96 protein-coding genes, 2 pseudogenes and 1 riboswitch (1 of these 99 only partly in view) are annotated in these 113,847 nt (G+C 72.8%); of the genes and pseudogenes, 44 read left to right on the forward strand and 54 right to left on the reverse strand.

Annotated elements, in window-relative coordinates; translation table 11 throughout:
* From AB0D99_RS02605 to AB0D99_RS02625, 5 genes are all read left to right on the forward strand, one after another.
* Positions 1-1,058: class I adenylate-forming enzyme family protein (locus tag AB0D99_RS02605; protein WP_362356074.1), on the forward strand; the 1,058-nt coding region annotated here is incomplete at its 5' end.
* Positions 1,055-1,828: a glycosyltransferase family 2 protein gene (locus AB0D99_RS02610; RefSeq protein WP_362356076.1), complete on the forward strand. Its 774-nt coding sequence runs from the start codon at positions 1,055-1,057 to the stop codon at positions 1,826-1,828. The genes AB0D99_RS02605 and AB0D99_RS02610, both read left to right, overlap by 4 nt.
* Complete coding sequence (locus AB0D99_RS02615; protein ID WP_362356078.1) at positions 1,825-2,958, forward strand: cytochrome P450; 1,134 nt, start codon at positions 1,825-1,827, stop codon at positions 2,956-2,958. Before AB0D99_RS02610 ends, AB0D99_RS02615 begins: the two co-directional genes overlap by 4 nt.
* Before the next feature lie 199 nt (positions 2,959-3,157).
* Positions 3,158-4,069, forward strand: a complete 912-nt coding sequence (locus AB0D99_RS02620) for an NAD(P)-dependent oxidoreductase (protein WP_362356080.1) — start codon at positions 3,158-3,160, stop codon at positions 4,067-4,069.
* Positions 4,070-4,248: 179 nt separating this feature from the next.
* Positions 4,249-5,382, forward strand: coding sequence for a PP2C family protein-serine/threonine phosphatase (locus AB0D99_RS02625; RefSeq protein ID WP_362356082.1), 1,134 nt, complete (start codon positions 4,249-4,251; stop codon positions 5,380-5,382).
* Positions 5,383-5,407: 25 nt separating this feature from the next.
* Here the strand turns inward: AB0D99_RS02625 and AB0D99_RS02630 are convergent, their stop codons facing one another.
* Positions 5,408-5,938, reverse strand: a complete 531-nt coding sequence (locus tag AB0D99_RS02630; protein WP_362356084.1) for a DUF3093 family protein — start codon at positions 5,936-5,938, stop codon at positions 5,408-5,410.
* Positions 5,939-6,102: 164 nt separating this feature from the next.
* Between AB0D99_RS02630 and AB0D99_RS02635 the strand changes: the two genes are divergently transcribed.
* Positions 6,103-7,569, forward strand: coding sequence for an FAD-dependent oxidoreductase (locus AB0D99_RS02635; RefSeq protein WP_362356086.1), 1,467 nt, complete (start codon positions 6,103-6,105; stop codon positions 7,567-7,569).
* Here AB0D99_RS02635 and AB0D99_RS02640 read toward each other — a convergent pair.
* Complete coding sequence (locus AB0D99_RS02640; RefSeq protein WP_362356088.1) at positions 7,541-9,925, reverse strand: collagenase; 2,385 nt, start codon at positions 9,923-9,925, stop codon at positions 7,541-7,543. The two genes, AB0D99_RS02635 and AB0D99_RS02640, sit on opposite strands and share 29 nt — an antisense overlap.
* A 256-nt stretch (positions 9,926-10,181) precedes the next feature.
* Here AB0D99_RS02640 and AB0D99_RS02645 point away from each other — a divergent pair, with 256 nt between their 5' ends.
* From AB0D99_RS02645 to AB0D99_RS02695, 11 genes are all read left to right on the forward strand, one after another.
* Positions 10,182-11,375 (forward strand): FAD-dependent oxidoreductase, encoded by a 1,194-nt coding sequence (locus tag AB0D99_RS02645; protein ID WP_362356090.1) that lies wholly within the window; start codon positions 10,182-10,184, stop codon positions 11,373-11,375.
* A 43-nt stretch (positions 11,376-11,418) separates the two neighbouring features.
* Positions 11,419-11,766 carry a (2Fe-2S)-binding protein gene (locus tag AB0D99_RS02650; protein WP_362356092.1) on the forward strand — a complete coding sequence of 116 codons (348 nt, stop codon included), beginning with the start codon at positions 11,419-11,421 and terminating at the stop codon, positions 11,764-11,766.
* A gap of 16 nt (positions 11,767-11,782) precedes the next feature.
* Positions 11,783-13,276 (forward strand): NAD(P)/FAD-dependent oxidoreductase, encoded by a 1,494-nt coding sequence (locus AB0D99_RS02655; RefSeq protein ID WP_362356094.1) that lies wholly within the window; start codon positions 11,783-11,785, stop codon positions 13,274-13,276.
* 145 nt (positions 13,277-13,421) lie between these two features.
* Positions 13,422-14,285: a dihydrodipicolinate synthase family protein gene (locus AB0D99_RS02660; protein ID WP_362356649.1), complete on the forward strand. Its 864-nt coding sequence runs from the start codon at positions 13,422-13,424 to the stop codon at positions 14,283-14,285.
* Positions 14,286-14,297: 12 nt separating this feature from the next.
* On the forward strand, positions 14,298-15,299 hold the full coding sequence (locus AB0D99_RS02665; RefSeq protein WP_362356096.1) for a proline racemase family protein: 1,002 nt from the start codon (positions 14,298-14,300) through the stop codon (positions 15,297-15,299).
* Between the two features lie 96 nt (positions 15,300-15,395).
* Entirely contained in the window at positions 15,396-16,112 is a 717-nt protein-coding gene (locus AB0D99_RS02670; RefSeq protein ID WP_362356098.1) for a GntR family transcriptional regulator, read from the forward strand.
* Positions 16,113-16,213: 101 nt separating this feature from the next.
* The gene (locus AB0D99_RS02675; protein WP_362356100.1) at positions 16,214-16,408 is read left to right on the forward strand and encodes a LapA family protein; all 195 of its coding nucleotides are present in this window, start codon (positions 16,214-16,216) and stop codon (positions 16,406-16,408) included.
* Positions 16,409-16,419: 11 nt separating this feature from the next.
* A complete protein-coding gene (locus AB0D99_RS02680; RefSeq protein WP_362356102.1) occupies positions 16,420-18,054 on the forward strand; it encodes a SpoIIE family protein phosphatase in 1,635 nt (544 codons plus the stop codon).
* Between the two features lie 198 nt (positions 18,055-18,252).
* Complete coding sequence (locus tag AB0D99_RS02685) at positions 18,253-20,277, forward strand: phosphocholine-specific phospholipase C (RefSeq protein ID WP_362356104.1); 2,025 nt, start codon at positions 18,253-18,255, stop codon at positions 20,275-20,277.
* Between the two features lie 302 nt (positions 20,278-20,579).
* Positions 20,580-20,739, forward strand: a riboswitch (cyclic di-AMP (ydaO/yuaA leader).
* A gap of 4 nt (positions 20,740-20,743) precedes the next feature.
* The gene (locus tag AB0D99_RS02690; RefSeq protein ID WP_362356106.1) at positions 20,744-21,631 is read left to right on the forward strand and encodes a LysM peptidoglycan-binding domain-containing protein; all 888 of its coding nucleotides are present in this window, start codon (positions 20,744-20,746) and stop codon (positions 21,629-21,631) included.
* 174 nt (positions 21,632-21,805) lie between these two features.
* Entirely contained in the window at positions 21,806-22,975 is a 1,170-nt protein-coding gene (locus tag AB0D99_RS02695; RefSeq protein WP_362356107.1) for a hypothetical protein, read from the forward strand.
* A gap of 56 nt (positions 22,976-23,031) precedes the next feature.
* Here AB0D99_RS02695 and AB0D99_RS02700 read toward each other — a convergent pair whose 3' ends face one another.
* From AB0D99_RS02700 to AB0D99_RS02745, 10 genes are all read right to left on the reverse strand, one after another.
* Entirely contained in the window at positions 23,032-24,198 is a 1,167-nt protein-coding gene (locus AB0D99_RS02700; RefSeq protein ID WP_362356109.1) for a hypothetical protein, read from the reverse strand.
* Between the two features lie 154 nt (positions 24,199-24,352).
* Positions 24,353-26,629: a DPP IV N-terminal domain-containing protein gene (locus tag AB0D99_RS02705; protein ID WP_362356111.1), complete on the reverse strand. Its 2,277-nt coding sequence runs from the start codon at positions 26,627-26,629 to the stop codon at positions 24,353-24,355.
* Positions 26,630-26,875: 246 nt separating this feature from the next.
* Entirely contained in the window at positions 26,876-28,153 is a 1,278-nt protein-coding gene (locus AB0D99_RS02710) for a phosphoribosyltransferase family protein (RefSeq protein WP_362356113.1), read from the reverse strand.
* Between the two features lie 54 nt (positions 28,154-28,207).
* The gene (locus tag AB0D99_RS02715; RefSeq protein ID WP_362356115.1) at positions 28,208-29,320 is read right to left on the reverse strand and encodes a CapA family protein; all 1,113 of its coding nucleotides are present in this window, start codon (positions 29,318-29,320) and stop codon (positions 28,208-28,210) included.
* A 38-nt stretch (positions 29,321-29,358) separates the two neighbouring features.
* Positions 29,359-30,015 (reverse strand): LUD domain-containing protein, encoded by a 657-nt coding sequence (locus AB0D99_RS02720; RefSeq protein WP_362356117.1) that lies wholly within the window; start codon positions 30,013-30,015, stop codon positions 29,359-29,361.
* Positions 30,012-31,496 carry a lactate utilization protein B gene (locus AB0D99_RS02725; protein ID WP_362356119.1) on the reverse strand — a complete coding sequence of 495 codons (1,485 nt, stop codon included), beginning with the start codon at positions 31,494-31,496 and terminating at the stop codon, positions 30,012-30,014. Before AB0D99_RS02725 ends, AB0D99_RS02720 begins: the two co-directional genes overlap by 4 nt.
* Positions 31,493-32,248, reverse strand: a complete 756-nt coding sequence (locus tag AB0D99_RS02730) for a (Fe-S)-binding protein (protein WP_362356121.1) — start codon at positions 32,246-32,248, stop codon at positions 31,493-31,495. The genes AB0D99_RS02725 and AB0D99_RS02730 overlap by 4 nt, the downstream gene beginning before the upstream one ends.
* A 219-nt stretch (positions 32,249-32,467) precedes the next feature.
* Positions 32,468-33,385: an AAA family ATPase gene (locus AB0D99_RS02735; protein ID WP_362356123.1), complete on the reverse strand. Its 918-nt coding sequence runs from the start codon at positions 33,383-33,385 to the stop codon at positions 32,468-32,470.
* Between the two features lie 2 nt (positions 33,386-33,387).
* On the reverse strand, positions 33,388-34,608 hold the full coding sequence (locus tag AB0D99_RS02740) for an RNA ligase (protein ID WP_362356125.1): 1,221 nt from the start codon (positions 34,606-34,608) through the stop codon (positions 33,388-33,390).
* A gap of 136 nt (positions 34,609-34,744) precedes the next feature.
* Entirely contained in the window at positions 34,745-35,209 is a 465-nt protein-coding gene (locus AB0D99_RS02745) for a hypothetical protein (RefSeq protein WP_362356127.1), read from the reverse strand.
* Between the two features lie 240 nt (positions 35,210-35,449).
* Between AB0D99_RS02745 and AB0D99_RS02750 the strand changes: the two genes are divergently transcribed.
* The 8 genes from AB0D99_RS02750 to AB0D99_RS02785 all read left to right on the forward strand — a co-directional run bounded on the left by AB0D99_RS02750 (position 35,450) and on the right by AB0D99_RS02785 (position 43,647).
* Positions 35,450-36,073 (forward strand): ankyrin repeat domain-containing protein, encoded by a 624-nt coding sequence (locus AB0D99_RS02750; RefSeq protein WP_362356129.1) that lies wholly within the window; start codon positions 35,450-35,452, stop codon positions 36,071-36,073.
* Positions 36,070-37,239 carry a YncE family protein gene (locus AB0D99_RS02755; protein WP_362356131.1) on the forward strand — a complete coding sequence of 390 codons (1,170 nt, stop codon included), beginning with the start codon at positions 36,070-36,072 and terminating at the stop codon, positions 37,237-37,239. The genes AB0D99_RS02750 and AB0D99_RS02755 overlap by 4 nt, the downstream gene beginning before the upstream one ends.
* 69 nt (positions 37,240-37,308) lie before the next feature.
* The gene (locus AB0D99_RS02760; RefSeq protein ID WP_362356133.1) at positions 37,309-38,253 is read left to right on the forward strand and encodes an endonuclease/exonuclease/phosphatase family protein; all 945 of its coding nucleotides are present in this window, start codon (positions 37,309-37,311) and stop codon (positions 38,251-38,253) included.
* 289 nt (positions 38,254-38,542) lie between these two features.
* Complete coding sequence (locus AB0D99_RS02765; RefSeq protein WP_362356135.1) at positions 38,543-39,259, forward strand: flavodoxin family protein; 717 nt, start codon at positions 38,543-38,545, stop codon at positions 39,257-39,259.
* A 71-nt stretch (positions 39,260-39,330) separates the two neighbouring features.
* A complete protein-coding gene (locus AB0D99_RS02770; RefSeq protein ID WP_362356137.1) occupies positions 39,331-39,999 on the forward strand; it encodes a M15 family metallopeptidase in 669 nt (222 codons plus the stop codon).
* Positions 40,000-40,185: 186 nt separating this feature from the next.
* Positions 40,186-41,403, forward strand: a complete 1,218-nt coding sequence (locus tag AB0D99_RS02775) for an MFS transporter (RefSeq protein ID WP_362356139.1) — start codon at positions 40,186-40,188, stop codon at positions 41,401-41,403.
* 148 nt (positions 41,404-41,551) lie between these two features.
* On the forward strand, positions 41,552-42,826 hold the full coding sequence (locus tag AB0D99_RS02780) for a VWA domain-containing protein (protein WP_362356141.1): 1,275 nt from the start codon (positions 41,552-41,554) through the stop codon (positions 42,824-42,826).
* Positions 42,826-43,647, forward strand: coding sequence for a hypothetical protein (locus AB0D99_RS02785; RefSeq protein ID WP_362356143.1), 822 nt, complete (start codon positions 42,826-42,828; stop codon positions 43,645-43,647). Before AB0D99_RS02780 ends, AB0D99_RS02785 begins: the two co-directional genes overlap by 1 nt.
* A 77-nt stretch (positions 43,648-43,724) precedes the next feature.
* Here AB0D99_RS02785 and AB0D99_RS02790 read toward each other — a convergent pair whose 3' ends face one another.
* The 7 genes from AB0D99_RS02790 to AB0D99_RS02820 all read right to left on the reverse strand — a co-directional run bounded on the left by AB0D99_RS02790 (position 43,725) and on the right by AB0D99_RS02820 (position 52,297).
* Positions 43,725-44,402, reverse strand: coding sequence for a response regulator transcription factor (locus tag AB0D99_RS02790; RefSeq protein WP_362356145.1), 678 nt, complete (start codon positions 44,400-44,402; stop codon positions 43,725-43,727).
* The gene (locus AB0D99_RS02795) at positions 44,399-45,727 is read right to left on the reverse strand and encodes a sensor histidine kinase (protein ID WP_362356147.1); all 1,329 of its coding nucleotides are present in this window, start codon (positions 45,725-45,727) and stop codon (positions 44,399-44,401) included. Before AB0D99_RS02795 ends, AB0D99_RS02790 begins: the two co-directional genes overlap by 4 nt.
* Positions 45,720-46,886: an acyltransferase gene (locus AB0D99_RS02800; protein WP_362356149.1), complete on the reverse strand. Its 1,167-nt coding sequence runs from the start codon at positions 46,884-46,886 to the stop codon at positions 45,720-45,722. Before AB0D99_RS02800 ends, AB0D99_RS02795 begins: the two co-directional genes overlap by 8 nt.
* Positions 46,879-47,829, reverse strand: a complete 951-nt coding sequence (locus AB0D99_RS02805; RefSeq protein ID WP_362356151.1) for an alpha/beta hydrolase — start codon at positions 47,827-47,829, stop codon at positions 46,879-46,881. The genes AB0D99_RS02800 and AB0D99_RS02805 overlap by 8 nt, the downstream gene beginning before the upstream one ends.
* Positions 47,830-47,959: 130 nt before the next feature.
* The gene (locus tag AB0D99_RS02810) at positions 47,960-49,237 is read right to left on the reverse strand and encodes a YncE family protein (RefSeq protein WP_362356153.1); all 1,278 of its coding nucleotides are present in this window, start codon (positions 49,235-49,237) and stop codon (positions 47,960-47,962) included.
* A gap of 208 nt (positions 49,238-49,445) precedes the next feature.
* A complete protein-coding gene (locus AB0D99_RS02815) occupies positions 49,446-49,925 on the reverse strand; it encodes a (2Fe-2S)-binding protein (RefSeq protein ID WP_362356155.1) in 480 nt (159 codons plus the stop codon).
* A gap of 14 nt (positions 49,926-49,939) precedes the next feature.
* Positions 49,940-52,297: a molybdopterin cofactor-binding domain-containing protein gene (locus tag AB0D99_RS02820; RefSeq protein WP_362356157.1), complete on the reverse strand. Its 2,358-nt coding sequence runs from the start codon at positions 52,295-52,297 to the stop codon at positions 49,940-49,942.
* A 199-nt stretch (positions 52,298-52,496) separates the two neighbouring features.
* Here AB0D99_RS02820 and AB0D99_RS02825 point away from each other — a divergent pair.
* Together AB0D99_RS02825 and AB0D99_RS02830 are read left to right on the forward strand one after the other, a co-directional pair.
* Positions 52,497-53,158, forward strand: a pseudogene (locus AB0D99_RS02825) (NAD(P)-binding domain-containing protein).
* A 119-nt stretch (positions 53,159-53,277) separates the two neighbouring features.
* Complete coding sequence (locus AB0D99_RS02830) at positions 53,278-54,270, forward strand: methyltransferase domain-containing protein (protein ID WP_362356159.1); 993 nt, start codon at positions 53,278-53,280, stop codon at positions 54,268-54,270.
* Between the two features lie 71 nt (positions 54,271-54,341).
* Here the strand turns inward: AB0D99_RS02830 and AB0D99_RS02835 are convergent, their stop codons facing one another.
* Entirely contained in the window at positions 54,342-55,337 is a 996-nt protein-coding gene (locus tag AB0D99_RS02835) for a glutamate ABC transporter substrate-binding protein (RefSeq protein WP_362356161.1), read from the reverse strand.
* 342 nt (positions 55,338-55,679) lie between these two features.
* Positions 55,680-55,859: pseudogene (locus AB0D99_RS02840) on the reverse strand (hypothetical protein); the annotation flags it as partial.
* A 281-nt stretch (positions 55,860-56,140) separates the two neighbouring features.
* Here AB0D99_RS02840 and AB0D99_RS02845 point away from each other — a divergent pair.
* Both AB0D99_RS02845 and AB0D99_RS02850 read left to right on the forward strand, forming a co-directional pair.
* Positions 56,141-56,581 (forward strand): OsmC family protein, encoded by a 441-nt coding sequence (locus AB0D99_RS02845; protein WP_362356163.1) that lies wholly within the window; start codon positions 56,141-56,143, stop codon positions 56,579-56,581.
* A gap of 282 nt (positions 56,582-56,863) precedes the next feature.
* A complete protein-coding gene (locus tag AB0D99_RS02850) occupies positions 56,864-57,421 on the forward strand; it encodes a type 1 glutamine amidotransferase domain-containing protein (RefSeq protein WP_362356166.1) in 558 nt (185 codons plus the stop codon).
* A 57-nt stretch (positions 57,422-57,478) separates the two neighbouring features.
* Here the strand turns inward: AB0D99_RS02850 and AB0D99_RS02855 are convergent, their stop codons facing one another.
* Positions 57,479-58,933, reverse strand: coding sequence for a carboxylesterase family protein (locus AB0D99_RS02855; RefSeq protein WP_362356168.1), 1,455 nt, complete (start codon positions 58,931-58,933; stop codon positions 57,479-57,481).
* 259 nt (positions 58,934-59,192) lie between these two features.
* Between AB0D99_RS02855 and AB0D99_RS02860 the strand changes: the two genes are divergently transcribed.
* On the forward strand, positions 59,193-59,552 hold the full coding sequence (locus AB0D99_RS02860) for a hypothetical protein (protein WP_362356170.1): 360 nt from the start codon (positions 59,193-59,195) through the stop codon (positions 59,550-59,552).
* A gap of 200 nt (positions 59,553-59,752) precedes the next feature.
* On the opposite strand, the gene AB0D99_RS02865 is transcribed toward AB0D99_RS02860, so the two are convergent.
* From AB0D99_RS02865 to AB0D99_RS02880, 4 genes are all read right to left on the reverse strand, one after another.
* On the reverse strand, positions 59,753-60,163 hold the full coding sequence (locus AB0D99_RS02865) for a DUF4440 domain-containing protein (RefSeq protein WP_362356172.1): 411 nt from the start codon (positions 60,161-60,163) through the stop codon (positions 59,753-59,755).
* Positions 60,160-60,690 carry a GNAT family N-acetyltransferase gene (locus tag AB0D99_RS02870; protein ID WP_362356174.1) on the reverse strand — a complete coding sequence of 177 codons (531 nt, stop codon included), beginning with the start codon at positions 60,688-60,690 and terminating at the stop codon, positions 60,160-60,162. Before AB0D99_RS02870 ends, AB0D99_RS02865 begins: the two co-directional genes overlap by 4 nt.
* A 68-nt stretch (positions 60,691-60,758) precedes the next feature.
* Positions 60,759-61,274, reverse strand: a complete 516-nt coding sequence (locus AB0D99_RS02875) for a DinB family protein (protein ID WP_362356176.1) — start codon at positions 61,272-61,274, stop codon at positions 60,759-60,761.
* 136 nt (positions 61,275-61,410) lie between these two features.
* Positions 61,411-61,776 (reverse strand): cupin domain-containing protein, encoded by a 366-nt coding sequence (locus AB0D99_RS02880; protein WP_362356178.1) that lies wholly within the window; start codon positions 61,774-61,776, stop codon positions 61,411-61,413.
* A gap of 436 nt (positions 61,777-62,212) precedes the next feature.
* On the opposite strand from AB0D99_RS02880, the gene AB0D99_RS02885 reads away from it, so the two are divergent.
* The 4 genes from AB0D99_RS02885 (at position 62,213) to AB0D99_RS02900 (ending at position 65,383) form a co-directional block, all read left to right on the forward strand.
* Positions 62,213-62,602 (forward strand): SPW repeat protein, encoded by a 390-nt coding sequence (locus AB0D99_RS02885; protein ID WP_362356180.1) that lies wholly within the window; start codon positions 62,213-62,215, stop codon positions 62,600-62,602.
* 210 nt (positions 62,603-62,812) lie between these two features.
* Entirely contained in the window at positions 62,813-63,169 is a 357-nt protein-coding gene (locus AB0D99_RS02890; RefSeq protein ID WP_362356182.1) for a DUF805 domain-containing protein, read from the forward strand.
* Between the two features lie 201 nt (positions 63,170-63,370).
* Entirely contained in the window at positions 63,371-64,663 is a 1,293-nt protein-coding gene (locus tag AB0D99_RS02895) for a bifunctional GNAT family N-acetyltransferase/ATP-binding protein (protein WP_362356184.1), read from the forward strand.
* 141 nt (positions 64,664-64,804) lie between these two features.
* Positions 64,805-65,383 (forward strand): YdeI/OmpD-associated family protein, encoded by a 579-nt coding sequence (locus tag AB0D99_RS02900; RefSeq protein WP_362356186.1) that lies wholly within the window; start codon positions 64,805-64,807, stop codon positions 65,381-65,383.
* 4 nt (positions 65,384-65,387) lie between these two features.
* Here the strand turns inward: AB0D99_RS02900 and AB0D99_RS02905 are convergent, their stop codons facing one another.
* The gene (locus AB0D99_RS02905) at positions 65,388-65,888 is read right to left on the reverse strand and encodes a GNAT family N-acetyltransferase (protein WP_362356188.1); all 501 of its coding nucleotides are present in this window, start codon (positions 65,886-65,888) and stop codon (positions 65,388-65,390) included.
* A 40-nt stretch (positions 65,889-65,928) separates the two neighbouring features.
* Positions 65,929-67,425, reverse strand: coding sequence for a hypothetical protein (locus tag AB0D99_RS02910; protein WP_362356190.1), 1,497 nt, complete (start codon positions 67,423-67,425; stop codon positions 65,929-65,931).
* Positions 67,426-67,621: 196 nt separating this feature from the next.
* On the opposite strand from AB0D99_RS02910, the gene AB0D99_RS02915 reads away from it, so the two are divergent.
* The gene (locus AB0D99_RS02915; RefSeq protein ID WP_362356192.1) at positions 67,622-69,088 is read left to right on the forward strand and encodes a SpoIIE family protein phosphatase; all 1,467 of its coding nucleotides are present in this window, start codon (positions 67,622-67,624) and stop codon (positions 69,086-69,088) included.
* Positions 69,089-69,193: 105 nt separating this feature from the next.
* On the opposite strand, the gene AB0D99_RS02920 is transcribed toward AB0D99_RS02915, so the two are convergent.
* The gene (locus tag AB0D99_RS02920; RefSeq protein ID WP_362356194.1) at positions 69,194-70,690 is read right to left on the reverse strand and encodes a hypothetical protein; all 1,497 of its coding nucleotides are present in this window, start codon (positions 70,688-70,690) and stop codon (positions 69,194-69,196) included.
* 234 nt (positions 70,691-70,924) lie between these two features.
* On the opposite strand from AB0D99_RS02920, the gene AB0D99_RS02925 reads away from it, so the two are divergent.
* From AB0D99_RS02925 to AB0D99_RS02935, 3 genes are all read left to right on the forward strand, one after another.
* Positions 70,925-72,049 carry an aminoglycoside phosphotransferase family protein gene (locus AB0D99_RS02925; protein WP_362356196.1) on the forward strand — a complete coding sequence of 375 codons (1,125 nt, stop codon included), beginning with the start codon at positions 70,925-70,927 and terminating at the stop codon, positions 72,047-72,049.
* Between the two features lie 320 nt (positions 72,050-72,369).
* Positions 72,370-74,292, forward strand: a complete 1,923-nt coding sequence (locus tag AB0D99_RS02930) for an N-acetylmuramoyl-L-alanine amidase (RefSeq protein ID WP_362356651.1) — start codon at positions 72,370-72,372, stop codon at positions 74,290-74,292.
* 158 nt (positions 74,293-74,450) lie between these two features.
* A complete protein-coding gene (locus tag AB0D99_RS02935; protein ID WP_362356198.1) occupies positions 74,451-76,643 on the forward strand; it encodes a terpene synthase family protein in 2,193 nt (730 codons plus the stop codon).
* A gap of 26 nt (positions 76,644-76,669) precedes the next feature.
* Here AB0D99_RS02935 and AB0D99_RS02940 read toward each other — a convergent pair whose 3' ends face one another.
* The 9 genes from AB0D99_RS02940 to AB0D99_RS02980 all read right to left on the reverse strand — a co-directional run bounded on the left by AB0D99_RS02940 (position 76,670) and on the right by AB0D99_RS02980 (position 86,000).
* The gene (locus AB0D99_RS02940) at positions 76,670-77,035 is read right to left on the reverse strand and encodes an RNA-binding S4 domain-containing protein (protein ID WP_362356200.1); all 366 of its coding nucleotides are present in this window, start codon (positions 77,033-77,035) and stop codon (positions 76,670-76,672) included.
* Between the two features lie 17 nt (positions 77,036-77,052).
* Positions 77,053-77,553: a hypothetical protein gene (locus AB0D99_RS02945; RefSeq protein ID WP_362356202.1), complete on the reverse strand. Its 501-nt coding sequence runs from the start codon at positions 77,551-77,553 to the stop codon at positions 77,053-77,055.
* 279 nt (positions 77,554-77,832) lie between these two features.
* A complete protein-coding gene (locus AB0D99_RS02950) occupies positions 77,833-81,036 on the reverse strand; it encodes an AAA family ATPase (RefSeq protein ID WP_362356205.1) in 3,204 nt (1,067 codons plus the stop codon).
* 106 nt (positions 81,037-81,142) lie between these two features.
* On the reverse strand, positions 81,143-81,553 hold the full coding sequence (locus AB0D99_RS02955) for an ACT domain-containing protein (RefSeq protein WP_362356207.1): 411 nt from the start codon (positions 81,551-81,553) through the stop codon (positions 81,143-81,145).
* A gap of 48 nt (positions 81,554-81,601) precedes the next feature.
* Positions 81,602-81,844 carry a DUF397 domain-containing protein gene (locus tag AB0D99_RS02960; RefSeq protein ID WP_362356209.1) on the reverse strand — a complete coding sequence of 81 codons (243 nt, stop codon included), beginning with the start codon at positions 81,842-81,844 and terminating at the stop codon, positions 81,602-81,604.
* 78 nt (positions 81,845-81,922) lie between these two features.
* Positions 81,923-83,089, reverse strand: coding sequence for a thiolase domain-containing protein (locus AB0D99_RS02965; RefSeq protein ID WP_362356211.1), 1,167 nt, complete (start codon positions 83,087-83,089; stop codon positions 81,923-81,925).
* Positions 83,082-84,140, reverse strand: coding sequence for a thiolase domain-containing protein (locus AB0D99_RS02970; protein WP_362356213.1), 1,059 nt, complete (start codon positions 84,138-84,140; stop codon positions 83,082-83,084). Before AB0D99_RS02970 ends, AB0D99_RS02965 begins: the two co-directional genes overlap by 8 nt.
* Entirely contained in the window at positions 84,137-85,099 is a 963-nt protein-coding gene (locus AB0D99_RS02975; RefSeq protein ID WP_362356215.1) for an OB-fold domain-containing protein, read from the reverse strand. The genes AB0D99_RS02970 and AB0D99_RS02975 overlap by 4 nt, the downstream gene beginning before the upstream one ends.
* Before the next feature lie 100 nt (positions 85,100-85,199).
* Complete coding sequence (locus AB0D99_RS02980) at positions 85,200-86,000, reverse strand: crotonase/enoyl-CoA hydratase family protein (protein WP_362356217.1); 801 nt, start codon at positions 85,998-86,000, stop codon at positions 85,200-85,202.
* 178 nt (positions 86,001-86,178) lie between these two features.
* Here AB0D99_RS02980 and AB0D99_RS02985 point away from each other — a divergent pair, with 178 nt between their 5' ends.
* Positions 86,179-87,804 carry an acyl-CoA synthetase gene (locus AB0D99_RS02985; RefSeq protein WP_362356219.1) on the forward strand — a complete coding sequence of 542 codons (1,626 nt, stop codon included), beginning with the start codon at positions 86,179-86,181 and terminating at the stop codon, positions 87,802-87,804.
* Positions 87,805-87,883: 79 nt separating this feature from the next.
* On the opposite strand, the gene AB0D99_RS02990 is transcribed toward AB0D99_RS02985, so the two are convergent.
* The gene (locus AB0D99_RS02990; protein ID WP_362356221.1) at positions 87,884-89,404 is read right to left on the reverse strand and encodes an alpha/beta fold hydrolase; all 1,521 of its coding nucleotides are present in this window, start codon (positions 89,402-89,404) and stop codon (positions 87,884-87,886) included.
* Positions 89,405-89,505: 101 nt separating this feature from the next.
* Between AB0D99_RS02990 and AB0D99_RS02995 the strand changes: the two genes are divergently transcribed.
* Positions 89,506-90,312, forward strand: coding sequence for a pentapeptide repeat-containing protein (locus AB0D99_RS02995; protein ID WP_362356223.1), 807 nt, complete (start codon positions 89,506-89,508; stop codon positions 90,310-90,312).
* 64 nt (positions 90,313-90,376) lie between these two features.
* On the opposite strand, the gene AB0D99_RS03000 is transcribed toward AB0D99_RS02995, so the two are convergent.
* Both AB0D99_RS03000 and AB0D99_RS03005 read right to left on the reverse strand, forming a co-directional pair.
* Positions 90,377-91,189, reverse strand: a complete 813-nt coding sequence (locus AB0D99_RS03000; RefSeq protein ID WP_362356225.1) for a GNAT family N-acetyltransferase — start codon at positions 91,187-91,189, stop codon at positions 90,377-90,379.
* A 172-nt stretch (positions 91,190-91,361) separates the two neighbouring features.
* The gene (locus AB0D99_RS03005) at positions 91,362-92,177 is read right to left on the reverse strand and encodes a DUF4239 domain-containing protein (protein WP_362356227.1); all 816 of its coding nucleotides are present in this window, start codon (positions 92,175-92,177) and stop codon (positions 91,362-91,364) included.
* 161 nt (positions 92,178-92,338) lie between these two features.
* Here AB0D99_RS03005 and paaK point away from each other — a divergent pair, with 161 nt between their 5' ends.
* Complete coding sequence (gene paaK / locus AB0D99_RS03010) at positions 92,339-93,628, forward strand: phenylacetate--CoA ligase PaaK (protein ID WP_362356229.1); 1,290 nt, start codon at positions 92,339-92,341, stop codon at positions 93,626-93,628.
* 109 nt (positions 93,629-93,737) lie between these two features.
* Here paaK and AB0D99_RS03015 read toward each other — a convergent pair whose 3' ends face one another.
* The 5 genes from AB0D99_RS03015 to AB0D99_RS03035 form a co-directional block, all read right to left on the reverse strand.
* On the reverse strand, positions 93,738-95,237 hold the full coding sequence (locus AB0D99_RS03015) for a fatty acyl-CoA synthetase (protein ID WP_362356231.1): 1,500 nt from the start codon (positions 95,235-95,237) through the stop codon (positions 93,738-93,740).
* 85 nt (positions 95,238-95,322) lie between these two features.
* Positions 95,323-96,417 (reverse strand): ionic transporter y4hA, encoded by a 1,095-nt coding sequence (locus AB0D99_RS03020; RefSeq protein ID WP_362356233.1) that lies wholly within the window; start codon positions 96,415-96,417, stop codon positions 95,323-95,325.
* 102 nt (positions 96,418-96,519) lie between these two features.
* On the reverse strand, positions 96,520-97,545 hold the full coding sequence (locus AB0D99_RS03025; RefSeq protein WP_362356235.1) for an aldo/keto reductase: 1,026 nt from the start codon (positions 97,543-97,545) through the stop codon (positions 96,520-96,522).
* A gap of 69 nt (positions 97,546-97,614) precedes the next feature.
* Positions 97,615-99,165: an acyl-CoA synthetase gene (locus tag AB0D99_RS03030; protein ID WP_362356237.1), complete on the reverse strand. Its 1,551-nt coding sequence runs from the start codon at positions 99,163-99,165 to the stop codon at positions 97,615-97,617.
* The gene (locus AB0D99_RS03035) at positions 99,165-100,271 is read right to left on the reverse strand and encodes a nitronate monooxygenase family protein (RefSeq protein ID WP_362356239.1); all 1,107 of its coding nucleotides are present in this window, start codon (positions 100,269-100,271) and stop codon (positions 99,165-99,167) included. Before AB0D99_RS03035 ends, AB0D99_RS03030 begins: the two co-directional genes overlap by 1 nt.
* 170 nt (positions 100,272-100,441) lie before the next feature.
* On the opposite strand from AB0D99_RS03035, the gene AB0D99_RS03040 reads away from it, so the two are divergent.
* Positions 100,442-102,241, forward strand: coding sequence for a serine hydrolase (locus AB0D99_RS03040; RefSeq protein WP_362356241.1), 1,800 nt, complete (start codon positions 100,442-100,444; stop codon positions 102,239-102,241).
* A gap of 16 nt (positions 102,242-102,257) precedes the next feature.
* Here the strand turns inward: AB0D99_RS03040 and AB0D99_RS03045 are convergent, their stop codons facing one another.
* The 8 genes from AB0D99_RS03045 to AB0D99_RS03080 form a co-directional block, all read right to left on the reverse strand.
* On the reverse strand, positions 102,258-103,157 hold the full coding sequence (locus AB0D99_RS03045) for a proline iminopeptidase-family hydrolase (protein ID WP_362356243.1): 900 nt from the start codon (positions 103,155-103,157) through the stop codon (positions 102,258-102,260).
* A 110-nt stretch (positions 103,158-103,267) separates the two neighbouring features.
* Positions 103,268-104,176 (reverse strand): LysR family transcriptional regulator, encoded by a 909-nt coding sequence (locus tag AB0D99_RS03050; protein WP_362356245.1) that lies wholly within the window; start codon positions 104,174-104,176, stop codon positions 103,268-103,270.
* 4 nt (positions 104,177-104,180) lie between these two features.
* Entirely contained in the window at positions 104,181-105,380 is a 1,200-nt protein-coding gene (locus AB0D99_RS03055) for a glycine C-acetyltransferase (protein WP_362356247.1), read from the reverse strand.
* A gap of 20 nt (positions 105,381-105,400) precedes the next feature.
* On the reverse strand, positions 105,401-106,429 hold the full coding sequence (tdh, locus tag AB0D99_RS03060) for an L-threonine 3-dehydrogenase (RefSeq protein ID WP_362356249.1): 1,029 nt from the start codon (positions 106,427-106,429) through the stop codon (positions 105,401-105,403).
* Between the two features lie 159 nt (positions 106,430-106,588).
* Complete coding sequence (locus AB0D99_RS03065) at positions 106,589-108,127, reverse strand: NAD(P)/FAD-dependent oxidoreductase (RefSeq protein WP_362356251.1); 1,539 nt, start codon at positions 108,125-108,127, stop codon at positions 106,589-106,591.
* Between the two features lie 42 nt (positions 108,128-108,169).
* The gene (locus AB0D99_RS03070) at positions 108,170-110,464 is read right to left on the reverse strand and encodes a tetratricopeptide repeat protein (RefSeq protein ID WP_362356253.1); all 2,295 of its coding nucleotides are present in this window, start codon (positions 110,462-110,464) and stop codon (positions 108,170-108,172) included.
* Positions 110,446-111,342, reverse strand: a complete 897-nt coding sequence (locus AB0D99_RS03075; RefSeq protein WP_362356255.1) for an oxygenase MpaB family protein — start codon at positions 111,340-111,342, stop codon at positions 110,446-110,448. The genes AB0D99_RS03070 and AB0D99_RS03075 overlap by 19 nt, the downstream gene beginning before the upstream one ends.
* A gap of 81 nt (positions 111,343-111,423) precedes the next feature.
* Entirely contained in the window at positions 111,424-112,467 is a 1,044-nt protein-coding gene (locus tag AB0D99_RS03080; protein WP_362356257.1) for a GNAT family protein, read from the reverse strand.
* Between the two features lie 341 nt (positions 112,468-112,808).
* On the opposite strand from AB0D99_RS03080, the gene AB0D99_RS03085 reads away from it, so the two are divergent.
* Together AB0D99_RS03085 and AB0D99_RS03090 are read left to right on the forward strand one after the other, a co-directional pair.
* Positions 112,809-113,090 carry a ferredoxin gene (locus AB0D99_RS03085; protein ID WP_362356260.1) on the forward strand — a complete coding sequence of 94 codons (282 nt, stop codon included), beginning with the start codon at positions 112,809-112,811 and terminating at the stop codon, positions 113,088-113,090.
* On the forward strand, positions 113,080-113,847 hold the 5' portion of the coding sequence (locus AB0D99_RS03090; RefSeq protein WP_362356262.1) for an FAD-dependent oxidoreductase. Its footprint extends 627 nt past the window's final position; the window shows 768 of its 1,395 coding nt (coding positions 1-768); it begins with the start codon at positions 113,080-113,082; the stop codon falls past the right edge of the window. Before AB0D99_RS03085 ends, AB0D99_RS03090 begins: the two co-directional genes overlap by 11 nt.

The raw sequence follows: 113,847 nt of genomic DNA on the forward strand, positions 1-113,847 counted from the left end.
CCGTCGGGCCGCGCCTGCCGGGCAGCGCCCCGGCGCTGCGCGGCAGCCGCGGCACGACGGTGCTGCCGCGCCCGGTGGACGAGGACGGCGACGCGGTCATCGTCTTCACCTCGGGCACCACCTCGCGGCCCCGGGCGGTGGTCCACACCCGCTCCTCGCTGGCGGCGGGCATGGCCGCCGTGACCGGCCTCGTGGCTCCCGAGCCCGGTCGCCCGGTCATCGGCGGCACGTTCTTCGTCCTCGTACCGTCCCTCGCCGCCGGTGCGCCGGTCGCGCTGCCCGCCCGGTCCCCCCGCGTCCTGGCACGGCAGTTGCGCCGGCTGGGCCCGCAGGCCACGTATCTGACGCCTCCTCAGCTCCGGGCGGCGCTGGCCGCCGACGCACGGTTCACGGGGCGGGTGTGGACCGGCTCCGCGCCGGCGAGCGCCGAGCTGCTCACGCGGGTGAAGCGGGCCGGAGCGGACGAGGCGTGGGGCGTGTACGCGCTGACGGAGCTGTTCCCCGCGGCCGCCGTCGAGCAGGCCGACAAGGCCGCGTTCGACGGCGAGGGCGATCTGGTGGGCGCGCCGCTGCCGGGGGTCGAGGCCAAGACGGGGCCGACCGGGGAGTTGGCGCTGTCCGGTCCGGCGGCCCGGGACCGGTACCTCGGCGAGCAGCCGGACCCCTGGGTCGGCACCGGCGACCGGGGACGCGTCGAGGCGGACGGCAGGATCGTGTTGGAGGGCCGCTGCAAGGACATGGTGCTGCGGCGGGCGGAGAACATCTACCCGGGTCTCTACGAGCCCGCGCTGCACGTGCCCGGTGTCGAGTTGGCCGTCCTGGTGGGCGTTCCGGCCGGGGACGGGGACGAGCGTCTCGTCGCCGTCGTCCAGCCTCGCCGGGCGGCGGACCACGACCGGGTGCGCGCCGCGCTGGCGGGACCGTTGGAGCGGATGGGCGCGGCGCGCCCGGACGCGGTGCTGCTCGCCGACATTCCGTTGTCCGGCCGCTCGTCGAAGCCCGACCGGGCGGCGACGGCGAGGCTGGCGGCGGCCCGCACCGGCGGTGCCGCCCGATGACGGCGGCACCGGGGGCGGCCCTGTGGGCGGTGGTGCCGGCCTTCGACGAGGAGGCGTCGCTCGGCGCGACGCTCGGCGCGCTCGCCGCGCAGTCCGACACCGGATTCACCCTCGTCGTCGTGGACAACGCCTCCACCGACGGGACCCCCGGAATCGTGCGGCGCTTCGCCGCCTCCGCGCCGTTCCCGGTCCATCTCGTCCGGGAGTGCGAACGGGGCGCGGGAGCGGCGGCCGACACCGGTTTCCGGTACGCCGTCGCCCGGGGCGCCGAACTGCTGGTGCGCACGGACGCCGACTGCCTGCCCGACCCCGACTGGATCGCCGCCGCGAAGGACGCGTTCTCCGGGGGCGCGGAGATGGCCTGCGGGCGCAGTCTCCCGCGCCCCGACGAGTCCCCGTCCCTCGCCGAGCGGTACCTCCTGCCGGCGGTGGTCCGGGCGACGGCGGTGTACGGGCGGCTGCGCAAGGAGCACCGGCATCCGCGCTACCGCACCCCGTACGTCCTGTGTCACGGGCACAACATCGCCGTCACCGCCGACCTGTACGTCCGGTGCGGTGGCGCGCCGAGGGTCCCCCTGGAGGGGCCGCCGGAGGACGTCGTGCTGCTCAACCGGGCCCGCATGCACAGCGATCGGATCACACGGGCGGAGCGGATGGTGGTGCGGGCGAGCCTGCGCAGGCTGCGGGCGTGGGGCCCTCTTCGGACCCTTCTGTGGTCCTGGGACCGCCGCTACCGGCCCGGCGACCCCCGGAAGGTGCACGTCCGATGACCGGAAACCCCGAGGAGTCGGCCGTCCGGGCGGCACGCCGCCGGGACCGCCGGGTGTACACGCGCTCCCACCCGCTGTTGTTCGCCCTGCTCGCCGCGGTCCGGCGCAGGCCCGTGGTCCGCGTGGGCCGGACCGTGCTGGTGAGCGGCGCGGAGCCGTACCGCCAGGCCCTCACCCGGATTCCGCTGGACCGCGCGGCGGCCGGCACCACCGGGGGCGCGGCCCGTGAACTGTCCGGCGGCGGGCTCCTCTTCGACCAGGACGGCGCGGGACACCGCGACACCAGGCGGGCCGTGGCAGGGGGTCTGGGCGCGGACGGTGTGGAGCGGCTGCGACCGGTCTGGCGGGACGTGCTCGCGCACCGGCTCGCCCCGCTCGGCGCGGGTCGGGCGGTCGATCTCGTCCCGCTGGCACGCGAGTTGTCCGGGTCGACCGTCCGTGCCCTGCTGGACACCACCGCAGACCCGTCGGCCCTGGCCGAGGCCGCCGCCGACGCCGCGGCAGCCGCGGTCCGGGACCATCTGCCCGGCCCTCGGCCGCCGGGCGCGGCCCGAGCGGCGGCCGAGGCGACGGCCCGGCTCGGGGCGTTGCTCGCGGACGGGGACGACGACGCGGGGTTGCGGGCGATGCTCGCCGTCGCCGCCGTCAACACCACCGTCGCCGCGCTGCCGCGCGCGGTCGCGTGGTGTGCGGACGGTGAACTGTGGGAGCAGGCGGGCGACGAGCGTCTGCGGCCCGCCCTGGTGACCGAGCTGCTCCGGGTCGTCGCACCGTCCCCCCTGCTGCCGCGGGTGGCGGCGGCCGACGCCGTGCTCGGCGGCTGCCCGGTCCGGGCCGGGGACCGGCTGGTGCTGGTGGCGCGCAACGCCGTGGGCGCGCACGACGCTCCGCCGGACGCCGGGAGCCCGGCCCCGCCCGCCGTCGCCCAGCTCGTCTTCGGCGCCGGCCCCCACGCCTGCCCCGGCGCCCGCCTGGCCCGCGCGCAGCTGGACGACCTCCTGGCCGCGCTCGCCCCGTACCGGCCGTCCGTCGTCCGCGCCCGGGTCGACCGCCGGGCGGCGCTGCCCGGCTGGCGCCGGCTGACCATCCGCGCGACCACGGCCGGGGCCCGTACGGAGACCCGGGCATGACGCCGGCGCCGGCGCGCGAGCCTGCCGGACCGCCGACCGCACCGCGCGGCCGCCGTCGGCGTCCCGGTGTCAGGACCGCCGGCCGAGGCCACGACGCGACCGCCCGGACCGACGGACCGCCGCCCGGTACTCACGGCGGACCGACGCTGCCGCCGTCCGTCCGGCGTTTCGACCACCCACTCGATCCAAGGAGCCGAACATGACCACGATCGCCGTGACCGGAGCCAGTGGCTTCTGCGGCTCCCATGTCGCCACCCTCGCCGCCTCGCGCGGTGCCGACGTGCTGTGCGTGGGGCGGCGGCCCGGTCCCGTCGGCCGGCACGTGCGCTGGGACGCCGCGAGCGGGCCGCCGGACCTGCGCGGCGCCGATCTCGTCGTGCACTGCGCGGCCTCCGTGGGCGATCCGGTACCCGGCTCGCCGGCCGAGGCCACGATGCGCGCGGTGAACGTCGACGGCACCGCCCGCCTCATCGAGGCGGCCGCCGGGCGGCCGGTGGTCTGGGTGAGCAGCGCCAGCGTGTACGCCCCCGGGCCCGGGCGGGCGCGGATCACGGAGGACCATCCCGTGCGCGGCCAGTTGAACGCCTACGGCCGTACGAAGGCGGCGGGCGAGGCGCTCGCGCTCGCGGCCGGGGCGGTGGTGCTCCGCCCCCGCGCGGTCTACGGTCCCGGCGACCCCCATCTCGTTCCGCGCCTGCTCGCCCGGGTCCGGGCGGGACTGCTGCTCCTGCCCGGCCGCGACGTGCTCCTGAGCCTGACGGCCGTGGAGAACCTCGCCGAAGCGTGCCTCTCCGCGGCCGTCTGGCGGCCCGGCGCGTACAACATCGCCGACCCGGTGCCGTACCAACGGGACGAGGCGGTCCGGAACGTCCTGCGTGCCCACGGTGTCCACGCACGGATCGGGCGGCTTCCCCTGCCCGTCGCGCGCGCGGCGGCGACCGCCGCCGAGTCCCTGTCCCGCCTCCGGCCGCACAGCGAGCCGCCGCTGACCCGGTACGCCGTGGACCAGCTGGCCCACTCGGTCGTCCTCGACGTCACCCGGGCCGAGGGCCAGGGCTGGCGGGCCGGCCGCGACCTCGCCGACTTCACCGCGGCCGTCGCCCGAGGCTGACAAGCAACCGCCGGCGCCGTCGACACGCTCGTCGCGGCGGGCTTCCTCCCGGCCGAGCGGGAGGGCCCGACGGCCCACGGACGGACGGCGGGCATCACGGTGTGTCGCCACCGGCCGACACACCGCGTCCGACGGCCCGGCGACAGGACACGCTCCCTCACGTGAGGTATGCCTTTCCCATGGATCCCCGGCCGCGAGGCATCCCCGCCCGCCTCTCCCGGCGCGGTGGGCGGCTGCTTCTGGCCGTGCCCTTCGCGCTGATCGCCGTGGTCACCGTCGTGGACATCCTGTTGCCGCCCGAGGTCCACCTGGGGCCGTTCCTGATCGCCGCGCCGGCGGTGACGGCCTCGTTCGCGGGTCCCCGGATGACGGCCCTCGTGGGCGCGGTCGCGGTCCTCGCCCAGGCGATCGTGGCGATCGCGCGGACGAGCCTGACGGACCTCAACCACACCTACCAGATCGTCGCCCTCATCCTGATCTCGGTCATCGTCACCTTCTTCGCGTACCTGCGCGAGGCGCACGAGAGCAAGGTGACCCAGCTCCGTTCCATCGCGCGGGCCGCGCAGAGCGTCGTGCTGCGTCCGCTCCCCCGCCGGTCGGGTCCGCTGCGGATCGCCTCGCTCTATCTGGCGGCGGAGGAGGAGGCCCAGATGGGCGGCGACCTGTACGCGGCCGCCCGCACGGCCTCGGGGACCAGGCTGCTGATCGGTGACGCCCGGGGTAAGGGGCTCGACGCGATCAGCGAGGCCTCGCTCGTGCTCGGCGCCTTCCGCGTCACCGCCCGCGGGGAGCGGGAGCTGCCCGAACTGATCGCGCATCTGGAGGCCGGTGTCGGTTCGGCCGAGGAGGACGAGCGCGCGGGCGACGCCGGGGTGCCGGTGGACGACGAGGCCCAGGAGGCGTTCGTCACCGCGCTGGTCCTGGACATCCCCGATCACGAGCCGGTCGTCCGCCTCGTCAACTGCGGACATCCCCCTCCTCTGATTCTGCGGGAGGGTCGGGTCGTCGTCCTCGACAGCGCGGGACCGAGTCCGCCGCTGGGGCTCGCGGACGTCCTCGCCCCCTCCGTCGCCGTGGAGTCCTTCCCCTTCGACGTGGGGGACGTGCTGCTCCTGTACACCGACGGTGTCGTCGAGGCACGCGGCCACGACCGGGCGTTCTACCCCTTGGCCGAGCGGCTCGCGGCATGGGCACGGGACGACCCGCGGACCTTGCTCGGCCGGCTCAGGGACGACCTCCACGCGTACGCGGGCGGTCACCTCGGCGACGACGCGGCACTCGTCGCGGTGGAGCGGCTGGCTCCGGAGCCGTAGGCCAGAGGGGCCTCGCGGGCCGCCGCTAGGGGGCGGGGGACAGAGCGCGGTCCAACGCGGTGAGGAGGGCTGCGCCGTCGTGGGTGGCGATCGAGAGGCGTTCGCCCCGGACGGTGCGGACGACCACGCTGTCCATGCCCATCGGCACGGCCCAGCCGCCGCCCACCAGGCGCGGCGCGTCGCGGTCGACCGCCTGCAGACCGGCGAGCGGGCTCTGCACCGTACCGGCCGGGGTCAGGTACCTGCTCCGGACCGTGCGTGGCCGGACGAGCCGCAGGGCCTGGTGGACGGAGGCGGGGTCCACGTCGGTGAGGGGGATGCGCTCGCGTCCGACGCGGAGCAGACCGCGGCCCGGGTCGACGCGGACGCGGTGGTAGATCGCCTTCGAGAGGGGGACCGCTATGCAGGGCACCAGGACGAGCAGGTACGCCGCCGAGACGAGCAGCCAGACGCCGGTGTCCTCGGGCAGCGCGTCCACTCCCAGCCGGACGACCATCGCCAGGTAGACGGCGACGCAGAAGACGGTCCAGGTCTTCGGCAGCTTCTCGACGTACATGGGGTTCCTCGGTCCTCGGCGATGGAGTTCCATCCTCGGCACTCCACGGTGCCGTCGTCCTGAGTACCCGTACTCACTTCACGCAGGTCGGTGGCCGGGCGGCGCATGGTCGGCCGCCGGGTGGGCACGCGCGGGGCAGCGACCCCTCCGGGAAGGAGTGCGCCATGCCCGCGGACGCGCCCATCGGCATCTCGTACTGGACGCACGGCACACCCTCTCCCGACCGCCCCGCCCTCGCCGACGACCTGACGGCCGACGTCGTCGTCATCGGGGGCGGAATCGCGGGCCTGTGCGCGGCGTACGAGCTGGTCCGCGCCGGGCGAGAGGTCGTGCTGCTGGAGGCCGAGCGGGTCGCCGGTGGAGTCTCGGGCCACACCACGGGCAAGCTCACCGCCCTGCACGGCCTCACCTACGCGCGGCTCCGCGACACCCATGGGCTCCTCGCCGCCTCCCGGTACGCCCGCGCCCAGCAGGAGGCGCTCGACCACGTGGTCGACCTGTGCGCCGAGCTCGGCGTCGACGCCCAGCTGGAGCGCGCGCCGGCCTTCACCTACGTCACGGACGAGGAGCGGGCCGGGGAGGTCCGCGCGGAGGCCGCCGCGGCGCTGGAGGCGGGACTCGACGCCGCGTACGTGACGGAGACCGACCTGCCGTTCCCGGTGGCGGCGGCCGTCCGGCTGGACGGCCAGCTCCTCTTCCACCCCCGCAGGTTCCTGCTGGGGCTCGCCGACGATCTCGTGGCCCGGGGCGGCGTCGTCCACGAGCACACCCGGGTCACCGAGCTGCGGGAGCTCGCGACGTGCACGGTGGTCACGGAGGGCGGAGCGACCGTCCACGCCGAGGACGTGGTCGTGGCGACGAACTTCCCCCTGGTCGTGCACAGTTCGCTGATCACCAGGCTGTCGGTCCGCCGGGAGCTGGTGGTCGCCTCGCCCGTCCCCGCGGCGACCGCGCCCGAGGGCATGTACCTGACTCCCGAGGACCGCACCAGGTCGGTGCGCACCGCCCCGTACGACGACGGCCACCGGCTGCTGATCGTCACCGGCGAGGCGTTCGAACCCGGTACCGGTGACGCGGCCGACCGGCTCCGGCGGCTCACCGGGTGGGCCCACCGGGCCTTCCCGGCGTTCGGCGGGCCGGGTGCGGCCACCTTCCGGTGGGCCGCGCAGGACGTGCGGTCCGCGGACCACCTGCCGTACGTGGGCCATGAGCACCCGGACACCCAGCATGTCTTCGTGGCCACCGGGTTCGGTGGCTGGGGCATGAGCAACGGGGTGATGGCGGGTCGGCTGCTGGCCGCCCATGTGACCGGCGCGCCCCGCCCGGACTGGACCGAGCTCTTCGACCCGCGCCGTCACCTTCCGCTGCGTGAGTTCCCCGACGTGGTGCGGGCGCAGACGTCCGTGGCCCGGCACTATCTCGTGGGGCGCCCGCCGCGCTGTACCCACATGGGTTGCGAGCTCGGCTTCGACGAGCTGGAGGACGTCTGGGAGTGCCCCTGTCACGGGTCGCGTTTCGCGGCGGCCGACGGGCGGGTGCTCCAGGGGCCGGCGACCCGCCCCCTGAAGGAGGCGGGCCCGGCCCTGGAGGGTGTGGGTGGGGTCAGCGGCGCAACGGACCCTCACACGTGAAGTCGGCGGTTCCGGCGCGGCCGGAGGTCCATACGTCCACCGGGCCGAAGGAGCAGTTCATGTCGTTGAAGTTGTCTCCGCCGGTCCTGCTCCGGTCGAGGACGAAGTAGTCGACGGTCTCGGACATGTCCTTGAAGACCTGGTCGGGGTCGGTGGCGTCGGCGAGATTGGCGGTGATCCGGCCGTTGCAGACGAAGCGGGGCAGCAGGGGGTCGCCGGTGCCCGCGCAGTCGGGTGTGTTGCCGGTGGCGGCCGCGAAGGCGGACCGTATCTGGTCCGAGGTGGCGTGTCGCAGGCCGGCGGTCGGCTCATGGGTGGTGTCGGGCACGAACAGCTCGTCGACCCGGGCGATCTGCCGGTCGAGGAAGGCGTCGTAGGCGGCCTGTGTTCCGGGGTCCTTGCCGATGGTGTCGCGCCAGGTGTCGTAGCCCCGGACGTCTCCCGCGCGGAGGTGGCCGTACATCGCGCGCAGCAGGGCGGGCCGCTCGGTCCACAGGTACTCGAAGAAGGTGCCCGCGTAGCTGTAGAAGCGGAAGCCGTCGCCGTCGTAGGTGGCGTGCAGGATCTGGTCGACGGTCATGCGCGGCCCGCCGGAGGCGGTGTCCCTGATGACGCTCTCGACCAGTGACTTGCGGACGGCGACGCCGTCGTCGCGGGTGGCGCCGTCGAAGAACTCCGCGGTGCCCTCGTCCATGGCCGTGGTGCGGTCGTTCTCGTACCAGGGCCCCTCGCCGAAGAATCCGGGGACGGCGTAGCGGCCGTTCAGGTAGTGGACGTACTCGTGGCGGAAGAGCTCTTCGAGCGTGAGGCTGGAGTCCTGCGGCACCCGCCGCTGGTACGTGTAGAAGGTCGCGCCGCGTTCGATGTAGATGCCGCCGTTCTCGGTGCCCATCCCGGTGAGGATCGGGTGGTACGTCTCGTAGTCCTGACGGGAGGCGTAGAGCACGATGTTCAGGGCGCTGTTCGGGTCTCCGGCGAGCGGCTGCTCGGTGCCGAGCACGCGGTGGAACTGGGCCTTGACCTGCTTGCTCGCGTAGTAGAGCTGGTCGACGGTGGCGCGGGCGAGGCCGGTGCGGACCTTGATCGCCCCGTTGTCGTAGGAGTAGGTGTACGGGAAGATCCTGGCCTCGATGTCGGCCTTGCAGACCTTGTACGGGGCGCAGGCGTCGTAGAAGTTGAGCCAGCCGACGAGCGAGGCCCAGGGGGCGCTGCCGGTACCGAAGCCGGTCTCGACCGGGCCGAGGAGGCCGCCGAGGTCGGTGACGATCCTGCTCCTGAGGCTGTCGATCTGGCCGAAGCGGCCGTACTCGCCGAGGGCGTCGCGGACGACCCAGGCGTTGGCGGTGTTCTTGAGGTGCGTGTGGGTGGCGAAGTCCTTGAACGCCGCGCGGTAGCCCGCGTTCTGGGCGGCTGCCGCGCGGAACGCGGTGTCCTGGTTGCCGGGGTAGACGCCGAGGTAGTTGACGGAGAGCGCGGCAAGGGCCGCACCGCCCCAGCCGGGGTCGCCGGAGGTCTGCGGGTGGCCGGCGCCCATGCGGGCCAGGACCTGGGCGATGAGCCCGAGTTGGTGCTGCCGCAGGCCGGGCGCGCTGCCGGTGTAGAGGGCCTCGCGGAGCGTCTGGGCGTTCTCCGGGGTGACGTCGAAGGTGTGCGAGGCGTAGGCGAAGGCCGCGGTGGCGGCGCGCATGGTCTCGACGGTGGGGGCGTCGGTGATGTCGATCTCGGACCGGCCGAAGTCGTGGTAGGCCACCGCGTGGAGGTAGGTGAACATCTCCAGCAGGTGGGTGGAGTTGGTCCCGTCGTGGTCGGCGGCGAGGCCCGTGATGCGTCGGGCGACGGCCTGGACGTGCGCGTCCGACATCACGGGCGCGAGGCGGGCGTCCCAGGTCCAGATCAGTTCGCGCAGGCAGCCGTCGGCCCCGACGGCGGGATCGGCGAGGAAGTCGGCGAGCTGGGCGGGGGTGAGTCGGGTGACGCCGTCGAGCGTGCAGGGCACGCCGGCCAGGGTGGTGGCCGCTCGCGCGGTACGGGCCCCGTCCCGGGCGCTCGGGGCGGTCTGCGGACCGGGGACACGGCCGGCGGTGACGCCGCGGAGGGCGGCGGCCGGACCGGTCTTCGCGGCGGGCGCCTCGGCGAGTCGGTCGACCTCGTCGTGCGGGTTCGCGGCGTGGGCCACCGGGGCGGTCGGGGCGGCGTTACGGGGCGCGAAGGTCGCCGGTGCAGGGGCGGCGTTCCGGGGCGCGAAGGTCGCCGGTGTCGGGGCGGCGGCCTGGGCCGAGTACGCGAGCGGGGCGGTGAGGCCGGTCGCGAGCACTGCGGCGAGAAGGGTCGTGCGCACGGCTCTGTGCTGGGACACGAAGTCTCCTGTGATGGGGGGGTGAACTTCCCTTGAGGGCAGGGTCGTTGGCATGACACTGCCCTGGACATGACATGTAACATAGCAATGTGAAATTGCACTGAGAAGCCTTATACGTCGTCAGCTTCTCCGGACGCAGACCACGCAAGGGGCACGCGACACGCGGGGGCACGGTTACTCCCCCACCTGAAAGCCGTTGCGAGCAGGGCGTGTTGGGCCTCTTGGCAACGCCAGTGGGGTGTGAAATATTACTGCCGTGCCCACGAGACACCTCTCCGCGGCGACCGACGTCATCATCGTCGGCGCCGGAATGATCGGCGCGGCCTGCGCGTACTACGCCGTACACGCGGGCCTCTCCGTCACCGTCCTCGACCGCGGCCCCGTCGCGGGCGGCACGACAGGAGCGGGCGAGGGAAACCTTCTGATCTCCGACAAGGAGCCCGGGCCCGAGCTCGATCTGGCGCTCCTCTCGAACCGCCTGTGGCGCGAACTCTCCCCCGCGCTGCGGGCGGAGGCCGAGTTCGAACCCAAGGGCGGCCTGGTGGTCGCCTCGGACGAGAGCGGCCTCGACGCCCTGCGCGGTTTCGCGAAGGCGCAGACCGAGGCGGGTGTCGAGGCACACGAGATTCCCGGTGACGGGCTCCACGACCTGGAGCCCCATCTCGCACCGGGACTCGCGGGCGCGTTCCACTACCCGCAGGACGCGCAGGTGCAGCCGGCGCTGGCGGCGTCCCGGCTGCTGCGCGCCTCCGGCGCCGCCGTCCGCACCGGCACGGAGGTCGCCTCCGTACTCACCGGTGCGGACGGTTCCGTGCGCGGGGTGCGCACCACGGGGGGCGACGCGCTGCGTGCCCCGTACGTGGTCAACGCGGCCGGGAGCTGGGGCGGCGCACTGGCCCGGACCGCCGGTACCGAGCTTCCGGTCCTGCCCCGCCGCGGCTTCGTGCTGGTCACCGAACCGCTGCCGCGCGTGGTGCGCCACAAGGTGTACGCGGCGGACTACGTCGCCGATGTCGCGAGCGACTCCGCCGCCCTGCAGACCTCACCGGTCGTCGAGGGAACACCGGCCGGGCCGGTCCTGATCGGGGCGAGCCGGGAGCGCGTCGGCTTCGACCGTACGCTCTCCGCACCGGCCGTCGGCCGGCTGGCCCGGGGCGCCGCCCGACTGTTCCCGGTGCTCGCCGGCGTGCGGGTGACGCGGGTGTACGCGGGCTTCCGCCCGTATCTGCCGGATCACCTTCCGGCGATCGGCCCGGACCCGCGCGTTCCCGGGCTGTTCCACGCCTGCGGCCACGAGGGGGCGGGGATCGGACTGGCCCCGGCCACGGGCCTGTTGATATCCCGCTTCCTGACCGGGGCCGCGCCGCCGTTGGACGCCCGCCCCTTCCGCCCGGAGCGGTTCGCCGCGGCGGCCGGGTGCTCCGCCCGGCCGTCGGGGGAGGCACCGTGACCACGGACGACAGGTCCACCATCATCCTCGGTTGGGAGTGCGCATGATCCGTCGCCTCGGACACCGCGTGAGCCGTGCCCGTACCCCGCGTTCGCTCGTCGGCGCCCGGCCCGGGCCGGAGATCACGTTCACCTTCGACGGGCGGCCGGTCACCGCGTTGCCGGGCCAGTCGCTGGCCGCCGCGCTGTGGGCCGCGGGGATCCTCTCCTGGCGCACGACGCGCGTCGGCGGGAAGCCCCGCGGGGTGTTCTGCGGGATCGGCCAGTGCTTCGACTGCCTGGTCACGGTCGACGGCCGCCCGAACCGGCGCGCCTGTCTCGTACCGGCCGGTCCGGGCGACGTCGTCACGACGCAGGAGGGACACGGCCGTGCCGAACTCGACGCCCGGTAGCGGCCGTCCGGATCCCGTGAGGTCATCGGGCGCGTACGACGTGGTGGTCGTCGGAGCGGGGCCCGCAGGGCTCGCGGGGGCCGTCGCCGCCGCCGAGCGCGGTCTGTCGGTGGCGCTGCTCGACGGTGACGCCGGGCTCGGCGGCCAGTTCTACCGGCAGCCCGCGGCCTCGCTCGGGGCCGCCCGGCCGGAGGCGCTGCACCACGACTGGGCGGCCTTCGACGGGCTGCGGCGGCGGTGGGAGGCGAGCGACGGCGTCCATCTCCCCCGGCACCACGTGTGGACCGTGGTCTCGGAGCGGACCGCCGTGCCGGGCGCGGGCGCGGACCGCGCCTCCTGGGCGGTGCATGCCGTCACCGGATCGGACGGAGAGGGCGACCGGCCCGTGGTGGTGCGGGGCCGGGCGGTCCTCCTGGCGACCGGTGCAGCCGAGCGTCAACTGCCCTTCCCCGGCTGGACCCTGCCGGGTGTGATCGGTGCGGGCGGCGCGCAGGCGATGCTCAAGTCGGGGCTCGTGCTGCCCGGCGGCCGGATCGTGGTGGCGGGCAGCGGCCCGCTGCTGCTCGCCGTCGCCTCCTCCCTGCTGGCGGCGGGGGCCGAGGTGCCCGCCGTGGTCGAGGCGGCCGGGTACCTCCGCTACCTCCGGCGGCCCGGCGTGCTGGCCGCGGGACCGGGCAAGTTGGCGGAGGCGTTCGGGCACATGGCCCCGCTGGCCCTGCGGGGTGTGCGGCCGTACGCGCGGCATGCCGTCGTCCGCGCGCACGGCACCGAGCGGGTGGAGGCCGTGACCGTCGCCCGCCTCGACGGCGACTGGCGTCCGGTGCCCGGCACCGGGCGGCGCATCGCCTGTGACGCGGTGGCCGTGGGCCACGGTCTCGTTCCCCGGATCGACCTGGGCACGGCCCTCGGTTGCGCCGTCCGCACGACTCCGGACGGCGCGTCGGCCCTGGTGGTGGACGCCGGTCAGCGGACCACGGTCGCCGGCCTGTGGTCGGCGGGCGAGACCGTCGGCGTGGGCGGCGCCCGGCTGGCCCTGGTGGAGGGCGAGTTGTCCGGGGTGGCGATCGCCGCGCGCCTGCGCGGGCCCACCGCCGGACCGTCGGCGCGCACCCGGACGCTGCTGCGGGTCCGCGCCCGGCTGCGTGCCTTCGCCACGCTGATGGCCGCCGCGCATGCGCCGGGCGAGGGCTGGCACGGCCCCGGCGGCTGGCTCGACGACGCCACGGAGGTGTGCCGTTGCGAGGAGGTCGACGCCGGGCGGGTCCGCGAGGCGGTCGAGGAGCTTGGCGCGGGCGACGCCCGTTCGGTGAAGCTGCTGACCCGGGCGGGCATGGGCTGGTGCCAGGGTCGGGTGTGCGGGCCCGCCGTCGCCTGCCTCGCCCGCGGAGGGGCGGCCTCGGAGGCCGCGCTCCCCGGCTCGCCCGAACGCCGCCCGCTGGCCGTCCCGGTGACGCTCGGCGCGCTCGCGGGGCTCGAAGCCGACCCGGCCGGTACACGGGACGGCGACTGACATCCCGCACGGGCCGCTCCCGCACCGGAGAGAACCCAACTGACGATCCATCAATAACATGTCACATCTCACTGACGAAGGGCTCCTCGTGACCGTCACTCCCGCCCCCTCCGAATGGACCGCCACCCGCCCCTGGCGCGGCATCATGGTCGCCACCGCCCTGCCCTTCCGCGAGGACCTCACCGTCGACCACGACGCCTACGCGGCACACGTCCGATGGCTCCTGGACAACGGCTGCGACGGCGTCGTCCCCAACGGATCGCTCGGCGAGTACCAGACCCTCACCGACGAGGAGCGCGCCCGCGTCGTCCGTACGGCCGTCGAGGCCGCCGGTGACGGGGCGCGGGTGATGCCCGGGGTCGCGGCCTACGGCAGCGCCGAGTCGCGCCGCTGGACCGAGCAGGCCGCCGAGGCGGGCTGCGGATCGGTCCTGCTGCTCCCGCCCAACGCCTACAGGTGCGACGCTCCCGCCGTGCGCTCACACTACGCGGACGCGGCCGGGGTCGGGCTGCCGGTCGTGGCGTACAACAACCCCCACGACACCAAGGTGGACCTGACCCCCGAGCTGCTCGCGACGCTGCACGCGGACGGCCACATCGTCGCGGTGAAGGAGTTCAGCGGCGACGTGCGCAGGGCCTACGAGATCGCCGAACGCGCTCCGGAGCTCGACCTGTTGATCGGGGCGGACGACGTCCTGCTCGAACTGGCCGTCGCGGGCGCGGTCGGTTGGGTCGCCGGCTACCCCAACGCCTTCCCGGCCTCCTGCGCGGAGCTGTACCGTGCCGCCGTCGCGGGCGACATCGAGCGCGCGCTGCCGCTCTACCGCGCGCTCCACCCGCTGCTGCGCTGGGACTCGAAGACGGAGTTCGTCCAGTCGATCAAGTTGTCCATGGACATCGCGGGCCGGCGCGGCGGGCCGTGCCGCCCGCCGCGCTCGCCGCTCGCGGGTGTCATCGAGGCCGAGGTCCGCGCCGCCACCGAGAAGGCCGTCGCCGACGGCCGGCACTGAGAGGAGCCCGTCGTGCGCACCCGTCACGTGTTCCACGCCGTCGACTCGCACACCGAGGGAATGCCCACCCGCGTCATCACCGGCGGGGTGGCGCCGATCCCCGGCGCCACCATGGCCGAACGCCGGCTGCACTTCATCGAGCACCTGGACCACCTCCGTACGCTGCTGATGTACGAACCCCGGGGTCACGCCTCCATGAGCGGGGCGATCCTCCAGCCGCCGACGCGGCCGGACGCCGATGTCGGCGTCCTGTTCGTCGAGGTGTCCGGCCTGCTGCCGATGTGCGGACACGGCACCATCGGGGTGGCGACCGTCCTGGTGGAGACCGGGATGGTGCCGGTGGTCGAGCCGGTCACCACCGTGCGCCTCGACACCCCGGCCGGCCTGGTGCGTGCGGAGGTACGGGTGGAGGGCGGCGTCGCGAAGGCGGTGACGCTGACCAACGTGCCGTCGTTCTGCGCCGCCCTGGACCGGGAGGTGAAGGTCCCCGGCCTCGGCACCGTCCGCTACGACCTGGCCTTCGGCGGCAACTTCTACGCCTTCGTCGATCTGGAAGCGCTCGGGCTGCCGTTCGACCGGGACCGCAAGGACGAGCTGCTCGGGGCCGGGCTCGCCATCATGGCGGCGATCGACGCCGACGACCGGCCGGTCCATCCCGTCCGGCCGGAGATCGGCGGCGTCAAGCACGTCCATCTGACCGCGCCCGGTTCCGACGCGCGCCACTCGCGTCACGCCATGGCCATCCATCCCGGCTGGTTCGACCGCTCGCCCTGCGGCACCGGAACCTCCGCGCGCATGGCGCAGCTCCACGCCCGCGGGGAGCTCCCGCTGCACCAGGACTTCGTCAACGAGTCCTTCATCGGCACCCGGTTCACCGGCCGGCTGGTCGAGGAGACCGAGGTGGGCGGAGTGCCCGCGGTGGTGCCGACCATCACGGGGCGCGCGTGGCTGACGGGCACCGCGCAGTACTTCCTCGATCCGGAGGACCCCTTCCCCGGCGGGTTCCTGCTGTGAGCTGTCACGTGCCGTGAAAACGTGAAATTGTACGGTGGTGCGGCGCCACGCCCCGGCTGCCGGACGGCGCGACAAGCGGAAGTCGGAGAACGGCACATGGGCCATCTGAAGCAGAGTCATCTGATCACCACCCGGGAGCGCCTGCGCGACCAGGTGGCCCACGCTCTGCGGGCGGCGCTGATCTCCGGCGAGCTCAAGCCCGGCGAGGTGTACTCGGCGCCGGGTCTCGCCGAGGACTTCGGGATCTCCGCGACCCCGGTACGGGAGGCCATGCTCGACCTTGCCCGCGAGGGCCTGGTCGAGCCGGTGCGCAACAAGGGTTTCCGGGTCACCGAGGTCAATGAACGCGACCTCGACCAGTACACGGACATCCGGCTGCTCATCGAGGTGCCGACCGTGGGCCGGGTGACGCTGACGGCGGACCGTGACGACCTCCGGGCGCTGCGGCCGATCGCCGAGGAGATCGTCGCGGCGGCCCGCGCCCACGACCTCATCGGCTATCTGGAGTCCGACCGCCGATTCCATCTCACGCTGCTCGGCCTCTCGGGGAACGAACGCCTGGTCGAGACGGTCGGCGACCTGCGCAAACGGTCCCGGCTCTACGGGCTGACCGCCCTGGACGAGCGGGGCGAGCTGCTGCCCTCCGCGGAGGAGCATCTGGAGCTGCTCGACTACATGCTGGCGGGTGACGCCATGGGCGCCGAGGCCTGCATGGTCCGCCATCTCAGCCACGTACGGTCCCTGTGGGCGCGGGACGAGGCCCGTGCGGCGCCGGACGCCGTGGCCCCGGCTCCGCGCCGTGCGAGCGGGTGAGGTCGAGCTCCGGGGCAAAACGGTCGATAATGGACCTCATGGCCCGTAAGGCAGAAGCTCAGCCTCATCCTCCCTCGACCCTGTCCGTCAAGGGTCGGGACATGCGTCTGCGCACGATCGGTTTCGTGGTCCTCGCGGTCGCCGCGATCTGGTTCATCGCCGCGAACACGGGATCGGTCACGATCAGACTGTGGATCCCCACCGTCACCCTGCCCCTGTGGAGCGTCCTCACGGTCACGCTCCTCGTCGGGATCGTCCTCGGCCTCTACATCGCCCGTCGCCGCGCACGGCGCTGACGGCTCCGCGCATGGGCGACACGGCACCGCGGCTGGACCGCGGCGAGGCGCTCGCCGCCACGGGCGTGGGCTGCTTCCTGTGGGTGCCGGCCACCGGACAGCTGATCCTCGACCCCGTGGGCCGTGACGCCCTCGACCTGCTCCCCGAGGAGTACCACGGGCTTGCCACCGACCTCCGCCCGAAGATCCTCCGCGACGACTGGACGCTGCTGTCGGCCCTCGGCGAGGAGCTGCGGGGCGGCCGCAGGGACGCGTACAGCGCCTACTTCCGGGTCGCGCTCCACGACGGCCGCAGCCGCTGGACGCACGTCCGGGGGAACGCCGTACGCGCGGGCTCGGAGGGACCCGCGCGGGTGGTGGGGGTGGTCCGTGACGCGAGCCTGGATCTGTCACCCTCCGCGATCCGTCCTCCGGCCGACGAGGACAACGACCACCTGCACGCCCTGGGCGAGGCGGCGATCGCCCTGGCCCGGGCGATGAGCGTGTGCGAGGTCGCCGCGGTCCTGGGCGACGAGCCGTGTCTGCGCAGGCTCGGAGTGAAGGCGATGTCACTCGCCGTGCTCGAACAGGGACGGCTCAGGCTCGTCCGTTCGGTGCTCTCCCTGGACGACGCCGAGCCGCCCCAGAAGTCCCGGCTCGCCGACTCCTGGCCGCTGAACGACGTCGTACGCTCCGCCAGGCCGCTCTTCTTCACCTCCGTGCCCGACTTCCTCGACCGCTATCCGCGGCTCGCGCCGCACCGGCACGGCTTCCACGCGACGGCGGCAGCGTTCCTGCCGCTGGTCGAGCAGGGGCAGCCGCTCGGCGCCATGGGCATGTTCTACGACGACACGACCTCGTTCTCCCTCGCGGACCACACCCTGATGACCGCATGGGCGAGGGCGGTGGCCCGCGCCCTGCACCGGGTCACCATGCTCGACCGTTCGAGGGAGATCGCCGCCGGACTGCAGAACGCCATGCTGCCCCGCAGGATCCCCGAGACCCCCGGCGCCCGCATCACCGTGCGGTACCGGACGGCGCGGGCGGGCGTCCGGGTCGGTGGGGACTGGTACGACGCGGTGACGCTGCCCGACGGCGCGGTGGGGATCGCGATCGGGGACGTGCAGGGTCATGACACCGAGGCCGCGGCCCTCATGGGGCAGCTGCGCGTGGCCATGACCGCGTACGCGGCCGAGGGCCATCCGTGCGGGTGGGTCCTGGCCAAGGCGTCGGCGTTCCTCGCCGAGCTGGCCGCCGACCGCTTCGCCACCTGCCAGTATCTGCGGATCGCTCTCGCCACCGGCGCGGTCGACGCGGCGAACGCCGGCCATCCGCTGCCGCTGCTGCGCCGCGCGGACGGCACGGTGGACCGGCTGGAGCTGTCCGTCGGGCCGCCCCTGGGGCTCCCCGCCGACTGGGATCCCACCCCGTATCCGCCGACCACGGCGCGGCTCGCTCCGGGCGAGACCCTGCTGCTGTACAGCGACGGGCTGGTCGAGCGGCCCGGCGAGGACATCGACCGCGGGCTGGCGCGGCTGGCCGCCGCGCTCTCGGGCGGCCCGTCGGATCCGGAGGAGCTCGCCGACCACCTCCTGGACACCCTCACCCCCGGACCGCACGCGGAGGACGACGCGGCGTTGCTGATGCTGCGCCGGGACGGCCCGTGACCGCCGCGACTCCGGCACCGGCCCACCTCCGACCAGCGCCGCCCATTGGTCTGCCTCGCCACCAATCATCTTCCAAGCATCAAGCGCACCTTGGAAGTTCACCGAAGAATTACCGCACGGATCTATACCTTTAGGCCGCGCTCCCCCATCCTTTCCTCGGTGTGCCGCTGGGGCACGCAGTGACGCGAGAGGCGGGGCATGACTCCCATCAGCCGCAGGGGATTCGTCGGGATCGGGGCAGGTCTCATGGCGGGCGCCGCGCTCCCCCCGGGTACGGCATCGGCCACCGCCGCGGCCGCCACCGGCACGCTCACCGACGTCAAGCACGTCGTGATCCTCATGCAGGAGAACCGCAGCTTCGACCACTACTTCGGCAGGCTCCGCGGCGTCCGCGGCTTCGGCGACAGGGCCGCGGGCAACATCCCGGGCGGCTGGGGCACCTTCAACCAGCCCAACTGGGGTGGCCGTCAGTACCCGTGGAAGCTGAGCTCCACCCCGCCCGCCGGCGGCGTCGACGGCGAGACGCTGGCCCAGTGCAACGGCGACCTGCCGCACAGCTGGACCTCCCAGCACGCGGCGTGGAACAAGGGCCGCATGGACAACTGGGTGACCGGTGTCGGCAACACCCGCACCCTCGGCTATCTCGACCGCGGCGACATCCCCTTCCACTACGCCCTCGCCGACAACTACACGATCTGCGACGCGTACTTCTGCTCGGCGCTCAGCGCCACGGGCCCGAACCGCACCTTCCTGTGGAGCGGAAGGATCGACGCCTCCAGCAAGGACGGCGGGGACGAGTCCGGGCTCACCTGGGAGACCTACGCCGAGGCGCTCCAGCGCGCCGGGGTGAGCTGGAAGGTCTACCAGAACGCGCAGGACAACTACGGCGACAACGGTCTCGCGTACTTCAAGAGGTTCACCGACGCGCGCCCCGGCGACCCGCTGTACGACCGCGGCATGGGCTCGGTCCCCAAGGTCACCGGATCGACCCCGGACGACATCGCCGCCGCGATCCGCGCCGACGTCGTCGCCGGGACGCTCCCCCAGGTCTCCTGGGTCGTGGCCAACGAGGCGTTCTCCGAGCATCCGTACGCCCCGCCCGGCGACGGCGCGCACTTCGTGGACCTCGTCTACCGGGCGCTGGCCGCGAACCCCGAGGTGTTCGACGGGACGGTCCTCTTCCTCAACTACGACGAGAACGACGGCTTCTTCGACCACGTCCCGCCGCCGGTCGCACCGCCCGGGACCCCGGGCGAGTACCTCGACGGCGTCCCGATCGGGCTCGGGTTCCGGGTTCCCATGCTCGTCATGTCCCCGTGGACCCGCGGCGGTTGGGTCAGTTCCGAGGTCTTCGACCACACCTCCGTCCTGCGGTTCATGGAGACCTGGACGGCCGCCCTCGGCACTCCCGCCGCGTGCCCGAACATCAGCGCGTGGCGGCGCAGGGTCACCGGTGACCTCACCGGGGTCTTCGACTTCGCGCACCCCGTCTTCGGCGTTCCCTCGGGGCTCCCGTCCACCGCCGAGGTGATCGGACAGTCGACCTGTGCCCCGCTGCCCAACCCGGTCCCGCAGGACAACGCCCTGCCCGCCCAGGAGGCCGGCACCCGCCCGGCGCGCGCCCTGCCCTACCAGGTGAACGGCAACCTCGACCGGTTCGAGTTCGGTGCCGCCGGCAAGATCCTGGCCTGGTTCTCGATGACCAACCAGGGCGCCCAGGCGAAGCGCGCCGCGCACTTCACGATCCATCCGCACCAGCACCGGGACACGGCGGCCTGGCAGTACACCGTCGACGCGGGCACGACGTCGACGGACTACTTCAACATCGGGCTCGGGTCGGGATCCGGCAAGTACGACATCTCGATGATGGGCCCGAACCGCTTCCTGCGCCGGTTCATCGGCGACGCCTCGAAGCCGGGCAGGGCCGTCGAGGTCGCGGCGCGGTTCGCGACCGAACCGGGCACCGGCAGGACGGCGATCTACTTCACGATGACCAACGCCTCCGCCGGGCCGGTGACCTTCACGATCCGCTCGAATGCCTACCGCTCCGACGGGCCGTGGACGTACACGGTGGCCGCGAACTCCTCCCGGGAGGACTACTTCAACGCCGTGGCGTACCACAACGGCTGGTACGACTTCACGATCCTCGCCGACGTCGACGGGACCTGGTCGCGCCGCTACACGGGCCACATCGAGACCGGCGCGGCGAGCGTCACGGGCTGACACACAGCCACACTCTCCACCCAAAAGGGGCACAAGGGTCTTTATTAACCCTTGTGCCCCTTTTCTCAACTCACCTGAATTAGCCGTAATGACCGATTTGACACTCCTGGTGAGATGAATCACGCAAAGGGCCTTCAGCGATCTTCTCGCACCTTCCGTCCCCTTACCCCTCAAGGAAGTTCAGCGCGGCGGACGCGGCGCTGAACCCTCTCTCGAATTACCCACGGACAAGACGTCTTGTTTCTGTCGACATTTCTCGCCTACGGTCACCTCGACCCGGACGGATCGCCTAATCCTGCCACCGTCCGAAAAGACCGATCATTCACCCGAAGGCAGGAGCGGGGGACCCACTATTCGCCGGTCCGGATTCTCCGGAGCGGCTCGGGGTGAAGTCGCACGTGTGCGGCCGGGCATCTCCAGCCCGAACCCGACAGCTCACCCCGCAGGCGCCGGAGAGGAATGCATCATGCCCGCACACGGTAAGCACCGGCGCCCCAAGCGACGTCCCCTGACCCGCGGTATCGCCCTCGCGAGCACGGGCGGCGCCGCACTGGCCCTGCCCCTGGTCGCCACGGCCACGGCCCACGCGGCGCCCCAGGCGGCCCCCGCGGCCACCCCCGTCGAGAAGACCGTCTTCAGCGCCCCGGTAAAGATCGCGGAATCAATTCCGGCCGCCCAGAATTCTGCTGCCAAGACCTATAAGGTCGTCCCCGGCGACTCCCTTTCGGTGATCGCGCACGAGCAGGACGTCCAGGGTGGATGGAAGGCCCTGTACCGCGCGAACCGCAGCGCCGTGGGTGACAACCCGTCACTTATCCACCCCGGTCTCGAACTCACGCTCAGCGGGAATTCCGCCACCGCTCCGAAGCAGCCCAAGCAGTCGAAGTCCTCGGCCCGTTCGGACGCCGACCGGGCCGACCGCTCGCAGCAGCGGAGCGCCGCTCCCGCCAAGGCCGCCCCCGCGAAGCCCGCCGCCGCGGCTTCGGGGAAGGCCGCCGCCGCGGCCCCCAAGGCAGCCCCGGCGAAGGCCTACGCCGACAACCTCGACGGCTGGATCCGCGAGTCGCTGGACGTCATGGCGCGCTACGGCATCCCCGGCACGTACGAGGGCATCCACCGCAACATCATGCGCGAGTCCTCGGGCAACCCGCAGGCCATCAACCTCTGGGACTCCAACGCCGTCAAGGGCACCCCGTCCAAGGGTCTCCTCCAGGTCATCGAGCCGACCTTCCTCGCGTACCACGTGCCGGGCACGTCGATGGACCTCTTCGACCCGGTCGCCAACATCACCGCGGCCTGCAACTACGCCGCGGACCGCTACGGCTCCATCGACAACGTCAACGGGGCCTACTGACCGACCCTCGCAGCGCGTCGACGCCATGCCCCGGCCCCTCACGGGCCGGGGCTTCGGCGTTCCCGTCAACCGGTGTGGGGCATTCCGCACCCATGTCGCGTTCATGGCGGGCACCATGGGCGACTGATGATCCACGCCGGGGGGCGCGGATCCCGTCCCAGGGGGGAACGACGCATGAAGAGAACGCTTGCCGTGTCCGCGGCCGCGGCCGGTCTTGCCGGACTGCTCACCGCTGCCGGTCCGGCCGCGGCGCAGACGCCCGGCGCCGCCTCCGACAGCACGTCCGGGGCCGCGCGGTGCGCGTCCGGCCCGACCGTCCTGCCTTCGCTCCCGCCGGACACCCGTGCCGGCTTCTCCTCCGAGGGCGTGCACGATCTCGGCCCGCGGGGCCTGGCCGTGGGCGCGAGCGGCGGCCTGCCGGTGTACTGGAGGGGCGAGCGGCTCCACAAGGTGCCCCTGCCCGAGGGCTACGACGAGGGCGTGGTGCGGGCCGTCAACCGGCACGGACTGATGGCCGGATGGGTGAGCCGCCGCTCCGACGGTTCGACCGCCCTGTTCAGCTTCCGTCCCGGAGCCGAGTCGGTGCGGCTGTTCGCCCAGGGGGTGGCGCGGGGCTCGGTCGACGTGGATGTCGACGACGCCGGGCGGATCGCGGCCGTCGACAGCGACGGCGCGCCGAAGGTGTGGCGGGGAGGGACGGTCACGCGGGTCCTCGCGCTGCCGCCGGACGCGGGGCCCGGCACGGTCGTGACCCGGATCACCGGTGTCAACGCGCGCGGCGACGTGATCGGCGCGGCCGAGCGGTCGGACGACGGCCCCGACGGATTCACCTGGAGCTCCTTCCCGATCCTGTGGCCGGCGGACGGCGGCCCGGCCCGGGCGCTGCCGGTCGAGCGCGCGGAGTACCTGGTCCACAACACCGCCGAGGGCATCGACGACGCGGGGCGCGTGGTCGGATCGGTGTCGGTCAGCGACCGGTTCGACCCGACGAGCGAGCCCTGGTCGTGGACGCCGCCGTACCAGGACCACGGCTCCTCGCCCGGCGTCCTCGCCGGGCAGCAGGAGGGCGAGTTCGACGCGATCAGCCCGACGACCGGCGTCGCGGTCGGCACAGCGACGTCCCACGAGGAGGGCGCCCCCCTGCTGCCCTACCAGGCGCAGCTGTGGCCGGGCCACGGCCCGGTCCTCGCGCTGCCGTCGCTCGCGGGGGACCGCGACGCGTCGGCCCGCGCCGTGGCCGACGACGACCGGGCCGGCGGTGTCGCCGTGGACGCGTCCGGGCTCGCCCGTCCGGTGATCTGGCACTGCGCCGGCCGACAGGCGTACCTGCCCCAGGGCTCGTAGCGGAACCGGCGGTGTGACGGGCGCGGACCGGTCCCACCGGTCCGCGCCCCGACCGGTCAGACGTCGAGCCGGGCCGGGTCCGGGGCGGGCGTCGTGGCGGACGTGGTCCGGGTGCGGCGCACGGAGACCCGGAGCGTCACGGCGGCCGCGACCCCCGCGACCAGGCCCCAGGTCAGCGCCGCCGGGACACCGACGCCGAGGACCCCGGACAGGTGCAGGAGCCCCCAGCGCAGTCCGGAGCCGTCCGTCGAGATCCGCAGCAGCTGGCTCGCCAGCAGCGCCAGGACGGTCGCGCAGACGGCGCCCACGGCCATCGCCGGGACGGTGGCCCGGGTCAGCAGGGCGGGCAGCCGGCGCAGCGCGCACCAGACGACGGCGAGCAGGAGCACGTCGGCGGCCCGGTAGAGGATCCAGTCACCGAACCCGCCGGTCGCGGGGGTGTCCCAGGCACCGAGCAGCAGCCACGTGCGCAGCAGGTCGCCGGGCTCGGCGAACAGCCCGCCGTCCGGCGAGAACGTCTGGATGGCGGCGGCGACCGGCTGGTACGAGAGGACCACGAGGGACACCGCGATCATCGCCGTCCCGACGGAGGCCGACAGGCGGGCGGCCCGTGCCGGCACCACCTCCTGCGGCAGCGGACCCGCGCCCTTCGCGGTGATCCGCGCGACGACGACGGTCGCCACCGCCGCGACCAGCGCGGTCCCCACGAGGACCTGCCGCCCGGCGCCGATCATGCTCGCCAGCTGGGGCAGGAGACGGTAGCTGCCGTGCCCGTACGCGGCGATCAGCCAGGGTGCGGAGACCGTCACGGCCAGCATCCCGGCCACCAGTCCCCAGGCCCACACGGCCGCCAGCGCGGCGGTCAGCCTGCCCCGCACCGGGGGCAGCCTGCGGACGAGGAGCACGGCCCCGGGAACGAAGAAGGCGAACACCGCGAAGAACCGGATCTGCATCGCGGTGGCGTACAGGCCGAGGTAGCGACCGGCGTCGGCCGCGGCCGTGTCCGCGATCCCGCCGGACTCGGCCGCGTACCGCAACGAGGCCGGAGGATCGTACGACCAGGCGATCAGCCAGCCCTCCAGCTCGGAGGCGGCCCGGCCTCCGAGGACGTCGGTCGAGCCCGGTAGGCGCAGTGCCTGCGCACTGGCACCCGCCCACCACAGCAACGCCGTGAGCAGCAGCCCTCCCACCAGTGCCGGTATCGCCGCGCGCCAATACGTCATGCCGTCCCCCGTCCCGCTCGGACCCCGTCAATCCCCTTGCCGGGGTGGAGATTACGGGTTGTCGATCACGGACGCGTCAGCGGCCCCGGCACGGTCGTCGGTCGCCGTCGTGCCGGAGGCGAGCGACGGGGCCCTCCTCCGGCACGTCGCGCGCTCAGCCGAAGAGCTCGCCGAGCGTCTCGGGGTCGATCGCTATGGGGGCCGGGCGGTACGCGGGAGGCCGGCCGCCCATCAGCTCGCGCACGAGGAAGTCCCAGCAACGGGTGCGGACATGGGCCAGGCAGTCGATGAACGTGTGGTCGGCACCGGGCACGATGTGCAGCTCGAAGTCCTTGCCGGCGGCCAGCAGGCGGTCGGCGAGGCGCAGCGTCTGGTCCGGGTGGACCTGGTCGTCCATCTCGCCGTGGATGAGCAGGAGTCTGCCCGCCAGCCGGTCCGCGAGATCCAGGTTGGAGGTGCGGCCCCATGCCTCGGGATCGTCCGCGCCGTCGTAGGTCTCCACGAAGCCCGGGTTGAAGTGGGGCGCGTCGTGCGAGCCGGAGAGGGCGACTCCGACCTTGTACACCTCGGGGAGGTCCAGCATCGCCCGGGCCGCGGCGAACCCGCCTCCGGAGTGGCCGAGCACTCCCGTCCGGTCCGTGTCCATCCAGGGCCGGGTGTCGGCCAGTTGGCGCAGCGCGGCGGCGTGGTCGGCCAGGCAGCCCGCGTCGGCCAGGCGACCGTGGGAGGCGTCGTGGAAGGACTTGCTCCGGCCAGGGGTGCCCCGGCCGTCCAGCGCCACCACGACGAAGCCCAGCGCCGCGAGGGGTTCCGCGTCGAGGCCCATGCCGCCGGGGTCGAAGCTCGGGGACACCCGGGTGACCTGCGGTCCGGGGTAGACGTGGTCCACCACCGGGTAGCGCTTCGCCGGGTCGAAGCCCCGCGGCCGGTACAGCACGCCGTAGATGTCCGTCACCCCGTCGGCCGCCTTGACGCGGAACCGCTCCGGCGGGGTCCAGCCGACGGCGACGAGCTTGTCGATGTCGGCCCGCTCCAGCTCGACGAGGACCCGCCCGGACCAGTCACGCACGCTGGTCACCGGCGCGGTGTCGACGGTGGACGCGGAGTCGATGAAGAGGTCGGGGTCGTCCCCGAGGGTGACGACGTGGTCCCGGTCGTCGTCCGTGACCTTGGCGAAGCCGGAGCCGTCCAGGCCGACGCGGCACACGGTGCGCCGGTACGGGTCCTCGTCCACCAGGCCGGTGGCGATGAAGTACACCACCCGCTCGGCCTCGTCGACGCGCAGGATCCGCTGGACCGCCCACTGCCCGGAGGTGACCTGCCCGAGCAGCGCTCCGGTGCGCAGGTCGTACCGGTACAGGTGGCCCCAGCCGTCCCGCTGCGAGTACCACAGGACGTCGTCGGCACCGACCCGCACGATCGGCGGCTCGTACACCGACTGGTGGGGCTCCACCCGGGTGGGCCCGGTCTCGCTGAGCACGGTGGTGACCTCACCGGTCACCGGGTCGAGGCGGTACAGGCTGAGCGTACGCAGGTCGCGGGGCCTGCCGAGGTAGTAGACCGCGGAGCCGTCCGGGGCCCACCAGGCCCACCGGGCCGTGATCGGGGACATCACCGGCATGAGCAGCGGGTCGGCCTTCGCGCGGACCACGGTGCCCTCGGCGACGTCCAGCACGACCAGCTCGGCCTGCGGAAGGTGCTCGTCCCCGGGGTAGGCGAATCGCTGGGTGTGCAGGCGGGGCGCGCCGCCGTCCGCGGGCCTGGACTCCACGAGATGGGTCTGCCGGACCCGGCGCTCGTCGGTCCGGTGCGCGAGGACCTTCGTCGAGTCGGGCGACCAGGCCACCGCGGGCGGCAGGTGCGGCAGCCCGATCTTGCGCAGCAGGGTGCCGTTGCCCGTGCTCTCCGGGCCGTAGCCGTAACCGTGTCGGGGCGCGCCGTCGGTGGTCAGCGCCCACTCGCGCCCGTCGGACAGCGAGCGCGCCCACAGGTCGTGCCCGCGCCGGGACACCGCGACCTTCCCGTCGGGCGAGGGCACGTCGAGGGGGTTGCCGGGCGGCGTGACATCCGCCCGCTCGCAGACGTAACCGTCCCGTGCGCAGCGCCAGTAGTGGCCGAGCGCGAAGAACTCCACGGCGGTCGCGGACAGTTCGATGGCCGCGAACGGCAGTGCCTCGGGGTCCACCGGCTGTCCGGAGGCGTTGGCGAGAGCGGCGGCGAGCAGGGTGTGGTCGAAGGCCGGTTCGCGCGTGCCCGCCGCGGGGTCCACCAGCACGAACCGTCTGCCGGACCCGTTGCTCACCGCGTACCAGAAGCGGGCGCCTCCGTCGATCCACCGCGGCCTGACCTTGTCGCCGACGACGAGTTCGCCGGGGTTGGCGGGGCGGCGGAGAAGCCGCTCGGCGGCCTGGTAGTCCTCAGTGGTGCTCATACGTCTCTTCCGTCCTTGGCTGTCGATCGACGTGACCTTCGTCGGTCCGTGTCGTCGTGACACGTCGCGCGTCGTTTCCAATGCCGGAAAGCTACGTTGCATTCACGAGACTGGCAACACCAAGATTGCACCTAGTCCACATCATTGCAGGTAGAAGCAGGCGAATCATTGCAACGACCCTGACACCTAACGCAACACATCAGGCTCGGTTCGTTGCAACGAGGTGGGGATGAACGCTATGGCCGTTCAGAAGTGGTCCGCGAACCAGCCGGCCGCGAGTTCCCCGACGCGTTCCAGCGTGCCCGGTTCCTCGAAGAGATGCGTGGCGCCCGGGACGACGACGAGTTCGTTCTCACAGCGCAGTCGCCGTTGCGCCTGTTCGTTCAGTTCCACGACGAGGGGGTCGTGGCCGCCCACGATGAGGAGGGTGGGGGCGCGTACATCGGCGAGGCGTGGCCCGGCCAGGTCGGGGCGGCCGCCGCGCGAGACCACGGCGGCCACCGTGGCGGCGGGGTCCGCCGCGGCCCAGAGGGCGGCCGCCGCGCCCGTGCTGGCGCCGAAGTAGCCCGTGCGCAGCCCGCCGACGCCCGGCCGCCCGCCGAGCCACGCCGTCGCCCGGGCCAGGCGGTCCGCCAGGAGTTCGGTGTCGAACACGTTGGTCCGGTCGGCCGCCTCCTCCTCGGTCAGCAGGTCGAAGAGGAGCGTGCCGAGGCCGGCCCTGTTCAGCTCCTCCGCGACGGCCCGGTTGCGCGGACTGTGCCGGCTGCTGCCGCTGCCGTGGGCGAACAGGACGACCCCCGCGGCGCCCTGGGGCACCACCAGATGTCCGGCCAGTCGCAACTCCCCCGCCTCGATGCTCACTTCCGCGTCCTGGGCGCCCTGACCGCGCGCGGCGCGGTTGCGTGCCAGGCAGGCCAGGACCTCCTCGTCCGCCGTCTGTGAGAAGTCCTCGTAGAACTGGCCGATGGCGTAGAAGAACTCGGGCTCGTGCACGCTGGCCGTCTCGTCCGCCTCTCCTCCCATCCGGGCCGGCCAGCCGGCCGGCGCGACCGGCACCGCGAGAACGATCCGCGCGGCTCCCCGCGCGCGGACGACCCGGCACGCGGCCAGCGCCGTCGCGCCCGTCGCCAGACCGTCGTCCACGACCACGGCCGTACGGCCGTCGAGGCGGGCCGGTGGTGTCGGCCCGCGGTAGCGCTCGGCCCGCCGGCGCAGCAGCGCCCGTTCCCGCTCCTCGACCGCGGCGATGTCACGGCCGGACACTCCGGTCTCGGCCAGCACGTTGTCGTTGAGCACCCGCACGTCGCCCTCCCCGATGGCGCCCATCGCCAGCTCCGGCTGGAAGGGCACCCCCAACTTGCGTACGAGACAGACGTCGAGAGGCGCCCCGAGGGCGTCGGCGACCTGTTCGGCGACCGGCACGCCGCCGCGCGGAAGTCCCAGGACCACGACGTCGTGGCCCTTGAGGTGGTCCAGACGGGCGGCGAGCTGCCGTCCGGCGTCCGTACGATCGGTGAAGTACATGTCCCGCTCGTCTCCCTGGTTCGGAGCGTGCGCGCGGCTCGGTGCCGTGTCCCGTCAGGCGGGGCGGGCGACGAGGGTTCCGTCCTCGTCGAGGTCGACCTGCGCGCCGTAGGGCCGGCTCGTCCGGCCGAGTACGTCGTGGAGCCACCGCGCATCCCGGCCGGGGGCGTGCTCCAGCCTCATGCGCCGGGCCCTCAGGGGAATGATCCGCACCTCCTGGAGTCCGCCGTCTCCGGGCCTCACCGAGGCGATGGGGAGCAGCCGCAGGTCGTCGCGGTACTGCTCGTAGCCCGTGATGCCCTCGTAGTCGTTGATCAGGTCGCCGCAGCCGTGGAGGACGAGTCTGCCCCGGTACACCTCCACGGGCCTGGGGTGGTGCGAGGAGTGCCCGTGCACGATGTCGGCGCCGCTGTCGATCAGGGCATGCGCGAAGTCGACGTCGGCGCGGGAGAGGGCGTACCCCCAGTTGGAGCCCCAGTGGACCGACACCACGACGATGTCGCCCGGCCGCTTGGTCTCCCGTATCCGGGTGGTGAGGCGGGCGGCGGTGGCGTCGTTCGGCGCGGCGGCGAAGTGGACTCCCCCGAGCTCGTCCGTGGCGGCCCAGTGGCGTGGGATGCCACTGGAGGCCATGCCCAGGGCGTGTACGACGACCCGTCCGCCGCCGGGAAGGGCGACGGCCACCGGCCGGCCCGCCTCCTCGGCGTCGTGCCCCGCGCCCACCGCGCGCAGCCCGCTCTCGCCCAGGGCCCCGAGGGTGTCGTCGAGGCCGGACCGGCCGTAGTCCAGGACGTGGTTGTTGGCCAGCACGCAGACGTCGGGGCGGACGGCCGTCAGACTGGGCAGGTTCTCCGGGTGCATCCGGTAGTGGACCGCCTTGCCGGGCGCGAACGCGCCGTGGGTGGTGACGGCGGTCTCCAGGTTGGTGACGCGGACGTCGGGCGCGGCGTCGTCGAGGGCGCCGAGCGCGACGCCCCACGGGTAGCCGAAGTCGACGCGGTGCGGGATCGGGCCGTTGACCGCCTCCGCGAGCGCCACATAGGACCGTGCATCATGCATATATCGCTCGTGGAGTGCCGGATCGCCCGGATGGGGAAGGATCTGGTCGACCCCGCGGCCGAGCATCACGTCGCCGCAGAGGAAGAGTCCGACCAGGTCACCGCCCATACACCCAGGGTAGACGGGGTGGGGTGGGACGGTCGGGCTCAGGAGCCGCCCAGCAGCACGACCTCCAGGGTGCGCGGGCCGTGCACCCCCTCGACCCGGTCGAGTTCGATGTCGCTGGTCGCCGAGGGGCCGGAGATCCAGGTGAGCGGACGGGTGGGGTCGAGGCGTTCGAGGGCCTGGGGGACGGAGGAGACGACCTGGTCGGGGACGCGTACGACGCAGATGTGGTGGTCCGGCACGAGGGTGATGCGGCGACGGCCCTGGTCGGGACCGCCGTCCAGGACGATCGTGCCCGTCTCCGCGATCGCCACGGCGCAGCCCGTGACCACGCTCTCCACCCGGTCGAGCTCGTGCGGGGTGCTCGCCGCCCGGTCGTGGACCCGGGTGGGATCCGCGGCGGACATCCACTCGGGCGGCAGCCCGGGGGGCACCAAGACGTACCGAGGCCCCCGCGCCGCGAGCAGCCGCATGATCAGGTACGGGAGCTCCTCCGCGTCCGTGCGGTGCACGACCGCACGGTAGTCGGCGAGGTTCTCCGCCAGCAGGTCGACCGTTTGCTCCGTGCTCCTCGCACCGTGCTCGCGCAGGTATCCGCGGTCGACGCCCTCCCCGCCCGCCCGCTCGTACGCGCCGCGCTCCTCGCGCGGACCGAGCGCGCGCCGGATCCGCCCCAGGACGACGTCCCTGCCGCTCATCGGCCGTTCTCCTTCGCTTCGGTGCCCCGCGTGCGCTGCCACCAGTCCCGGAACGACTCGGCCGGCACCGTCGGCAGGTCCCTCGTCGCCGTCCAGGCACGGCCGGGACCCGGCACGGTACGCGGATGGAAGCGGCGGGTGCGCGCAGCCAGGCGCTGGCCCGTGGCGAGCGCCGCCGGGTGGCGGAACACCCACTGCGCGGCGCGCAGGGCGGCGCGCTCGGCCGCATGCCCCTTGGCGGGTCTGAGGGTGACCCGGTTGCCTGCGCGGGTCGCCTGCCCGCCCTGGGCGACGCGTTCGCGGAGGTGGACGAGGACCTCGGGGATGTCGATGGCGACGGGGCAGACCTCGTAGCAGGCGCCGCAGAGGGTCGAGGCGTACGGGAGCGAGGCGTCGATCTCGCTTCCGGTGCCGCGCAGTTGAGGGCTGAGGATCGCACCGATCGGACCGGGATAGACGGAGCCGTAGGCGTGTCCCCCGGCCCTCTCGTAGACGGGGCACACGTTCAGACAGGCCGAGCAGCGGATGCAGCGCAGGGCCTGACGGCCGATGTCGTCGGCCAGGGTGTCGGTGCGGCCGTTGTCGACGAGGACCAGATGGAAGGTCCGGGGGCCGTCGCCGTCGGTGGTACCGGTCCACATCGACGTGTAGGGGTTCATCCGCTCCGCCGTCGAGGAACGGGGCAGGGTCTGCAGGAACACCTCCAGATCCCGCCAGGTCGGCACCACCTTCTCGATGCCGACCACGGAGATCAGCGTCTCGGGCAGGGTCAGGCACATGCGGCCGTTGCCCTCCGACTCGACGACGACGAGCGTGCCGGTCTCGGCGACCATGAAGTTGGCACCCGAGATCCCGACCTTCGCGCGCAGGAACTTCTCCCGCAGATGCAGACGGGCCGCCTCCGCCAGCTCGGCCGGGGTGTCCGTCAGCCCCTCCGGAGCCGGCCGGCCCCAACGGCTCATCTCCCGGGCGAAGATGTCCCGGATCTCGCCCCGGTTGCGATGGATCGCGGGCACCAGGATGTGCGAGGGCCGGTCGTCGCCGAGCTGCACGATGAGTTCCGCCAGGTCGGTCTCGTAGGCGGCGATGCCCTCGGCCTCCAGCGCCTCGTTGAGTCCGATCTCCTGCGTGGCCATCGACTTGACCTTGACGATCTCGCTCTCCCCCGTCGCCCGTACGAGCTCCACGACGATCCGGTTCGCCTCGGCGGCATCGGCCGCCCAGTGCACCGTCCCACCCGCGGCCGTGACCGCCGACTCCAGCTGGATCAGATGGTCGTCGAGATGACGCAGCGTGTGATCCTTGATCTGCTTCCCGGCCTCCCGCAGCTCCGCCCAGTCGTCGAGTTCCGCGACCGCCCTGCTCCGCCGGTCCCGGATCGTGTGGGTGGCATGCCGCAGGTTCGCCCGCAGAGTCGTGTCGCGCACGGCCTCGTGCGCGGCCTTCGGGAAGGACGGCATCCCCACGAACGTCCCGCTCATACCGCCGGCTCCGTTTCCGTACTCGCCAGGATCTCCGCGATGTGCACCGGCCTCATCCCCACCTCGAGCCGGGCCATGGTCCCCCCGATGTGCATCAGACAGGAGTTGTCGGCGGCGCAGAGCACCTCCGCGCCGGTCGCCACGGCACTGCGCACCTTGTCGGCGCCCATCGCCGCCGAGACGTCGGGGTTCTTCACCGCGAACGTCCCGCCGAAGCCGCAGCACTCCTCCGCCCCCGGCAACTCGACCAGCTCCAGCCCCTTCACCGCGCGCAGCAACCGCGACGGCCGGTCGCCCAGACCGAGGGAGCGCAGGCCGTGACAGGTCGGGTGATACGTCACCGTACGCGGGTAGAACGCGCCCACGTCCGTCACGCCGAGCACGTCCACCAGGAATTCGGTCAGCTCGTAGGTCTTCGGCACCACCGGAGCCACCGCGGCCGCCAGCGAACCGCCCCGCCCCTCCGCCCGGGCCCGCTCGCCCATCCGCGGGTACATCTCCCGCACCATCGCACCGCACGAGCCGGAGGGCGTCACCACGGCGTCGTAGCCGTCGAAGACCTCCGCGAAGCGCCGGGCGAGCGGCTCCGCCTCGCGACGGTACCCCGTGTTCAGATGCGCCTGGCCGCAACACGTCTGGCCCAGGGGGAAGTCCACGTCGACGCCGAGCCGTGTCAGGAGCCTCACCACCGCCCGCCCTGTGTCGGGGTACAGCGTGTCGTTCACACAGGTCAGGAACAGGGCGACACGCATCGGGCTCCTTCGTCACGGTCGGGCGGCCTGCTCACAGCTTCATATCGCACCCGGGGGCGGGCACGGAACCGCCGCTCAGGACGTGGACGGCGGTTTCGCGGCCGGGGCCGGCGGGATCGAAACCCGCCGGGCCCGATCCACTCCGCGCCGGACCGCGCCGCGCCGGGACCGGGCCGCGCCGGACCGGGCGGCACGATCACGTCAGCCGACCGGACGGTCCTAGAAGTTGCCGTAGTTGACCTGCCAGGTCGGCAGGCCCATGTGGCGCCAGAGGGCGACCACGCGGTCACGGTCGTCGAGCGAGACCCGTACCGCGTAGCGGTGGCGCACGTGCGCGTCGAAGAGTTCGGCCTTCACGATGTCGTCGCCGCGTCCGTCGTCCGAGGCCCTCATCCACAGCTCGTCGTACGGGACTTCGTGCCGCGCGAGCCATGCCTCGGTCATCGGCCGGTGGTCCTCGCTGCGGCCGGAGACCAGGACGATCGTGTCGTTCTCGGCGCGGCGGAAGGCACGCAGGGCCTGCCGCACCGAGACGTTGATCAGATCGAGGTCGCAGCGCGAGAAGTCGTACGGGCCCCGGTCGCCCCGCAGCGCGAGCGTTCCGTCGATGTCGCACATCACCGCGGACGGCAGCGCCGGGTCGGGGACGTAGGGCGCGGCCGACGGCCGCCTGCCCAGCCACTCGGCGGTCAGCCGCCAGCCGCCGCGGGTGGCCTTGGCGTGCTTGTCGGCGAGGATGCGGATGATCTCCTCGCCGACGGACCGCTCGCGGGCCGCGTCGCGTCGGACGCACTCGTCCACGGGCACGTCGGTGAAGTCGTGGACGACGAAGCCGGCGTCGAGGCCGGTCACGGCGGCCATGAGCCGCTTGGGGATGTGCGGGGTCAGATGCGTGTTGTCGACGACCACGTCGAAGCCGCCCTCGACGGCCGAGCGGACCGCGGCGTCCTGGATGGCGAGGACCGTCCGCTCGTGCGCGTGCGAACGACCGCGCTCCGGCGCCGGGATGTCGAGCATCGTGCGCAGGTCGTCGAGGTTGACGCGGCGCATCCGGCCCTCGGACTCCGACTGCAGCCGTCGGGCGGCCGTGGTCTTCCCCGAGGCGGGGAGTCCCGTCATGACGTGGACTACGGGCACGGTCAGTTCTCCTCGTCGGTGGTGAAGGGGTCGGCCGCCTCCGGCCTGACGGAGCGCCAGACGACCAGGTCGGTCGGTCGTCCGTCGAGGCGCAGGAACAGCGCGGAGCGGATCTCGGGGGCGACCGGCAGTGCCTTGACGGCCCGGGCGAAGGCACCCCGGTCCGCCGACAGATGGGCGACCTGCCCGTACGCCTCGTCGATGGCCCGCTCGCGGGCCGCCGCCTCGTCCTCGAGCCGGGCGATGACCCCGCGCACCCAGGTGTCGAACTCGTCCGGCACCTGTTCCAGCAGCGCGTCGAGCGGTCGCCCGCCGTCGGCCCTGATCCCGCCGAGTTCGGCGACCGAGCATCCCAGGCCCGACGCCAGCCGCTTGACGGACATTCCGGCGAAGCGCTGGATGCCGTGGCTGCGCCAGATATCGCGCTCGGTGACACCGGTCAGGACCTTGTGGAGCCGTACGTACTCGCTCAGCTTCGCCTTCGCCCGCACGCCCGAGGCGTACCGCAGGACGAAGCCTTCGGCGTCGGTGCCGGTGGCGGCGTCGCCCCCGGGCAGGGTGTTCGACTCGGTGAGCGCGACGAGTTCGGTGAGGGTCATCGCGGGCCAGGTCCTGACGACCGTTCCGATCTCCGTCCACGCGGTCGCGGCCTCGGCCAGGGGCACCTCGGTGCCGTCCGGGTGGAAGGCGGCGAGCAGCACGAGGTCCCGGCGGTCGCCGTAGTCCACGACGATGCGGTTCTGCGGGTAGAGGATCTCGGCGAGGTAGGTGACTCCGGGCGTGAGCGCGGCGGTGTCCCGGGCGTCGAGCCGGCGCTGTGCCCAGGTCGCCTGGGCGCTGATGAAGGAGCCCTTGGAGGCCACCTGCCATCGGTCCGCGTAGTGGAAGATCACCGCGAGGCTGCCGTCGACCTTGTCGTAGACGTCGAAGGGCTCGTCGGGCAGCGCGGGCGCGTAGGGCTGACCGGTCTCGTGCTCACCGACGTTGAAGAACTTGGGCAGGGGCAGCGCGACGATCTCGCCGGTGGTGTCGTCGGCGACAAGGCCGCGGCAGCGCGTGGTCACCCGGTTCCAGATCCGCTCGTACTGGCAGGCGCGGGTGTACGTGTAGATCGAGAGCGGCAGCTCGGGGTGTGCCTTGCGGGTGACGTGCCCGGCGTCGATGGCCGCGGTCAGCTCCTGCGGCGGAAGCAGCTCCTGGAGAGTCAGGTGTGCCTGGCTCATGGGTTCCTCCTGGTCGGTGATGACCCATTCTCACCTGCGAAGAACCCGGTCGGACAGTGCTTTTCCCGGTGGTGCGGGAGGAGGAGCGCCCGGCCGCCGGGCGCTCCTCCTGTTCGGCTCGTACGAGCGGTCGCGATCAGCCGGGGAAGGGGACGTTGTCCTCGTCCGAGATCGGGTTGTTCATCACGCGCGTGGTGTGGCAGTACGAGACGGCGCCGTTGCTCACGCTGACCTTGCAGACCTCGAAGTAGGCGTAGCTGATCCAGCCGCCGGGAGCCGCGTAGGTGGTCCACGAGGCGGTGTCCTGGCCGGACGGGATGGTCCGCATCCGCCAGGTGATCTTGCCGTTGGCACCGTTGGTGATCAGCCGCGCGCCGACCGCGTAGCCGTCGGTCCGCTGGTCCCGGAGCGTGATCTTGACGGGGTCCAGCTTGTTCGCGCGCCAGCCGATCTCGAAGCTGCCGGAGAAGGAGAAGTCGCCGGCCGTCACGGAGTCGCCCGTGGTCGGGACGGCGGCCGCGGCGGGCGTGGCGGCGAGCGGCACGATCAGAGCGGCCACGGCCGTCGCGCAGGCGCCGGCCAGAGTGTGCTTGAGACGCACGAATCCCCCAAAAAGTGGAGCAGAGTTGGTCGTAGATGATCACTTTAGCCGCATGTGAGGGGTCAACCGATCGGTTGACCCCTCCGTCCACCGGACGGTTCCCCACGGAGATCCACCGGGTCGACCGGCGCGGGGCGGCGCCGGACGCACGATGGTGAGGAGAGCGGACCGCCCGCCTCCGCCGTCCGCCGGGAAGGGGCGACGTCCGTGCTGCCGACAGCCGTGAGAAGGAGAACCTCCATGGATCCGAACGACCGGCTGCTGCTCGCGGCCGCCCACCGAGGGGACGCCGCCGGGGTCGCCGCCGCGCTCGGTGCCGGAGCGGACGTCGAGTGCCGTGACGCGGAGCGTCGCACCCCCTTGCTGCTGGCCGCGCGCGCCGACGGGGTGGACGTCGCCGCCCTGCTGGTCGAGGCGGGCGCCGATCCGGACGCGCCCGACAGCCGCGCGGACACGCCGTGGCTGGTCACCGGAGTGACCGGCAGCGTGTCGATGATGCGCGTACTGCTCCGCGCGAACCCCGACCTGACGGTCACCAACCGCTTCGGCGGCACCTCGCTCATCCCCGCCGCGGAGTGCGGCCACGTCGCCTATGTCCGGGCCGTCCTGCGCGAGACCGACATGGACGTCGACCACGTCAACCGGCTCGGCTGGACCGCGCTCCTGGAGGCGGTCATCCTCGGCGACGGCGGCCGTCGGCACGAGGAGATCGTCGAACTGCTGATCACCGCGGGCGCGGACCCCCTGCTCGCGGACCACGACGGTACGACTCCGCTCGCACACGCGCGACGGCGCGGCTTCGCCGGCATCACCGGGCTGCTCGAAGCCGCGTCGGCGCGCGCCGGACGGAAGGCCGCCCGATGAGCCCCCTGCGGCGGGGACGCGCGGCACGCGTCCTCGTACCCGCCGCCGCGGTCGCGGCCCTGCTCGCCGGCTGCGCGCCGAGCCAGGGCGCCGACGTCCCGGCCCGCGGCTCCTCGGCCACCGCCCCGTCCCCGTCCACGCCCCCCGGGGCGGCGCCCACGCCCACGCCCGACGGCACCCTCCTCGTCGCCGACTTCGGCTCCGACACCGTCACCTTCGTCGACCCGGAGCGCGGCGCGCTCGGCTCGGTCGAGGTGGGGACCGCGCCGTACGGCCTGGTCGTCGGCGCGGACGGGCGCGCCTGGGTGGCCACCGCGGAAGGCGTCGCCGTCGTCGACACCCGTACCCGCGAACGGCTCGCCCTCGTCCCGTACGAGACCGACACCGGACCCGTCACCACCGGTGAGTACCGGGGCGGCGGCATGGGCATCGCCCTCTCCCCCGACGGCAGGCGGGTCTACGTCGGCGTCAACGTCCCCGGCGGGAACGGCACTCTGGAAGTCATCGACACCGCGAGCCGCGAGGTCACCGACACCGTCTCCGTCGGACGGCGGCCCTTCGACGTCGATGTCTCGCGGGACGGTTCCGAGGTGTACGCGACGAACCACGACTCGTTCGACGTGACGGTCGTCCGGGCGGACACCCTCGCCCCACGCCGCGTCGAGGTGGCCCCGTACGGCACCGAAGGCGGTCTCGGCTCCTGGCTCAAGCCGCACTACACCGCCGTCCGGCCCTCCGACGGCAGGCTGCTGCTCCCCTTCGAGGGCGAGCGGCTCGCGGTCGTCGATCCACGGACCGGACGCACCGAGATCGAGCCGATGACCGCCGACACCCACCAGCACGGTGCCACGATCACCCCCGACGGAACCCTCCTCGTCGTCGGCACGGGCCCCATCGACCCCGACGAGGACGAGGGCCCCTCACTCACCGTCCGCGCGCCCGACGGCACCGAGACGGTCCATCCGCTCCAGGGGCCGCACGAGGACGTCACCGTGTCGGAAGACGGCCGCACCGCGTACGTCACGGGCGGCTTCACCCGGGACGGGTACTGGAACGGCATCTCGGTGGTCGATCTGGCGACCGGCGACACCCGGCGCCTGGCCGTCGGCGAGCGCCCGCTCGGCATCGCGGTCCTGCGGACGGAGGGGCCGACCACCAGCCCCTGACCACCGAGAATGCTCCCGGTGCGGGAACTGGTTCCGTCCCGGCCACGTCCTCACCCCGGGAGGCATTCCATGGCAGCGATCAGAAGGACGCGGGGGCTGGTCACCGCGGCGGTGCTGGCGGTCGTCGCCGCGCTGCTGCTCTTCGCCTCCGCCGTGCCCCGCCTGCCGGGGAACGTGATGAGCCTGGTGGAGACCTTTCTGCCGTGGCTGGGCCTGGCCGTGCCGGCCGGACTGGTCGTGGCCGCCGTCCGCCGCTCGGTCGTCGCGGCGGCGGCGTCCCTGGCGGTCGCCGCCGTCTGGCTGGCCGTGTTCCGGACGGCTCTGCCGCCGGCCCCCGAGCCCGGCGCCCGGGACGCCGGGGACATGACCGTGGTCCAGCACAACGTGAGCGACGAGAACACCAGCCCGTCCCGCGTCGCGAGGATCCTCCTCGGCGCGGACCCCGACGTCGTCGCGCTCGAGGAGCTGACGGAGTCGACCCTCCCCGCGTACCGGATCGCCCTCGGCCGGACGCATCCGCATCACGCCACGGTGGGCACCGTCGGGCTGTGGTCCACATACCCGCTGACGGACGTCGCCCGGGTCGACATCCGACCGCGCGCGGTCGGCGACGGCTGGGACCGGGGGCTCCGCGCCGTCGTGAACGGCCCGCGCGGGAAGGTGGCGACGTACGTGGCCCACCTGCCGTCCGTCAGACTCCGGGCCTCCGAGGGGTACGCCACGGCCTGGCGCGACGAGAGCGCGAGGCGCCTCGGCGTCGCCCTCTCCTCGGAGCGGGCCGCCGCGGTGCTGGTCCTCGGCGACCTCAACGGCACCGCCGCGGACCGGGGGCTCGGTCCGGTCATGGACCAGGTGCGCGGCAGCCGGGGCGAGTTCGCCTTCAGCTGGCCCGCCGACGTGCCCCTCGCGCGGATCGACCACGTGCTGGCCCGGGGCGGCGAGGTCACCACGACCTGGACGCTCCCCGCCACCGGCAGCGACCACCTGCCGGTGGCGGCGCGGGTGCGGTTCTGACGCGGGGCGTGCGCCGACCGGGCGGGAGACGGCGAGGGCGGCGCCCGCCCGTCATCCGGTCGGGCGGGGGGCGTCGTGGCCGACGGAGGTGTCGCGCCGTCATCGGTGCGGGCCATGCGGGTGATCGGACGGCCGACCGCGTGACCGTTGGCGCGGCATTCGATCGTTCCGCCCGACGAGGCGAGACAGTGGACGGGATCTTCGGCCGGACCGACCCGGGGCCCCCTCGACGTCGGCGGCCGGGTGTCGCGCCGCCCGACCACCCACTCGTCCGCAAGGGGACGCATCGATGACCGACACCGACACGTCCTACCGTGATCTCCGCGCGCTGGTGATCAACTGCACGCTCAAGCGGTCGCCGGAGCGCAGCCACACTCAGGGGCTGATCGACATCAGCACCGGCATCATGGAGCGCCAGGGCGTCCAGGTCGAGGTACTCAGGGCAGTGGACCTCGACATCGCGACAGGTGTCTGGCCGGACATGACGGAGCACGGGTGGGAGACGGACCAGTGGCCGGTCATCTACTCGCAGGTGATGGCCGCCGACATCCTGACCCTGGCGGGGCCTGTGTGGCTGGGAGACAACTCCTCGGTCATGAAGAAGGTGATCGAGCGTCTGTACGCCTGCTCGTCGATCCTCAACGAGCGTGGCCAGTACGCGTACTACGGTCGCGTGGGCGGCTGTCTGATCACCGGTAACGAGGACGGCGCCAAGCACTGCGCGATGAACGTCCTCTACAGCCTCCAGCACCTCGGATACGTGATCCCGCCGCAGGCCGACGCGGGCTGGGTCGGCCCGGCCGGCCCGGGGCCGTCCTACCTCGACCCCGGTTCGGGCGGCCCGGAGAACGACTTCACGAACCGCAACACGACCTTCATGACCTGGAACCAGCTCCACCTGGCGAGGCTGCTCAAGGACACCGGCGGCATCCCCGCCCACGGAAACCAGCGCTCCGAGTGGGACGCCGGCTGCCGGTTCGACTTCGAGAACCCCGAGCACCGTTGAGCTCGGGCGGGACCATCGGAGGTCCGGTGGGACACAGGTTCGCCGGGTGAGCGCTGCGGGATGATCACCTCATGAGTGAGATCGTCTTGATGTCGGATCCCAAGGTCGCCGCGATACCCGTTGCGGAGTGCGGTGAGCCTCTCGTAGATGTCCGCCGTATCGGCTCCTTGCTGGTCGATACACGCAAGCAGGACCCTGCCGATGCCTTCGCGTACCTGCGGGAAGGTGTGCTGGAGCGGCTGCTCACGGCTCAGGCAACGCTCCCGCGGGGCCTACGACTGCTGTTCGTCGAGGGGTACCGGCCTCCCTCACTGCAACGGGAGTACTTCGAGGAGTACGCGAGCCGGCTGCGGGCCGCTCAGCCCGAATGGTCCGACGAGCGAATCCACTCGGCGGCAAGCCGCTATGTCTCACCGCCCGACATCGCTCCGCACAGTGCCGGCGCGGCCGTCGATCTCACCCTGGCCGACGCCGATGGGCGCGAGTTGGACCTGGGCACACGGATGAACGCGGACCCGGAAGAGAGCGCGGGCGCCTGCTACACCCACGCCGCCGACATCAGCGAGGAAGCCCATGCCAACCGTCGGTTGCTGGGCGCCGCGCTCACCGCCGCGGGCCTGGTGAACTACCCCACGGAGTGGTGGCACTGGTCCTTCGGTGACCGCTACTGGGCTCTGGTCACCGGTAAGTCCACCGCGTGCTACGGCCCGAAGGAGCTTGGCCCGGCTCTGTCGGACTGACCCACCACGCGGCCACAGCGGGGGCGTCCACCCCGGCGGACGCCCTTCTCGCCGCGGCCTGCGCACCCTGGCCACTCTCGTCCGCACGGGGAGGTTGGTGTCGGGAACCTGCCAGAAGATGATGCCCGTTCCTGCTGGACTGGAGATCACACCCGCCATGTGATGCCCACCTCAGGACGGGATTCGATGTCCACAGCAACCGCCCCTTCCGTCACATCTCCCTCGTCGCCGGACCGCTCGCCCCTCGTCTCCTGGCTGGCCGTCATGTCCGTCATGCTGGGGATCTTCTCCATCGTCACGACCGAGATTCTTCCGATCGGCCTGCTCACGTCGATCGGATCGAGTTTCACCGTTTCGGACGGAATGGCCGGCCTCATGATGACCATGCCGGGGTTCCTCGCCGCGGTCTCGGCCCCTGTGGTCACGGTGGCCACACGGGGCGTCGACCGGCGGGTCATGCTGGGCGTGTTCATCCTTCTGCTGTCGCTGGCCAACTTCCTCGCCGCCGCCGCGTCGAGCTACTGGCTGGTCCTGATCTCCCGCGTCATGGTGGGCGTCACCATCGGCGGCTTCTGGTCCATCGGGGCGGGTCTGGCCGGTCAGCTGGTTCCCGCGAAGTCCGTGGGCCGCGCGACCGCGGTGATCTTCTCCGCCGTGCCGCTCGGCTCCGTACTCGGAGTACCGCTGGGCACGTTCATCGGCGACATCGCGGGCTGGCGGACGGCGTTCCTCGCCATGGGCGGCTTCACGCTGGCCGTCCTCGTGGTGCTCCTCGTGGTCGTTCCGCCCCTCCCCTCCGACCGGGCGACGCGCCTCGATGTCCTCGGCGGCACGCTCCGAAGCGTCAACGCCCGCTTCGCCCTGGTCATGACCTTCCTCGTCGTGCTCGCCCACTTCGGCACGTACACCTATGTCGCTCCCTTCCTGGAGCAGGTGACCCACGTCGGTTCGGGTCCCATCACGATCTACCTGCTCGTCTACGGTGCGGCCGGTATCGCCGGCAACTTCCTCGGCGGCTCCACGGTGGGTCGCCATCCGCGGTCCACCTTCGCCGCAGCGGCGGCCCTGATCGCGGCCGCGACCCTGCTCCTGCCCGTCCTGGGACAGTCGGAGGCCGGCGCGGTGGCACTGCTGGTCGTCTGGGGCGTCGCCTACGGTGCCGTCCCGGTCTGCTCCCAGACGTGGTTCTCCCAGGCCGCCCCCGACCGCCCCGAGGCGTCCTCTGTCCTCTTCACCGCCTCCTTCCAGGCAACCCTCTCCGTCGGAGCCCTGATGGGAGGGGCCGTCCTCGACCGTTCCTCGCCCTCGACCGTGATGGTGCTGGGCGGACTGACGGCCGTCCTGACGGTCCTCGTGGCCTGGGCCCACTGGGCGGGGAGGTTCACGTGGCCGAAGCCCTCCTAGCTCACCGTGACCGGGGCCGAACCCCGTAGGGACCGAGGACAGGGGGTGAGCCGCCGCCCGCGGGGCGCTGCCGCTGCGGACGCCCCTTCAGGAGTCCGCGCACGGCGTCGTTTTGGATTGTCGGACGATCATCCCTACGATCCGGCAGATGATCACGAGAAAACGGCTGGCGACCGGGGCCTGCGCGCTGCTCGCCGCCCTGGCCGTCGGGCTCGTCCCGACCGGCGCCGCCGCCGACGAACCGGCGGCGAAGGAACCCCCCAAGGTCGAGCTGGTCCTCGACGTCAGCGGCTCGATGCGGGCCCGCGACATCGACGGCCAGTCCCGGATGGCCGCCGCCAAGCAGGCCTTCAACGAGGTGCTCGACGCGGTGCCCGAGGAGGTGCAGCTCGGCATACGCACCCTCGGCGCCAACTACCCGGGACCGGACCGGAAGAAGGGCTGCGAGGACACCAGGCAGCTCTATCCGGTCGGCCCCCTCGACCGGACCGAGGCGAAGACGGCGGTGGCCACGCTGGCCCCCACCGGCTGGACCCCGATCGGCCCGGCCCTGCTCGGGGCGGCCGAGGACCTCAAGGGCGGTGACGCCACCCGCCGGATCGTGCTCATCACGGACGGCGAGGACACCTGCGCCCCGCTCGACCCCTGCGAGGTGGCGCGCGACATCGCCGCCAAGGGGATCCATCTGACCATCGACACCCTCGGTCTCGTGCCGAACGCCAAGATCCGGCAGCAGCTGACCTGCATCGCCGAGGCGACCGGCGGCACGTACACCTCGGTCCGGCACACCGAGGAACTCTCCAAGCGGGTCCGCCAGCTGGTCGACCGCGCGGCTGACCCGGTGGTCACCCCGGTGGCGACCGAGGGTGCCGAGCGCTGCGCGGACGCTCCGCAGCTCAAGGCCGGGCTCTTCACCGACCGTCAGGTCTTCGGGCGCCACCGCTGGTACCGGGTGGACGTGCTGCCCGGGCAGGAGCTGCGCGCCTCGGTGAGCGTGGCCGCCGACCGCGCCGTCAACGACGACTACGGCGTCCTGCTGCGCGCGGTGACCGTGCACGGCCGCGAGGTCGTGCGGGGCTCGGAGGCGGGCGACGGACGCACGGACGTCATCTCCACGGGTCTGCGCTACCCCAAGCCGCCGCGCGACGACGTGGACGCGGACGACAAGCCCGCGGCCGAGACCATCTGCCTCCAGGTCAGCAACTCCTTCTCGGCGCCGCCGTCGGTGAAGACCACCCCCGGCATGCCGATCGAGCTGACCGTCGACCTGGTCGACGCGCCGGACCAGGCGTCCGACGTGGCGGCCTTCGGCCTCGGCCGTGGCTGGTGGCTGCTCGGCGTGCTCGTACTGGCCGGCTTCGTGGGCGGCCTGCTGTGGGGCTGGCTGTCCCGCTGGCGCGTCGCCGTCTGGAGGACCAACTGATGCGTACCGTACGCACGCTGACCACCGTCCTCCTCGCGGGCGCCGCGCTCCTCGGCCCCGCCGTCGTGCCCGCCCTCGCGGACACCCCGTCCCCGAGCGGCAGCGCGAGCGCGGCCGCGGAGGCCGGACCGACCGAGGCGGGCACCACCTTCCGGACCGCCGCCGCGTTCCGGCAGGGCCAGCAGGCCACGGCCGAGGCGTCCACGGGTGACTACCTCTACTGGGTGTTCCCGGCGGACACCGGGCAGCGGCCCACCGTGACCGCCTCCGTCACCCTCCCCGACGCCGCCGTCCGGCACGGTGCCTCGACCTGGCGGATCGACGTCTACGACGGACTGCGCCGCCGGCAGCCCTGCATGTACGGGATGCAGTCCCGGGCCGTGGGGAAGGACGCCGGCTCCGTGGAGCTGTCCTGCACCCTGCGTCCGGTCCGTCCCTCGGCCGACACCTGGGACGACGACCCGCTGCCCGGCAGCTACTACGTCCGGCTGACGGTCACCGGCATCCCGGAGGACGACCTCGGGCAGCCGTTCACCGCCCGGGTGGGTGCGGTCTCCGCCGAGACGGGCGGTGCGTACGCGGGTGACGGCACGCTCGCCGCCCCGCTCGTGCCGGGCGCGACGACGCGGGACGCGGCCTCGGACGACGCGCCGTCGGCGGTCGAGGCGCGCGCTCCCGAGGACGGCTGGTCCTCGGGCTGGTGGTCCGACCGCTGGGTCTGGACCGCCGTCGGCGGAGTCCTGGGCGCCCTCGCGGGCATCGGGGGCTACACCCTGACCCGCGGCTCCGGCCGCCCGTCCCGGGTGCCGCCGGCCGTCTGACGACCGGACCCCACGAGCGGCCGCGACCGACCCAGGCGGTCGTGGCCGCTCCCCCTTCCGGAGGTCTCGCCCCCGGTTCAGCCTCCGGCCGGGCGGACCAGGCCGGTGTCGTACGCGTACACCGCCGCCTGGGTCCGGTCGCGCAGTCCGAGCTTGATCAGGATGCGGCTCACATGGGTCTTGACGGTCTGCTCGGCGACGACCAGCCGTGCGGCTATCTCGGCGTTGGAGAGCCCGTGCGCGATCAGACTCAGGACCTCGGTCTCGCGTTCCGTCAGATCGCCGACGCGGTCCACGCGCGGGGCTCGTGGTCCGGCGCTCAACCGGGAGAACTCGGCGATCAGCCGCTTGGTGACATTGGGCGCGAGGAGCGCGTCGCCGCCCGCCACCACCCGTACCGCTTGGGCGAGTTCGTCGGCAGACGCGTCCTTGAGGAGGAATCCGGAGGCTCCGGCGCGCAGGGCCTCGTAGACGTACTCGTCGAGGTCGAAGGTGGTCAGCACGAGCACCTTCACGGTGGTGTCGCGCGTGCCGGTGATGAGCCGGGTGGCCTCGATTCCGCCGATGCCGGACATCCGGATGTCCATCAGGACCACGTCGGGGACGAGTTCGGCGACCTTGGCCACGGCGTCCTCGCCGTCCACGGCCTGCCCGACGACCTCGATGCCGGGCTCCGCGTCGAGCAGCACGGTGAAGCCCTGCCGGACCATCATCTGGTCGTCCACGATGAGGACCCGGGTCGTACCGCTCGTCATGTGCTGTCCTCGCAGGGCTCGATGGGAAGGGTGGCGGTCACTTCGAAGCCGCCGTCCGGGGTCGGTCCGGTCGTCAGTTCACCGCCCAGCATGGCGGTGCGCTCGCGCATCCCGAGCAGCCCGTGCCCCGGTCCCGCGAGCGGAGCGGCGGCGGGACCGGTGCGGCGGGTCGGCGCGGAGTTGGTGATGCGCAGCGTGAGCCCGGCCGCGTGATATCCGGTCTCCACCCGCACCCGCGCCCCCGGCGCGTGCCGCATGGCGTTGCTCAACGCCTCCTGGACGATGCGGTACGCGGAGAGTTCGACGCCGGGAGAGAGCGGGCGGCGCTCTCCCATGGTCTCCGCTTCGACGCCGAGACCGGCGGCGCGGACGTTGTCGAGGAGCTCGTCGAGGCGGTCCAGGGTGGGTTGGGGCGCGTGCCGCATGCCGTCGGCGGCCTGCTCCTCCGCGCGCAGGACGCCCAGGACACGGCGTAGTTCGGTCAGTGCCTCGACGGCGTTCTGCCGGATGCCGGCGAGGTTCTCCCGCAGTTCGTCAGAGGGGTTCTCCACCAGGTGGGGGGCGACCTGGGCCTGGATGGAGATGACCGACATGTGGTGGGCGACGACGTCGTGCAGCTCGCGGGCGATCCGGCCGCGCTCCTCCAGCAGGGTGCGTCGGGACCGTTCCTCGGCGGTGATGACCTCCTGGGCGACGAGCTGTGTCCGCGCCACCCGGCTCATCCGCAGCGAGGCCCCCACGACCGCCGCGGTCGCGAACGCGATGGCGCCGCTGCCGAGGTCCTCGTTGTGGGGGAAGCTCGTGGACATCACGGTGTTGACCACTCCGGACAGGGTGGTGATCACGAGGGTGAGGACCGTGACCCGCAGCGGGACCCGTAGGGCGAGGAGCAGCACGACGAAGGTGTGGGCGACGATGCCCCAGACGCTCCAGGGCCACAGCAGATCGGGTCCGACGGTCGAGTCGCCGACGACCGCGGTGAGGAAGAGCGTGGCCGTCGAGAGCCACCAGGCAGGCACGGGACGGCTCAGGGCGAGGACCAGAGCCGCGGACTGGAGGACGACGAGGAGTTGCACGGGCCCCGTGAGGACGGGCATCGCGCTGCTGTACTCGGCCATCCTGCCCAGACCGGCGACGACGGCGAGCAGCACGAGATGTCCGTGCGGCAGCCAGCCGAACCACCCCTGGCGGGGCAGCGGGTCACGCGCCATCGTCCAGAGGTCCTCGCGCAGAGCGCGCGGGACCCGCCCGACGGCGCCGATCAGCGACCGCCCATGATCGTCCCCCACGTGCTCCCCCTTGTCCGCCTGGTCCAGCCTAGGCACGTCGGATCTCCCCCCTCGCCTCGGGTCGGCTCTCGCGGGCGGCGTGACGGCCGCCCCGTTCGTGGGTACGGAAGGCGGCGACGCAGACCAGCAGCGCGAGCGCGAAGAGCGGCAGCCAGGCGAGACGGGCCAGGACCCAGCCGTACCCGTCGGGCACGCTGTGCAGGCCGACGAGCGGTCCGTGGCCGAGGAGTTCGCCGGCCATCAGCCCGGTGGCGGTGACGGCGATCATCGCGGTCTGGTGCCAGAGGAAGACGGTCATCGCGCCGAGGTTGAGCAGCGCCACCGCGGCCCAGACGGCGGGCCGGCGCAGGGTCCGTCGCAAGGGGCCGAGCAGCAGCAGCGCACCGCCGCACTGGGCGAGCCCGAAGGTGACGGCGGCGAGGGTGGGCGGGTTGAGGTTCGAGACCGGCGCGCCGGGCACGCCGACCATGGAGCCGGGGTAGCCCGCGTACAGGACGAGGGCGGTCGTCGTGGCGGCGCCGCCCAGCAGCAGGGCCCAGCCGGTCGTCCGGTCCTCCCGCCCGCGCCGGGACCAGGCGGTGCCCAGGCAGTACGGCACGAGCCAGCCTGCGGCCACGTTCGTCCAGCCGAGCCAGGCCGGTCCGTCGAGGGCGAAGCGGATCACGTCGACGTGCAGGACGACGGCGAGCGGCCAGAGCGGATGGACCCGGGTGACGAGCGGGGTCGCGGCGGTGAGCGCGGCGAAGACGAGCAGGAACCACAGCGGGGAGAGGACGAGTTTGCCGAGGGCGTACACGGTGGGCCAGGGCACCCCGGTGGCGAGCATGGCGAGTGCCGCGACGCTCCACAGCGCGAGTACGGCGGCGACGGGCCGGAAGAGCCGGCCCAGCCGCGCCGTGAGCCACTGGCGGTAGCTCTCCCGTCGGGCGCGGGACGCCTGATGGCTGCTCGCGGCGACCTTCCCGCCCACCAGGAAGAAGACGGCCAGGGTCTGGAACACCCAGGAGACCGGGGTGAATTCGGGCAGGTCCTGCAGGGGGCTGGCGACGCGGACGGTGCCGCTGTCGGCGACCAGGGCGGTCACGAGCCAGTGGCCGAGGACCACTCCGAGGATGGCGAGACCGCGCAGCGCGTCGAGCGCGCGGTCGCGGGCCGGTGGGGTGGCGGCCTCGACGCGGCGGACGAGTTCACGCATCGGCGGGGTCCTGTCCCACCACGATGTCGGCGAGCCGCTTCAGCGGTACGGATCCGGGGACGAGGTAGTCACTGTGTCCGCCGTCGCCGGCGTCGAAGACCCGGGCACCGAACTCCGGCGCGAGGGGGTCCGTGCCGAACCCCAGCTCCCCCGAGGGAAGGGGCACCCGGAGGTGGGGCACGTGGGCGATCCAGTCGGAACGGCCGCGCCCGGCCCAGACCGTGGCCGTGCTCCGCAGGTCCGCCGCGCTGTCGGCGCCGGTCCCCGGGCTTCCGTAGAGGACGATTCCGGAGACGGGGAGGCCGGGCGCCGCCTTGGCGCAGACGACGGAGCCGTAGGAGTGGCAGAGGAGGGTGATGCGCGCGGTGGGCTTGGCGGCCCTCAACTCCTCGACGAAGTCCCGCAGTACGGGAGCGGCCTGCTCGGCGCGAACGGAGGTGATCGCGGCCGCGCTCGCGGTGGCGGGGGTCGGGTAGCCGAGCCAGCCGAGGACGGCGGCGCGTTCGCCGGTCCGGCGCTGGAGTGCGACGGCGCCGTCCCGGAAGCGTTCGCTGCCGAGCGCGGTGTCGGAGCCGGGGACGAGGACCGCGAGGTGTTCGGCGCGGGCGAGGTCGCCGACGACCTCGACGCTGCGGCCGCCGTCGCGGCCGTCGAAGGAGAGGAAGCGGCGGTCCGGGGCGGCCATGGCGTGCAGGGCGGCGGCCCTCTTCCGGTCCCCGTAGTCGGCGGCGGTCCGTTCGGCGGCGCGGACGGCGTCCCGGTTGGCGGCGTACCGCGCGTCGAGGTCGGTGGCCGTGACCCGGGTGAGGGGGCCGAGTTCGGCCGGTGCGGGTGCCGGGACGGCGGCGGGGCGGGCGGCGCCCGCCGTCGGCACCGCCACCGAGGCGGTGACGAGTGCGGCGAGCAGCGTGCGGCGCAGACGGCTGCGCTGGCGGGACGCCATGGTGTGGTCCTTCCGTACCGGGCGAGTGTTTCGTTCCGGTTCCGAACGTAGGGATCACGCCGTGTGGTCGGCGTCCCGCCGGAGGGGGCAGTCGGCGGGTAGCTCTGAAGTACTACGGGTAGGGGGCCTTTCAGCGGGCGGCCGGGCCGGTCCAGTCGGCGGGCACGTGCGCGAGGCGCACCCGCTGCGGGTGGTCGCCGACGGCCACCGAGGCGACGCGGCGGCCGGTGGCGAAGTCGATCGCCGTCACACGGTCCGTGCCGCTCTCCGAGATGACGCAGGAGCGGCCGTCGCCGCTGACCGTCGCCCAGTACGGCTTGGACGCCTCCACCAGCGGCCCCTCCGTCAGGGTCTCGCGGTCCACGACCGTGGCGTAGTCGTCCATCGTCGCCGCGACGCACAGCCGCTTGCCGTCGGGGCTCATGGACATTCCGTGGTGGCGGGAGTCGTTGACCCAGGTGGTGCGGTCCGGGTCGGTCGCCGGGTTCGCGGGGAGCGTCTTGACGCGGGTGATCCGGTCACCGGCCACGTCGTACTCGAGGAAGCCGTGGAAGAACGAGACCTGGAAGTAGAGCTTCGACTCGTCGGGGGTGAACGCGACGGGGCGCACGGCGTCGGAGAGGTCCTTGCGGCCGAAGGCGTCGAGCCGGGCGCGCATGTCGATGACGCGTACCCGCTCGAAGGTGCGGGCGTCGACGACCGTGATGCGTCGGTCGCCCTTGGTCCAGTCCCAGAACGGATCGTCGAGAGCGGTGGTGACCTCGCCGATGGCCATGTTCCACAGGTACCGGCCGTCGGCCGAGAAGACGTTCTCGTGCGGCTTGTCGCCGGTGGCGAAGGAGCCGACCTGCCGGCCCGTCGTGATGTCGAGCACGTGCACGGTGTTGGAGGTGGAGGCGGAGACGGCGACGCGGGTGCCGTCGGGCGAGACGGCCATGTGGTCGGAGCGGAAGCCGGAGACGGGGAAGCGCCAGTTGATGCGGCCCGTGCGCAGGTCTATCGAGACGACGTCGGCGAAGCTCGGCCGGGAGACCACCATCGCGGAGCCGTCGGGCGTGGCGTACATGTCGTCGACGAACTGGTCGTGGCCCTCGCCGGGCCCTTGCCGGATACCGAGGAAGAAGGCCAGCTTGAGCGGGTTGAGCCCGATCTCCCACATCCGGGCCTCACGGTCGGGGATGACGTTGATGCGGCCGATGCGCGCGAAGTCGCCGGTGGACTCGATGACGTCGGCGGTGCCGTCCCAGTTGTTGCCCACGAACATCACCTCGCGCAGCCCGGCAGGCCGTGCGGAGTCGGTGGCGGGGGCGGCGACGACGGCGCCGCCCCCCGTGACGGTGAGCGCGAGGGCGGCGGCGAGCGCGCCGAGCAGGAGTCGGCGCGCGCCACGCGTCCGGGCAGCAGGCATGGAGGGTCCTTCCGGGAGACGTGCGACATCGAACACCCCGCCGGTCGGGGCAACTTACCCGACGGTAAGGAGTTGTCGCGCCCACGACAAGACGTCGTCCGGCAGAAGTCCCGGAGATCCCGTGCCCACGCGCCCGCGCGGCAGGAGCACGCCACCGGCCCTGAAGGATCGCGAGCGCTCGGCCGCCCTCACGCCGGGTACGGGGGCGTCAGGTCATCCGTCGGGCTCCCGCCACGATCGCCTCACGAATCCGGTTGTAGGTGCCGCAACGGCAGATGTTGCGGATCTCGTCGAGGTCGGCCTCCTCGATCTCCCGTCCGGCCTCACGGACGGCGCGGACCTTGGCCACCGCGGTCATGATCTGCCCGGGCTGGCAGTAGCCGCACTGGGCGACATCGAGGTCGAGCCATGCCTCCTGCATCGGATGGAGCTCCCGACCCACCGTCGCGGGAAGGCCCTCGATGGTGGTGATCTCGTCGGTGGGGGCGATGGACTTCACCGGGACCGAGCAAGGGTTGAACGCCTTGCCGTTGATGTGACTGGTGCATGCCTGGCAGACGCCGAGCCCGCAGCCGTACTTGGGACCGGTGACGCCCAGGACGTCCCGGAGCACCCACAGCAGCCGGACGTCGTCCTCGACCTCGGCCGTGACGGCCTTGCCGTTGAGGATGAAGGTGTGTTGCGGCACGGTGGCTCCTGCTCCTAGAAGGCGCGGTCGAGGCCGTCGACCGGCGAGGCGGGGATCGGCGGAGTGGTGGGCAGCGGCTCGAACCCGAGCGGTTCGGCGTGGTTGACCGGGAAGGTCGTCGGCATGGTGCCGGTGGCCCTGCCGTACGCACAGGCGACCGCGGCCATCGCTCCCGCGACGGCCAGCTCGCCCGCTCCGCCGGGCCGGTCCGAGGTCGGCGGCATCACCACGATCTCGAGCTCGGGCGGGGTGTTCCACTGCCGGGTGTAGAAGTAGTTGTCCCAGCTCCCCTCCTGGAAGTGCCCGTCACGCAGGTGCAGTCCCGAGGTGAGGGTGACGGCGATGCCGTCGATGATGCCGCCCATCATCTGCGCCTGGAGGCCCCGGGGATTGACCGCGAGACCGACGTCGACGGCGCAGACCACCTTCGTGACGCGCGGACCCGTGTACGCGTCCTCGATCGTCCGTCCGGTGGTCTCCGGACGGCAGTCGATCTCGGCGAGGACGGCGACCACGGAGTGGTACTCGGGGTGGATCGCGATCCCCTGCGCCACGCCGGCGGGCAGGTCGCGTCCCCACTCCCCCACCTCGGCGACCTTGTCGAGGACGGCCCGCGCGCGCTCGTCCTTGACGTGGCGGCGGCGGAACTCGTAGGCGTCCCTGCCCATCCGGCGGGCCAGCTCGTCCACGACCAGCTCCTGGGCGCACCGGACGTTGGGCGAGTAGATGTTGCGCATGGAGCCGGTGTTGAAGCCCTTGTCGGTCTCGCTCAGCAGCTGGGTGGTGACCCCGAAGTGGTAGGGGCTCTGCTGGGTCAGCTGGAAGATCGTCTCGGAGAAGGTGAGGTCGCCGACGGGCAGTCGGGCCGCCGCGGAGGTGATGATCTCCCCGAGGCCGTGACCGAAGTCCGTGGCGACGGAGGTGTGGCGCTGCTCGTACGTCAGCACCTCGCCGAGGCTGTACGTGGCGCGGACCCGGGAGGTGGACAGGGGATGCGTACGGCCCTGGCGGAAGTCGTCGGTCCGGTGCCACATCAGTTTCACGGGCTTGCCCATGGCACGGGAGATCTCCGCGGCCTCGCCGGCGGCGTCGTGGAACAGCTTGCGCCCGAACGAACCGCCGCCTTCGGTGACATGGACCGTGACGGCGGTGACCGGGAGACCGAGTGCGAGGGCGATCTCTTCCTGCGCGACGATCGGCGACTTCAGGCTCGCCCAGATCTCGGCCGAGTCCGCCCGCACGTCGGCGATCGCGCAGTTGGTCTCCAGGGCGCTGTTGCTGGCGAAGTGGAAGGTGAAGCGGGCGTCGACGGCCTTGGTGAGGAGCGGCAACGGCGGGACGACGAGAGGCAGTTCGGCCGCGCGCAGCTTCCGCAGGACCGTCGCGTCCGAGGCCCCCTCCGCGCTGCCGGGACCCCACTGGACCCTCAGGGCGCGGACGGCGTCGATGCACTGGCCGAAGGTGCGGCCGCGGACGGCGACGCCGGTGGAGACCCGTACGACGTCGGTGATGCCGGGCATGGACCGGACCTCGTCCGGGTTCTCCACCGAGCGGACCGTGCCGTTGATCGTGGGCGGTCGGCAGACCATCGTGGGCAGCGCGTCCGGCACCTGGAGGTCCATGGCGAACCGCTTGCGTCCCGTCACGGCCTCCAGGGCGTCGATCCGCCGCTGCGCGGTGCCGATGACCTTGAACTCGGAGGGCCTCTTGAGCGCGACGCCGACCGCGGTGTCGGTGACGGCGGCGGCCTTCACCGCGAGTTCGCCGTAGGTGAGGCTCCTGCCGGTCGTCGACGAGACGATCGCCCCGGCCTTCGCCGTCAGGGAGCCCACCAGCTCTCCGAGCTCCAGCGCGGCGGCGTGGAGCAGCCGGCCCCGGGCGACGGCGGCGGCGACCCGGATGGGGGTGAAGGTGGAGATGGTGGTGTTGGAGCCGCCGGTGAGCTGGTTGAAGAGCAGCTCGGGGCGGGCGTCCGCGAGAGTGATCCGCACCTTGTCCAGCGGCAGGTCCAGCTCCTCGGCGAGCAGCATCGCGGAGGAGGTGGTGATGCCCTGGCCGACCTCGGCCCTCGGCAGGGCGAAGGAGGCCGTGCCGTCCTGGTCGATCCTCACGGTGATCAGGTTCGCGGTGGGCAGGGTGGCATGGGTGAGCATGTCGTTGAGGTCGTAGATCTCGGAGGGGCCGGGCGGGGACGGCACCAGGGAGGGAGTCGCGGCGGCCGCGGAGGCGGGCGCGAGGACTGCCTCGCCGAGCTGGGCGGCGACGGTCAGGGTCGGCGCCGCGAGGACGTAGCCGAGAAACCGACGCCGGTCCGGAACGCTCGACGCGGTCGCTTCCCCCGGGTGCTGCTGCGCATGGTCGTGCGCTGTCATCGGCTGCCCTCTCGACGAACGACGAAGTCCGACGGATCATCGCGCACCGCGCGCCGGGCGCGCCCCGGAACGGCACAGGTTTCACTCCGGGCGCTCCAAGCCCTCACGACACGGCGGGCGGAGGCGGGAATAGCGCGCCCCGTACGGAGGGTTGTGAGCGCACGTGGCACCTGGCCGCACCCGCTCGGAAGGAAGCTCCATGAAGATCGGCATCATCGGCGCAGGCAACATCGGCGGCAACCTCACGCGACGCCTCACGGCCCTCGGTCACGACGTGTCCGTGGCCAACTCCCGCGGCCCGGAGACCCTTGCCGCGCTCGCGGAGGAGACCGGCGCGACGCCCGTGACCGCCAGGGAGGCGGCGCGGGGCGCCGAGATCGTCGTCGTGACCGTTCCCCTGAAGGCCGTGCCGGACCTGCCCTCCGATCTCTTCGAGGGCGCGGCGGAGGGCTTCGCCGTGATCGACACCAACAACTACTACCCGCAGCAGCGCGACGGCCGGATCGCGGCCATCGAGGACGACGGCCTGACCGAGAGCCGCTGGACCGAGCGCCACCTCGGCCACCCGGTGATCAAGGCGTTCAACGGCACCTACGCCCAGGACATCCTGGACAAGCCCCTCCCGGCCGGCGACCCGGACGGATGGCGCTGCCCGTCGCGGGCGACGACGAGGTCGCGAAGAAGACCGTCCGCGCCCTCATCGACGAGCTCGGTTTCGACACCGTCGACGCGGGCGGCATCGACGAGTCCTGGCGCCAGCAGCCCGACACTCCCGTCTACGGCCTGCGGGAAGGAGCCGCGGCGGTGACGAAGGCCCTCGCCGAGGCGTCGCCCGAGCGCCCGGCGTCGTTCCGGGGCTGACGTCGGTTCAGGGCCGACTCGGTTCGGGGGCTGACGCCGGTTCCGGGCCGACTCGGTTCGGGGGCTGACGTCGATCCCGAGCATGGCGTCGATTCCGGGGCTGACGTGGCTTCCGGGGCGTGGCATCGATTCCGCCGGTGCCGCCGATGGGATCGCGCCGGCAGCCGCTCGTCGAGAATCCGTGGTCGGCGTGGCCCCTCGGCGGGCGCACCCTTTCGGCCAAGTGGGGCGGGGCGCCGTCGACAGGCGTGGCTCCGGCCGTCAGACTGCTCGCGGAGGTGCAGCGGGTGGTGGAATCGATGGAGATGCGGGCCGCGGTCCGGAAGACGTACGGCCCGGCCGACCTCAGTTCGGTCCCGGTGTTCGCCGGAGGGTTCATCAACTTCGGGTACTGGCACTCGATCGACCTGGCCGGACGGCTCACGGTCGCCGACCGGGTCCGGAGCCAGGAGGACATGTACCGGCATGTGCTGGACGCCGCCGGACCGCTCGCCGGTCGGCGGACCGTCGAGGTGGGCTGCGGCCTCGGTGTCGGCTGCGCGCTCGCCCTGCTCGAGTACCGACCGGAGCGGGTGACCGGCATGGACATCCATCCGCAACAACTGGACCGTGCGCGCCGGACCAACGCCGATCTGCTGAAGACCTCACCGTCGCGGATCCGGTTCGTCCGCGGCGCGGCGGAGGACATGCCCTTCGACGAGGACGAGTTCGACTGCGTCTACAGCGTCGAGGCCGCCCAGCACTTCGACGACATGACCGCCTTCGCCCGGGAGACGGCCCGGGTGCTGCGGCCCGGTGGACGGGTGGTCGTCGCGAGCTTCTTCACCCCGGACGACGCCCCGGACAGCGGAGCCCGGCTGGCGTCGTACCTGGAGTCGTTCGCCGACGGGCTGGACATCGCGCGTCCCGTCGCGCACGTGACCGAGGCCCTCACCGGGGCGGGCCTGACGGACGCGCGGGCCACCTCCATCGGGCCGGACGTGTGGCAGGGCTGGGACCGCTGGCTGTCGGACCAGTGGAAGCCGGGCACCTGGCCGCGCAACTTCCTGAAGACCTTCGAGCAGGGACTTCTCGACTACTACGTCGTCACCGCCACCCGCCCGACGGCCTGATCCCGGGATCCGGACCCGTCGCCGTCGCGGCGGGCCTCGCCGCCCCGACTCCCCCCGCCGTACGACGGGCCCTACGATCCCGGGGCGTACGCGGCCGGCGGCGGACCTTCGGGATGAGCGCCCAGGGAGGGTGCGAGCCACCGGTCGTACGAGGCCATCCAGGGGCTGCCGGCACCGCCCCTGCGGTAGTCCTCCAGGACCGCGTTGACCCGGCGCACCAGGTCCTGGTCGTCCTTGTTCATGGCGACGCCGTACAGGGAGGTGTCCAGCCGCGGGCCGACGAGCTGGAGATTGGGGTCCTGTGCGACGAGCCCGGCGGCGAGGGTCGCGTGGGTGAGGATGGCGTCGACGTTCCCCTGCTGGAGCTCGACGAGACAGTCCAGGTGGCTCGCGGTCTCCACGGCGACGGCCCCGGTCCCGGAGCCGCTCAACAGGTCGGCCGCCGAGCTCCCCTTGCTGAGGCAGACGCGTCGGCCGCGCAGCTTCGAGTCGAAGCCCACGATCTCGGAGCCCTCGGGTACGAGCAGTTGGTGACCGGTCTCGAAGTAGACGCTGGAGAAGGCGACTTCGGTCAGCCGCTCGCAGGTGATGCTCATCGTCCGGACGACGACGTCGACCTGATGGGCCTGGAGCCGGGAGATCCGCTGGCTCGGCGGCATGCTGACGAAGCGGACCGTGGCTTTCGGCCCGAGGATGTCACGGGCGATCGCCCGGACGAGGTCGATGTCGAAGCCGACCGGTTGGCGTGACCGCGCGTCCCGCGCGCCCCAGAGGTAACTGTTGAGGTCCACTCCCGCGATGAGGTGGCCGCGCTGCCGGATGCGCTGCACGGCCGGGCCGTCGACGCGTGAGGGCCGGGGGCTCGCCCGCCGCGGATCGCACGCGGGCGCGCGTGCGGGTGGCGCGGCGGCGTTCCCGGCGGCGGCGCGCGCCACGGGGGAAGGACCGGTCGTCACGGCGGCCGCCGGAGCCGCGGCCATGACCATCGCGGCGAGCAGCAGCCACAGCGTGGAGCGGCCGCCCAGCGGCCATCTCCCCCGGCGTACCGACCCGGATCCAGCAGTCACAAGCCCCACCCCCGCGCAGCCGACTCCCCACCCCCAAGGCTACGCAGTCGGGCTTCAACACGCAGGCGTCATACAAGAGTTGACCGCATATTGGGACAGCGTTCACCGTGCCCGCACGGCGGCCGGCGCGAGCTCGCGCCCTCTCATCCGCGCGAGCACTCCCCTCCGCACCGCCGGGCGCTCCGCCGCGAGCAGGCCCTCGGACACACCCCGCCCCGTCGAAGCGACCGGCTCCACCGGCACGGCCCGGCTCCCACGCGCACGCACGCCCACCCGGATCCCCGCGCCCACCCGGACACCCCGGCCCTCCCGCGCCGTGGCCACCGCGCGGAGCTGACAGCGCGAGAGCCTGGCGCGCTGGCCGCCACTGGTGATCAGCGCGTTCACCGAGGTCATCGGATCGGCCCCCACACTGCGCGCCAGCAGCATGCCGACGGCCAGCGGAACCAGCGCCACGGCCAGCGCCGAGCCGGTGGTGGTGACGTGCTGCATACGGCGGTTGCGCCGGTCGTCCGAGGTCATGACCGTATTCGACCAGCGGAGGCGGGTGCCCGGAATCGGCCCGGGTACTCATCCCGTCGTACTCACGTACTCAGTCGGTGACCTGCGTTCGCGAGGTGCAACCGGAACTCCGTACAGTCTGGTGGGCGATGGCCGACGCGTGGGGCGCCCTCGTCCTCGCCCGAGCACGGACGGCTTCCCGGCCCCGGCGGATCCCGGCGCGCCCGCTTGGCGGGCCGGTCCCCTTCGGGTTGCGTGGGCCGTCGACCGCACCGTACGCACACCGAGGAGTCCACGACACCATGGCCGACTACCGCATCGAGACCGTACGCACCGGCTACCGCACCTGGATCGCCCGCAACGACCGGGGCGCGGAGGTGCGGATCGGGGCGGCCGACGACGCGGACGCGCAGCCGTCGTTCACCCCGGTCGAGCTGCTGCTCGCGGCCATGGGGGGCTGTGGCGGCATGGTGGTGGACCGGACGGCCCGCGCCGTGGACCACGACGATCTGCGGATCGTGGTCGAGTCGGTGTCGGGGCCCGAGGACGACGGGCGGTTGGGCCGCATCCGGGTCAGCTACGAGTTCGAGCTGCCGGACAGCAACCCGAAGGCGGCGCAGGTCTTCGCCCGAGGGGTGCGGCTGACACACGAGAAGTTCTGCACGGTGAGCCGGACCGTCGAGCACGGTGCGACGGTGGAGGCGGTACTGCCGGACGGCACGATCGGCTTCCGGGCGGGCTGAGCCCCGACGCTTCCCCTACTCCTCGACGGCGCCGCCGATCCGGCGCAGATGCCGGCGGAAGGTGTACGTCGGGTCCACCTCCCGCCGCGCGAGGTACTCCGCGAACCGCGTCCCCGTCCGACGGCGCCGTTTGGGCGGCGCCGTTTGGGCGGCGCCGTTTGGGCGGCGCCGTTTGGGCGGCGCCGTTTGGGCGGCGCCGTTTGGCGGCGCCGTTTGGCGGCGCCGTGGGCGGAGACACGCGAGGGTGTGGGCCGGTGCGCGGTCCACGGGCAGGAGGCTGCCGTGTCCCTCGACGGAAAGCGCGTGCTGGTCCTCACCACGAATTACGGCACGGAGCAGGACGAACTGAAGAAACCGATGGCTGCCCTGCGCCGGGCGGGCGCGAGGGTCACCCTGGCGGCGCGGAAGGCGGAGCCCGTCCACACACTGGTCTCGGACCGGCGGCCGGGTGAGGTGGTGCGGCCCGACGTGACGTACGGCGCGTTGTCGGCGGAGGGGTTCGACGCGGTGGTCGTGCCGGGCGGCACCGTCAACGCCGACCGTCTGCGGGTCGACCCGGCGGCGCAACGGCTGCTGTCGGCGTTCGCCAAGACCGGGAAGACCGTGGCCGCGATCTGCCACGGCCCGTGGCTGCTCGTCGAGTGCGGGCTCGTGCCGGGCAAGGAGGTGACCTCCTACCCGTCCATCCGCACGGATCTGGTGAACGCCGGCGGGACGTGGGTGGACCGTGAGGTCGTGGTCGACACGTCGGGCGGCTTCCGCCTGATCACCTCACGCAGACCCGCCGACGCCGAGTCCTTCTCGCGGGCGATCGTCGAGGCGCTCGGCGGGGAGCCGTAGCCCCGGACGCGCTCGTCGGCGTGGCCCGGTCCGGCTCCCCGCGCTCCGCCCGCACCGTCAGGCGAGCCAGATCTCGCGGACGCGGCACAGCGGGTCCCGCTCGACGCGCGGCTCGGCGTCCCAGAGCATCGTGGCACGGTCGCCGGCCGTGTAGCGCGGCCAGGACTCCCCCGGGTCCTGGTCGCGCACGAAGGAGACCCAGGCGCGGTGCATCGCGTCCGCGAGGGCCCGCGGCGGAGCGTCTCCGGCGGCCGCGGTGACACCCTCGGCGTCCAGGAGGTCGAAGGCGTACGGCAGGTCGAGGCAGTGGAAGGCCATCGAATTGACCGGCGACTCCCAGACGAACTCGTAGAGCCAGGTGGGTCGTTCGCGACGGGCGCGGGCGTCGGCCACGGCCAGCGTCGGCGCGCGGAACGTGGCGTCGGTCAGCGCCTGCCCGAAAAGCCGGTCGGGGTCGCCGTCCGCGTAGGCGGCGGTGAAGGACTCCACCCGGTCCGGCGCCAGGCCGACGGTGCCGAGGAGTACGGGCACGGGCGGGCCGTCGGGCCCCGGGGCGGGGATGGCGTTGAACTCGTGCGCCGTGAAGCCCAGCATCAGGGGGACGTCCGCTCCCGCGTCGCCGTCCGTGAGCGCGTCGAGCACCGGTTCCGGGATCAGCTTGCCGTCCGCGAAGGGTGCGAGCGCCAGCAGCGGAGGCAGGCCCTCGCGGTCGGGTCCGGGCTCGCCGAGCCGGTCCTGGAGGTCGAGCAGCTCGTCGTCGCTCATGTCGCGCAGGGCCGCGGCCGTGGCGGGGACTCCGGTGCGGGCGGTGAAGAGGCGGGCGGCGGCACGGGCGACCTCGGGTCCGTCCGGGCGCATGACCGCCCCGGAGACGGAGAGCGCGCCACGGAACAGCTCGCGGGCCGCGGGGACGGCGAGCAGGGTCTGCACGGCGCCGCCGCCCGCCGACTGGCCGGCGACGGTGACCTTGGCGGGGTCGCCACCGAACCGGGCGATGTTGTCGCGGACCCACTCCAGGGCGGCGATCCAGTCCAGGACGCCGCGGTTGTCCGGCGCGTCGTCCAGGTGCAGGAAGCCCTCGATGCCGAGCCGGTAGCCGAGGGAGACCAGGACGACACCGTCGCGGTTGAAGGCCGAGCCGTCGTACCAGGGGCTGGCCGCCGATCCGGCGACGTAACCGCCACCGTGGATCCAGACCAGGACGGGCAGGCCCGCCGCGGAGTCGGCCTCGGGCGTGAAGACGTTGAGGTTGAGCACACCGTCACCGGGGACGGAGGGCTCGGGGATGGTGGTGACCTCGGCGAAGGGCCGCCGCTGGGCGGTCGGCCCGTACGCGGTGGCGTCGAGGGGCTCGGTCCAGGGCTCGGGCGGCACGGGTGCGGCGAAGCGGAGGTCGCCGACGGGCGGCTGCGCGTACGGGATGCCGAGGAAGCGGACGCTGCCGTCGGCCCGCCGCTCGCCTCGGACGGGCCCTCGGGTGGTGGTGACGAGGGGCGCGGCGGTAGGCGTCATGGAGGCTCCTGGAGGATCACGTGACGCGGGCGCGCCGACGAGGAGGACAGGAAGGTAACACGTGTCACCATCACGTGTCACCCGTTGCCGTCCTGTGTCGTCCGCCGTGTCGTCCGCCGCCGTCACCGCGTCGCCGCCGAGGAGGAGTGCGCGCGGTGACTCCGCTGCGGGACGGGCCTCTTGACGATCCGTCCGTGGTGTCGCCGTGCCCGGCGCGGGTAGGACCGGTGAGGAACGTCGCGGTGGCAGGGGAGACGACATGGACGCGTCGACGGTGGTCGGGGTCCTGGTGGTGGCCGGCGGGGCGGCCCTGATGGCGACGGGCGTGGCCCGGAAGGGGCGGGCGATCCGCCCGCTGCGCCCCGCCAGGGCACGGGCCGCCGCCGAGCGCGCGGACTCCCGCGTCCTGCTGCGCGCGGCCGGGATGGCGATCGCCTCGGCGCGCGAAACAGCCGGCCACGGAGAGCCGGCGATCGTCACCGTCGAGGACGTGATGCGCCTGATGGCCGACCACGTCGGCCGCGCCGAGGTGCCCCGCGAGCAAGCGGCGGCGGCGCTCCGCCTCCAGTACGAACGCGCGGCGTGCGCCCGCGACTGCGTCACGGACGCGTTCACCTGAGCCTGGGCCCGGTCGCCCACGGCCGGGCACCGATGCCCCCTCCCCGATCGGGCGGCACCCCCCGATCACCCAGGGACCCGCGCCGCATCGGGCGCGTGGGCGCGGCGGTCGGGGCGGCCGGGGGACTGCGACGGGCCGGGGTCAGGACGGGGCGTCGACAGGCAGCGACGCCCCGCTCGCGCGTCGCCCGGCCGTCCGCGTCACTCGACCCCGGGCGGGATCGGCGTCGCCTGGTGGTAGTACATCCGCCAGCTCACGCCGTCACCGGCCAGGCGCCAGAGGGAGCTGCGGCGGGCACGCAGGCCGTCGATGACCGTTTCGTAGGTCAGGTGGACCAGGCCGGGGGCCAGGAGCGTGCCGGTCATCGCCGAGGGCTCGTAGCGCGGGCCGTCCTCCGTGCCACCGGTCATGTCGGGCAGCGCGGCGAGCATCCGGTCGTACGTCCAGCGGCGGCCGGAGGCTCCGACCTCGACGAAGTCGGGGTCGAGAAGGTCCCGGGCGAGCGCACGGGACGTCCGTACGGAGGGCTCCATGAGCCGCAGCTCCGCCGCGACGGCCGCGGCGACCGCGTCTTCCGCCGCCGCGTCCGCGGCCTCGCCCGACGTGCTCACAGGGCGATCCAGTAGCGCCGCTTGCGGCCGAGTTCGGTCTCGCGGACGTCCTCCAGGACACCGCCGTTGCGCTCGATCGTGCGCGCGGAGGCGATGTTGTCGTCGTCGCAGGTCACGAGGACCCGCGCGAGGCCGAGTGCGCGGGCCTCGGGCAGGACCGCGCCCAGCGCCCAGGTGGCGAGGCCCCGGCGGCGCGCGGAGGGACGGACGCTGTAGCCGATGTGCCCGCCGGCCCGCAGCAGGAGGTCGTTCAGATCGTGGCGCAGGTCGATCGCTCCCGCGTAGGCGCCGTCCTCGACGATCCACCAGTGCGTGGCATGCACCCAGCCCGCCGCGAGCGGGAGTGTCGGGTCGGCCTGCGCGCGCAGTCTCCCCACCCAGGCGGCGAAGACATCGGGATGGGCGAGGGCGTCCCCCTCCGCAAGCCTCATGCCGGCACCGTCCTGGTGGGCTCCGGGGCTCCACTCGGCGTGTGCTTCGAGCCAGGAGGTCTGCAGATGCGCGGTGGGGGCGACCAGTTCGGGCATAGGCGGGACGATAACAGGCCAACCCGTCGGCGGATCAGGGCATTCACGCGGGCGGTCGGGCGTCCGCGCTACTCGCCGGTGGCTCCGTCGAGGCGTTCGCGCAGCAGGTCCGCGTGACCGTTGTGACGGGCGTACTCCTCGATCATGTGGGCCAGGACGTAGCGCAGGGAGTACGCCTCCTCGCCCACGTGCCCGCGGTCGTCGAGCGAGTCCGCGGCGTCCACGACCGCGCGGGCCCGGGCGCACTCGTCACGCCAGACGGCGAACGCCTCGGCGACCCCGTCCTCGTCGAGGTCGTCGACGTCGAAGTCCGCCCAGTCCGTCGAACCGGGCGGAGTCCAGGGGCTGCGACTCCGCTCGCCGTGGACGACGTTCCGGAACCAGCCGCGTTCGACCTCGGCGGCGTGTCGCACCAGGCCGACGAGGGAGAGCCCCGAGGGGGCGATCGCGCGCCGCTTGAGCTGCTCGACGGTCAGCCCCGCGCACTTCATCTCCAGGGTGTCGCGCTGGAACTGGAGCATCGCGGTGAGCGTGGTGCGCTCGTCGGCGGTACGGGGCGGTTGCGTGCGGCGATCTTCGTTCATCGCGCCATCGTGCCCCGGCGCGACGACACCTTCTCCTCGTTTCCCGACCCAGGTGGCCGACGCGGCCTTCCTCACGGCGCGTCAGCCGAACGCGTCCGCGGCCGCCTTCAGGCGCGTTGCGCGTAGCCCCGTCGCTTCAGGCGCGTTGCGCGTAGCCCCCGAAGCCGACCCAGTCCACGGCCACGCAGGGTTCGTCGCCGAGCACCCAGGCGTCGTGCCCCGGTGCGACGGTGAAGAAGTCTCCGGGGCCCACCTCGAGCGATTCGCCGTCGTTCATGACGATCTTCATCCGGCCGCTGACGACATAGCCGACGTGGTCCGCCAGGCAGCTGTCCGTTCCGGCGATGGGCTTGACGTGCTTGGACCACTGCCAGCCCGGCTCGAAGACCGCCCTGCCGACGGGGCCGCGATCCGTGTTGACCAGGTCCAGTCGGCCCTTGCCGTCCTCGAAGGGACGGGTCTCATCTGCGGAGTCGAAGCTCCGGGACGCGATTCCGGTCATGTTCGTCCGCCTCCCGGCGGTGAGACGTGACAGCCCCCGAGTCCTCTTCCAGATTACGCCGAAGGGGCCGCGCCCGACGTCCCGTTGCCGCGGGCGCGGAACCGCTCCGGAAGGGGTCGGACCCGGTCGTACCGCATGCCCGCGCACCTCAGCGGCGGGGTGACGCACAGCGAATACTCCGTCACGCTTCGCCTTTCACCGGCCATTCATTGAACGGTCACCTTCTTTGGGGGATTCCCGCTAATCCACCACGCATTTTCTGTACAGATCCCTTATCGGACAGATCTACACATAAAGGCTAGATAAGAGCACAATGAAACCGCGGCATCACGCCGCAGGCACGGTCGGACGTGCAAGACGCCAGAAGGAGGCGAGTCGTATGTCTGACGTCTCTCACCGTCCTGGTGATATCAGGGGCCACCCGGACGCACCGGAAATGCGCGAGCGTTACTCCCGGATGCTGGAGACCCGGGGTGTCGCGGCGGTCGAGGAACTGGTGATCCTCGCCGGAATCTACGCCGCGATCTCCGGATGGGTGGTGCACTTCGCGGCCGCCCAGCCGGAACTCGCCCTCAGCAACCTGATCACCGGTATCGCCCTCGCGGTTCTGGGCCTCTGTATGTCGATGGCCCCGGAGCGTTCACAGGACCTGAACGTCGTCGTCCTGCTGCTCGGCGCATGGCTGATCATCGCCCCTTGGGTGGTCGCCCCCTCCGACGCCGGCACCGGCGCGATCGTGAGCAACGTCATCACCGGCGCATGCGTCTGCCTCTTCGCGCTCACGGCGGGCGGGCTCCTCATGAGCAAGACCAGGAGAACGGGATGAAGTTCTGATCCTCCCCCAAACGGCGCCCCATCCTCCGTATACGGGATGGGGCGCCGCCGTCGCCCCACTGGGCAAACCAGACACATCACCCCCCAACGCCCCACGTCAGGTAACGAATTGACCGACGGCGTTTCGGCCACATAAGTTCTGCGTAAGCTTGCTCCACAGGGACAGGCTCCCGCTCGCATTCCCAGTCCTTGGGGGGACTAAGTGAACTGGTACCTCGACGTTCTCAAGAAGTACGCGGTATTCAGCGGCCGTGCGCGCCGCAAGGAATACTGGATGTTCTTCCTGTTCAACATCATCGCGTACATCATCGTCGCGATCCTCGACGCGGTGCTCACCACGCAGCCGCTGCTGACCGGCATCTACGCGCTGGCCGTCTTCCTTCCCACGCTCGGCGTGACCGTCCGCCGCCTGCACGACACGGGCCGCTCCGGCTGGTGGATCCTGCTCGGCATCATCCCGCTCGTCGGCCCGATCATTCTCATCGTGTTCTACGCGACCGAGGGTGCCCCGACGGACAACGCCTACGGCTCGAACCCGAAGGCCGTCGCCGCGTACTAAGCGGTGCTGAGAAGCACCGCGCGAAGCCCCCGGAAGGCTCCCTTCCGGGGGCTTCGCCCTTTTCCGGCGCCGTACGCCCAGTGACGGTTCGTAGAATTTGCCGCCCGCTCCTTGTGCACCGTGGAGCACGACCCGCCTCCTCCCCCGCCCCTAGCCTCGCCGCAGCGGCGCGCGCAAAGGAACGAACGAGGGGCGGTACCGATGAACTGGCTCATCCACGACTACCGCGAGAGCGATCTCGCCGCGGTGGTCCACCTGATCGACACCACGGCCGAGCTCGGCCAGGAATCCGTGTTCTCCCTCGCCGAGTGCATCGGCGCCCTGACCTCCCGCCAGCCGGCGGTCGTCGCCGTCCACCAGGGCGTGCCCATCGGGACGGCGCTCGCCTGTGTGGCCGGGGAGCGGGCCTGGGTGATGCGGATCGCGATCGCCTCGGCATGGCGGGGCCGCGGCCTCGCCAGCGCCCTCCTGGTCGAGCTGGAACGACGCCTGGTCGCGGCGCGGGTCGGCCGGATCGCCTACGTCCTGCCCGAGGAGGACCTGCTCGGCGAGGGGCTCCTCAACGCCGGCTACACCCGCCAGCCGGCCGTCGCCTACTTCGAGAAGGTCGAGCCGCTGCACGGGCCCGCCGCCAACCTCCTCGAAGACCTCGGCGGCCGGCTGCTGCCCGGGGATCTCTGGGCGAAGGTCGCCGGCATGGAGCGCGAGAAGGATCTCATCGAACGACGGGTCGTGCTGCCGCTCGCCGAGCCGGAGCGCGCGGGGCGGCACGGTGTCCGGCCGCCGCGTGCCGTCGGCCTCTTCGGCCCGCCGGGCACCGGGAAGACGACCTTCGCCCGCGGGATCGCCTCCCGGCTCGGCTGGCCGTTCGTCGAGATCCTGCCCTCACGACTGGCGGACGAGGGCAATCTGGCGGCGGCGCTGCGCGCCGCGTTCGCCCGGATCGCCGAGCTGGAGCGGGTCCTGGTCTTCATCGACGAGGTCGAGGAGATCGCCCCGGTCCGTCAGGAACCGGCGCAGCCCGGTGGGATGCACGGCGTCACGAACGAACTGCTCAAGCTCATACCGGGCTTCCGCGAGCGGGACGAGCGGCTGCTGGTCTGTGCCACGAACTCGATCCGCTCCCTCGACCCGGCCTTCCTCCGCCCCGGGCGTTTCGACTACCTCATCCCGATCGGTACGCCCGACAAGGCCGCGCGAGCCGCGATCTGGGCGCGCTACACCGACGGCCGTCCGGACGTGGACATCGACGAACTGGTCGCGGCGAGCGACCTGTTCACACCCGCCGACATCGAGCATGCCGCCCGGATCGCCGCCCAGAACTCCTTCGAGCGCGATCTGGTCTCCGTCGGCGGACGGACGGCGGCCGAGGAGCGGACGCCGGGAGCCGGTACGGCGGACTATCTGGAAGCCATCGCCCAGTGCCGTCCGACCGTGACGCCCGAGATGATCACCCAGTTCGAGTCGGACATCACCACGCACGCCCGGTTCTGACGGGGACCGCCCGCCCGTTGCGCGATCCCTCCCGGTCGGGTGCCGACCCACGGCCGGTATCCGACCATGCCGTCGGTGGCCCGAATATCTTGGTCACGAACGCATGTCGCGACGACCGACCGACTGAGGGGGACTGGTCCCATGGAGCAGTACGAGGGGCTCGAGCTGATGACCGTCACGAAGACCGAGGAGCTGGAGTCCTGGCTGGAACAGCACCATGCCGACACCCCCGGGATCTGGCTGAGAATCGCCAAGAAGGGCAAGGGGGGCGAGTCGCTGACGATTCCGGAGGTGCTCGACTGCATGCTCTGCTTCGGCTGGATCGACGGACAGCGCAAGGGCGGGGACGGGGCGTACTACTTCCAGAAGTACACCCCGCGCCGGGCCCGCAGCCTCTGGTCGCTGGTGAACGTCCGCAAGGTCGACGCGCTGGTGGCGGCGGGCCGGATGCGCGAGCCCGGGCTCGCGGAGGTACGGGCGGCGCAGGCGGACGGACGGTGGGAGTCCGCGTACCCCTCCCAGGCGGAGGCGACCGTGCCCGACGACCTGGCGGCCGCGCTCGCGGCCGACGAGAAGGCCCGGACCTTCTACGAGCAGTTGGGGAAGACCGATCAGTACATGGTGATCCTGCGGCTGTGGCAGGCGCGCACGCCGAAGAACCGTGGCGAGCGGCTGGAGCGCATGATGGGGAAGCTGGCGGCCGGCGAGAAGGTCACCTGATCGCTCACGTCGTCCGGCGGTAGAGCACCTGGGGGGCCTCGAACTCCACGAAGGACGCGGCGTGGACCATCCCGATGGCCTCCAGGAGCCGCCGCGACCGGGCGTTCGCCTCCTGGGTCACCGCGACCACGCTCCGCGTGCTCTCCAGCGCCCGGTCGACGGCGGCGGCGACGGCCTCGCGCGCGTAGCCCTTCCCCCAGTGTTCGGGCAGGAACTGGTACGAGACCTCCGTCTCCCCGTCGCGCGACGCCGGCTCCACGGTGACGAGGCCGAGCAGCGTCCCGTCGGAGGCCCGGACGACCGCGTGGACGCCGGGCGCTCCGACGACCCGCCGCTGCCGGATCCGCACGACCTGGTCGATGACCGGGCCGCCGAGGTGGAAGCGGACGTCGGGGTCGGTCCACAGACGGGTGACCGCCGGCACGTCCCGCGTCCGCACCGGACGCAGCAGCAGCCGTTCGGTGGCGATGGTGCCGTCGGCGGGCGGAGCGGAGGGGACGTCCATACGTACGATCATCTCAGCTCCGCCCGGCCGCGCGGATGTGTCAGAGCCGCATCCTGCGTTGTACGGCGGCCAGGGCCCCGGCCCTGCGCCCCGGGACGCGCTCGCGGAGCGCGACGAGCGCGGGCCCCAGGTCACGGGCCCGAGCGGGGTCCTCGATCTGCTCCCACTGGTGATGTGCCCGGTCGACGGCGCCCTCGACGTCGGCCTCCCCGGGCTCCTGGCGCAGCCCGAGCCGGGCCTGGGCGGCCGCGATCCACAACTCGCAGCTGCGGGCGGGCTCGCCCGCGAGTCGGGCGAGATCGGCCCGCACCTCCATCCAGTGGACGGCCTGCTGGGACCGGGGCCCGTACCGTCGCAGAGCCTCCTGCTCCCACGCGACGGCCACCGCCACGGCCTCCCCGTGCCGCCCGGCCCGCGCCGCCGCGAGGATCGCGGGATGCGGATCGGGTACTCCGGCGGGGACCGCCGGGGCGGGCGGATCGCCGGGGGCGGAAGCCCCGGCGGGCGGGACGGCCGGCACGGCGCGGTCCGGGACGGGCACCGGGGCCCCCGAGGGAGCGGACACCGGGAGGGGAGCGACGGGCACCGGAAGCGGCCGGGGCGCCGCGACGGGGGCGGGAAGCGCTGACGGCAGCGGCGCCAGGTCCGGGGCGGGCACCGAGACCGGCCCGGGAGCCAGGTCGGAGGCCGGCACGGGAGCCAGGTCGGAGGCAGGCACGGGAACCCGCGCGGGCACCGCTGTCGGCACCGACGTCACGTCGGGGGCGGGCACCGAGACCGGTGCGGGAGCCCCGCGGCGGACCGGCGGCGGGTTCGGGGCGGGCACACCGAGGGGTGCCGGTGCCGGCCCGTGCCCCGGCAGGGGCAGCGCGCCCGGCGCGCCCGGTCCCTGTGCCGGGGTGAGCAGCAGCGCCTCCGTCCCGGCCTGCTGGGCCGCCGCCTCCGCGTGGAGATGGGGCAGTGGCGGGCGGGCTCCCGTGCGCCAGATCGTGGCGAAGTGGCGGAGGTACTCCGGGGTCACCGGGTCACCGCGGCGCGGTGCCGGGGCCACCCTGCCGTACAGCCGCGGGCCCGGGCCGAGGGAGAGGAGCGAGGGGACGGCGCCGAGGCGTTGCCACAGCTCGGGGTCGGCGACCAGGTCCGCCACCACCGTCGTGGTCCCCGGGCGTCGCGCCGCGAGTTCGGACGCGAGCCAGTGCCACGGCAGCCCCGTGTAGCGCAGCGTCGTCGGGGTGCTGCGGGCGAGCGCCAGGTGCGGCAGGTGCTGGCGCCGGTCGAGCTGGAGCTGGCCCACGAGGTAGACCGCTAGCGGCCCCGCCGTCGCCGCGGCAGCCCGCAGCCGGGTCAGTACGGTCTGCGGGTCCAGCGGGTCGGCCAGTTCGACGACCGTCGCCGCCGGAGTGCCCGTCAGCGCGCTCGGCGGCACCGCCGCCAGCGCGGGCAGCACCGAGGCCGCGTCCACCGCCCGTCCCCGCCCCGCCGGCGCCGCCGCCAGCAGCAGCGCCGTACCCACCGTGTCCACCTCGTCGTTCACCACACCTGCACCGTAACCTTCCCACCGCACCTTCTCGTTATCACCCCGATGGCCGACAATCGGTGGGCCTTTGACATATGCCAGAAGCACCACCGTATCGAGTGTTGCCAAATCTCTTACGGGCTGTCCTTGCCTGTGCAACAGTCGTATCCGGGCCTTGTTCCACAGATCGCCCGCCGCGCCTGTATCGGAGTACGACATGCCGTCCCATCTGTTCGCGGACCGTCCCGCTCAGCCGCCGGAGCCCGGCACGGTGGACGCGTTGATCTCGCAGACCCGTCGTCTGCGCGGTGACGTGGACGCCGTGCGCCGGGACGCGGTGCTGGACGAGGACGACCCGAAGAACCGCTGGCAGCGCGCCCTGTGCGACCTCGCCGTGCATCAACTCGACGATCTGGGCGCCCACTTGGGCCAGCTCAGAGCCGGCCTGCCGGACGAGCTCCCCGTCGTGACCGGTGCCGACACGATCGAGCCGGAGGCCGCCTCCGACCCCGGCGCCGCCTACGGTGCCCCGGCCCCCGCCCGCACCGGATCCCTGCTGCACCGCGTCGGCAGCGCCGAATGGAATCTGCTGACCGACGAGGTCAGCTGGTCCGAGGAGCTGTACCAGATCTTCGGCAGGACGCCCGAGGGCGGCCCGATGTCGCTCGACGAGCTGCCGTCGATGGTGTTCTCCGAGGACCAGACCCTGCTCCAGGCGATGGTGACGGACTGTCTGATCGACGGAAAGCCGATCGACGGCGAGTTCCGGATCGTCCGCACCGACGGCCGGGTCCGCACGCTCCACATGATGGGCGAGCCGGTCCTCGACGCCGACGGCTGCACCGCGTCCATGTGGGCCGTTTTACGGGACGTCAGCGAACTGCGCCGCAGCGAACGAGCCGTCCGCGAGTCCCGGGACAGCCTGCAGCGCCGCCGCCACATCGAACGCACCGAGCGCAGGGTCGCCGTCGAACTGCAGGAGGCGGTCCTGCCGCCATGGCGCGGCTCCCTGAGCTTCGCGCACAGCGGCCCCGGCGCCCCGCTCGACGTCGCCGGCCACTATCTGCCCGCCGCGACGACCGGCCTGATCGGCGGCGATTGGTACGACGCGCTCGCCCTCCCCGACGGGGACGCCCTGCTGACGGTCGGTGACCTCACCGGGCACGGTGTCGCCGCCACCTCCTCGATGGCCATGCTCCTCGGCGCACTGCGCGGGATGGCGGTGGCCGGTATCAGGCCCGGCGCCCTGATGGGCCATCTCAACCAGCTGCTGGAGACCTCGGTGCAGCCCGCGCTCGGCAGCGCGATGTGCTGCCGATACGACCCGGCGAGCCAGACGCTCTCCTGGGCACAGGCGGGCCACCCCGCCCCGCTGCTCTTCCGCAACGGAACGGGGCGCGCGCTGAAGCGACCCGACGGCGTGCTCCTCGGCGCGACGGCCGCGGCCGCCTACGAGGAGTCCGAGATCCGACTCCTCCCCGGCGACCTGCTGATGCTGCACACGGACGGACTCACGCGCCGCGACGGCATGGACGACACGGGTACCCGGCGCCTGCTCGAACTGGCGCCGCGGCTGGCCGGCGCGCGGGACGCCCAGGAGTGCGTCCGGTCCGTCGTCGAGGAGTTCGGCCAGGCACCGCGCGAGGACGACGCCTGCGTGATGGTGGTCCAGGTCGGTCGGTAGACAGGGAGCTCAGGAGGGCATACCGGCAGGACCGGTGTGCCCTTTCTCGTATGTACGGGGTGGGTGGCGGACGCCGCCGAGGGCGGCCGGCCGCGCCGGGCCGCCTCAGATCGTGCCGGACCTCGGCCGCTTCGCGGCGGGCTTGGGCAGCGCGAGCTCGATCTCCTCGCGCAGATCCTCGATCTTGGCGTAGCCGGCGTACTGCCCGGTCAGCCGGTACATCTCGCGCAGCCGGTCCCAGGTGCGGTGCGAGGAGGTCTCGCCCATGGAGACGAGCGCGAGCCGGGCGTACCGGTCGGCCTGCTCCGGGTCGTCGGCGATGAAACAGGCCGAGGCGAGCGAGATGTAGTCGAAGAGCTTGGAGCGGTTGTGTCCGTTGCGGCGCAGTTCGAGCGCCAGCTTGGCGTGGCGCTGGGCCGGGACGGCGGCCGACGGATCGTGCTCGGCGAGGGTGCGGAAGGCGAGGGCCTGCATGCCGTGCATGTCGGCGTCGTCGAAGTTCTGCATCCAGCTCGGCGGCGGCACGTCCGAACGGTCCGAGACGAAGAGGTCCTCGGCCTCGCCGAGGGTGCGGCGCATCGCCTGGCCCTTGCCCATGGACGCCTGCGCCCATGCCTCGATGGTGTGCAGCATCGCCTGGGTGCGCGGCAGGACCTCCTCGCCCGAGCCCGACTTGGCGAGCTTCATCAGGTCGAGGGCGTCGTCGGGCCGGCCGAGGTGAACCATCTGGCGCGCGGCGCGGGACAGGGCTTCGCCCGCACGTGGCCGGTCGCCACCCTCGCGGGCCGCGTGGGCGGCGATGACGAAGTACTTCTGGGCGGTGGGTTCGAGGCCCACGTCGTGGGACATCCAGCCGGCGAGGACCGCCAGGTTGGCCGCCACGCCCCACAGACGTCGCTGGAGATGATCGGGGTGGTGGTAGGCGAGCATTCCGCCCACTTCGTTCAACTGTCCTACGACTGCCTTGCGTTGGAGTCCGCCGCCACGGGAGGCGTCCCAGGCGCGGAACACCTCCACCGAGCGCTCCAGCGCCTCGATCTCCTCCGACCCGATGGGGGCGGCCTCGTAGCGGTCGAACCCAGCGGGGTCGGCGTGGAGGGGATCGTTGGCGCGGGGGGCCTGCGCGGCGACGCGCGCGGGGTCGGTGTGGAGCCAGTCGTGCATGGCGCTGGTGAGTGCGGAGCCGGCGGCGAGCACGGCGCCCGCGCCCATCAAGCCGCGTCGGTTGAGCATGAGGTCCATTCCCGTGAATTCGGTGAGGACCGCTGCCGTACGCTCGGGCGCCCAGGGCAGCCCGTCAGGGTTGTCGTTGTTCCTGACGTTCTGCCGTTTCCCGGCGCGCCCGTGTCGTACGAACCCGAGGTCCTCGATGGTCACGACACGGCCGAGTCGCTCGGTGAACAGAGCCGCCAGCACCCGGGGGACGGGATCGCGCGGGGTCTCCCCCATGTCGATCCATCGCCTCACCCGCGAGGTGTCGGTCGACAGTTGCGGGTGGCCCATGGCCGCCGCCTGCCGGTTGACGAGTCTCGCGAGCTCTCCCTTGGACCAGCCGGCGAGGCCGAAGAGGTCTGCCAGGCGGGTGTTGGTCTGTCCGGTCACGTCTAAGCCCCCAGGTTCTCGGCTGAGTTGACAGTAGCCCCCTGTCATAGGGCTGGCGACTATTCGCCATGCTTCGCCAGGGTGCGCCCGATGTTCCGCCACCCGCGCCCGGGTGTCAGGTAGGAACGCGCCACCCCGCCCCGGTAACCGGCCCTCATTCCCCAGGGTGCGGACCGGAGGCCGGGCGGGGCGACGCATGCAACTCGTCGGCACACGAAGGGATCTGTCTCCTCCATGTACACAGCATCGTCCTCCGTGTCCGCCCCGCCCCGGCCGCAGCACCGTTCCGTGCCGGCCGGCAGCGGACCGTATCTCGCCCCCGCCCCTCCGGCGGGCCGTGCGAGGCGCTGGGCGGGCCCTGCCGCTCAGACTCCCAGCGGGAGAATCGACCTGTCGGGCCCTCAGGGGGCCCAGGTGCGGATGGCGATCGCCTCCGTCCACCGGATCTGCCCGGAGTTCAACCCGGTGCAGGTACTCCGCCGCAGCGGGCGTTCCGTACTGATCGTCGGGACCACCGGACGGACCACCGCGGTCGCGAAGTGTTTACTGGACCACTCCCCCGCGTGGGTCGAGCGGTTCCAGCACGAAATAGCTGCTTACCGCTCGTTCGTCCGACACCGCCCGCCCGTGCGTGCCCCGCGGCTGATCGCCGCGGACCCCGACAACGGCACGCTGGTGATCGAGCGGATGCCCGGACGGGCGGCGGCTCTGACCCGTCACCCCCTGGAGGCCCCGCCGCGCGCGGATCTGCGGGCGGCGCTCGGTGCGATCGCCCGGCTGAACGCCTGGCGGCCACCGGCCGGGACCTTCGACGCTCCGCTCGACTACGGTTCGCGCATCGCGCGCTACCACGAGCTGGGGCTGTTCACCGACCGGGACCGTGACGACCTGCAGAAGCTTCTGCACGGCCTGGCGCAGGCCGGCGGACGCCAGGGCATGGGCCAGTTCTGCCACGGCGACGCCCTGCTCTCCAACATCCTGCTCTCCCCCGCGGGGCCGGTCCTCGTCGACTGGGAGCACGCGGGCTGGTACCTGCCCGGCTACGACCTGGCGACGATGTGGTCGGTGCTCGGTGACGCGCCGCTCGCGCGCCGCCAGATCAGCCAGCTCGCCCAGCAGGCGGGGGCGGCGTCCCGGGACGCCTTCCTGGTGAACCTGATGATCGTGCTGACACGGGAGATCCGGACCTACGAGACGGCGGTGCAGCGCACCATCAAGGAAGCGCCGCCCGCCGGTTCGGTCCCCGTTCCGTCCGGTGCGGTCTCGCCCGGTGAGGAGCAGCGGCTGCTGCTGCGGCGGCTGCACGACGACTGCGCCATGGCACGGCGGGCCGTGCGCGCCGCGGTCGGTACGCGGTGAGGCCGCCCCGACCGGCCCCACGGGGGTGACACATCGCGCACCCGGTGCCGACACACCGGGCGCGCGGTGTGTGTTCTCCCCTCTCCCCCCACGTCTCATTGGTCCACTCCACTGACGCGCCGCAGGCCCGCGCCCCTTCGTCGCGAAACTCCGCGACATGCCACCTGACATGGGAAATCCCGTGTGGTGAAGGGTGATTGACGGATCGTCCGGAAGCCGATACCCCTGTACGGGTTCGGCCTCGCACGCCCCCTCATCACCCCACGCATCCGGAGGCTGCCTTGCACCGTTCCGCGTCGCACAGACGGGGCGCCCGGACGGTGGGCGCCGTGGCGTCCGCCGCTCTGCTGTTCCCTCTTCTCTCGGCCGCACCGACGGCCACCGCCGGGCCACTGGAGGCCGGATCGCTCCAGCGGCAGTTCGCCGCCGCCGCCGAGCGCCAGGGCGTTCCGCCCGGTGTGCTGCTCGCGGTGTCATACCTCCAGTCGCGGTGGGACGCGCACGGCGGGGCTCCGAGCGTGACCGGCGGCTACGGCCCCATGCACCTCACCGACGCCGTGACCGCGCTGGCCCAGGCACCGCACCACTCGCACGGCGAGGAGGACGCCCGGGGCGACGACGCGCGTGCCGCGCGCCACGGGGCGACGGAGGCCGCGGCGCTGCCCACGGCTGCCGACCTTCCGGACCGCCTCAGGACGCTGGACCGCGCCGCGCGGCTGTCCGGGATCCCCGCGGAGGAGCTGCGGACCAGCACGGCCGCGAACATCGAGGGCGGTGCCGCCCTGCTCGCCGCCGCGCAGCGGGCGTCGGGCCGGCCGCTGAGCCCGGACCCCGCCGACTGGTACGGGGCGGTGGCCCGCTACTCCGGCGCCGACGACACCGCCACCGCGTCGTCCTACGCCGACGACGTGTTCGACGTGCTCCGGAGCGGTGAGAGCCGTACGACCGACAGCGGGCAGGTGGTGACGCTCGCGGCCGACCCGGATGTCGCTCCCGCGACCGGTCAGCTGGAGTCGCTGGGGCTGCGCGAGCCGAGGACCGGGCCGACGGAGTGCCCGCGCACGGTGGCATGCGAGTGGATCCCGGCGCCGTACGAGGAGTTCGGGGACGGGGACTACGGCAACCACGACAAGGCGAACCGGCCCGCCTCCCAGTCCATCGACTACATCGTCGTCCACGACACGGAGGCGACCTGGGACGTCACCCTCAAGCTGGTGCAGGACCCCACGTACGTGTCGTGGCAGTACTCGTTGCGCTCCTCCGACGGGCACATCGCGCAGCACCTGCCGCTGAAGGACGTCGGCTGGCACGCGGGCAACTGGTTCGTGAACGCCAAGTCGGTGGGCCTGGAGCACGAGGGCTTTCTGACGGCGCCCGACTCCTGGTACACGGAGGCGATGTACCGGACCTCGGCGCGACTGGTGCGCCACCTGGCGCAGCGGTACGACATCCCGCTCGACCGGCAGCACATCCTCGGCCACGACAACGTGCCCGGTACGGTCACCTCGACGATCCGCGGGATGCACACCGACCCGGGGCCGTACTGGGACTGGGCCCACTACTTCCGGCTGCTGGGCAGGCCGTTCACGCCGACCGCGGGCCCGAACGCGGGTGTGGTCACGATCCGGCCGGACTACAGCGCCCACCAGCCGGTGTACACCGGCTGCGTGACGGCGGGAGAGGCATGCGCGCCCCACGGCAGCGGCGCGGTGCGACTGCACACGGCGCCCCGTGCCGACGCCCCGCTGGTGAAGGACGTCGGCCTGCGGCCGGGTGGCGAGGGGTCGACGACGGGGGTCAACGACACCGGGGCGCGGGCCTCGACCGGACAGCAGTACGCGGTGGCGGAGCGCGACGGCGACTGGACGGCGATCTGGTACCTGGGGCAGAAGGCGTGGTTCCACAACCCGGTGAAGCGGCCGACGGCGGTGAACTCCCGGGGTCTCGTGCTGACCCCGAAGGAGGGGGCGACCGAGGTCCCGGTGTACGGGCGCGCCTACCCGGAGGCTGCGGCGTACCCGGCCGGGGTGCCGGTACAGGCGGTGTCACCGCTGCCGTACCGACTGCTCGCGGGCCAGTCGTACGTGGTGGGCGATCGCACCCCGGGCGAGTACTACTTCGCGCCGGTGTTCGACACGACCGGTCATCGGGTCGTCCGTGGCCAGGAGGAGTACTACGAGATCCAGTTCGGCCATCGGGTGGCCTTCGTGAAGGTCTCCGACGTGCGGGTTTCCCGCTCCTGAGCGGAGTGCCCGACGGGGCGCGGGCGGTGTCGACAAGCGCGGGGGCGCGTCGACACCGCGCGCGCTCATATGACTAACCCGGGTGCGGCGTGGGCCACATGGGGGCGGGGTAGGGCTCGGCCGGACATCGCCCACGCTCACCGAGAGGCCCCGCACGCATGTCTCAGCCCTTCGTTCTGCCGGATTTCTACGTCCCGTATCCGGCGCGGCTCAACCCCCACGTGGAGACCGCCCGCGTGCACACCCGGGAGTGGGCCCGGGCGATGGGGATGCTGGAGGGCTCGGGCGTCTGGGAGGAGCACGACCTGGAGTCCCACGACTACGCGCTCCTGTGTTCGTACACCCACCCCGACTGCGACGCCGAGGCGCTGTCCCTGGTGACCGACTGGTACACCTGGGTCTTCTTCTTCGACGACCACTTCCTGGAGATCTTCAAGCGAACCCAGGACCGGGCGGGCGGCAAGGCGTATCTGGACCGGCTGCCGGCGTTCATGCCGAGGGACCCGGCGACGGCGATGCCGGACCCGGCGAACCCGGTCGAGGCCGGGCTCGCGGATCTGTGGACCCGGACGGTCCCCGCCATGTCCCCCGCGTGGCGTGCGCGGTTCTCGGAGGCCACCGAGGCCCTGCTCTACGAGTCGCTGTGGGAGCTCGACAACATCAACGAGGGGCGGATCGCCAATCCCGTCGAGTACATCGAGATGCGCCGCAAGGTCGGCGGAGCGCCGTGGTCCGCCGGGCTCGTCGAGTACGCGGCGGGCGCCGAGGTCCCCGAGCGGGTGGCGCACTCCCGTCCGCTGCGCGTACTGCGGGACTCCTTCTCGGACGCCGTGCATCTACGGAACGACCTGTTCTCGTACCAACGGGAGGTCGAGGACGAGGGGGAGAACAGCAACGGGGTGCTGGTCCTGGAGAAGTTCCTCGGGTGCACGACCCAGGAGGCGGCCGAGGCCGTCAACGATCTGCTGACCTCACGGCTGCAGCAGTTCGAGAACACGGCTCTCACCGAGGTTCCGGGGCTCTGTCTGGAGCAGGGGCTGGGTCCCGGGGAGTGCGCGGCGGTCGCCGCGTACGCGAAGGGGCTGCAGGACTGGCAGTCCGGGGGCCACGAGTGGCATCTGCGGTCCAGTCGCTACATGAACGAGGGCCTGGACACCGGACCTTCGCGGTTCGACGGCGTGCTCGGCACGTCCGCGCTCGACATCCGCACCCTCTTCGGGCGCCCCGCCGCGGCGCGGCTGCGGACCCTCACGCATGTCCCGCACCAGAAGGTGGGACCCTCGCCGCTGCCCGAGTTCGACCTCCCCTACGCCCTGTCGCTGAGCCCGCACCACCAGGAGGCACGGCGGCTCTCGGTCGACTGGGCGGAGCGGATGGGGCTGCTCGACGACATCTGGGACCGGCCGATGCTGGAGGGCTTCGACTTCGCGCTCTGCTCGGCGGGCCTCGACCCGGACGCCACCGCGGAGGAGCTGGAACTCAACGCCGAGTGGTTGACGTGGGGCACGTACGGGGACGACTACTACCCGCTCGCCTTCGGCCGGCCGCACAACCTGCTGGGCGCCAAGGAGTGCACCGAGCGCCTCAAGTCCCTTGCCTCCGTGGGTGATCCAGCCGCGGGTAGGGCGTCCGCGGTCACGCCGATCGAGCGGGCGCTCGCCGATCTGTGGGCCCGTACGACGGCCCCGATGGCGACGGAGGCGAGGGAGCAGCTGCGGACCGCGCTCCACGCGATGCTGGACAGCTGGATGTGGGAGCTGCTCAATCAGACCCAGCACCGGGTGCCCGACCCGGTGGACTACATCGAGATGCGGCGCACGACCTTCGGCTCCGAGCTGACGATGCTGTTGTGCCGGCTGCGCCACGCGGAGGCACTGCCTCCGGGGATCTACCGTACGGGCACGGTCCGCACGCTGGAGAACGCGGCGGCGGACTACGCGGCGCTCCTCAACGACCTCTTCTCGTACCGGAAGGAGGTCGAGGTCCAGGGCGAGATCCACAACGGCGTTCTGGTGCTGCAGACGTTCTTCGACTGCGACTACCCGACGGCCGTGTCGATGGTCGACGATCTGATGCGGGGGCGCCTGCGCCAGTTCGAGCATGTGAAGCGACACGAACTGCCCATGCTGTACGAGGACTTCGCGCTGGGCACGGCCGGGCGGGCCGCGCTGGAGGCGTACGTGCGGGAGTTGGAGGACTGGCTGGCCGGCATCCTCAACTGGCATCGGGGCGTACGGCGTTATGGAGCCGACGAGACGCGCTCGGGCGGCGGTGCGGCGGCGCTGGTGCGGCTGGGCGCAATCGGGATCGGGACGTCGGCGGCACGGGTGGGCACGCTGTTCGCCCCGTGAGACGGTGACGGCGGGGGCGGGGCGCCCTAGGAGGAGCGGCCCCGCAGCTCGTCCAGTTCGCGGCGCTCGCGCTTGGTGGGGCGGCCGGCGCCGCGGTCGCGGACACCGGCCAGCGCCACGTGCTCGCGCGGGGGCGGCGGCGGACTGTTGTCGACGTACGCCTCGGCGGCGACCGGCGGACCGACGCGCTTGGTCAGGAGCTGCTTGACCTCGACGATCCGCTCCCGGCCACCGTGGAAGACCCGGACCTCGTCGCCGGGCTTCACCGGCTGCGCGGGCTTGGCCCGCTCGCCGTTCACCTTGACGTGTCCGGCCCGGCAGGCCGCGGCGGCCTGGGAGCGGGTCTTGGTCAGACGGACCGCCCAGATCCAGCTGTCGACGCGTGCGCTCATCGGCCGCCGTCTCCCCGTCAGCCCTGCTGGAAGAGTTCGGCGGGCAGCGGCTTGAGGAGGGCGTAGAGATCGTCGGTGATGGGCCGGTCCCAACTGGCGATCGTCACCAGGACATTGTCGCTGCGGTCGAACTGCACGCAGGAGATCCGGCTCTCGGAGAGCTTGATGCGGCGCACGATGAGCAGGTTGTCCCCCTGCATCACGGGCATGTCCTCGGTCTCGAGGACCTCCACCGGCTCGTCGTTCTCCAGGGCCGCGAGGAGCTGCGCGACCTCGAAGGGGATCTGGCCGTCGGCGAGCTCACGGGCCGGGGAGCCCTCCGGCAGATTGCCGATGATCATCGCGGGGCCGCGGCCGCCGAACAGGTCGTAGCGCAGGAAGACACCCTGGCAGCTGCCGTCGGGGGCGGGCAGCAGACCGGCGCCGAGGTTGCCGGGCCAGTCCCCCGGGTCCATGGCCAGGACGTCGAAGTCCGGGCCCGCGGGTGTGGCGGCGCTGCGGCGGCGGAGGAAGGACATAGGGCCATGGTACGTGTCCCGGACCCCGATGCGACGCGCCGGGGCGGGTCTGGTGACCGGGCCGTCGTGGCCGTGGCAGAGCGGTGCGCAGGCGGGTCGTCGTGGTCCCGGCATGCCCGGGCGGGGGTGGTCGGTCGTGGGCCCGGCACGCCGGTGCGGCGGCGGGCCGTCGTGATCCCGGCACGGCGGTCCGGAGGCAGGTCGGCGTGGTCCCCGCACGCCGGTGCCCGGCCCGGCGGCAGCCCGTGCGCCGGAGGGCCCGGTGGGCGAACCGTGGGCTCAGCCGGGGCTGCCGGACCCGGGCGTCTCGCGGCCCGTCTTGCGCAGGGCCTGGGGGAGGCCCGCGCGGTCGGTGCCCAGCTTGCGGTAGACCGAGGACAGCAGCTGCGTCACGGTGGCCGCGTCGGCCTCCAGGGCGGCCACCGCGTCCTCGCCACGGACGGTGATCTGGGCGGCGGCGTGCTCACGCGCGGTGAGCGTGTCCGTGCCGGCCGGGTGGAGGGTGCGGGGCTGCAGACCGGCGGCGGTGAGCTCGGCGCGGGCTTCCTGTCCCAGGCCGTCCGCGCCGCAGGTCTGCGCGGCCTCCAGACCTCGGTAGAGGTACTCCGCGGCCTCGTCCGTGCGGCCGGTGCGGCGCAGAGCCGCGCCGAGGGCGACGAGGGAGCGCGCCAGCTCGTACGCCGCGGGCGACCGCTCCAGCCAGTCGACGGACTCCTCCAGGAGCTTCACCCGCTCGTCCCCGCCCGTGACCTCCGCGGTCACCCGCAGCGCCTGGCCGATCGCGGACGGCGCGCCGTACTGGCGGGCTCGGGCGACCGCCTCCAGCGCGGTTCCCCGGGCCCGCTCGGGGGTCTCGCACGCCTCGGCGAGGGCGAGGTGGAGCTGCCAGGGGCACCAGGCGGGGTTGCGCATCCCGCGCGGGTCGAGGCGGCGGCCGACCGCGGACAGCTCCGCGGCCGCCTCCTCGGTGCGCCCCCTCGCCAGGAGCAGTTCGGCGTGGACGGTCTGGGAGTCGGGGAAGGTGACGGCGGCGGGGAACGGCTCGCCGAAGTCGTGCGTACGGGCGATCCGGTCGGCCTCCTCGACCCGTCCGCGGGCGAGCAGCACCTCGATCATGACGCCGACCGCGTACCACTGGGCGGGGGTGCGGGGGCCGACGCGCTCGGCGAGGCGCAGCCCCGCGCGGACGAAGTCCTCGGCCTCGACGAGGCGGCCGCGCCGGTAGCGGATGTAGCCGAGGAGGGTGTACGCGAAGGAGAGGTGGGCCCCGCGCCAGCCCTGGCGCTCGAACTCGGCGGTGCCGGCCGCGAAGAGCTCCTCCGCGCGCCCGGGCCGGTCGGCGTAGAGGAAGGTCAGCGCCACCAGGACCGGGACCTCGAAGCCACGGCTCTCGTCCGCCCAGCTCAGGCCGCCCTCCAGCGCGCGCTCGGCGTGTCCGACGGCGACCGCGGAGGGTTCGGCGCGCAGGGTGGCGTCCCAGGCGCGCAGTCCGATGACGTACCGCTCGGTGAGGTCACGGCCGGTGAGCCGGTCGGCGAGCCGGGAGAGCCGGCGGGAGCGGGCGGGCGAGTCGGGCTCGTCGGCGCGGAAGGCGTCCCACATGAACTTCTCCGCCTGCATGCGCAGGCGGCTGCGGGCGTCGGTGGTGAGGCGGGACTCGCGGCCGAGGAGTTCGGAGGCCTCGACGAGCCGGTCGCTGTGGGCGAGGACCTGGGAGAGCCGGTAGACGATGCCGTGGCGCAGGGCCGGGTCGGAGATCGGCTCCGCCAGGGCGGCCCGCAGGTGGTTGACGGTGGTGGCGGGCTCGGTGAGCAGGGAGGCGCTGCCGAGCTCGAAGAGGACGGCGGCGCGGTCGTCGTCGGCGGGTGGTTCGCGCAGGGCGCGGGCGAGGAAGCGGCGGGCCGCGTCGGGGGCGCCGGCGCGCAGGTTCTCGTAGGCGGCGGCGCGGAGCTGTTCGACGACCCAGGGGTCGCCCTCGGGGTGGGTCTCCAGGAGGTGCCGGGCGGCGGCGCCGGCGCCGAGGCCCGCGTCGATGACGCACCAGGCGGCCTGCCCGTGCAGCGCGACGCGGGTGGCCGGGGGGATCGCCTTGTAGACGGCGGTGGCGATCAGCGGGTGGACGAATTCGAGGGTCTCGGTTCCGGCGAGGATGCGGGCGTCGCGCAGCCGCTCGGCGCAGTCGGCGACGGCCTCTCCGCCGAGTCCGGCGACCGCGCCGGCGAGCTGCGGGGAGATCTCGGTGCCGAGGACGGCGCAGGCCCAGGCGAGGCGGACGGTGGCGGTGCCGAGCCGTTCGAGGCGGGCGGCGAGTCCGCTGCCCTTCGCGGCGGCGGCGAGGTCACGGAGTTCGTGGGCGCCCTCCGCGGTGGGTTCGAGGCCGCGGTCGCGGACCTTGGCGGCGAGTTCGACCGCTTCGAAGGGGTTGCCGGACGTGACGGCCCAGCACTCCCGGCAGAAGGTGTCGTCGGCGTGGGCGCCGACCCGGTCGCGCACCAGGCGGGCGATGGCGGACGAGGTGAGCGGTTCGAGTCCGAGGGGACGCTGGCCCGAGCGCCGGCCGGTGAACTCCTCTCCGGTGTCCGGGAGTTCGTCGGGACGGTAGGCGACGACGAGGAGCATCGGCAGCTCTTCGGAGCGGGGCGCGAAGGCGGAGAGCCAGCCGAGGGACTCGGGGTCGGCCCAGTGGGCGTCGTCGAGGACGACGACGAGCGGCGCGCGTCGGACGGCGAGGTGGGTCAGCACCCAGTCGAGTCCGTCGCGCAGCCCCTGCGGGTCGGGAGGCGACCCCTCACCCGCGGTGCACAGGCCGAGGGCGGGGCCGACGATGTCGTACCAACTGCCCAGCTGCGTGCGGAGTTCGGTGTCGGACGAGGCGGCGAGCTGGGGCTGGAGCAGCTGCCGGGCGACATGGAACGCGACCTGCTGTTCCTGGTCCCCGCCGCGGGCGGAGAGGACGGCGCAGCCCTTGGCGGCGGCGCGCCGCCGGATCTCGGCGAGCAGCGTGGTCTTGCCGAGCCCGGCGGGTGCGGCGTAGGTCAGTACGCCTCCGCGCGGGGCGCGGACTCCCCGCGGGTGGGAGGCCCCGGCGCCCTGGCCCGCCGACTGCCCGGGGGCGTCCTGGTCGGCGTGCTCCGTCCCCGCGTCGGGCCGTGCCGGAGGCGCCGCCCCGCCGGGGGCGTCCCGGTCCTCGTGCTCCTTCGGGGGCCGCGGGACCGCCGGGTGCCCGAAGGCGCTCGGGTGCCCGCGCTGCGGCCCTTCGGCCGGGCCCGTCAGAAGGCGCAGCCGGTGGCCCTCCGGTGCCACCCGCTCCGCGGCTTCGCGCGGGAGCGGGAAGCGCTCGGCCGACGCGGGCGTCGTCGGCCACGGGTCGTCGCCGCCGAGACCCGTCAGCAGGTTCAGCGCCTCCTCCGCCGCGGCGAGTTCGGCATCGCGCTCGAAGAGTCCGAACCCACGGCGGCCCGCTCTGTCGCTCCGTACTGTCACGTTCCACCCCCACGCCGGGGGCGCACACCCGGCGCGCGGATGAGTGCGGCCGGGCCGAGGCCCCGCGAAGATCCCAGCGTACGCCCGTGAGCGCCCCCTGTGACGGTTAGACGGAAGACCGGGTGGCGCGCGTCGCGAGCCGGTTGAGGACGGTCAACGCCTCCTCGGCGCGGGCGTGTTCGACGAAGAGGTGGTCGTGGTGGAATCCGGCCACGACGTTGCAGCTCAGCCCGGCCTCGGCGAGTGCGCGGGCGACGGCGGCGGTGAGTCCGACGGCGTCGAGGGCGGAGTGGACCCGCAGCGTGATCCAGCCGGCGACGTAGTCGTACGCGAAGGAGGCCGCGTCGGCCTCCTCCTGGCGCACGACGAGGGTGAGCCCCTCGCGCTCGGCGATGGTGGCCACCGGGACGACACCCGCCGGAGCGGGGCCGTCCACGGTGACGAAGACGTAGCGGCCGGGGTTCAGTTCGGGCCGCATCCCGGCGACGAGCCGGGTCAGATCACGCTCTGCACTCATGATCACCACCCTAGGGCGGGCGGGACCACCGGCAGGGCCGGCGGCACGTCAGGTCAGGTCGAACTCACCTTCGCGTGCGTTGACCACGAACGCCCGCCACTCGGCCGGAGTGAAGATCAGTGACGGCGCCTCGGGCCGCCCGCCGTTGCGCATCGCGATGAAGCCCTCCACGAAGGCGATCTGGACGTCTCCCGCTCCCTGGCTGCTCGACCGCCAGTCGGCTCCGCTGAGGTCGAGTTCCGGCTTGTCCCAGCCCGCGAAGGCGTGCTGGGTGGTGGTGCTCTCCGCCACGTCCGTGCTCCTCCCGCATCACGCGACATCGTCGTCCGAGGGCTCAGGGTAGCGAGCGGCACCGGGTGCCGACAGACCTCAGACCGCCGGTGGCCGGTCCCCCACGAGCCACATCGAGAAGAACTGCGCGCCCCCTCCGTAGGCGTGTCCGAGCGCCCTGCGCGCCCCGTCCACCTGGTGTTCCCCGGCCTGCCCGCGCACCTGGAGCGCGGCCTCCGCGAAGCGGATCATCCCGGAGGCGCCGATGGGGTTGGTGGAGAGCACTCCGCCCGAGGGGTTCACCGGCAGGTCGCCGTCGAGTTCGGTGACTCCGGCCTCGGTGAGCTTCCAGCCCTCGCCCTCCTCGGCGAAGCCCAGGTTCTCCAGCCACATCGGCTCGTACCAGGAGAACGGGACGTACATCTCGACGGCGTCGATCTCCCGGCGCGGGTCGGTGATCCCCGCCTGTCGGTAGACGTCGGCGGCGCAGTCCTTGCCGGCCTGCGGCGAGACGAAGTCCTTGCCGGCGAAGAGCGTGGGCTCGCTGCGCATCGCGCCCCCGTGCACCCACGCGGGCGGGCGGGGCGCACGCGCGGCACCCGCCCTGTCGGTGAGGACCATCGCGCAGGCGCCGTCGGAGGACGGGCAGGTCTCCGAGTAGCGGATCGGGTCCCACAGCATCGGTGACGCCTGGACCTTCTCCAGCGTGATGTCGTGCTCGTGGAGGTGGGCGTACGGGTTCTTCAGCGCGTTGCGCCGGTCCTTGTACGCGACGAGGGAGCCGACCGTGTCGGGGGCCCCGGTGCGCCGCATGTAGGCGCGGACGTGCGGGGCGAAGAAGCCGCCCGCCCCGGCGAGCAGCGGCTGCTGGAACGGGACCGGCAGGGACAGGCCCCACATGGCGTTCGATTCGGACTGTTTCTCGAAGGCGAGGGTGAGGACGGTCCCGTGGACGCGGGCGGCCACCAGGTTGGCGGCGACGAGCGCGGTGGATCCGCCGACGGAACCGGCGGTGTGGACGCGGAGCATGGGTTTGCCGGCCGCGCCGAGCGCGTCGGCGAGGTACAGCTCCGGCATCATCACGCCCTCGAAGAAGTCCGGGGCCTTGCCGATGACGACGGCGTCGATGTCCGCCCAGGTCAGTTCGGCGTCCGCGAGAGCGCGTTGGGCGGCCTCGCGGACGAGTCCGGCGATGGAGACGTCGTGCCGGGCGGCGACGTGCTTGGTCTGGCCGATCCCGACGACGGCGACTGGCTCCTTAGGCACGGTGCTCCCCTTCCAGGACGGCGACCAGGTTCTGTTGCAGGCAGGGGCCGGAGGTGGCGTGGGCGAGGGCGCGGTCGGAGGCGCCCCGGTGGATGCGGGCGGCTGCCTCGCCGAGCCGGATGAGGCCGGCGGCCATCATCGGGTTGGCGGCGAGCGCTCCGCCGGACGGGTTGACCCTCACCCTGTCGTCGAGGTCGAGGGCTCGGCGGAGCACGACCTCCTGGGAGGTGAACGGCGCGTGCAGTTCCGCGGTGTCGACCGGCCGCTCGAAGGCGCCCGCGCGTTCGGCGGCGAGCCGGGTGGAGGGCGAGTCGGTGAGGTCCCGCACCCCGAGGGCGTGGGGTTCGATCCGGTGGTCCATGCCGCGGATCCAGGCGGGCCGCTCGCACAGCTCCCGGGCCTTGTCCCCGACGGCGAGGACGACGGCGGCCGCGCCGTCCCCGACGGGCGGGCAGTCGCCGGTGCGCAGCGGACCGACGACGTACTCGCCCTGGGGCCGGGCGCCGGGCAGCTGGGCGTGCGGGTTGGCGCTCGCGTCCTCGCGGCTGCGGGCGGCGATGGAGGCCAGGGCGGGCTCGTCCGTGTGGCCCGCGTCGATGAGGGCCCGCGCCTGGAGCGCGGCGAGGGCGACGGAGTCGGGCCAGAGCGGGGCGAGGTAGTAGGGGTCCAGCTGCCGGGTGAGGACGTCGCGCACGGAGCCGGGCGAGGACTTGCCGTAGGAGTAGACGAGCGCGGTGTCGGCCTCCCCGGTCAGCAGTTTCACCCAGGCTTCGTAGAGCGCCCAGGCGCCGTCCATCTCGACGTGGGACTCGGAGATCGGGGGCCAGGCACCGACGCCGTCGAGGGCCATGGTGAAGGAGAAGGCGCGCCCGGCGAGGTAGTCGGAGGAGCCGGAGCAGGTGAAGCCGATGTCGGAGGTCTTCAGGCCGGTCTGCCGCAGCACCTCGTGGAGGACGGGCATGACCATCTCGACCTCGGAGAACTCGTCCGTGGTCCGGAGGTGGTCGGTCTGGGCGAAGGCGACGATCGCCACCTCTCGGTCCGGCGTCACAGCAGCTCCTTGTAGGTGTCGTAGTCGGCGTCGGGTTCGCCGCAGGGCCGGTAGTGGTCGGGGTAGCGGCCGTCCTCGCTCCAGACGGGTTCCACGCGCAGCCCCATGCGGACCTGGTCGTAGGGGATGCCGCCGATACGGCCGTGCAGGGCGAGCCCGGCGCCGTCGAGGGCGATGTGGGCGTAGACGTACGGCACTTCGATGTCGAGGTTCTTGGCCTTGATGTTGACGATGCAGAAGGTGGTCACGGTGCCGCGCGGCCCGACCTCGACCTGCTCGGTGGTGGCGACGCCGCAGGTGGGGCACGCTCCCCGGGGCGGCACGTAGACCTTCGCGCAGGACGGGCAGCGCTCTCCGACGGTCCGGTTCTCGGCGAGCGCCTGGAGATAGCGCGTCTGCGCGCGGCCGGGGCTGTACGTGTAGTCGAGCCGGGCGGCCGCGACGATGCCGGTCACGGGGTCGGCGAAGGTGCCGTCGTGGTCGCGCGCGGGGGTGCCGTCGTCGCTGCTCCCGGACGGTTCGAAGCAGGCGATGTCGGTGATGGCGCCGCTCCGTTCGGCGGCCCAGCGGACGCGTACCCGCATCCCGGTGCGGACGGCTTCGGGTCCGGGCGCGTCGAGGGCGTGCAGCAGGGCGGTGTCGGCGCCGTCGAGCCGGACGAGGACCCAGGCGAAGGGCGTCGTCAGCGGTTGCCCGCGGCGCGGTTCGGGGTTCCAGGCCCAGGTGGTGACGGTGCCGGTGACGCCGACCTCGACGAGTTCGCGGAGTTCGGCGGCGGTCTCGGGGTCGTACTCGACGGGCGGCACGAGGACGCGCCCGCCCTCGGTCCGCACCCCGAGCACGGTCCGCTCGCGCAGCCCGGTCAGGAACGCGGACTGCACGGGCCCGAGGGACCGGGTGAAGGGGAACTCGACGACGAGCGGTGCGCGCAGGGTGTCCGGCGCGGGGGCGGAGGTCATGGGCGGGCGGTCTCCTTCGGAGGTCGGGTGCGGAACGGGCGGAGCCCTGCGGGCGGGCCCGGGACGGGTCGGCGCCCCGGGGCCGGGTGGCGCGGGGCCGTCACTCCCGGCGGTACACCGGCTTCCGCTTCTCCGCGAAGGCGCGCGCCCCCTCCTTCGCGTCGGCCGTCGCGAAGATCGGCCAGCCGCGTTTCAGTTCGGCCGCCAGCCCGTCCGTCTCGGTCATCTCGGCGGTCTCGTAGACGGACGCCTTCACCGCCTCGACGGCGAGCGGCCCGCAGGCGTTGATCTGTTCGGCGACGGCGAGGGCCGCGTCCAGCGTCGTGCCGTCGGGGACGACGCGGCCGACGAGTCCGATGCGGGCGGCCTCCTCGGCGGTGTACGGGCGCCCGGTCAGCAGCATTTCGAGCGCGTGCGTCCGGGCGATCTGGCGGGGCAGGCGGACGGTCGACCCGCCGATCGGGAAGAGTCCGCGCTTCACCTCGAAGAGCCCGAACGTGGCGGAGGAGCCCGCGATCCTGATGTCGGTGCCCTGGAGGATCTCGGTGCCACCGGCGACGCAGTAGCCCTCGACGGCGGCGATCACCGGCTTGCGCGGACGGTGGTGGCGCAGCATCGCCTTCCAGTGCAGATCGGGGTCCGCTGTCATGCGGTCCCGGTACTGCTCCCCCTCCATGCCCTTGCCGGCCAGGGCCTTGAGGTCCATCCCGGCGCAGAAGGAACCGCCCGCCCCGGTCAGGACGACGGAGCGGATCGTGTCGTCGGCATCGGCCTCCAGCCAGCCGTCGTAGAGCCCGACCAGCATGGGCAGCGAGAGCGCGTTCTTCGCCTCCGGCCGGTTGAGTGTGAGCACGAGCGTGGCGCCTTCGCGCTGCACGGTGAGGTGTTCGGTCCCACCCATGGACGTCCTCCCGTCTCCAGACCTGGAACAGGTTGCAGGAGGTGCGCGTCCAGTTCAATAGTTTTCTGACACTCAGTCAGATTCTTCTGCGCACCCCCTTCCCACCGTCGCCCGTCGGCGCTCTAATGACCGCCTCGGCCGGTGCAGGCCAGGACGACCAGCGGAGTCAGGAGGAACGGTGGAGTACAACCTTGCCGACCTGTTCGAGTCGGTCGTCGACGTGGTCCCGGACCGCGAGGCGCTCGTGTACGTCGACCACCCGGGCACCGGGGCCGAACGCCGGCTCACGTACGCCGAGCTGGACGCCGCCGCCAACCGCCTCGCCCACCATCTGATCGACTCCGGCATCCGGCCGGGGGAGCATCTCGGCCTGCACCTGTACAACGGCGTCGAGTACCTGCAGACCGTCCTGGCCTGCCTGAAGGCACGGATCGTGCCGGTCAACGTGAACTACCGCTACGTGGAGGAGGAGCTGGTCTACCTCTACCGGGACGCCGACCTGGCGGCACTCGTCTTCGACGCCGAGTTCACCGAACGGGTCGCGGCCGCGCTGCCGCGGACGGAGAAGCTGCGGCACCTCGTGCGGGTGGGGACCCCGCCCGAGGGCGCACCACCGCTGGACTGCGTGGCGTACCCGGCGGCGGAGGCGGCCGGCTCACCCGGGCGCGGCTTCGGACCGCGCTCGGCCGACGACCTCTTCATCATCTACACCGGCGGGACGACGGGGATGCCGAAGGGCGTCATGTGGCGCCAGGAGGACCTCTTCTTCGCCGGGCTCTTCGGCGGCGACCCGGCGGGCGAGCCCGTCAAACGGCCCGACGAGCTGGCGGAGCGGGTCGCGGCCGGCGGCGCGGGGATCACCTTCTTCCCCGCTCCCCCGCTGATGCACGGGACCTCGACGCTGACCTCGTTCATCGCCTTCAACTACGGGCAGCGGGTGGTGATCCACCGCAAGTACGTGCCCGAGGAGGTGCTCCGCACGATCGAGAAGGAGAAGGTCTCCAGCGTGTCGCTGGTCGGCGATGCCATGCTGAGGCCGCTGATCGACGCGCTCCACGGCCCGCTCAGGGGGACGGACCTCTCCTCCCTCTTCAGCATCTCCTCCTCCGGGGCGATCATGTCGGAGACGGTACGGGAACAGCTGCAGGCGCTCGTGCCGAACGTGCTTCTGCTGAACAACTTCGGCTCGTCCGAGTCCGGCTCCAACGGCAAGGCGACCGACGACTCGGGTCCGGAGAAGGGTTTCCGGCTGGAGGTCAACGAGCGGACGCGGGTGGTGGACCCGGCGACGTACGCCGAGGTCGCGGTCGGCGAGGTGGGACGCCTGGCCCAGCGGGGCCATGTACCGCTCGGCTACTACAACGACCCGGCGAAGACGGCCGAGACCTTCTTCCAGAAGGGCGAGGAACGCTGGGTGCTCCTCGGCGACATGGCGACCGTCGACGAGGACGGCATCGTCACCGTCCTCGGGCGCGGCTCCCAGTGCATCAACACCGGTGGGGAGAAGGTCTATCCGGAGGAGGTCGAGCAGGCGCTCAAGTCTCATCCGGACGTGTACGACGCACTGGTCGCCGGAGTCCCGGACCCGACGTGGGGCAACCATGTGGCGGCCGTGGTCCAGCTACGCGCCGGGGCGCCCGTCCTCGATCTGGAGACGGTCCAGACCCACTGCCGGACCCGGCTCGCCGGCTACAAGATCCCCCGCCAGCTGGTGATCACCGACCACATCGAGCGCTCCCCGAGCGGCAAGGCGGACTACCGCTGGGCCCGCACGGTGGCGGCGGCCGAGGACGCGGGGGCCTAGGGCGGGCCGGACGGCCGGACTGCTCGGGGCTGCCGTGGCTCGGGTAGGCGCCGGGCCGCCGCCACGCAACCGGGTGCGGTCAGATCCCGAACTCCCGGATCGCGGCGAGGAATTCGGCGGGACGGGCCGCGTGGATCTCGTGGCCCGCGTCGATGGTGACGAGTCGGCCGTCCGGGATCCGGTCCGCCATCGAGGACAGCCGCTCCCGCGCGAGGGGGGAGCCCTCGCCGCCCGCCAGGATCAGGGTCGGGGACGTGAGCGCGGTGAGGCCCTCGCGCCAGGCGGGGTCCGGTGCGTTCAGCTGGGCGTCGGTGGCGAGCACGACGTCCCAGTCAAGCCCGAGGGGTCCCGCGGGTCGCGGGGCGCGGCCGCGGGGCGGGTCGAGCGGGAGGAAGACGGGCGCCTCCTCCAGGACGAGCCGGCCGATCATGCCCGGTTCCTCCATCGCGAGAAGGCAGGCCGCGCCGCCTCCCATCGAGTGCGCGATCACATCGGCGCCGACGAGGTCCAGCTCCTTCAGGAACCCGCGCAGGTCGTCACGGAACACGTCGAACCCGTAGGGTCCCGTCCAGTCGCTCAGGCCGTGCCCCCGCAGGTCGACGGCGTACACGCGTCGGTCGGCGGCCAGTTCCTCCGCGATCCGCCCCCAGTCGGTGCCGTTCCCGCCCCGGCCGTGGACCAGGACCACGGGCGCGGCGTCGGCCTCGCCCCACACCCGGTACGCGAGCGCGACCCCGTCCACGGTCACCGTACGGACCTCGGGGTCGAGGAACGCGGCGAGCGGACGGAGGAAGGCGCCCGCGTCGTCCACCCACGGGAAGTGCCCCGCGCCGCGCTGGATCGCGAGCCGAGCGTGCGGGAAGAGCGCGGCGAGTTCGGCCGCCCGAGCGGGGGACGGCCCTCCGTCGTACTCCCCGGCCAGAACGAGCACGGGGGCGGTGACGGCGGTCAGCGCCGCCCGGGTCCTCTCCGGGTCGAAGGCGCCGGGCGCGTAGTACGCCGCCGCGGCCTCCCAGTGCGCCTGGTCGGTGACGGCGGCCGCGTGGGCCCGGGCCGCCTCGTCCCAGCGTCCGTAGACGAAGGGGGAGACGAGCTCCATGATCCGCGCCACGGGGGTGTCGGGGCCGATCGTCGCCAGCGCGGCCCGCGCCTCCGCGTACCACGGCTGGTCCGCGAACACCTCGCCGGCCTCGTTCCACTCCTCGTCCGTGATCTCGATCCCCACGGCCTGCGTGCCCGGGGTGACCAGGACGAGGGAGCGCACCCGCTCCGGATGCGCCGCCGCGTACAGCGTGGCCAGGTTTCCGGACGCCGAGTGGCCCAGCAGGTCGATCCGTTCCAGACCGAGGTGGCTCCGCAGCGCCTCCACGTCGGCCACCTGTCGGTCGCAGCGGTACGAAGCGGGGTCCGCGGGCTCCGCGCTGGCGCCTGTGCCACGCGGGTCGAGCACGATGAGGCGGCGGTGGGCGGCGAGGCCGCCGAGGTCGCCGAGGTAGGCGGCGTCGCGCATGGGGCCGCCGGGCAGGCAGACGAGCGTCTCGCCCTCCCCGCGCACGTCATAGGCGAGTTCGGTTCCGTCGTACGTCGTGAAGGTGGGCATGTTCCCGATGGTCCGCGGAGCCGGATGATCTTCGCAAGCAATTTCGCGGACGGCGCGATACGGTGGGATTTCCCCACCCTCCACGAAGGAACAGCTCACCCATGCCCGAGACCCTCCGAGGCGACTGCGCCAACTGCTTCGGGCTGTGCTGTGTCGCCCTCCCGTTCGCGAAGTCCGCGGACTTCGCGGTGAACAAGGCGTCCGGCGAGCCCTGCCGGAACCTCCGGGAGGACTTCCGCTGCGGCATCCATACCGAGCTGCGGCCGAGCGGCTTCTCGGGCTGCACCGTCTACGACTGCTTCGGTGCCGGCCAGAAGGTCTCGCAGGTCACCTTCGGCGGGGTGTCCTGGCGCGAGGCCCCGGCGAGCGCGCGGCGGATGTACGAGGTGTTCCCCGTGATGCGCCAGCTGCACGAGCTGCTGCGCTATCTCACCGAGGCACTGGCCCTTCCGGCGGCCCGCCCTCTCCACGGCGAGCTGCGCCGGGCATCGGCCCGGGTGGAGGCGCTGACGGAGGGCTCGGCGGAGGAGCTGGAGAAGCTGGACGTGGGCCCCGTCCGGGCCGAGGTCAACCCGCTCCTGCTGAAGACCAGCGCGCTGGTCCGCGCCACGGCCGGCGGCAGGAGCAAGAGCCGCAGGGGCGCCGACCTGATCGGCGCCCGGCTGCGCGGGGCGAGGCTGCGGGGCGCCGACCTGCGCGGGGCGCTGCTGATCGCCGCCGATCTGACGGGCGCGGATCTGTCCCTCACCGACCTGATCGGCGCCGACCTGCGCGACGCCGATCTCTCCGGTGCGGACCTCACCGGTGCGCTGTTCCTGACCCAGCCCCAGCTCAACGCGGCGCGCGGCGACACCTCGACCCGGCTGCCGGCCGGCTTCGAGCGCCCCGGCCACTGGGCGGCCCGCTAGGGAGTCGGCGACGCGGACCCGGTGGTCGCCCGCCGGGGCCGGCCCCTCGTCGGTGGTGGCGTCCTCACGCGGGCTGCGCGGACTCCCCGGCCGATGCGCCCTCGGGAACGTACACGTACGGCGTGGTCGTGGTCAGCGCGGCGAAGCCGAGGCGCTGGAGGATCGGGCGGCTGGTGTCGGCCGCGTCGACCTGGACGAAGCGGTGACCGCGCTCGACGGCGATCCGGGTCCGGAAGGCGACCAGGGCCCGGTAGAGGCCCCTGCCGCGCCAGGACTCGACCGTGCCGCCGCCCCACAGGCCCGCGAAGTCCGTGCCGGGGTACAGCTCCAGCCGTGCGGCGCTCACCGGCTCGTCGCCCGCCAGCGCGACGACGGCGGCGACGCTGTCGGGGGTCACCGCCAGCTGGTCGAGGAGCTGTCGGCCGATGCGGGAGCTGTCGCCGCCGAAGGCCCGGTCGTGGACCTCGGTCACCATCCTCACCCCGGCCGCGTCGGTGACCTCGACCAGTTCGACGCCTTCGGGCAGTGCGACGGCCGTGGGGAGCGCGGCCGCCTCGGCGACCATCAGCGTCTCCTGGTCCTCGGCGGTGAACCCGGCGGCGAGAAGCCGCTCCGGGAGGTCGGCCGGCCGGTCGTGCCCGTACACCTTCCACTCGAAGGTCCGGCCCGACGTGGTGAAGTGACGGACCTGTGATGCGATGACGGCGTCGGCGTCGCTCTCCTCCAGGCCGGACCACAGCACGGCGTTCCAGGCATGCGCCGGACCCGTCAGACGGACGACGGACCCGTCCCGCTCCACCCGTGAGCCGGGCCCGTCCGGGCGGGCACCCACCCTCATCTGCCGGTCGTACAGGGCGCGTATCGCTTCGAGGTCCATGCCGACACTCCAGCACCGGCCGTCGGAGCGCGGCAAGCGGAAATCCGCGCTCCCCCGCGTCGGAGGTGAGGTCCTGGTGGTGGTCGCGAGGTGGAGCGCGGCACCGGAGCCGAGGCGGAGCCGGCGTATCTCCTCCGAGGTGCCGGGGTCGCGGCGGGCGCCGTCCGAGCGGTCATCGCACGGCGGACGCCTCCCGGCCGTGATCCCAGAACTGCGCGAGGGCACCCTCCTGGTACGGCGCGGGACTGACGCTCAGCTCCCCCGCGAAGGGCCGGTCGAGCACGACGACCAGCAGGAGGCTGAAGCCGATGAGCGCCGCCACGGACCCGACGAAGAGCAGCTGCATGCGCCGGCTGCGCATGCCGTAGAGGAAGGTGAGGGGGATGATGACGAGTGCGCCACCGACGGCGAGGACCTGCAGGAGCGGGGGCAGTTGCTGCCCGGCCATCGTCAGCCGGGCCCGGCGCTGCCCGGCCACCTCGTCGAGCTTGGAGGCGGCCTGCGCGTAGAACACCTTCTGCGACTCCGTGACGGGTTCGTACGCCTGCAGGGCGTCGTACAGCGCTTCGAGCTTGGTTCCGGTGACGGAGTAGTCGGCCGCCCCCTCCCGCATGAGCGGCCACTGGACCTCGACGACGGTGTGCACATAGCCGTCCGCCGCCGCGTTCACCCTGGCCCGGTCGGCGGGCGGGAACACACGGGCGTCCCTGACGATGAGCGCGACGCCGGTCGCCTCCTCCGCGACGACGTTCTGGGTGTTCTCCATCTGGGTCCACAGCGTGACGATCACGAAGGCGAGGATGATGCCGTAGATCGCGCCGAACATCCCGAGGACGACACCCACCATGTCGTTGTGCTCGCCGCCGGCGAGCCCGGGATACCTGCGACGCAGCAGCACGCTCCCGGCGAGTGCCGCGAGGACGGTGCCGCCGACGATCACGAGGGCGAGGGTGAGGGTGTCGAGGTGGTTGAGCAGCCAGAGAGTCACGGTCACCGAACGTAGCGGCACGGTCACCGGATCAGAAAATCGGCGTCGCCCCCTTGCCATGGGCGGGGTCCGGCCGGATTTACTGATCTCGAACGGATCGACCGAATGATCGGTAGTCCGATTTCGGATGGTCAGGGCGTGCGGACGGGAGTGGGCGGCACATGACGGATCTGCGGGACAGCGGCGAACGGCTCGGACGCGCGGAGCTGGAGGCGCTCCAGCTGGAGCGCCTGCGGGCCACGCTGCGCCACGCGTACGAGAACGTGGCCTTCTACCGTCAGTCCTTCGACAAGGCGGGCATCCACCCCGACGACTGCCGTTCGCTCACCGACCTCGCCCGCTTCCCCTTCACCGCCAAGACGGATCTGCGGGACAACTACCCCTTCGGCATGTTCGCCGTCGACCAGTCCGAGGTACGGCGCATCCACGCGTCGAGCGGCACCACCGGCCGGCCGACCGTGGTGGGCTACACCGAACGCGACCTGGACACCTGGGCCGACGTGGTCGCCCGCTCGCTGCGCGCGGCGGGCGCCCGGCCGGGCCACAAGGTCCACGTGGCGTACGGCTACGGCCTCTTCACCGGCGGACTCGGCGCCCACTACGGCGCGGAGCGGCTCGGCTGCACGGTCATCCCCGCCTCCGGGGGCATGACGGCCCGCCAGGTCCAGCTGATCCAGGACTTCAGGCCCGAGGTCATCATGGTGACGCCCTCGTACATGCTCACGCTGCTCGACGAGTTCGAGCGCCAGGGCATCGACCCGCGGGCCACCTCGCTCAAGGTCGGCGTGTTCGGCGCGGAACCGTGGACGGAGGCGATGCGGCGGGAGATCGAGGAGCGGTTCGCCCTCGACGCCGTCGACATATACGGCCTCTCGGAGGTGATGGGGCCGGGCGTGGCGCAGGAGTGCGTGGAGACGAAGGACGGCCTGCACATCTGGGAGGACCACTTCTACCCCGAGATCGTGGACCCGTTCACGGGCGAGGTGCTGCCGGACGGCGAGGAGGGCGAGCTGGTCTTCACCTCGCTCACCAAGGAGGCCATGCCGGTCGTCCGCTACCGCACGAGGGACCTGACCCGGCTGCTGCCGGGCACGGCTCGGGCCTTCCGGCGGATGGAGAAGGTCACGGGCCGCAGTGACGACATGGTGATCCTGCGCGGGGTGAACCTCTTCCCCACCCAGATCGAGGAGATCGTGCTGCGCACACCCGCGGTCGCCCCTCACTTCCAGCTGAAGCTCACCCGGGAGGGACGGCTTGACGCGTTGACGGTACGGGCCGAGGCGCGGCCGGACGCCACCCCCGACCAGCGCGCGGAGGCGGCCCGGGCGATCACGCAGGCGGTCAAGGACGGGATCGGGGTCTCGGTCGGGGTCGAGGTGGTCGACCCCGAGACGCTGGAGCGTTCCGTGGGCAAGATCAAGCGGATCGTGGACCTGCGCGGCGGGCACTGAGCGGGAGCCCGCGAGCCCGGCCCGATCGACGAGGCATCCCCTGGGCTGTGTCCGGAATTCCTCGCCCGGCCCGCGACCGCGGGCGGACGGCGATCCTTCCGGACCCTTCCTAGGACGCGGCGAAGCGGTCGCGCAGCTCCCGCTTGAGGATCTTCCCGCTGGCGTTGCGCGGCAGCTCGTCCACGAACAGCACCTTCTTGGGGGCCTTGAAGTGGGCGAGCTTCTCGCGTGCGTGGGCGAGGAGTTCCGCCTCGGTGACCGCGGCCCTGGCGACGACGACGGCGGTGACCGCCTCGATCCAGCGCTCGTCGGGCAGGCCCACGACCGCCACCTCGGCGACGCCGGGATGGGTGTAGAGGGCGTCCTCGACCTGGCGGGAGGCGACCAGCACTCCCCCGGAGTTGATGACGTCCTTCACGCGGTCCACGACCGTGTAGTACCCCTCGGCATCACGCACCGCGAGGTCGCCGGAGCGGAACCACTCCCCGCGGAACGCCTCCTCGGTCTCGTCGTGCTTCTCCCAGTAGCCGTCGCACAACTGCGGCGAGCGGTAGACGATCTCGCCGGGAGTGCCGTCGGGGACGTCCGCTCCGTCCTCGTCGACGACCCTGGCCTCCACGAAGCGGACCGGCTTCCCGCAGGATTCCATCCGGCCCTCGTGCTCGTCGGGACCGAGGACGGTGGCGAGCGGGCCGATCTCGCTCTGCCCGAAGCAGTTGTAGAAGCGCAGCGCGGGCAGCCGGCCGCGCAGCCGTTCCAGGACGGGCACCGGCATGATCGAGGCGCCGTAGTACGCCTTGCGCAGCCGGGAGAGGTCGCGGCCGGCGAACTCGGGGTGGTTGGAGAGCCCGATCCACACGGTCGGCGGCGCGAAGAGACTGTCGGCGCGGCCCGCCTCGATCAGGTCGAAGAGGACCTGGGGATCTGGCCCGTCGACGATGGTGTTCTCGGCCCCCACGGCCAGGTACGGCAGCAGGAACACATGCATCTGCGCCGAGTGGTAGAGCGGCAGCGAGTGGACCGGCTTGTCGTCCTCGTGCAGGTCGAGCGCCTCGATGGCGCTGGCGTACTCGTGGACCAGGGCGCGGTGGGACATCCGGGCGCCCTTGGGCAGCGCCGTCGTCCCGGAGGTGTAGAGCAGCTGGACGTGGTCGCGGGCGTCGCGCTCGGTGTCGTACGTGTCCGGCTCGGCGAGCGCCGTGAGGAAGGAGTCCTCGGTGTCCCGCAGCGCCCGTACGGTCAGGTCCGCCGGGACGCGCTCGGCGAGTGCGGGGTCGGCGAGGACGAGGGAACTGCCCGACTGGCGCAGGATGTAGTCGAGGTCCTCGCCCGTCAGGTGGTGGTTGACCGGGACGTGGATCAGGTTCGCGCGGGAACAGGCGAGGAACGCGATCAGGTAGGCGTCGGAGTTGTGGGCGTACGTGGCGACGCGGGACCGCTCCGCCAGCCCGTACCGCTCCCGCAGCACGGCGGCCGCGGTCGTCACGGCCGCGTCCAGCTCCGCGTAGGTCCAGGAGCGGTCGCCGTACCGTACGGCGATCCGGTCGGGGGTGCGCTCCGCGCTCATGCGCAGGACGCCGTCGACGGTCCGGGTGAGGAGTCGTTCCATGGCTGGATCCTCGGCGGGGCCGCGGGGCGGGTCAAGTACCGGAACGCGCCGCATCCGTGGACTCACGCCGGTGGAGCGCACGACCTCACGGGCTGAACGAGAGGAAGACGAACGCGGCGAAGATCGAGAGGTGCACGCCGCCCTGGAGGAGCGTCGCTCGTCCGGGTACCACGGTCAGGGCGCTCACGACGGCGGTCAGCACGAGCAGGACCATGTGGACCGCCCCGACCCCCAGGACCAGGGGCCCGGACAGCCAGATCGAGGCGAGCGCGATCGCCGGGATCGTCAGGCCGATGCTGGCGATCGCGGAGCCGTAGGCGAGGTTGAGGCTGGTCTGCATCCGGTCCCGGCGCGCGGCGCGCACGGCGGCCAGCGTCTCGGGGAGCAGCACCATCAGGGCGATGATCACGCCGACGACCGCCTTGGGCAGCCCGGCCGACTCGACGCCGTCCTCGATGGTCGGCGAGATGATCTTGGCGAGGCCCACCACCGCGACGAGCGCCAGGAGGAGCAGGGCGAGGCTCGCCACGGTCTCCCGGACGCTCGGCGGGTCGGCGTGGTCCTCCTCGGACTCGTGACCGGGGCGGGCGACGGGGAGGAAGTAGTCGCGGTGCCGGAAGGTCTGGACGGCGACGAACACGCCGTACAGACAGAGCGAGGCGACGGCGGCGAAGGCCAGCTGCGCACCGGAGAACTCCGGGCCCGGGTGACTGGTCGTGAAGGTCGGGAGGACCAGGGTCATCGTCGCGAGGGTGCAGACGGTGGCGAGAGCGCCGCCGGAGCCCTCGGCGTTGAAGACGGCGACCCGGTTGCGCAGGGCGCCCACGAGGAGGGAGAGGCCGACGATGCCGTTGCAGGTGATCATGACGGCGGCGAAGACGGTGTCGCGGGCGTACGTGGAGGTCTTCTCTCCGCCGCCCGCCATCAGGGTGACGATCAGTCCGACCTCGATGATGGTGACGGCGACGGCGAGGACGAGTGAGCCGAAGGGCTCACCGACGCGGTGGGCGACGACCTCGGCGTGATGGACGGCGGCGAGGACGGCGGCGAACAGACAGACCGCGATGAGCCCGACGACGAAGCCGGGCAGGCCGCGTCCCCACGTCAACCCGAGGACCACGGCCGCAAGGACCGGTCCCCAGGTCGTCCACTGCCGTGTCAGTCCCGCGCTCGAACTCATGCCCTGCATCCTGCCATATGGGAGAGATGCACCGACTTGCGCCCTATGCTCCGTGCCGCCCGGGACCCGGTGCCGATCGACGGGCGGGCCGCGACGGGGACGTCAGCCGAGTGGACGCCCGTCGAGCCGCGGGAAGCTGTCGCCGAACACCCATGGGCTCGTGCTGTCGATGAAGTCGTGGGGGAAGCCGCGCGTGAACTCCGTCGCCGCCTCCAGCCGCTCGCAGACCTCTTCCGGCAGCGTCACGTCGAGTGCGCCGAGGTTGTCCTTGAGCTGGTCGGCCGAGCGCACGCCGACGATCGGGAGCACGGCCCGGGACCGCCGGCGGACCCAGGCGAGCGCGACCTGCGAGGGTGTGACTCCCAGCTCGTCGGCGGCGTCCTGCACCGCGCGCGCCACGGCGAGGTCCCGCTCGGAGAGCGAGTCGGCGGAGTACCGCGAGGTGGCGTCCGGGCCGCCCGGGCGGGTGTACTTGCCGGACAGGACGCCGCCGGCGAGCGGACTCCAGGCGGTGACGCTCATGCCGAACGCCTCGGCCATCGGCAGCAGCTCCCGCTCGATGTCACGCTGGAGCAGGCTGTACGGCACCTGAAGGCCCGCGAAGGGCTGCCAGCCGCGCCACTCCGCCAGCGTGTTGGCGCGGGAGACGACCCAGGCGGGTGCGTCGGAGATGCCGACGTAGAGCACCTTCCCGGAACGCACGGCGGCGTCGAGGGCGCTCATCGTCTCCTCGATCGGCGTGTGCCGGTCCCAGATGTGGACCCAGTAGACGTCGATGTAGTCGGTGCGCAGCCGCTTGAGGCTGGTCTCCAGCGAGAGGACCAGGTTCTTGCGGTGGTTGCCACCGGCGTTGGGATCGGTGGCGTCGCGGGTCACGGTGTACTTGGTGGCCAGGACGAAGCGGTCGCGGCGCCCGGCGAGCACCTCGCCGAGAATCGACTCGCTCTCGCCGCCGCGGTAGTTGACCGCGGTGTCGATGGCGTTGCCGCCGGCGTCCGCGTACAGATCGACGATCCGGCGGGACTCCTCGGGTGAGACGCCGCTCCCGCCCTCCTCCCCGAAGGTCATCGCACCCAGCATCAGTTCGGAGACGCGCAGGCCGGTACGGCCGAAGAGTCGATAGCGCACAGCGGGAACACGCCTTCCGGGACGGGGCTCACGACTCTTCGACCCTACGTGACACGGGCGGGAAACGGTCTAGAGCGGCCGCTCGTGGCCCTCCCAGTACGGTTCGCGCAGTCGGCGCTTGTACAGCTTGCCGTTGGGGTCGCGGGGCATCGTGGTGATGAAGTCGACCGACTTGGGGCGCTTGTAGCCGGCGAGGCGCTCCTCGCAGTGCGCGAGGATGTCCGCGGCGAGCGCTTCGCCCGGCTCGTGCCCCTCGGCCGCCTCGACGACGGCCTTGACCTGCTCGCCCCAGTCGGCATGGGGGATGCCGAAGGCCGCGGCGTCGGCGACCGCGGGGTGGGTGAGGAGCGCCGACTCGATCTCGGCGGGGTAGATGTTGACCCCGCCCGAGATGATCATGTCGATCTTGCGGTCGCGGAGGAAGAGATAGCCGTCCTCGTCGAGGAGGCCCAGGTCTCCGACGGTGAAGAAGTCGCCGATGCGGTTCTTCGCGGTCTTGGCCTCGTCCTTGTGGTACGAGAAGCCACCGGTGCTCATCTTCATGTAGACGGTGCCGAGTTCACCGGGCGGGAGGCGATTGCCGTCGTCGTCGAAGACGGCGAGCTCGCTGATGGGCCACGCCTTGCCGACGGTGCCGGGCTTCTTCAGCCAGTCCTCGGCGGTGGCGAAGGCGCCGCCGCCCTCGCTCGCCGCGTAGTACTCCTCCACGCAGCTCCCCCACCAGTCGATCATCGCCCGCTTGACGTGGTCGGGGCAGGGGGCCGCGCCGTGGATGGCGTGGCGCATGGAGGAGACGTCGTACCGGCTCCGCACCTCCTCCGGCAGCGCGAGCAGCCGGTGGAACTGGGTGGGGACCATGTGGGTGTGGGTGCAGTCGTGGGCGTCGATGAGGCGCAGCATCTCCTCGGGGGTCCACTTGTCCATGAGGACGAGCGGGTGGCCGATGTGCAGCGCGGCGCCGGCGAACTGCAGGACGGCCGTGTGGTAGAGCGGCGAGCAGACGAGGTGGACGTTTCCGTCGAAGGGCCTGATCCCGAAGATGCCGAGGAAGCCGCCGAGGTACGTCTCCTCGGGGAGCTTGCCGGGCAGCGGTCGACGAATGCCGCGGGGGCGTCCGGTGGTGCCCGAGGTGTAGTTCATGACCCAGCCGAGGGTGCGGTTCCCGGGGGCCGACTCCGGTTGTCCCGCGAGCAGTTCGGCGTACGGGCGGAAGCCCGGCACGGATCCCACGGCGTAGCGGTGGGTGGCGGGGAGCTCCGCCTCGTCGGCGGCGGACGTTGCCGCGGGCCCGAACCGCTCGTGGGCGACGAGCACCTTGGCACCGGAGTCCGCGACGATCCAGGCGATCTCGGGCCCGACGAGATGGTGGTTGACGGGGACGAGGTAGAACCCGGCCTGGGAGGCGGCGAGATAGGCGGTGAGGAACTCGACCCCGTTGGGCAGGACGACGGCGAAGGCGTCACCATGCTCCAGGCCGGCCGCGCGCAGTCCGTGGACCAGCCGGTTCACCTCGGCGTGGAGCCGTGCGGCGGTCCACTCCTCGCCGTCGGGCGCGACGAGGACCGTACGGGAGGGGTCGGCGGCGGCCTGGGACCAGAATCCGTTGGGTGGCTGGCTCATCACTCGCTCCGTCCGGCGATGCGGTTGACGCGGTCGATGGCCTTCTCGAACCCGCTGGTGAGCTCGTCGAAGACCTGTTGCACGCTGCGCTCGGAGTTCATCCGGCCGACGATCTGTCCGACGGGGGTGCCGAGCAGCGGCTCGACCTCGTACTTCTGGATGCGCGAGACGGCCTCGGCGACCAGCAGCCCTTGCAGGGGCATGGGAAGGGTGCCGGGTCCGTCCGGGTCTTCCCAGGCGTCGGTCCACTCGGTGCGCAGCTGACGGGCGGGCTTTCCGGTCAGCGCGCGGGAGCGGACGGTGTCGCCCGAGCCCGCGGCGAGGAGCTTCGCGGTCAGGGCCCGGGAGTGCATGTCGGCCTCGGTGGTGGTGAGCCAGAGCGAGCCGAGCCAGACTCCCTGGGCGCCGAGCGCGAGCCCGGCGGCGATCTGTTCGCCGCTGCCGATGCCGCCCGCGGCGAGGACGGGCAGCGGGGAGACCGCGTCGACGACCTCGGGGGTGAGGACCATGGAGGCGATCTCCCCGGTGTGGCCGCCGGCCTCGTACCCCTGGGCGACGACGATGTCGATGCCGGCCTCGGCGTGGTGGCGGGCGTGCCGGGCGCTGCCGGCGAGTGCCGCGACGAGGACGTCGTGGTCGTGGGCGCGCCGGACGACGTCGACGGGCGGCGAGCCGAGGGCGTTGGCGAGGAGCTTGATGGGGTAGTCGAAGGCGACGTCGAGCTGGTTGCGGGCGACCTGCTCCATCCAGCCGGTGATGCGCCAGCCGGACGCCTCGCCCTCGGCGAGTTCGGGCACACCGTGTTTGGCGAGGGTGGCGCGGACGAACTCCCGGTGGCCTTCCGGGATCATCGCCTCGACGTCCGCCTCGCTCACCCCCTCGACCTTCTTCGCGGGCATGACGACGTCGAGGCCGTAGGGCAGGCCGTCGGTGTGCTCCTGCATCCAGTCGAGATCGCGGGCGAGGTCGTCGGGGGCGGTGTAGCGCACCGCGCCGAGGACACCGAATCCGCCGGCTCTGGTGATGGCGGCGGCCACCGCGGGGAAGGGCGTGAAGCCGAAGATGGCGTGCTCGATCCCCAGCTTTTGGCTCAGCTCCGTCTTCATGGGCGGCAGGATGCCGCAGCGGAACGGCCGAGGGAAGAGATTTTCTGATGCAGTGTCAGATTCTTTGCCCCGTCGCACGCTTCCTTGACCCACCCCCACCCCGGTAAGAAAGTTTCAGTCGTTGCGCGTGTGGCCGAAGGATTCTTTCAGCGCTGTGGGAGAGGGTAGGGATGACGGAGGAATCGGCAGGTGTTCCGGCAGGGAACGCGGAGGGCCGGGGACTCAGCCGCCGGGCGTTCGGCGGCGGGCTTCTCGCTCTGGGAGGTGCGGTGATGGTCGGCTCGATCCCGGGGGCGGCCGCGGCCGCCGCGCCCCGCGGCGGGCGGACGACCCTGCGGCACGGGTCCGCAGAGCGGGCCGGGCTGCTGCCCGCGCACCTCGACCGGCTGGTCACCGACGCCGAGGCGTTCCTCGGGCCCTCCCCGAAGCACCCGTGGTACGCGGGTGCGGTGCTGCTGGCCGGACGGGGCGGCACGGTCGCCCTGCACCGGCCGATCGGGGCGGCGGTGCGGTACGCGGGATACGACGAGACCACGGACAGCGGGATCGAGCTGCCCGAGGAGCGGCGGATCGCGATGGCACGGGACACGGTCTTCGACCTGGCGTCCGTGTCGAAGCTCTTCACCTCGATCCTGGCGGTGCAGCAGATCGAACGCGGGGCCCTGGCGCTGGAGGCGAAGGTCACCGCGTACCTGCCGGAGTTCGGAGGCGGCGGGAAGCAGGACGTCACGGTCCGTCAGCTGCTCACGCACACCTCCGGGTTCCGCGCCTGGATCCCGTTGTACAAGGAGCCGACGAGGGAGGGAAAGCTCCGGCTGCTGTGGAACGAGACCCTGCCGAACCCGCCCGGCACCAGGTACCTCTACTCCGATCTGAATCTGATCTCCCTTCAGCTGATCCTGGAGGAGATCACCGGTCACCCTCTGGACGCCCTGCTCCGAGACGAGATCACCGCTCCGCTCGGGATGCACCGCACGCGATTCAATCCCCCGCTCTCCTGGAAGCCGAAGATCGCGGCGACGGAGGACTCCCGGCTCCCCTGGTCCGGCCTCGACCGGGGCATGGTCTGGGGGGAGGTCCACGACGAGAACGCGTACAGCCTCGGCGGGGTCGCCGGCCACGCCGGGGTCTTCTCCTGCGCCTGGGACCTCGCCGTGCTCGCCCGGACGCTCCTCAACGGCGGGGCGTACGGCCACGCCCGGATCCTCTCCCCCGAGTCCGTGGAGCTGATGTTCACCGACTTCAACGCGGCCTTCCCCGGCGACGAACACGGCCTCGGCTTCGAGCTCCACCAGCACTGGTACATGGGCGCGATGGCCACCCCGCGCACAGCGGGCCACACCGGATTCACCGGGACCAGCCTGGTCCTGGACCCGACGACCGACGCGTTCCTCGTCGTCCTCGGCAACTCCGTCCACCCCGTCCGCACCTGGCGCTCCGGATCCGCTCCCCGCGTCGCCGCGGCCGACAACCTCGCCCGCGCGGTCCCGGTCCGTCCGGCACGCGGCCGGACCTGCTGGTTCTCGGGGATGGCGAGCGCGACGACGGCCACGCTCACGCTGCCGCCGCTCAGCGGTGCGGTCCGCCTGGAGTGCGCCCTGTGGTGGGACACCGAACCGGGCGCGGACGCCGCCTTCCTGGAAGCCTCGACCGACGGCGGCTCGACCTGGGCGCCGCTGCCGTTCACCACCGTACGGAAGGGACAGGAACCGCGCGAGCGTCCGACGGGGTCGGTGAGCGGCTGGTCCGGGCGCCTCTGGCACGAGGCGGCCGCCGACCTGACGGTCCGGAGCGCCGCCTCCCTGTGCCTGCGGTGGCGGTACACCACGGACCGGCTCTACGTCGGGCGCGGGGTGTACGTGGACGGACTGCGGGTCCTGGACGCCTCCGGACGCCCGGTGTTCGAGGAGGCGCGGCCCGCGGACGGGTCCCGGATCGAGGCGGTCGGGTGGACGAGGTCGGCGGACTGACCCGGCGACGGCGTCCCTACCCGCCCGCCGGCTCCCGCTCCGCCCGCGAGAGGAAGTCCTCCACCACGTGGCGGTAGTGGTCCGGCTCCTCGACGGAGGCCATGTGGGCGCTCTTCTCGAAGAGCGCCCACTCGGCGCCCGCGATGCCCTCCGCCACGGGGCGGACGACCTCGGGGGTCACCATGTCATGGCGGCCGGAGGTGACCAGAACGGGCAGGTCGATCTCCCCCAGCCGGTCGGTGACGCTCCAGTCCCTCAGGCTGCCGGTGATGTTCCATTCCGGACCCCAGAGCGCCGCGTTCACGTCCTCCCGCATGGTGAGGACGGAGCGGACCAGGTGTTCGGGCCAGGGATCCAGCCGGCAGAGCCAGCGTTGGTAGAAGGACATCGTGACGCCCAGATAGGCGTCGTCGTCGGTCGTCCCCTCCGCTTCGCACCGGTCGATGACCTCGCGGTCCGCCGCGGGCAGGGAGTCCTTCAGCCGTCGTGTCCCGGCGGCGTACGAGGGGGCGTCGGCGATGACGCCCGCGAGGACGAGACCGGCCACGCCGGACGGCTTGCCGAGCATGTACGCGAGCGCCAGCTGGGCGCCCCAGGAGTGGCCGAGCAGATGGAGCCGGTCGAGCCCGAGCCCTTCGCGCACCGCGTCGATCTCCGCCACGAAGGTCTCCAGCGTCCACAGGGCCGGGTCCTCCGCCCGGTCCGACCTGCCGCAGCCGAGCTGGTCGTAGAAGACGACGGCACGCCCGTCGTCCTCGGCGAGCGCCGCGAGATCCTCCAGGTAGTCGTGCGGCAGGCCGGGCCCGCCGTGCACCACGAGGAGCGGCAGCTTCCCGTCGGGAGCGGGCAGCCTGCCGGCGACCCGGTACCAGGTGTGGAAGCCGCGGAACGGCACGGTGCCTTCGGTGACTGCCATGGCGCCTCCCGGGAGATCCGGCATTCCCTCCCATGATGGACAGCCCCCTCGCAGCGGCGCCACGCGATGGTCCGCGCCGGGCGCCGAGGTGTGCGGGCAGGCGCCGGTGGTCAGCCGGACGGTTCGGCGGCCGCGCGCAGGGCGTCGAGCACCGGGCTGATCAGGGGGTGGTCCTCGGCACCACGGCGTACCGCGGCGAAGACCCGACGGGTGGGGGCCACGCCGTCGACCGGCCGGATCACCGCGGCGTCGAGGGCCATGCCGCTGAGCGCCGAGCGTGGCACGAGCGCCACCCCCGCGCCCGCCGAGGCGAGGGCGACAACCGCGCGGAAGTCGTCGGAGGAGTGCTCGAGCCGCGGTGCGAAACCGGCGTACTCGCAGGCCAGGACGGTCACGTCGTGGCAGGGGTTGCCCGCGGACTGCCCGATCCAGGCGTCCTTGGCGAGGGCGGCGAGGGCCACGCGGTCGCCGGCCGCCAGCGGGTGTCCGGGAGGCAGGACGGCGTCGAAGGGCTCCGCGTAGAGCGGTACGCGGGTCAGCCGGGCGTCGTCCTCACCGGGCGCGCCCCGGTACTCGACGGCGACGGCCACGTCGACCTGCCGGTCCAGGACCATCAGCAGGCTCTCGTCGCCCTCCGCGTCCCGCACCCGTACCCGGATGCCGGGCGAGGTACGGGCGAGACCGGAGATCGCCGGCGCGACGACGAGGCCGATACCGGTGGCGAAGGCCGCCACCGTGACCGTGCCCGCCTCGCCGGAGCCGTAGGCGGCGAGTTCCGACTCGGCGCGCTCCAGCTGGGCGAGGACGGCGTTGGCGTGGCTGAGCAGGATCTCGCCCGCCGGGGTGAGCCGCGCCCCGCGGGCGTTGCGCTCGACGAGCCGGTGGCCGGTCTCCTGCTCCAGGGCCGCAAGCTGCTGGGAGACCGCGGAGGGGGTGAGATAGAGCGCGGCGGCAGCCGCCGTGACCGTACGGTGGTCGGCCACCGCCCGGAGGATGTGCAGCCGCCGCGCTTCGATCATGCCCCTAGTCTCGCAGGGCGGCGCGCGCGTCGACGAACGCGTCGACCGCCCGGTTCACGTCATCGGTCGAATGGGCCGCCGAGAGCTGGACGCGGATGCGGGCCTTGCCCTGCGGAACCACGGGGTACGAGAAGCCGATCACGTACACACCGCGCTCCAGGAGCAGCTCCGCCATGCGGCCGGCCTCGGAGGCGTCGCCGATCATGACGGGCGCGATCGCGTGGTCGCCGGGGAGGATGTCGAAGCCCTCCTCGGTCATCCGGGTCCGGAACAGCTCGGTGTTGGCGCGCAGCCGGTCGCGCAGGTCACCGGCCGACTCCAGCAGGTCGAGGACCTTCAGGGAGGCGGCGGCGATGACCGGGGCGAGGGTGTTGGAGAACAGGTACGGGCGGGAGCGCTGGCGCAGCAGGGCGACGATCTCGGCGCGGGCCGCGACGTAGCCGCCGGACGCGCCGCCGAGGGCCTTGCCGAGGGTGCCGGTGATGATGTCGACGCGGTCCATGACGCCGTGCAGCTCGGGGGTGCCGCGGCCGCCGGGGCCGACGAAGCCGACGGCGTGCGAGTCGTCGACCATGACCATGGCGTCGTAGCGCTCGGCGAGGTCGCAGATCTCCTGGAGCGGGGCGACGTAGCCGTCCATGGAGAACACGCCGTCGGTGACGACCAGCTTGCGGCGGGCGCCGCCCTCCGTGGCTTCCTTGAGCTGCTGCTCCAGGTCGGCCATGTCGCGGTTGGCGTAGCGGAAGCGGCGGGCCTTGGAGAGCCGGATGCCGTCGATGATCGAGGCGTGGTTGAGGGCGTCGGAGATCACGGCGTCCTCGGCGCCGAGCAGCGTCTCGAAGACGCCGCCGTTGGCGTCGAAGCAGGACGAGTAGAGGATCGTGTCCTCCTGGCCGAGGAAGGAGGACAGGCGCGCCTCCAGCTCCTTGTGCACCTCCTGCGTGCCGCAGATGAAGCGGACGGACGCCATGCCGTAGCCCCAGCGGTCGAGCGCCTCGTGGGCGGCGGCGACCACCTCGGGGTGGTCGGCCAGGCCGAGGTAGTTGTTGGCGCAGAAGTTGAGCACCTCGCCGGGCCGGCCGCCGGCGGTGACGGCGACGGTCGCGGACTGGGGCGTGCCGATCACGCGCTCGGGCTTGTGCAGGCCGGCGGCGCGGATCTCGTCGAGGGTGGTACGGAGGTCGTCGCGTACGGAAGAGAACATGCTGCGGTCCTTTGCGGGGATCAGACGGTCCAGTCGAGGATGATCTTGCCGCCCTTGCCGGACGCGGCGTCGTCGAAGGCGGCCTCGAAGTCGGTGTACGCGTAGCGGCCGGTGATCACCGGGGCGAGGTCCAGGCCGCCCTCCAGGAGGACGGACATGGCGTACCAGGTCTCGAACATCTCGCGGCCGTAGATGCCCTTGATCGTGATCATGGAGGTGACGATCTTCGCCCAGTCCACGGAGAAGTCCTCGCTGGGCAGGCCCAGCATGGCGATCTTGCCGCCGTTGGTCATGTTCGCGACCATGTCGCGCATGGCGTGCGGGTTGCCGGACATCTCCAGGCCGACGTCGAAGCCCTCCTTGAGCCCCAGCGTGCGCTGGCCGTCGGCGATCGTCTGCTCCGCGACGTTCAGCGCGAGCGAGACGCCCGCCTTGCGGGCCAGCGCGAGCCGCTCCTCGCTGACGTCGGTGATGACCACGTTGCGCGCCCCGGCGTGCTTGGCGACCGCGGCCGCCATGATGCCGATCGGGCCGGCGCCGGTGACGAGGACGTCCTCGCCGACCAGCGGGAAGGACAGCGCGGTGTGCACGGCGTTGCCGAAGGGGTCGAAGATCGCGGCGACGTCGAGGTCGACCGGGACGCGGTGGACCCAGACGTTGGACGCCGGCAGGGCGACGTACTCGGCGAAGGCGCCGTCGCGGCCGACACCGAGGCCGACCGTGGCGCGGCAGAGGTGGCGGCGGCCGGCCAGGCAGTTGCGGCACTTGCCGCAGACGAGGTGGCCCTCGCCGCTGACCAGGTCGCCGACGACGATGTCCGCGACGTCACGGCCGATCTCGACGACCTCGCCCACGAACTCGTGGCCGACGATCAGCGGCGCGGAGATCGTCTTCTGCGCCCAGCCGTCCCAGGAGCGGATGTGGAGGTCCGTACCGCAGATCCCGGTGCGCTTGACCTTGATCAGGACGTCTCCGCTGCCGATCTCCGGCTCCGGAACGTCCGTGAGCCGGAGTCCCGGCTCCGCCTTCTGCTTGACCAGCGCCTTCAATGCCTTGGCTCCCGACGTGCGTGTCCTGTGACTACGGGGTTCGGGCACGGGTTCGCGCCCAAGATCCTTGAAGAGAATCTTCCGTATGTCCTGCATCGGGGTCCATCGAGGTTTTCTTAAGCGCGGCCACAGGTGAGCTTCACGCCGCGCCGGGGGCCGTCACCTTCCGAGCGCCGCCATCGCCGCGTTGTGGCCGGGGATCCCGCTCACTCCGCCGCCCCTGACGGCGCCCGCGCCGCAGAGCAGGACGTTGGCGTGCGCGGTCTCGACGCCCCAGCGGCCGGCTCCCTCCTCCCCGTAGGGGAAGGAGAGGTCGCGGTGGAAGATGTGGCCGCCGGGCAGCCGCAGGTCGCGTTCGAGGTCGAGCGGCGTCTTGGCCTCGATGCAGGGCCTGCCCTCCGCGTCGACGGCGAGGCAGTCGGCGAGCGGCTCGTCCAGTACGGCGTCGAGTTCGGCGAGCGTCGCCTTGAGGAGCGTCGAGCGCGCGGTGTCGTTGTCGTCGGTGAACAGCCGGGCCGGGGTGTGGAGGCCGAAGAGCGTGAGGGTCTGGTAGCCGCGCTCGGCGAGCTCCGGGCCGAGGATGCTCGGATCGGTCAGCGAGTGGCAGTAGATCTCGGAGGGCGGTGCGCTCGGCAGCCGGCCGGAGGCGGCTTCGGCGTACGCCGTGGCCAACTGCCCGTACCCCTCGGCGATGTGGAACGTGCCCGCGAACGCCTCGCGCGGGTCGACGGACCGGTCCCGCAGCCTCGGCAGCCGGGTGAGAAGCATGTTGACCTTGAGCTGGGCGCCTTCGGCGGCCGGTGGCGGCGTGTCGCCGAGCAGGGTGGCGAGCGCCTGCGGGGAGGCGTTCACCAGCACGTGCTCCGCGGCGACCACGCCCTCGCCGTCCGCCGTCCGGTAGGTGACCTCGGCGCGCTCGCCGTCGGTCTCGACGCGGGTCGCCTCGTGTCCGGTGCGGATCTCCGCGCCCGCCGCGCGGGCTGCGTCCGCGAGGGCGTCGGTGAGGGCTCCCATGCCGCCGACGGGGACGTCCCAGTCCCCCGTACCGCCGCCGATGACGTGGTAGAGGAAGCAGCGGTTCTGGAGCAGCGAGGGATCGTGGGCGTCGGCGAAGGTGCCGATGAGCGCGTCGGTGAGGACGACTCCGCGGACGAGGTCGTCGGTGAAGTTCTCCTCGACCCCCACGCCGATGGGCTGCTCGAAGAGCATCCGCCAGGCGGTCTCGTCGGCCACCCGGGCGCGCAGCTCGGCGCGGGTGGGCAGCGGCTCCGTGAGCGTGGGGAAGACGCGCTCGGCGACCTCCGCCGTACGGCCGTAGAAAGCCTGCCACGCCTCGTACTCGCGGTCGGAGCCGGTGAGCGCGGCGAAGGAGGCGCGGGTGCGGTCGGGGCCTCCGCCGACGAGCAGCCCGCTGTCGCCCTTCGGGGTGTACGAGGAGATGGACCGTTTCCGCACGGAGAACCGGAGCCCCAGCTCCCGCACGATCTTCGGCGGCAGGAGCGAGACGAGGTACGAGTACCGGGAGAGCCGGGCGTCGACGCCGTCGAAGGGCCGGGTGGAGACGGCGGCCCCGCCGGTGGAGCCGAGCCGTTCCAGGACGAGGACGGTGCGTCCGGCGCGGGCCAGGTAGGCGGCGGCGACCAGTCCGTTGTGGCCACCACCGACGATGACGGCGTCGTACGAGCGCTGTGCGGTCATGTCTCTTGCTAACACGCGAAGATCGCCCGCGGAACCCCGCGTCTAGGACGTGTTCCGCTCCCCGTCGGTCCCGCGCAGTGCCGCGACGCGCCGGTAGAGGTCGACGGCCTCCTCGTGGCGGCCGAGCTGTTCCAGGCAGTGGGCCTCGTCGTGACGGCTGGCCAGGGCGTCGGCGTGATCGGGCCCGAGGACCCGTTCGCGGGCGTCGGCGACCTCGCGGTAGACCGACAGCGCGGCCGCCCAGTCCGCCAGCCAGCCGAGGCCGACGGCGATCTCGCGGCGGCTGACGAGCGTGTCGGGGTGGTCGGCGCCGAGGACCCGCTCGCGGACCGCGCACACCTCGCGGGCCTCCTCGACGGCCTCCCGCCAGCGGGAGAGGCGGCCGAGGTTGACGCCGAGACCGTGCCGGGCGCGCAGGGTCTCGGGGTCGTCGGGGCCGTGCACGCGGGTACGGGCGTCGACCAGGTCGCGGTAGAGCTCCAGGGCCTCAGCGCTCCGGCCGATCCGGCCCAGACAGATCCCCACCTCGTAGCGGGCCGCGAGGGTGTCGGGGTGGTCGGGCCCGAGGACGGAACCGCGCGCGGAGGCGACGTCCGAGTAGGTCGCGAGCGCCTCCGGCCAGCGCTCCAGCCGGCCCAGGGTGTAGGCCACCTCGTAGCGGGTGACCAGGGTGTCGGGGTGCTCGTCGCCGAGCAGCCGGGTGCGTGCCTCGGCCACCTCGCGGGCCATCCGGTACGACTCGTCCAGACGTCCGAGGCGCCCCAGGTTGAAGGCCAGGTTGTGGCGGCAGCGCAGGGTGTCGGGGTGGTCCGGGCCCATCGTGCGCTCGCGGGAGGAGAGCACCGCCGCGTAGACCTGGTGGGCCTCGAAGTGCCGCCCGAGGCGCCCGAGCACGTAGGCCGTCTCCTGGCGGGCGGCCAGGGTGTCGGCGTGGTCGGGGCCGAGGACCCGCTCGCGCGCCTCGGCGACCCGGGAGAAGGAGCGCAGGGCTTCGGCGGGGCGGGCCAGCCGGCTGAGCGTGAAGCCGAGCTCGTAGCGGCTGGTGAGGGTCTCCGGATGGTCGGGCCCGAGGACCCGCTCGCGGTCCTCGGCGACGGACCGGTGCACGTCCTCCGCCTCCTCCCAGCGGCCGAGCCGGCCCAGGCTGAGCCCGGCCCTGTGCCGGCTCGCGAGCACGGCGAGGAGCTCGGGGGACGGGGTGGACCCGGGCACGGGGCCCGGCGCGGGCGATCCGGGTGACGGCGCGGAGTGCGGGGTCGGCGATCCGGGTGACGGTGTGGCATCCGGGACGCCCCGGTCCGGCGCGGGCAGGACGCGTGACGCGGTGGTCCACTCCCCCGTGAGCCCGGCGGCCGGGTCGAACGCCGCGGTCCGCACCGCGACGGCCGTGGTGGCCCGGTGGCCGTGGGTCATCCGCGTGGCCCAGGAGGGGAGCCCGGGCGCGGCCGCCTCCGGCACCCGCACCGCCACGGGGACCGGGTTCGGTCCGGTCCGCGCGGACACGATCCGACGCCGCAGGTCGGTCGCGTCGGTGGGCCGCCCGTCCGGCGTCTTGGCGAGCAGATCGAGAACGATCCGGTCCAGGTAGTCGGGGAGTTCGGCGCGGTGCGTGCGCAGCGGCTCCGGCGGGGTGTCGCGGTGTCCCACGAGGACGGCCCACGCGTCGTCGAGGTCGAAGGGCGGCGCGCCGGTGGCGATCTCGTACAGCACGCATCCCAGCGAGTACAGGTCGCTGCGGTGGTCGACCTCGCCGCCGCTGATCTGCTCGGGCGACATGTAGTGCGGGGTTCCCATCGCGATGCCGGTGCCGGTGAGGCGGGAGGTGAAGCCGATGTCCGCGCCCAGTCGCGCTATCCCGAAGTCGCAGATCTTCACGCCGCCGTCGCCGAGCCGCATGATGTTGGCCGGCTTGAGGTCGCGGTGCACGATCCCCTGCCGGTGGGTGTAGGCGAGGGCGTCGGCGACCTGCTCGGCGATGTCGACCACGTCCGGCACCGGCAGCGGGTGCTGCTTGTTCTCCTCCAGGAGCTGGCTCAGATTGTGGCCCTCCAGCAGCTCCATGACGAGGAAGAGGACACCGTCCGACTCGCCGAAGTCGTGCACGACGGTGACACCGCGGTGCTGCAGCGAGGCGGCGACGCGCGCCTCGCGGCGGAAGCGTTCGCGCAGCACCTTCACGAAGTTCGCGTCCTGCTGCGGTCCCAGCGGCTTGAGGCACTTGACCGCGACGCGGCGCCCGAGGGACTCGTCGGTGGCGCGCCACACCTCGCCCATGCCCCCGCGCCCGATCACGTCGTGCAGCCGGTACCGGCCCTGGATCAGCCTGGTTTCCGCCATCGCGTGCTGTCGCCCCCGTCGATTCGCTGCGCCCTCCCCGGCTCGTCCAGTATGGCCGCCTGGCTGCGGAGTTTGAACGGGGCGGGGCGCGTGGCGGGGCCGAGACGCGCCATCGCGTTCACAATGTGACCCGGCGGCAGCCGCCAGCGCAGCCGGGCGGGGACACAGCGCAGCAGATTGGCCGCCGCCGTCAGCCGGTACGTGACGGTGTCGGGGGGCGGAGCGGGCCGCCCGTACAGCGCGTGGGCGTAGGGAGGCAACGCGTCGTAGGCGAGTGCCGCGACGCGCCGCCAGACGACCTCGCGCGCCGGCCGCAGGAGGGGTTTGACGGGCGGGCGGCGCAGAAACGCGTCGACGGTCCGCGCGTCCTCGCCCGCGGCGAGCCGCGGCCGTACGTCGTCGAAGTAGTCGGCCAGCTCGCCCGCGGTCGCCGGCACCGCGCTCGGGTCGAGGCCGACGAGCCGCGCGGACGTGCGGTGTTCGTCGATGTACCGGTCGGCCTGGGCGTCGGTGAGGGGGATTCCGGAGCGACGGGCGACGGAGAGGTACGAGTCGACCTCGGCGCAGTGCACCCAGAGCAGGAGTTCGGGGTCGTCGACTCCGAGCAGCCGGTGGATCTTCCGCACCCGGGCGCCGGCCGCTTCGGCGGCTTCGGCGGTGCCGTAGCTGATCGTGCCGACGAAGTTCGCCGTGCGCAGGAGCCTGCCCCAGGCGTCCTTCCTGAAGTCGCTGTTGATCATCACGCCGCGCACGGCCACGGGGTGCAGCGCCTGCAGATAGAGCGCGCGGACGCCGGCGATCCACATCACCGGGTCGCCGTGCAGCTGCCAGGTGACGGAATCGGGACCGAAGAGCCCGGGATCGGCGTCCTGCCTCATGCCGTCCAGGCTACGGGTGCCACCCCCGGAACGACCCCGGCGGTGCGGGGCCGAAGCCGGTGGACACTCGACCGTAGACCCTCACTTCCCCGCTTCGGGATCGTCGGTCCAGGTGAGGGAGCGGATGCGCCAGTCGCCCGACGCGTCGGCGACCAGCTCGAAGTGCTGGCGTCCCCAGCCGGCGAAGGACGCGCCGTCGCGGACGCCGTGCTTGTGGTAGAGCGAGGACCGCAGCGCGCGTTCCCCGACGACGACCGTGGACCAGCTGACGTCGAACTCCTGGAAGTCGGTCAACTCCGTTCCGTTCAACAGATCGTGACGGGGCACCAGGAACTCGTCGACGTCCATCCGGGTCACCCGGCCGTCCTGCGCCACGTACTCGATCACCGCGTCGGGCGTGAGCACGGCACGGGCCCCGTCCAGACCGACCGGCTCTCCCTCGCGACGCGTGAAGGCGGAGAGGAACGTGCCGACCGCCCTGTCGACGGCGCGCTCCCGGGCGGAGGGCGGATTCCGGCGCCACTCGCCGGCCAGGACGGCGAACACCGAGTCGCTGCACCAGGCTCCCTTGAGGAAGGTGCCGTCCCGCAGGACGGACTCGTGGCGCATCCCGATGCGCCGCATGAGGGCCGCGGAGGCGACGTTGCGCACGTCGCAGATGCCGATGACGCGGTGCCAGCCGAAGTCGCCGAAGGCGATGTCGAGCGCCGCCGTGACCGCCTCGGTGGCGATGCCCGTGCCGTGCACGTCCGGGTGGAACGCGAACCCGACCTGGCCGGTGGCCGGTTCGTCGGGCTCCCGCCGCAGGAACACCTCGCCGACGACCCGCCCCGACTCGTCCTCGACGGCCAGCCCGAACCAGTCTCCGGGAACGGCGAGCGACTCTCCGGAGATCAGGCGCTCCAGGGTCTGCTCCGTCATCTCCCTGGTGTGCGGCTCGTGCGGCAGGTAGAGGGCGACCTCGGGCAACGAGCGGTGGGCGTGGATCGCTTCGAGGTCGTCCTCGCGCACGGGCCGCAGGCTCAGCCGCTTCGTCCGGACCGGGTACCGCGGGTGTACGGGAGCCCCCGGGTCCGTCGATTCGGCGGGCTCGGTGTGCTCGGACCGTGGGGGTACGTCGGTCATGGGGTCTCCGTTCGTGCGGTGAACCTGACAGTGTGGCGTGCGCCGTTCGACGGGCCCACAGCGGGGCGGGACGGATGTGACGGGCGCGTCGGCGGACGCCCGTCGGCCGAGGCACCGAAGGCCGCGGCACACGATGCCGGTCCGAGGGTCACGCCCGGGCGCGGTCTCCGGGCCGCGCGGAGCGTCGTGACGCGTCCCGCCCGCCGCACCACTCCTTCGGCGGCCCCCGGCGCGCGTCGGCCCGCCGCGGCTTCCATGCTGTTCCGGGGGAGATGACCGCTGTCCGAGGCGCCGTCGAACCCCGGCTTCCTGGGACCTGGCCGCGGAGGACCGGAGCGCTGATGAGGCTTGTCGTCGATCTCAACAGATGCCAGGGGTACGCGCAGTGCGCCTTCCTCGCGCCCGAGGTGTTCACGATGCACGGGGAGGAATCCCTCGTCTACGACCCGCATGCCGAGGACGAGCTCCGGGCGAAGGTGGCGCGTGCCGTCGCGGCCTGTCCCGTACAGGCGATCATCGCGGAGGGTCCGGGCGGAGCGGACCACGCCGACGGGGGTCCGGGCCGGTCCGCTCGCCCCGTGCAGGCCGTCCGGCCCGGGCAGGAGCCGGTCGATGGCCGTTGACGACTTCCACACGTGGCTCAGGCGCGAGGGCCGGATCGTGATCGTGGGGGCCTCGCTCGCGGGTCTGCGGGCGGCGGAGACGCTGCGAGCCGAGGGCTTCGCCGGCTCCCTCACCCTGATCGGGGACGAGCCGTACGAACCGTACGACCGGCCCCCGCTGTCCAAGGCGGTCCTGCTGGGCAAGGCGTCGCCCGCCCGTACCGAGCTCCCCCGACGGTGGGGGTTCGACGCCACGTGGCGTCTCGGTGTGGCGGCGAGCGGTCTGGACATGGCGGCCAAGCGCGTCCACCTGGCCGACGGGGACGCCGTGGAGTACGACCGGCTGCTGATCGCGACCGGGGTGCGCGCCCGGCCCTGGCCGCACGAGGCGGAAGCACGGCTGGACGGGGTCTTCGCGCTGCGCACCCGTGACGACGCGGTCGGCCTGCACCGGCGGATGGCGGCCTCGCCCCGCAGGGTCCTGGTCGTCGGGGCCGGGTTCACCGGTTCGGAGATCGCCTCGGCCTGCCGGGACCGGGGCATCGACGTCACCGTCACGGAGCGCGCCGACGCTCCACTGGTGGGCGCGCTCGGCGGGGTGATCGGCGCGGTCGCGGCGGACCTGCACCGCGAGAACGGCGTGGACCTGCGTACGGGTGTCACGGTCACCGCCCTGGAGGGGGACGCGGCGGGCCGCGTGCGGCGCGCCCACCTCTCCGACGGCGGCGTCGTCGAGGCGGACGTCGTGGTCGTCTCCCTGGGGGCGATCCGCAACACC

Source organism: Streptomyces sp. NPDC047971, assembly GCF_040653355.1.
In the GTDB taxonomy this organism is placed as follows: Bacteria; Actinomycetota; Actinomycetes; order Streptomycetales; family Streptomycetaceae; genus Streptomyces.

What these genes read in the sequence shown, in the direction of transcription:
- AB0D99_RS02675 (WP_362356100.1), top strand. Translation starts at nt 16,214, where the DNA reads ATGCGTCTGCGCACGATCGGTTTCGTGGTCCTCGCGGTCGCCGCGATC.
- AB0D99_RS02730 (WP_362356121.1), bottom strand. Translation starts at nt 32,248, where the DNA reads ATGCGTGTCGCCCTGTTCCTGACCTGTGTGAACGACACGCTGTACCCC.
- AB0D99_RS02700 (WP_362356109.1), bottom strand. Translation starts at nt 24,198, where the DNA reads ATGACGTATTGGCGCGCGGCGATACCGGCACTGGTGGGAGGGCTGCTG.
- AB0D99_RS03020 (WP_362356233.1), bottom strand. Translation starts at nt 96,417, where the DNA reads ATGAGTTCGAGCGCGGGACTGACACGGCAGTGGACGACCTGGGGACCG.
- AB0D99_RS03085 (WP_362356260.1), top strand. Translation starts at nt 112,809, where the DNA reads ATGAGGCTTGTCGTCGATCTCAACAGATGCCAGGGGTACGCGCAGTGC.
- AB0D99_RS02685 (WP_362356104.1), top strand. Translation starts at nt 18,253, where the DNA reads ATGACTCCCATCAGCCGCAGGGGATTCGTCGGGATCGGGGCAGGTCTC.
- AB0D99_RS02775 (WP_362356139.1), top strand. Translation starts at nt 40,186, where the DNA reads ATGTCCACAGCAACCGCCCCTTCCGTCACATCTCCCTCGTCGCCGGAC.
- AB0D99_RS02620 (WP_362356080.1), top strand. Translation starts at nt 3,158, where the DNA reads ATGACCACGATCGCCGTGACCGGAGCCAGTGGCTTCTGCGGCTCCCAT.
- AB0D99_RS02905 (WP_362356188.1), bottom strand. Translation starts at nt 65,888, where the DNA reads ATGGACGTCCCCTCCGCTCCGCCCGCCGACGGCACCATCGCCACCGAA.
- AB0D99_RS02805 (WP_362356151.1), bottom strand. Translation starts at nt 47,829, where the DNA reads ATGGCGTCCCGCCAGCGCAGCCGTCTGCGCCGCACGCTGCTCGCCGCA.
- AB0D99_RS03035 (WP_362356239.1), bottom strand. Translation starts at nt 100,271, where the DNA reads ATGAAGACGGAGCTGAGCCAAAAGCTGGGGATCGAGCACGCCATCTTC.
- AB0D99_RS02995 (WP_362356223.1), top strand. Translation starts at nt 89,506, where the DNA reads ATGCCCGAGACCCTCCGAGGCGACTGCGCCAACTGCTTCGGGCTGTGC.
- AB0D99_RS03075 (WP_362356255.1), bottom strand. Translation starts at nt 111,342, where the DNA reads ATGAGGCAGGACGCCGATCCCGGGCTCTTCGGTCCCGATTCCGTCACC.
- AB0D99_RS02990 (WP_362356221.1), bottom strand. Translation starts at nt 89,404, where the DNA reads ATGCCCACCTTCACGACGTACGACGGAACCGAACTCGCCTATGACGTG.
- AB0D99_RS02785 (WP_362356143.1), top strand. Translation starts at nt 42,826, where the DNA reads ATGCGTACCGTACGCACGCTGACCACCGTCCTCCTCGCGGGCGCCGCG.
- AB0D99_RS02690 (WP_362356106.1), top strand. Translation starts at nt 20,744, where the DNA reads ATGCCCGCACACGGTAAGCACCGGCGCCCCAAGCGACGTCCCCTGACC.
- AB0D99_RS02740 (WP_362356125.1), bottom strand. Translation starts at nt 34,608, where the DNA reads ATGAGCCAGGCACACCTGACTCTCCAGGAGCTGCTTCCGCCGCAGGAG.
- AB0D99_RS02610 (WP_362356076.1), top strand. Translation starts at nt 1,055, where the DNA reads ATGACGGCGGCACCGGGGGCGGCCCTGTGGGCGGTGGTGCCGGCCTTC.
- AB0D99_RS02900 (WP_362356186.1), top strand. Translation starts at nt 64,805, where the DNA reads ATGGAGCAGTACGAGGGGCTCGAGCTGATGACCGTCACGAAGACCGAG.
- AB0D99_RS02955 (WP_362356207.1), bottom strand. Translation starts at nt 81,553, where the DNA reads ATGAGTGCAGAGCGTGATCTGACCCGGCTCGTCGCCGGGATGCGGCCC.
- AB0D99_RS02855 (WP_362356168.1), bottom strand. Translation starts at nt 58,933, where the DNA reads ATGACGCCTACCGCCGCGCCCCTCGTCACCACCACCCGAGGGCCCGTC.
- AB0D99_RS02750 (WP_362356129.1), top strand. Translation starts at nt 35,450, where the DNA reads ATGGATCCGAACGACCGGCTGCTGCTCGCGGCCGCCCACCGAGGGGAC.
- AB0D99_RS02810 (WP_362356153.1), bottom strand. Translation starts at nt 49,237, where the DNA reads ATGCCTGCTGCCCGGACGCGTGGCGCGCGCCGACTCCTGCTCGGCGCG.
- AB0D99_RS02845 (WP_362356163.1), top strand. Translation starts at nt 56,141, where the DNA reads ATGGCCGACTACCGCATCGAGACCGTACGCACCGGCTACCGCACCTGG.
- AB0D99_RS02755 (WP_362356131.1), top strand. Translation starts at nt 36,070, where the DNA reads ATGAGCCCCCTGCGGCGGGGACGCGCGGCACGCGTCCTCGTACCCGCC.
- AB0D99_RS03070 (WP_362356253.1), bottom strand. Translation starts at nt 110,464, where the DNA reads ATGGCGGAAACCAGGCTGATCCAGGGCCGGTACCGGCTGCACGACGTG.
- AB0D99_RS02680 (WP_362356102.1), top strand. Translation starts at nt 16,420, where the DNA reads ATGGGCGACACGGCACCGCGGCTGGACCGCGGCGAGGCGCTCGCCGCC.
- AB0D99_RS02800 (WP_362356149.1), bottom strand. Translation starts at nt 46,886, where the DNA reads ATGCGTGAACTCGTCCGCCGCGTCGAGGCCGCCACCCCACCGGCCCGC.
- AB0D99_RS02885 (WP_362356180.1), top strand. Translation starts at nt 62,213, where the DNA reads ATGCGCGAGCGTTACTCCCGGATGCTGGAGACCCGGGGTGTCGCGGCG.
- AB0D99_RS02765 (WP_362356135.1), top strand. Translation starts at nt 38,543, where the DNA reads ATGACCGACACCGACACGTCCTACCGTGATCTCCGCGCGCTGGTGATC.
- AB0D99_RS02820 (WP_362356157.1), bottom strand. Translation starts at nt 52,297, where the DNA reads ATGACAGCGCACGACCATGCGCAGCAGCACCCGGGGGAAGCGACCGCG.
- paaK (WP_362356229.1), top strand. Translation starts at nt 92,339, where the DNA reads ATGACGGATCTGCGGGACAGCGGCGAACGGCTCGGACGCGCGGAGCTG.
- AB0D99_RS02895 (WP_362356184.1), top strand. Translation starts at nt 63,371, where the DNA reads ATGAACTGGCTCATCCACGACTACCGCGAGAGCGATCTCGCCGCGGTG.
- AB0D99_RS02790 (WP_362356145.1), bottom strand. Translation starts at nt 44,402, where the DNA reads ATGACGAGCGGTACGACCCGGGTCCTCATCGTGGACGACCAGATGATG.
- AB0D99_RS02980 (WP_362356217.1), bottom strand. Translation starts at nt 86,000, where the DNA reads ATGGGTGGGACCGAACACCTCACCGTGCAGCGCGAAGGCGCCACGCTC.
- AB0D99_RS02710 (WP_362356113.1), bottom strand. Translation starts at nt 28,153, where the DNA reads ATGTACTTCACCGATCGTACGGACGCCGGACGGCAGCTCGCCGCCCGT.
- AB0D99_RS02630 (WP_362356084.1), bottom strand. Translation starts at nt 5,938, where the DNA reads ATGTACGTCGAGAAGCTGCCGAAGACCTGGACCGTCTTCTGCGTCGCC.
- AB0D99_RS02940 (WP_362356200.1), bottom strand. Translation starts at nt 77,035, where the DNA reads ATGAGCGCACGCGTCGACAGCTGGATCTGGGCGGTCCGTCTGACCAAG.
- AB0D99_RS02870 (WP_362356174.1), bottom strand. Translation starts at nt 60,690, where the DNA reads ATGCCCGAACTGGTCGCCCCCACCGCGCATCTGCAGACCTCCTGGCTC.
- AB0D99_RS02695 (WP_362356107.1), top strand. Translation starts at nt 21,806, where the DNA reads ATGAAGAGAACGCTTGCCGTGTCCGCGGCCGCGGCCGGTCTTGCCGGA.
- AB0D99_RS03080 (WP_362356257.1), bottom strand. Translation starts at nt 112,467, where the DNA reads ATGACCGACGTACCCCCACGGTCCGAGCACACCGAGCCCGCCGAATCG.
- AB0D99_RS02625 (WP_362356082.1), top strand. Translation starts at nt 4,249, where the DNA reads ATGGATCCCCGGCCGCGAGGCATCCCCGCCCGCCTCTCCCGGCGCGGT.
- AB0D99_RS03000 (WP_362356225.1), bottom strand. Translation starts at nt 91,189, where the DNA reads ATGGACCTCGAAGCGATACGCGCCCTGTACGACCGGCAGATGAGGGTG.
- AB0D99_RS02670 (WP_362356098.1), top strand. Translation starts at nt 15,396, where the DNA reads ATGGGCCATCTGAAGCAGAGTCATCTGATCACCACCCGGGAGCGCCTG.
- AB0D99_RS02650 (WP_362356092.1), top strand. Translation starts at nt 11,419, where the DNA reads ATGATCCGTCGCCTCGGACACCGCGTGAGCCGTGCCCGTACCCCGCGT.
- AB0D99_RS02715 (WP_362356115.1), bottom strand. Translation starts at nt 29,320, where the DNA reads ATGGGCGGTGACCTGGTCGGACTCTTCCTCTGCGGCGACGTGATGCTC.
- AB0D99_RS02615 (WP_362356078.1), top strand. Translation starts at nt 1,825, where the DNA reads ATGACCGGAAACCCCGAGGAGTCGGCCGTCCGGGCGGCACGCCGCCGG.
- AB0D99_RS02770 (WP_362356137.1), top strand. Translation starts at nt 39,331, where the DNA reads ATGAGTGAGATCGTCTTGATGTCGGATCCCAAGGTCGCCGCGATACCC.
- AB0D99_RS02915 (WP_362356192.1), top strand. Translation starts at nt 67,622, where the DNA reads ATGCCGTCCCATCTGTTCGCGGACCGTCCCGCTCAGCCGCCGGAGCCC.
- AB0D99_RS02860 (WP_362356170.1), top strand. Translation starts at nt 59,193, where the DNA reads ATGGACGCGTCGACGGTGGTCGGGGTCCTGGTGGTGGCCGGCGGGGCG.
- AB0D99_RS03055 (WP_362356247.1), bottom strand. Translation starts at nt 105,380, where the DNA reads ATGTTCTCTTCCGTACGCGACGACCTCCGTACCACCCTCGACGAGATC.
- AB0D99_RS02725 (WP_362356119.1), bottom strand. Translation starts at nt 31,496, where the DNA reads ATGAGCGGGACGTTCGTGGGGATGCCGTCCTTCCCGAAGGCCGCGCAC.
- AB0D99_RS02925 (WP_362356196.1), top strand. Translation starts at nt 70,925, where the DNA reads ATGTACACAGCATCGTCCTCCGTGTCCGCCCCGCCCCGGCCGCAGCAC.
- AB0D99_RS03050 (WP_362356245.1), bottom strand. Translation starts at nt 104,176, where the DNA reads ATGATCGAAGCGCGGCGGCTGCACATCCTCCGGGCGGTGGCCGACCAC.
- AB0D99_RS03015 (WP_362356231.1), bottom strand. Translation starts at nt 95,237, where the DNA reads ATGGAACGACTCCTCACCCGGACCGTCGACGGCGTCCTGCGCATGAGC.
- AB0D99_RS03040 (WP_362356241.1), top strand. Translation starts at nt 100,442, where the DNA reads ATGACGGAGGAATCGGCAGGTGTTCCGGCAGGGAACGCGGAGGGCCGG.
- AB0D99_RS02780 (WP_362356141.1), top strand. Translation starts at nt 41,552, where the DNA reads ATGATCACGAGAAAACGGCTGGCGACCGGGGCCTGCGCGCTGCTCGCC.
- AB0D99_RS02705 (WP_362356111.1), bottom strand. Translation starts at nt 26,629, where the DNA reads ATGAGCACCACTGAGGACTACCAGGCCGCCGAGCGGCTTCTCCGCCGC.
- AB0D99_RS03045 (WP_362356243.1), bottom strand. Translation starts at nt 103,157, where the DNA reads ATGGCAGTCACCGAAGGCACCGTGCCGTTCCGCGGCTTCCACACCTGG.
- AB0D99_RS02760 (WP_362356133.1), top strand. Translation starts at nt 37,309, where the DNA reads ATGGCAGCGATCAGAAGGACGCGGGGGCTGGTCACCGCGGCGGTGCTG.
- AB0D99_RS03030 (WP_362356237.1), bottom strand. Translation starts at nt 99,165, where the DNA reads ATGAGCCAGCCACCCAACGGATTCTGGTCCCAGGCCGCCGCCGACCCC.
- AB0D99_RS02945 (WP_362356202.1), bottom strand. Translation starts at nt 77,553, where the DNA reads ATGTCCTTCCTCCGCCGCCGCAGCGCCGCCACACCCGCGGGCCCGGAC.
- AB0D99_RS02875 (WP_362356176.1), bottom strand. Translation starts at nt 61,274, where the DNA reads ATGAACGAAGATCGCCGCACGCAACCGCCCCGTACCGCCGACGAGCGC.
- AB0D99_RS02935 (WP_362356198.1), top strand. Translation starts at nt 74,451, where the DNA reads ATGTCTCAGCCCTTCGTTCTGCCGGATTTCTACGTCCCGTATCCGGCG.
- AB0D99_RS02975 (WP_362356215.1), bottom strand. Translation starts at nt 85,099, where the DNA reads ATGACCTCCGCCCCCGCGCCGGACACCCTGCGCGCACCGCTCGTCGTC.
- AB0D99_RS02880 (WP_362356178.1), bottom strand. Translation starts at nt 61,776, where the DNA reads ATGACCGGAATCGCGTCCCGGAGCTTCGACTCCGCAGATGAGACCCGT.
- AB0D99_RS02635 (WP_362356086.1), top strand. Translation starts at nt 6,103, where the DNA reads ATGCCCGCGGACGCGCCCATCGGCATCTCGTACTGGACGCACGGCACA.
- AB0D99_RS03065 (WP_362356251.1), bottom strand. Translation starts at nt 108,127, where the DNA reads ATGACCGCACAGCGCTCGTACGACGCCGTCATCGTCGGTGGTGGCCAC.
- AB0D99_RS02660 (WP_362356649.1), top strand. Translation starts at nt 13,422, where the DNA reads ATGGTCGCCACCGCCCTGCCCTTCCGCGAGGACCTCACCGTCGACCAC.
- AB0D99_RS02720 (WP_362356117.1), bottom strand. Translation starts at nt 30,015, where the DNA reads ATGAGCGGCAGGGACGTCGTCCTGGGGCGGATCCGGCGCGCGCTCGGT.